Origin of the sequence: Rhodococcus sp. SB1D (assembly GCF_048573875.1) — a bacterium.
Classification (GTDB): Bacteria; Actinomycetota; Actinomycetes; order Mycobacteriales; family Mycobacteriaceae; genus Rhodococcus_F; species Rhodococcus_F qingshengii.
On the sequence record NZ_JBMAIQ010000004.1, the window covers coordinates 1 to 113,822 of the forward strand.

The 113,822-nt window shown below is 60.6% G+C and carries 110 protein-coding genes and 8 pseudogenes (1 of these 118 running past the window's edge); 57 read left to right on the plus strand and 61 right to left on the minus strand.

Translation table 11 applies throughout. From position 1 onward, the window contains the following. Both ACN50D_RS11400 and ACN50D_RS11405 read left to right on the plus strand, forming a co-directional pair. Window positions 1-244, plus strand: a pseudogene (locus ACN50D_RS11400) (MerR family transcriptional regulator); the annotation flags it as partial. 498 nt (window positions 245-742) lie between these two features. After that, the gene (locus ACN50D_RS11405) at window positions 743-1,009 is read left to right on the plus strand and encodes a WGxxGxxG family protein (protein ID WP_211921836.1); all 267 of its coding nucleotides are present in this window, start codon (window positions 743-745) and stop codon (window positions 1,007-1,009) included. Between the two features lie 147 nt (window positions 1,010-1,156). Here the strand turns inward: ACN50D_RS11405 and ACN50D_RS11410 are convergent, their stop codons facing one another. From ACN50D_RS11410 to ACN50D_RS11425, 4 genes and pseudogenes are all read right to left on the minus strand, one after another. Beyond that, entirely contained in the window at window positions 1,157-2,278 is a 1,122-nt protein-coding gene (locus tag ACN50D_RS11410; RefSeq protein ID WP_211921838.1) for a CU044_5270 family protein, read from the minus strand. After that, the gene (locus tag ACN50D_RS11415; RefSeq protein WP_211921840.1) at window positions 2,278-2,877 is read right to left on the minus strand and encodes an RNA polymerase sigma factor; all 600 of its coding nucleotides are present in this window, start codon (window positions 2,875-2,877) and stop codon (window positions 2,278-2,280) included. The genes ACN50D_RS11410 and ACN50D_RS11415 overlap by 1 nt, the downstream gene beginning before the upstream one ends. A gap of 926 nt (window positions 2,878-3,803) precedes the next feature. Next, window positions 3,804-4,112, minus strand: a pseudogene (locus ACN50D_RS11420) (carbonic anhydrase); the annotation flags it as partial. 259 nt (window positions 4,113-4,371) lie between these two features. Further along, window positions 4,372-5,109 (minus strand): SDR family NAD(P)-dependent oxidoreductase, encoded by a 738-nt coding sequence (locus ACN50D_RS11425; protein WP_212633789.1) that lies wholly within the window; start codon window positions 5,107-5,109, stop codon window positions 4,372-4,374. A 1,254-nt stretch (window positions 5,110-6,363) separates the two neighbouring features. Between ACN50D_RS11425 and ACN50D_RS11430 the strand changes: the two genes are divergently transcribed. The 5 genes from ACN50D_RS11430 to ACN50D_RS11450 all read left to right on the plus strand — a co-directional run bounded on the left by ACN50D_RS11430 (window position 6,364) and on the right by ACN50D_RS11450 (window position 12,105). Further along, window positions 6,364-7,431 (plus strand): LacI family DNA-binding transcriptional regulator, encoded by a 1,068-nt coding sequence (locus ACN50D_RS11430; RefSeq protein WP_307850513.1) that lies wholly within the window; start codon window positions 6,364-6,366, stop codon window positions 7,429-7,431. A gap of 143 nt (window positions 7,432-7,574) precedes the next feature. Further along, window positions 7,575-8,909, plus strand: coding sequence for an MFS transporter (locus ACN50D_RS11435; protein ID WP_249343072.1), 1,335 nt, complete (start codon window positions 7,575-7,577; stop codon window positions 8,907-8,909). Next, window positions 8,906-9,919, plus strand: coding sequence for a ketopantoate reductase family protein (locus tag ACN50D_RS11440; RefSeq protein WP_211921842.1), 1,014 nt, complete (start codon window positions 8,906-8,908; stop codon window positions 9,917-9,919). Before ACN50D_RS11435 ends, ACN50D_RS11440 begins: the two co-directional genes overlap by 4 nt. 52 nt (window positions 9,920-9,971) lie before the next feature. After that, the gene (locus tag ACN50D_RS11445; protein ID WP_211921844.1) at window positions 9,972-10,898 is read left to right on the plus strand and encodes a 3-keto-5-aminohexanoate cleavage protein; all 927 of its coding nucleotides are present in this window, start codon (window positions 9,972-9,974) and stop codon (window positions 10,896-10,898) included. Window positions 10,899-10,941: 43 nt separating this feature from the next. Beyond that, a complete protein-coding gene (locus ACN50D_RS11450; protein ID WP_249343073.1) occupies window positions 10,942-12,105 on the plus strand; it encodes a glycerate kinase in 1,164 nt (387 codons plus the stop codon). Between the two features lie 440 nt (window positions 12,106-12,545). Here the strand turns inward: ACN50D_RS11450 and ACN50D_RS11455 are convergent, their stop codons facing one another. From ACN50D_RS11455 to ACN50D_RS11470, 4 genes are all read right to left on the minus strand, one after another. Further along, window positions 12,546-13,064 carry a hypothetical protein gene (locus ACN50D_RS11455; RefSeq protein ID WP_249343110.1) on the minus strand — a complete coding sequence of 173 codons (519 nt, stop codon included), beginning with the start codon at window positions 13,062-13,064 and terminating at the stop codon, window positions 12,546-12,548. Window positions 13,065-13,343: 279 nt separating this feature from the next. Then, window positions 13,344-13,499 carry a DUF6131 family protein gene (locus ACN50D_RS11460; RefSeq protein WP_211921851.1) on the minus strand — a complete coding sequence of 52 codons (156 nt, stop codon included), beginning with the start codon at window positions 13,497-13,499 and terminating at the stop codon, window positions 13,344-13,346. Between the two features lie 192 nt (window positions 13,500-13,691). Beyond that, on the minus strand, window positions 13,692-14,381 hold the full coding sequence (locus ACN50D_RS11465) for a GAF and ANTAR domain-containing protein (protein WP_211921852.1): 690 nt from the start codon (window positions 14,379-14,381) through the stop codon (window positions 13,692-13,694). A 930-nt stretch (window positions 14,382-15,311) separates the two neighbouring features. Next, window positions 15,312-15,599, minus strand: coding sequence for a hypothetical protein (locus tag ACN50D_RS11470; protein WP_211921854.1), 288 nt, complete (start codon window positions 15,597-15,599; stop codon window positions 15,312-15,314). Window positions 15,600-16,054: 455 nt separating this feature from the next. Here ACN50D_RS11470 and ACN50D_RS11475 point away from each other — a divergent pair. Then, window positions 16,055-16,208: pseudogene (locus tag ACN50D_RS11475) on the plus strand (ferritin-like domain-containing protein); the annotation flags it as partial. A gap of 398 nt (window positions 16,209-16,606) precedes the next feature. After that, on the plus strand, window positions 16,607-17,479 hold the full coding sequence (locus ACN50D_RS11480) for a cyclopropane mycolic acid synthase family methyltransferase (RefSeq protein ID WP_211921856.1): 873 nt from the start codon (window positions 16,607-16,609) through the stop codon (window positions 17,477-17,479). Window positions 17,480-17,787: 308 nt separating this feature from the next. Here the strand turns inward: ACN50D_RS11480 and ACN50D_RS11485 are convergent, their stop codons facing one another. Continuing rightward, window positions 17,788-19,776 (minus strand): cutinase family protein, encoded by a 1,989-nt coding sequence (locus ACN50D_RS11485; protein ID WP_211921858.1) that lies wholly within the window; start codon window positions 19,774-19,776, stop codon window positions 17,788-17,790. A 261-nt stretch (window positions 19,777-20,037) separates the two neighbouring features. Here ACN50D_RS11485 and ACN50D_RS11490 point away from each other — a divergent pair, with 261 nt between their 5' ends. Beyond that, a complete protein-coding gene (locus ACN50D_RS11490; RefSeq protein WP_211921860.1) occupies window positions 20,038-21,108 on the plus strand; it encodes a PDDEXK nuclease domain-containing protein in 1,071 nt (356 codons plus the stop codon). A 125-nt stretch (window positions 21,109-21,233) separates the two neighbouring features. Here the strand turns inward: ACN50D_RS11490 and ACN50D_RS11495 are convergent, their stop codons facing one another. From ACN50D_RS11495 to ACN50D_RS11545, 11 genes are all read right to left on the minus strand, one after another. Beyond that, entirely contained in the window at window positions 21,234-22,031 is a 798-nt protein-coding gene (locus ACN50D_RS11495) for a hypothetical protein (protein WP_211921862.1), read from the minus strand. Continuing rightward, entirely contained in the window at window positions 22,031-23,881 is a 1,851-nt protein-coding gene (locus ACN50D_RS11500) for a hypothetical protein (protein ID WP_211921864.1), read from the minus strand. Before ACN50D_RS11500 ends, ACN50D_RS11495 begins: the two co-directional genes overlap by 1 nt. Before the next feature lie 28 nt (window positions 23,882-23,909). After that, on the minus strand, window positions 23,910-24,209 hold the full coding sequence (locus tag ACN50D_RS11505) for a type II toxin-antitoxin system PemK/MazF family toxin (protein ID WP_211921866.1): 300 nt from the start codon (window positions 24,207-24,209) through the stop codon (window positions 23,910-23,912). Then, on the minus strand, window positions 24,209-24,445 hold the full coding sequence (locus ACN50D_RS11510) for a YlcI/YnfO family protein (protein WP_211921868.1): 237 nt from the start codon (window positions 24,443-24,445) through the stop codon (window positions 24,209-24,211). The genes ACN50D_RS11505 and ACN50D_RS11510 overlap by 1 nt, the downstream gene beginning before the upstream one ends. 375 nt (window positions 24,446-24,820) lie before the next feature. Continuing rightward, a complete protein-coding gene (locus ACN50D_RS11515) occupies window positions 24,821-25,537 on the minus strand; it encodes a TetR/AcrR family transcriptional regulator (protein WP_306665684.1) in 717 nt (238 codons plus the stop codon). Window positions 25,538-25,556: 19 nt separating this feature from the next. Next, window positions 25,557-26,531: a DUF2637 domain-containing protein gene (locus ACN50D_RS11520; protein WP_211921872.1), complete on the minus strand. Its 975-nt coding sequence runs from the start codon at window positions 26,529-26,531 to the stop codon at window positions 25,557-25,559. A 620-nt stretch (window positions 26,532-27,151) separates the two neighbouring features. After that, complete coding sequence (locus ACN50D_RS11525) at window positions 27,152-27,304, minus strand: hypothetical protein (protein WP_007733689.1); 153 nt, start codon at window positions 27,302-27,304, stop codon at window positions 27,152-27,154. A 158-nt stretch (window positions 27,305-27,462) separates the two neighbouring features. After that, on the minus strand, window positions 27,463-28,245 hold the full coding sequence (locus ACN50D_RS11530; protein ID WP_029256883.1) for a ParA family protein: 783 nt from the start codon (window positions 28,243-28,245) through the stop codon (window positions 27,463-27,465). 4,272 nt (window positions 28,246-32,517) lie between these two features. Continuing rightward, on the minus strand, window positions 32,518-32,775 hold the full coding sequence (locus tag ACN50D_RS11535) for a hypothetical protein (RefSeq protein WP_029256882.1): 258 nt from the start codon (window positions 32,773-32,775) through the stop codon (window positions 32,518-32,520). Window positions 32,776-33,504: 729 nt separating this feature from the next. Beyond that, window positions 33,505-34,440, minus strand: coding sequence for a phospholipase D family protein (locus tag ACN50D_RS11540; RefSeq protein WP_211921874.1), 936 nt, complete (start codon window positions 34,438-34,440; stop codon window positions 33,505-33,507). A gap of 572 nt (window positions 34,441-35,012) precedes the next feature. Continuing rightward, window positions 35,013-35,336: a hypothetical protein gene (locus tag ACN50D_RS11545; protein ID WP_249343076.1), complete on the minus strand. Its 324-nt coding sequence runs from the start codon at window positions 35,334-35,336 to the stop codon at window positions 35,013-35,015. A gap of 577 nt (window positions 35,337-35,913) precedes the next feature. On the opposite strand from ACN50D_RS11545, the gene ACN50D_RS11550 reads away from it, so the two are divergent. Continuing rightward, window positions 35,914-36,102 carry a hypothetical protein gene (locus ACN50D_RS11550; RefSeq protein WP_211921876.1) on the plus strand — a complete coding sequence of 63 codons (189 nt, stop codon included), beginning with the start codon at window positions 35,914-35,916 and terminating at the stop codon, window positions 36,100-36,102. Between the two features lie 45 nt (window positions 36,103-36,147). Then, complete coding sequence (locus ACN50D_RS11555) at window positions 36,148-36,705, plus strand: type 1 glutamine amidotransferase domain-containing protein (protein ID WP_211921878.1); 558 nt, start codon at window positions 36,148-36,150, stop codon at window positions 36,703-36,705. Window positions 36,706-36,825: 120 nt separating this feature from the next. On the opposite strand, the gene ACN50D_RS11560 is transcribed toward ACN50D_RS11555, so the two are convergent. Continuing rightward, complete coding sequence (locus tag ACN50D_RS11560; RefSeq protein ID WP_211921880.1) at window positions 36,826-37,308, minus strand: polyketide cyclase; 483 nt, start codon at window positions 37,306-37,308, stop codon at window positions 36,826-36,828. A 151-nt stretch (window positions 37,309-37,459) separates the two neighbouring features. Here ACN50D_RS11560 and ACN50D_RS11565 point away from each other — a divergent pair, with 151 nt between their 5' ends. The 22 genes from ACN50D_RS11565 to ACN50D_RS11670 all read left to right on the plus strand — a co-directional run bounded on the left by ACN50D_RS11565 (window position 37,460) and on the right by ACN50D_RS11670 (window position 57,728). Next, window positions 37,460-37,981, plus strand: coding sequence for a (2Fe-2S)-binding protein (locus ACN50D_RS11565; RefSeq protein ID WP_211921882.1), 522 nt, complete (start codon window positions 37,460-37,462; stop codon window positions 37,979-37,981). Then, on the plus strand, window positions 37,978-38,973 hold the full coding sequence (locus ACN50D_RS11570) for an FAD binding domain-containing protein (RefSeq protein ID WP_211921884.1): 996 nt from the start codon (window positions 37,978-37,980) through the stop codon (window positions 38,971-38,973). The genes ACN50D_RS11565 and ACN50D_RS11570 overlap by 4 nt, the downstream gene beginning before the upstream one ends. Further along, the gene (locus ACN50D_RS11575) at window positions 38,970-41,087 is read left to right on the plus strand and encodes a xanthine dehydrogenase family protein molybdopterin-binding subunit (protein ID WP_211921886.1); all 2,118 of its coding nucleotides are present in this window, start codon (window positions 38,970-38,972) and stop codon (window positions 41,085-41,087) included. The genes ACN50D_RS11570 and ACN50D_RS11575 overlap by 4 nt, the downstream gene beginning before the upstream one ends. A gap of 72 nt (window positions 41,088-41,159) precedes the next feature. Next, the gene (locus ACN50D_RS11580) at window positions 41,160-42,176 is read left to right on the plus strand and encodes an FUSC family protein (RefSeq protein WP_249343114.1); all 1,017 of its coding nucleotides are present in this window, start codon (window positions 41,160-41,162) and stop codon (window positions 42,174-42,176) included. A gap of 36 nt (window positions 42,177-42,212) precedes the next feature. Further along, window positions 42,213-43,721, plus strand: coding sequence for a YhjD/YihY/BrkB family envelope integrity protein (locus ACN50D_RS11585; RefSeq protein ID WP_211921888.1), 1,509 nt, complete (start codon window positions 42,213-42,215; stop codon window positions 43,719-43,721). After that, complete coding sequence (locus tag ACN50D_RS11590; protein WP_047272412.1) at window positions 43,718-43,963, plus strand: DUF3618 domain-containing protein; 246 nt, start codon at window positions 43,718-43,720, stop codon at window positions 43,961-43,963. Before ACN50D_RS11585 ends, ACN50D_RS11590 begins: the two co-directional genes overlap by 4 nt. Window positions 43,964-44,155: 192 nt before the next feature. After that, entirely contained in the window at window positions 44,156-45,304 is a 1,149-nt protein-coding gene (locus tag ACN50D_RS11595) for a glycosyltransferase family 1 protein (RefSeq protein WP_249343077.1), read from the plus strand. After that, window positions 45,301-46,392, plus strand: a complete 1,092-nt coding sequence (locus ACN50D_RS11600) for a glycosyltransferase family 4 protein (protein WP_211921890.1) — start codon at window positions 45,301-45,303, stop codon at window positions 46,390-46,392. The genes ACN50D_RS11595 and ACN50D_RS11600 overlap by 4 nt, the downstream gene beginning before the upstream one ends. Then, a complete protein-coding gene (locus tag ACN50D_RS11605; RefSeq protein WP_211921892.1) occupies window positions 46,392-47,399 on the plus strand; it encodes a glycosyltransferase in 1,008 nt (335 codons plus the stop codon). Before ACN50D_RS11600 ends, ACN50D_RS11605 begins: the two co-directional genes overlap by 1 nt. Window position 47,400: 1 nt before the next feature. After that, window positions 47,401-48,246 carry a glycosyltransferase family 2 protein gene (locus ACN50D_RS11610; protein ID WP_211921894.1) on the plus strand — a complete coding sequence of 282 codons (846 nt, stop codon included), beginning with the start codon at window positions 47,401-47,403 and terminating at the stop codon, window positions 48,244-48,246. Window positions 48,247-48,322: 76 nt separating this feature from the next. Beyond that, a complete protein-coding gene (locus ACN50D_RS11615) occupies window positions 48,323-48,511 on the plus strand; it encodes a hypothetical protein (protein ID WP_211921896.1) in 189 nt (62 codons plus the stop codon). Between the two features lie 47 nt (window positions 48,512-48,558). After that, window positions 48,559-49,116: a type 1 glutamine amidotransferase domain-containing protein gene (locus ACN50D_RS11620; RefSeq protein WP_211921898.1), complete on the plus strand. Its 558-nt coding sequence runs from the start codon at window positions 48,559-48,561 to the stop codon at window positions 49,114-49,116. A gap of 175 nt (window positions 49,117-49,291) precedes the next feature. After that, on the plus strand, window positions 49,292-50,005 hold the full coding sequence (locus tag ACN50D_RS11625) for an ANTAR domain-containing protein (RefSeq protein WP_211921899.1): 714 nt from the start codon (window positions 49,292-49,294) through the stop codon (window positions 50,003-50,005). A 30-nt stretch (window positions 50,006-50,035) separates the two neighbouring features. Then, complete coding sequence (locus ACN50D_RS11630; RefSeq protein ID WP_211921901.1) at window positions 50,036-50,803, plus strand: GAF and ANTAR domain-containing protein; 768 nt, start codon at window positions 50,036-50,038, stop codon at window positions 50,801-50,803. Between the two features lie 157 nt (window positions 50,804-50,960). Then, window positions 50,961-51,380 carry a hypothetical protein gene (locus tag ACN50D_RS11635; RefSeq protein ID WP_211921903.1) on the plus strand — a complete coding sequence of 140 codons (420 nt, stop codon included), beginning with the start codon at window positions 50,961-50,963 and terminating at the stop codon, window positions 51,378-51,380. A gap of 107 nt (window positions 51,381-51,487) precedes the next feature. Beyond that, complete coding sequence (locus tag ACN50D_RS11640) at window positions 51,488-52,855, plus strand: APC family permease (RefSeq protein ID WP_211921905.1); 1,368 nt, start codon at window positions 51,488-51,490, stop codon at window positions 52,853-52,855. 52 nt (window positions 52,856-52,907) lie between these two features. After that, window positions 52,908-53,486: a DUF6230 family protein gene (locus ACN50D_RS11645; RefSeq protein WP_211921907.1), complete on the plus strand. Its 579-nt coding sequence runs from the start codon at window positions 52,908-52,910 to the stop codon at window positions 53,484-53,486. After that, window positions 53,480-53,884, plus strand: a complete 405-nt coding sequence (locus ACN50D_RS11650) for a DUF6114 domain-containing protein (protein ID WP_211921909.1) — start codon at window positions 53,480-53,482, stop codon at window positions 53,882-53,884. The genes ACN50D_RS11645 and ACN50D_RS11650 overlap by 7 nt, the downstream gene beginning before the upstream one ends. A 5-nt stretch (window positions 53,885-53,889) precedes the next feature. Continuing rightward, a complete protein-coding gene (locus tag ACN50D_RS11655) occupies window positions 53,890-54,264 on the plus strand; it encodes a hypothetical protein (protein WP_249343078.1) in 375 nt (124 codons plus the stop codon). 1,007 nt (window positions 54,265-55,271) lie between these two features. Further along, on the plus strand, window positions 55,272-55,796 hold the full coding sequence (locus ACN50D_RS11660; RefSeq protein WP_211921911.1) for a hypothetical protein: 525 nt from the start codon (window positions 55,272-55,274) through the stop codon (window positions 55,794-55,796). 14 nt (window positions 55,797-55,810) lie between these two features. Then, complete coding sequence (locus ACN50D_RS11665) at window positions 55,811-56,980, plus strand: zinc-dependent alcohol dehydrogenase (protein ID WP_211921913.1); 1,170 nt, start codon at window positions 55,811-55,813, stop codon at window positions 56,978-56,980. Between the two features lie 31 nt (window positions 56,981-57,011). Next, entirely contained in the window at window positions 57,012-57,728 is a 717-nt protein-coding gene (locus ACN50D_RS11670) for a hemerythrin domain-containing protein (protein ID WP_211921915.1), read from the plus strand. Window positions 57,729-57,831: 103 nt separating this feature from the next. Here ACN50D_RS11670 and ACN50D_RS11675 read toward each other — a convergent pair whose 3' ends face one another. From ACN50D_RS11675 to ACN50D_RS11715, 9 genes are all read right to left on the minus strand, one after another. Beyond that, on the minus strand, window positions 57,832-58,743 hold the full coding sequence (locus ACN50D_RS11675) for a manganese catalase family protein (protein WP_211921917.1): 912 nt from the start codon (window positions 58,741-58,743) through the stop codon (window positions 57,832-57,834). Between the two features lie 227 nt (window positions 58,744-58,970). Beyond that, complete coding sequence (locus tag ACN50D_RS11680) at window positions 58,971-59,678, minus strand: glutamate ligase domain-containing protein (RefSeq protein WP_306665685.1); 708 nt, start codon at window positions 59,676-59,678, stop codon at window positions 58,971-58,973. Then, the gene (locus ACN50D_RS11685) at window positions 59,675-60,457 is read right to left on the minus strand and encodes a Mur ligase family protein (protein WP_306665686.1); all 783 of its coding nucleotides are present in this window, start codon (window positions 60,455-60,457) and stop codon (window positions 59,675-59,677) included. The genes ACN50D_RS11680 and ACN50D_RS11685 overlap by 4 nt, the downstream gene beginning before the upstream one ends. A 49-nt stretch (window positions 60,458-60,506) precedes the next feature. Next, complete coding sequence (locus tag ACN50D_RS11690; protein ID WP_211921919.1) at window positions 60,507-61,031, minus strand: CinA family protein; 525 nt, start codon at window positions 61,029-61,031, stop codon at window positions 60,507-60,509. Beyond that, window positions 61,028-61,426 (minus strand): hypothetical protein, encoded by a 399-nt coding sequence (locus tag ACN50D_RS11695; protein WP_211921921.1) that lies wholly within the window; start codon window positions 61,424-61,426, stop codon window positions 61,028-61,030. Before ACN50D_RS11695 ends, ACN50D_RS11690 begins: the two co-directional genes overlap by 4 nt. Continuing rightward, a complete protein-coding gene (locus ACN50D_RS11700; RefSeq protein ID WP_211921923.1) occupies window positions 61,419-62,147 on the minus strand; it encodes a HemK2/MTQ2 family protein methyltransferase in 729 nt (242 codons plus the stop codon). Before ACN50D_RS11700 ends, ACN50D_RS11695 begins: the two co-directional genes overlap by 8 nt. A 142-nt stretch (window positions 62,148-62,289) precedes the next feature. Then, window positions 62,290-63,771 (minus strand): FAD-dependent oxidoreductase, encoded by a 1,482-nt coding sequence (locus ACN50D_RS11705; RefSeq protein WP_211921925.1) that lies wholly within the window; start codon window positions 63,769-63,771, stop codon window positions 62,290-62,292. 63 nt (window positions 63,772-63,834) lie between these two features. Next, entirely contained in the window at window positions 63,835-64,299 is a 465-nt protein-coding gene (locus ACN50D_RS11710; RefSeq protein WP_054828500.1) for a DUF4383 domain-containing protein, read from the minus strand. A gap of 155 nt (window positions 64,300-64,454) precedes the next feature. Further along, on the minus strand, window positions 64,455-65,507 hold the full coding sequence (locus ACN50D_RS11715; protein ID WP_211921927.1) for an NAD-dependent epimerase/dehydratase family protein: 1,053 nt from the start codon (window positions 65,505-65,507) through the stop codon (window positions 64,455-64,457). Between the two features lie 194 nt (window positions 65,508-65,701). On the opposite strand from ACN50D_RS11715, the gene ACN50D_RS11720 reads away from it, so the two are divergent. Beyond that, entirely contained in the window at window positions 65,702-65,932 is a 231-nt protein-coding gene (locus ACN50D_RS11720) for a DUF6480 family protein (RefSeq protein ID WP_211921928.1), read from the plus strand. Between the two features lie 69 nt (window positions 65,933-66,001). Beyond that, window positions 66,002-66,122: pseudogene (locus tag ACN50D_RS11725) on the plus strand (sigma factor-like helix-turn-helix DNA-binding protein); the annotation flags it as partial. A 1,072-nt stretch (window positions 66,123-67,194) separates the two neighbouring features. Here the strand turns inward: ACN50D_RS11725 and ACN50D_RS11730 are convergent. Beyond that, entirely contained in the window at window positions 67,195-67,608 is a 414-nt protein-coding gene (locus tag ACN50D_RS11730; RefSeq protein WP_211921930.1) for an ATP-binding protein, read from the minus strand. Window positions 67,609-69,493: 1,885 nt separating this feature from the next. Here ACN50D_RS11730 and ACN50D_RS11735 point away from each other — a divergent pair. After that, entirely contained in the window at window positions 69,494-69,835 is a 342-nt protein-coding gene (locus ACN50D_RS11735; protein WP_211921932.1) for a hypothetical protein, read from the plus strand. A gap of 91 nt (window positions 69,836-69,926) precedes the next feature. After that, complete coding sequence (locus tag ACN50D_RS11740) at window positions 69,927-70,355, plus strand: hypothetical protein (RefSeq protein WP_249343079.1); 429 nt, start codon at window positions 69,927-69,929, stop codon at window positions 70,353-70,355. On the opposite strand, the gene ACN50D_RS11745 is transcribed toward ACN50D_RS11740, so the two are convergent. Further along, entirely contained in the window at window positions 70,280-70,681 is a 402-nt protein-coding gene (locus ACN50D_RS11745; protein ID WP_211921934.1) for a MerR family transcriptional regulator, read from the minus strand. The genes ACN50D_RS11740 and ACN50D_RS11745 overlap by 76 nt on opposite strands. Window positions 70,682-70,956: 275 nt before the next feature. Between ACN50D_RS11745 and ACN50D_RS11750 the strand changes: the two genes are divergently transcribed. Together ACN50D_RS11750 and ACN50D_RS11755 are read left to right on the plus strand one after the other, a co-directional pair. Further along, the gene (locus tag ACN50D_RS11750) at window positions 70,957-71,100 is read left to right on the plus strand and encodes a hypothetical protein (RefSeq protein WP_211921936.1); all 144 of its coding nucleotides are present in this window, start codon (window positions 70,957-70,959) and stop codon (window positions 71,098-71,100) included. A 145-nt stretch (window positions 71,101-71,245) separates the two neighbouring features. Then, a pseudogene (locus ACN50D_RS11755) lies at window positions 71,246-72,034 on the plus strand (SigB/SigF/SigG family RNA polymerase sigma factor). A gap of 138 nt (window positions 72,035-72,172) precedes the next feature. Here the strand turns inward: ACN50D_RS11755 and ACN50D_RS11760 are convergent. Both ACN50D_RS11760 and ACN50D_RS11765 read right to left on the minus strand, forming a co-directional pair. Beyond that, window positions 72,173-72,604: an ATP-binding protein gene (locus ACN50D_RS11760; RefSeq protein WP_211921938.1), complete on the minus strand. Its 432-nt coding sequence runs from the start codon at window positions 72,602-72,604 to the stop codon at window positions 72,173-72,175. Window positions 72,605-73,241: 637 nt separating this feature from the next. Continuing rightward, window positions 73,242-74,092, minus strand: a pseudogene (locus ACN50D_RS11765) (ornithine decarboxylase); the annotation flags it as partial. Between the two features lie 453 nt (window positions 74,093-74,545). Between ACN50D_RS11765 and ACN50D_RS11770 the strand changes: the two are divergent. Both ACN50D_RS11770 and ACN50D_RS11775 read left to right on the plus strand, forming a co-directional pair. Further along, window positions 74,546-75,418 (plus strand): hypothetical protein, encoded by an 873-nt coding sequence (locus ACN50D_RS11770; protein ID WP_211921940.1) that lies wholly within the window; start codon window positions 74,546-74,548, stop codon window positions 75,416-75,418. 71 nt (window positions 75,419-75,489) lie between these two features. Next, on the plus strand, window positions 75,490-76,110 hold the full coding sequence (locus tag ACN50D_RS11775) for a hypothetical protein (RefSeq protein WP_249343081.1): 621 nt from the start codon (window positions 75,490-75,492) through the stop codon (window positions 76,108-76,110). A 350-nt stretch (window positions 76,111-76,460) separates the two neighbouring features. Here ACN50D_RS11775 and ACN50D_RS11780 read toward each other — a convergent pair whose 3' ends face one another. The 6 genes from ACN50D_RS11780 to ACN50D_RS11805 form a co-directional block, all read right to left on the minus strand. Next, entirely contained in the window at window positions 76,461-76,802 is a 342-nt protein-coding gene (locus ACN50D_RS11780; RefSeq protein WP_211921942.1) for a hypothetical protein, read from the minus strand. A gap of 179 nt (window positions 76,803-76,981) precedes the next feature. Continuing rightward, window positions 76,982-77,443: an Hsp20/alpha crystallin family protein gene (locus ACN50D_RS11785; RefSeq protein ID WP_211921944.1), complete on the minus strand. Its 462-nt coding sequence runs from the start codon at window positions 77,441-77,443 to the stop codon at window positions 76,982-76,984. A gap of 758 nt (window positions 77,444-78,201) precedes the next feature. Continuing rightward, window positions 78,202-78,483 (minus strand): MerR family transcriptional regulator, encoded by a 282-nt coding sequence (locus ACN50D_RS11790; protein WP_211921946.1) that lies wholly within the window; start codon window positions 78,481-78,483, stop codon window positions 78,202-78,204. A gap of 1,220 nt (window positions 78,484-79,703) precedes the next feature. Continuing rightward, window positions 79,704-80,357, minus strand: coding sequence for a PAS and ANTAR domain-containing protein (locus tag ACN50D_RS11795; protein WP_249343082.1), 654 nt, complete (start codon window positions 80,355-80,357; stop codon window positions 79,704-79,706). 514 nt (window positions 80,358-80,871) lie between these two features. Further along, on the minus strand, window positions 80,872-81,177 hold the full coding sequence (locus ACN50D_RS11800) for a hypothetical protein (protein WP_211921948.1): 306 nt from the start codon (window positions 81,175-81,177) through the stop codon (window positions 80,872-80,874). A 1,437-nt stretch (window positions 81,178-82,614) separates the two neighbouring features. Continuing rightward, window positions 82,615-83,139 carry a GNAT family N-acetyltransferase gene (locus ACN50D_RS11805; RefSeq protein ID WP_212633797.1) on the minus strand — a complete coding sequence of 175 codons (525 nt, stop codon included), beginning with the start codon at window positions 83,137-83,139 and terminating at the stop codon, window positions 82,615-82,617. A 1,145-nt stretch (window positions 83,140-84,284) separates the two neighbouring features. Between ACN50D_RS11805 and ACN50D_RS11810 the strand changes: the two genes are divergently transcribed. Beyond that, window positions 84,285-84,707 (plus strand): hypothetical protein, encoded by a 423-nt coding sequence (locus ACN50D_RS11810; RefSeq protein WP_211921951.1) that lies wholly within the window; start codon window positions 84,285-84,287, stop codon window positions 84,705-84,707. Window positions 84,708-85,463: 756 nt separating this feature from the next. On the opposite strand, the gene ACN50D_RS11815 is transcribed toward ACN50D_RS11810, so the two are convergent. The 3 genes from ACN50D_RS11815 to ACN50D_RS11825 all read right to left on the minus strand — a co-directional run bounded on the left by ACN50D_RS11815 (window position 85,464) and on the right by ACN50D_RS11825 (window position 88,000). After that, window positions 85,464-85,715, minus strand: a complete 252-nt coding sequence (locus ACN50D_RS11815) for a hypothetical protein (RefSeq protein ID WP_211921953.1) — start codon at window positions 85,713-85,715, stop codon at window positions 85,464-85,466. Window positions 85,716-86,059: 344 nt separating this feature from the next. Next, the gene (locus ACN50D_RS11820; protein WP_211921955.1) at window positions 86,060-86,881 is read right to left on the minus strand and encodes an adenylate/guanylate cyclase domain-containing protein; all 822 of its coding nucleotides are present in this window, start codon (window positions 86,879-86,881) and stop codon (window positions 86,060-86,062) included. Between the two features lie 723 nt (window positions 86,882-87,604). Further along, entirely contained in the window at window positions 87,605-88,000 is a 396-nt protein-coding gene (locus ACN50D_RS11825; protein WP_211921957.1) for a transcriptional regulator, read from the minus strand. Window positions 88,001-89,133: 1,133 nt separating this feature from the next. On the opposite strand from ACN50D_RS11825, the gene ACN50D_RS11830 reads away from it, so the two are divergent. Together ACN50D_RS11830 and ACN50D_RS11835 are read left to right on the plus strand one after the other, a co-directional pair. Next, window positions 89,134-89,268 (plus strand): hypothetical protein, encoded by a 135-nt coding sequence (locus ACN50D_RS11830; RefSeq protein ID WP_256521188.1) that lies wholly within the window; start codon window positions 89,134-89,136, stop codon window positions 89,266-89,268. 653 nt (window positions 89,269-89,921) lie between these two features. Next, on the plus strand, window positions 89,922-90,158 hold the full coding sequence (locus ACN50D_RS11835) for a hypothetical protein (RefSeq protein ID WP_419970232.1): 237 nt from the start codon (window positions 89,922-89,924) through the stop codon (window positions 90,156-90,158). A 5-nt stretch (window positions 90,159-90,163) separates the two neighbouring features. On the opposite strand, the pseudogene ACN50D_RS11840 reads toward ACN50D_RS11835, so the two are convergent. Further along, window positions 90,164-90,229 (minus strand): annotated as a pseudogene (locus tag ACN50D_RS11840) (hypothetical protein); the annotation flags it as partial. Between the two features lie 2,243 nt (window positions 90,230-92,472). On the opposite strand from ACN50D_RS11840, the gene ACN50D_RS11845 reads away from it, so the two are divergent. After that, a complete protein-coding gene (locus ACN50D_RS11845) occupies window positions 92,473-93,252 on the plus strand; it encodes a hypothetical protein (RefSeq protein ID WP_064688373.1) in 780 nt (259 codons plus the stop codon). Between the two features lie 604 nt (window positions 93,253-93,856). Here the strand turns inward: ACN50D_RS11845 and ACN50D_RS11850 are convergent. The 4 genes from ACN50D_RS11850 to ACN50D_RS11865 form a co-directional block, all read right to left on the minus strand. Further along, complete coding sequence (locus tag ACN50D_RS11850) at window positions 93,857-94,384, minus strand: Lsr2 dimerization domain-containing protein (RefSeq protein ID WP_211921960.1); 528 nt, start codon at window positions 94,382-94,384, stop codon at window positions 93,857-93,859. 930 nt (window positions 94,385-95,314) lie between these two features. Next, on the minus strand, window positions 95,315-95,938 hold the full coding sequence (locus ACN50D_RS11855; RefSeq protein ID WP_211921962.1) for a TetR/AcrR family transcriptional regulator: 624 nt from the start codon (window positions 95,936-95,938) through the stop codon (window positions 95,315-95,317). A gap of 54 nt (window positions 95,939-95,992) precedes the next feature. Then, window positions 95,993-96,127: a hypothetical protein gene (locus tag ACN50D_RS11860; protein WP_283245746.1), complete on the minus strand. Its 135-nt coding sequence runs from the start codon at window positions 96,125-96,127 to the stop codon at window positions 95,993-95,995. A gap of 359 nt (window positions 96,128-96,486) precedes the next feature. Further along, complete coding sequence (locus ACN50D_RS11865; protein ID WP_211921964.1) at window positions 96,487-97,149, minus strand: HemK2/MTQ2 family protein methyltransferase; 663 nt, start codon at window positions 97,147-97,149, stop codon at window positions 96,487-96,489. A 114-nt stretch (window positions 97,150-97,263) separates the two neighbouring features. Here ACN50D_RS11865 and ACN50D_RS11870 point away from each other — a divergent pair. Both ACN50D_RS11870 and ACN50D_RS11875 read left to right on the plus strand, forming a co-directional pair. Next, a pseudogene (locus tag ACN50D_RS11870) lies at window positions 97,264-97,364 on the plus strand (SOS response-associated peptidase); the annotation flags it as partial. A 769-nt stretch (window positions 97,365-98,133) separates the two neighbouring features. Then, on the plus strand, window positions 98,134-98,535 hold the full coding sequence (locus ACN50D_RS11875) for a low affinity iron permease family protein (RefSeq protein ID WP_211921966.1): 402 nt from the start codon (window positions 98,134-98,136) through the stop codon (window positions 98,533-98,535). Between the two features lie 77 nt (window positions 98,536-98,612). On the opposite strand, the gene ACN50D_RS11880 is transcribed toward ACN50D_RS11875, so the two are convergent. Both ACN50D_RS11880 and ACN50D_RS11885 read right to left on the minus strand, forming a co-directional pair. Next, complete coding sequence (locus ACN50D_RS11880; RefSeq protein ID WP_211921968.1) at window positions 98,613-98,882, minus strand: DUF7218 family protein; 270 nt, start codon at window positions 98,880-98,882, stop codon at window positions 98,613-98,615. Between the two features lie 97 nt (window positions 98,883-98,979). Next, complete coding sequence (locus ACN50D_RS11885) at window positions 98,980-100,440, minus strand: aminotransferase class I/II-fold pyridoxal phosphate-dependent enzyme (protein WP_211921970.1); 1,461 nt, start codon at window positions 100,438-100,440, stop codon at window positions 98,980-98,982. Window positions 100,441-100,669: 229 nt separating this feature from the next. Here ACN50D_RS11885 and ACN50D_RS11890 point away from each other — a divergent pair, with 229 nt between their 5' ends. Together ACN50D_RS11890 and ACN50D_RS11895 are read left to right on the plus strand one after the other, a co-directional pair. Then, a complete protein-coding gene (locus ACN50D_RS11890; protein WP_249343084.1) occupies window positions 100,670-100,996 on the plus strand; it encodes an ANTAR domain-containing protein in 327 nt (108 codons plus the stop codon). Window positions 100,997-101,199: 203 nt separating this feature from the next. Beyond that, window positions 101,200-101,619, plus strand: a complete 420-nt coding sequence (locus ACN50D_RS11895) for a hypothetical protein (protein ID WP_211921972.1) — start codon at window positions 101,200-101,202, stop codon at window positions 101,617-101,619. Here ACN50D_RS11895 and ACN50D_RS11900 read toward each other — a convergent pair. Then, on the minus strand, window positions 101,553-101,852 hold the full coding sequence (locus ACN50D_RS11900; protein ID WP_212633800.1) for a MerR family transcriptional regulator: 300 nt from the start codon (window positions 101,850-101,852) through the stop codon (window positions 101,553-101,555). The genes ACN50D_RS11895 and ACN50D_RS11900 overlap by 67 nt on opposite strands. A gap of 391 nt (window positions 101,853-102,243) precedes the next feature. On the opposite strand from ACN50D_RS11900, the gene ACN50D_RS11905 reads away from it, so the two are divergent. The 3 genes from ACN50D_RS11905 to ACN50D_RS11915 all read left to right on the plus strand — a co-directional run bounded on the left by ACN50D_RS11905 (window position 102,244) and on the right by ACN50D_RS11915 (window position 103,581). Beyond that, window positions 102,244-102,492: a hypothetical protein gene (locus ACN50D_RS11905; protein WP_211921973.1), complete on the plus strand. Its 249-nt coding sequence runs from the start codon at window positions 102,244-102,246 to the stop codon at window positions 102,490-102,492. Window positions 102,493-102,583: 91 nt separating this feature from the next. Beyond that, on the plus strand, window positions 102,584-103,363 hold the full coding sequence (locus tag ACN50D_RS11910) for a SigB/SigF/SigG family RNA polymerase sigma factor (protein ID WP_212633801.1): 780 nt from the start codon (window positions 102,584-102,586) through the stop codon (window positions 103,361-103,363). A gap of 29 nt (window positions 103,364-103,392) precedes the next feature. After that, complete coding sequence (locus tag ACN50D_RS11915) at window positions 103,393-103,581, plus strand: hypothetical protein (RefSeq protein ID WP_211921975.1); 189 nt, start codon at window positions 103,393-103,395, stop codon at window positions 103,579-103,581. Between the two features lie 173 nt (window positions 103,582-103,754). On the opposite strand, the gene ACN50D_RS11920 is transcribed toward ACN50D_RS11915, so the two are convergent. From ACN50D_RS11920 to ACN50D_RS11950, 7 genes are all read right to left on the minus strand, one after another. After that, window positions 103,755-104,003 carry a hypothetical protein gene (locus ACN50D_RS11920; RefSeq protein ID WP_211921977.1) on the minus strand — a complete coding sequence of 83 codons (249 nt, stop codon included), beginning with the start codon at window positions 104,001-104,003 and terminating at the stop codon, window positions 103,755-103,757. 27 nt (window positions 104,004-104,030) lie between these two features. Continuing rightward, on the minus strand, window positions 104,031-104,807 hold the full coding sequence (locus ACN50D_RS11925) for a hypothetical protein (RefSeq protein ID WP_211921979.1): 777 nt from the start codon (window positions 104,805-104,807) through the stop codon (window positions 104,031-104,033). Between the two features lie 959 nt (window positions 104,808-105,766). Further along, on the minus strand, window positions 105,767-106,246 hold the full coding sequence (locus ACN50D_RS11930) for an SRPBCC family protein (RefSeq protein ID WP_211921981.1): 480 nt from the start codon (window positions 106,244-106,246) through the stop codon (window positions 105,767-105,769). Window positions 106,247-106,268: 22 nt separating this feature from the next. Continuing rightward, window positions 106,269-106,574: a hypothetical protein gene (locus tag ACN50D_RS11935; RefSeq protein ID WP_211921983.1), complete on the minus strand. Its 306-nt coding sequence runs from the start codon at window positions 106,572-106,574 to the stop codon at window positions 106,269-106,271. A gap of 754 nt (window positions 106,575-107,328) precedes the next feature. Further along, window positions 107,329-108,036, minus strand: coding sequence for a SigB/SigF/SigG family RNA polymerase sigma factor (locus ACN50D_RS11940; RefSeq protein WP_249343122.1), 708 nt, complete (start codon window positions 108,034-108,036; stop codon window positions 107,329-107,331). 65 nt (window positions 108,037-108,101) lie between these two features. Continuing rightward, window positions 108,102-108,536: an ATP-binding protein gene (locus ACN50D_RS11945; RefSeq protein ID WP_211921987.1), complete on the minus strand. Its 435-nt coding sequence runs from the start codon at window positions 108,534-108,536 to the stop codon at window positions 108,102-108,104. A 132-nt stretch (window positions 108,537-108,668) separates the two neighbouring features. Further along, window positions 108,669-109,295 (minus strand): PAS and ANTAR domain-containing protein, encoded by a 627-nt coding sequence (locus ACN50D_RS11950; protein WP_212633802.1) that lies wholly within the window; start codon window positions 109,293-109,295, stop codon window positions 108,669-108,671. A gap of 368 nt (window positions 109,296-109,663) precedes the next feature. Here ACN50D_RS11950 and ACN50D_RS11955 point away from each other — a divergent pair, with 368 nt between their 5' ends. The 4 genes from ACN50D_RS11955 to ACN50D_RS11970 all read left to right on the plus strand — a co-directional run bounded on the left by ACN50D_RS11955 (window position 109,664) and on the right by ACN50D_RS11970 (window position 111,742). Then, window positions 109,664-110,068, plus strand: coding sequence for a VOC family protein (locus ACN50D_RS11955; protein WP_007728182.1), 405 nt, complete (start codon window positions 109,664-109,666; stop codon window positions 110,066-110,068). 452 nt (window positions 110,069-110,520) lie between these two features. Next, the gene (locus tag ACN50D_RS11960; RefSeq protein ID WP_211921989.1) at window positions 110,521-110,769 is read left to right on the plus strand and encodes a hypothetical protein; all 249 of its coding nucleotides are present in this window, start codon (window positions 110,521-110,523) and stop codon (window positions 110,767-110,769) included. Between the two features lie 407 nt (window positions 110,770-111,176). Next, complete coding sequence (locus tag ACN50D_RS11965) at window positions 111,177-111,389, plus strand: ribbon-helix-helix domain-containing protein (RefSeq protein ID WP_039972906.1); 213 nt, start codon at window positions 111,177-111,179, stop codon at window positions 111,387-111,389. Then, complete coding sequence (locus tag ACN50D_RS11970; protein WP_003943396.1) at window positions 111,386-111,742, plus strand: type II toxin-antitoxin system PemK/MazF family toxin; 357 nt, start codon at window positions 111,386-111,388, stop codon at window positions 111,740-111,742. Before ACN50D_RS11965 ends, ACN50D_RS11970 begins: the two co-directional genes overlap by 4 nt. A gap of 197 nt (window positions 111,743-111,939) precedes the next feature. Here ACN50D_RS11970 and ACN50D_RS11975 read toward each other — a convergent pair whose 3' ends face one another. From ACN50D_RS11975 to ACN50D_RS11985, 3 genes are all read right to left on the minus strand, one after another. After that, the gene (locus tag ACN50D_RS11975) at window positions 111,940-112,329 is read right to left on the minus strand and encodes an XRE family transcriptional regulator (protein ID WP_211921990.1); all 390 of its coding nucleotides are present in this window, start codon (window positions 112,327-112,329) and stop codon (window positions 111,940-111,942) included. Between the two features lie 243 nt (window positions 112,330-112,572). Continuing rightward, window positions 112,573-112,773 (minus strand): hypothetical protein, encoded by a 201-nt coding sequence (locus tag ACN50D_RS11980; RefSeq protein WP_211921992.1) that lies wholly within the window; start codon window positions 112,771-112,773, stop codon window positions 112,573-112,575. A gap of 570 nt (window positions 112,774-113,343) precedes the next feature. Continuing rightward, a protein-coding gene (locus tag ACN50D_RS11985; RefSeq protein ID WP_211921994.1) for an Hsp70 family protein crosses the window boundary here: on the minus strand, window positions 113,344-113,822 show its 3' portion. 1,306 nt of this gene lie beyond the right edge of the window; 479 of the gene's 1,785 nt are visible here — the last part of the coding sequence; its start codon lies beyond the right edge, outside the window — the gene reads right to left on this strand; its stop codon occupies window positions 113,344-113,346.

Consider the following 113,822-nt stretch of genomic DNA (forward strand, 5'->3'; position numbering starts at 1 on the left):
ACTGCGACTCTACGAACAGTACGGCCTGATCACCCCCACCCGCACCCGCGGCGGTACCCGCCGCTACAACGACGAGGACCTTACCCGTCTGGGCCGCATCACAGAACTCATCGCCGACGGCATCAACCTCGTCGGCATCAAACGAGTCCTCGAACTCGAAGACAGCACCGCAGCACTACGCCGCGACAACACCCGACTACGCGCAGACAACGCCCACCTACGCCAGAAAAACAACCACGCCACATAGAAACGTCCGCGATCGCCAACAGAGAAAGGATCACCAAGTGATACCGAACATCCACTCCGAAAGGTTCCGGTAATCGCTAACGTACTCGAACACTAACTCCACCGGAACCAGAACATGCACACTGCGGCGGACACGCCTCTTCACCGCCACCTCCAGCCACTCGGAGAACTCGTCGCTGACATTCCACCTCAGGACAGTTCGACGTCACCCGAACAGGTTGTCGCGCAGCCTATCCTAGACACTTCTGATAAAGCCGTGCGCGCACACGACCCGATCTTCATACGAGACCGACGTGCCGATATCCCGCTGAGGCAAACGATGTGAGTCGCCGCCGGCACGCTAAATGGCGAGATGCCTTCTCCAAATCTGTGCCGGTCGAAACAGATGCGTTTGACGCCGACTGCCAGGGGTACAGGCCTAGCTGACAGACACGGAACCCAAAGCGCCTTACCCAGGTCGCATTTCCGTGACACCGCATCGAACTAGGAGACGATTATGCGTAAGACCCTCATCGGCACCCTCACTGCCACCATCGTGGCATTTTCCGGTGCCGGACTCGCCCACGCCACGCCTGCCACCGCGAGCGCCCCCGCTGCCGCAGTGTTCCAAGCACAGGACGAGACCACCGACAAGGACCACGACAGCGACAAAACCGGGCTGTGGGGACTACTCGGACTAGTCGGCCTCCTCGGGCTCGCCGGCCTGAAACGCCGCGACGCCCCGACCCGGCCCACCACACCACCTCAACCCCCGACCTATTGATCGAAACCGGGCCGCCAGGCCCGTACACTCCCGGATCACTGTTCAGCCAAGGTCCTCGCAGCGTGAGACGAATACTATTCCGCTACAGATGATCTCAAACCCCACAGGGCGCTGGTGCTGCGATGTGGTGAACCGAAACGACCGAACTCATTCCTGGCCCAGCGCCTCGACGGACCGGACAGTGATCGAACTTGTCCCCAACACGGTACCGGGGGCTATCCAAGGATCTTCCGGAGCGGCGCCCGCGACCCGTCGTTCGCCGATGAACTCGCCGGTACCCGGATCGATGATCAAGTCGCGACGCTCGTGAACGCCGTTGAGCCCGAGTGCGATTCCGACCCGACCGTCGAGCGTGGTCTGTTCCACGGTCTCCACACCATCGATTCCGGCGATCGCGCGATACCACTGCGCTTTGACATCTGGCGGCATCGTGCCGGCTCTCAGTATTTCAATCGCGATGTGGAACATCGCTTCCGGCGTCGAACCGCGCGGCGCCGTGTAGTCGCGCAACCATCGAAGCAACCCCTCGGGGTCAGCGGGCAGCGACCGATAGAAGTTGGGGTCGTCCCAGTCGTCCGGAACGCAGTTGATGTTGTCGCGATTGTCGTCGAAGAATCTGCCGCAGCGGGCACGCCATTCCCCGTTTCGGGTTTCGTCGATGTACAGAGCTGATTCACTCTCCGGCGTCGTGCCGCCGAGCCACCGCGACTGGCCAGTTGACCGCCGCTCGAGCCATTCTTGTGTTTCGTCTGCCGGAATCCATAGCTGCGAACGGGTTTCGAGCAGGTAGGTGTAGCCGTTGCGTGGAGCGTCGGGACCTGCTTCGTAGGGAGATCCGTACTCCATCCCCTGTTGGACCCACGCGTGCTCCTCGACGAGTCGAAACGGTCCCTGTCGAGCGGAGGTCATCTCGATCGATTCGAGCGAGCGCGCGGCTTGCTGTAGGACGTGTTCGGCGGAGGCGAGTTCGATGGAAGGCACCGGCAGCGACGCACCACCCGTAGTGCCTGTCTGCTCTGCAGGTGTGAACTGCACCAGCACCGCAGCCAGGCAGACGGCCATGAGCACCGCGGCACCGGCGTAGACCGAAGCGGGCACGCGCCGCAGAGCAAACCTGCGACTGGGTACCGGCGGAGAACTTTCCGCCGCTTCCGCGTCGGCGAGGACCCGATTCCGGATCGCTGCCAACGCGTCGACGTCCGGCTTGTCGAGCGCATCGCGGAGTTCGAGCAACGTGTCGTCCAGGGGATCGGTCCGAGGATTCGGCATCAGTTCTCTCCCGAGGCTTGTTGGAGGTTTTCGGAGTCGAGCAGCAAAGTCCGCAGGCGAGTACGCGTGCGGTGCAGCCTGGACCGGACAGTGCTGGCCGGCACGGACAGGATCTCCGCGATCTCGGCCGGTTCGAGATGGGCCCAGGACGAGAGGAGGAGCACGTCGCGTTCGTCCTCGGTCAGCTCGGCGAGTGCCGACGCGATCACCTCGAGGCGACGGGACGCGTCCACCCGAGCCGTGACAAGGTCTTCCGGCGCAGTCTCGGACACGACGCGTTCGCCATGTACCCGCGCGAATGCGCGTTCGGCGCGATCCTGGGAACGAAAGTGCGCCCGGAGCAGGGTGTGGGTAATGCCGAACAACCAAGCTCGAACGGGAGCCCGACCAGCGTCGTAGGTGAATCGACGATCGATCGCGACGGCAAAAGCCTCAGCGACGAGGTCGTCGGCATGATGTTCGCCGGCTCGGGCGCACACGTACCGGCGAAGATCTGCGGCATGGGCGTCGAAGAGCTGAGCGAAGACCTCCGCCACGCGCGGGCCGTGCAGGTCCAGGCCCGGTGTGCCGCGATCACCGGGCGGGTTCGAAGATGTCACGGTGATACTTGGTCGGTGCGGCCCACAGCGTCCCCCGGAATGCCGGAACGGACGTAACGGCTCGACCCCACGAGTCCTCTCGTCTCCCATTCCACCTATCCTGCATTCGCTCAAACCATGAAACGTGCGGGCACGACCCCAGGTGGCCGATCGACCGCGCCAGCCCATCTTGCAATGACAGGCTCTCGGCCACCTAGCAGGCTGTCCGAAGAACGGGCGCCCATCCCTGAGTGCCCCGCCTAGGGCGCCGGATCCCCTCGCCACCTACCCAAACACTCTTAACGCCGACGTCGACAAGCGCCCCAACGCCGCGCACAACAGAATGACAAGCACTGCAATGTTGATCATCGTGATCGCCCTTACGGCAAGCATCTTCCGTCCGGCAAGCCTTGTGGGGTTAGCCAAAGGCGGCCCGAGTGCCGACAACGTAGCAGTTCCACTCCTCCTGAATGAAGTCAGTCGAGTCGATGTGGTTGTGCGATTGCCCGCCATGGGGTTTGAGAAATTCGAGAGGCGAACAGACCTCGCGGCCCAAAGGCCGTGCCGCCTGCCACCGCAGCCTTCTCGGAAGGATGGACAACTTTGTTGGGGTGGCTGCTCCCCAGCGACACTGTCTCAGCCGGAGCGCAAGACCTGACCCTCGACAGCACACTTGCATTTTGCAAGCGCAGATCGCATGAGCCTGTTCATCACCAGCTCGGACGGTTTCGGTCAACGTCGTTCCGCGCTCTTGCCGTCAGTAACGGGCGTGTGCGTATTGACCGACCAACACCGTGAGAGCAATGGTCGTCAAGCAGCGGGCGCCTGCCCGGTCGATCGCGACTTTCACGAGTCCCCACCGAAGTCTCCGACAGCGTTGTCGGCGCGTTTCGTTCGATGGGCCCCTCAAGCGTGCTCAGTGCCGTTGGAACCGGAGCCGGTTGCGTTTCTCCGGCATCGCCGACCGTGCCCTGCAGGCGCATTCGTCCGTCGGACAACGTGTACGTGACGCCGACGATCGCGCACGCACCCTTGTCCACCTTGTCGGCGATGATCCGGGACCTCTGCATGATCAGCGAGCCGGTCTCCACGACGTGACGGCCTTCGAGTTCGTCCACGGTGGACAAGCCCTCGTTGCGGCCCATCAGGATGGACGGAGCAACACGCTCGACCACACTGCGAATGAAGCCATCGGGCACCGCATTCTTGTCCAGGGCGTCGAGTGTTGTCTTCACTGCACCGCAACTATCGTGCCCTGCCGAGTTGGCGGCCTTCTTCAACTCTTTCGGACTGTCGCTGCGCGCGCTGAGGTATAGGCCTGATGGAAGACCGCGGTCGTGTTCAGGCACAACAGGTTCGACGTTCTTGCTATAGGAAGTCATTCATCGACAATTTCGCCCTCCACATGACTGTCGAAGGTGGGAAGATCACGAAATATCGCATGTATGAATCAGCCACGCGGTCAGCGCCGCATTCGTAGGCGGAGTAGACGCAGTACTGGCTGGCGCGGCGTGGTCAGACGGTGAAACCGCCATCGACATCGAGCATCGCGCCGGTCACATATCGAGCTTTCTCACTCGCCAGAAAGCACACCATTGCTGCAATCTCCTCTGGCTGACCATAGCGACCGAGCGCTGTGAACGCCTTGATGGTGGGTGCCAGCGGCCCGTCGTCTGGGTTCATATCGGTATTGATCGGTCCGGGGTTGACCAGATTGACTGTGATCCCACGTGGCCCCAGGTCGCGGCTCAACCCCTTGGTGAGTCCGATCAGGGCGGTCTTGCTCATCGAATAGAGCGAAAAACCTGGAAATACCGTGCGCCCAATCATGTTGCTGCCAATGGTGATGATCCTGCCGCCGACTCCCATCTGCTCTGCCGCCGACTTCGCTGCGAGGAAGGGCGCACGAACATTCACCGCCATCATTCGATCGAAGTCAGTGGCACCGAACGTCTCGACCGGTCCTACTTCGAAGGTCGCCGCGTTGTTAACGAGGATATCCAGGCGTCCTAACCGTTCAGCGGTCTGCTCCACCGCGAGGGGCATTGCGTCAGGGTCCTCCGCGTCTGCCGCGAGTGCAATCGCTTGGCGTCCAACACTCTCGAGTGCGGCAATCATCCCCGCAGCACCAGCTGCGTGGTGTTGGTACGTCAACGCGATATCTGCACCCTGCAATGCCAATTCCTCGGCGATCGCCGCGCCGATCCCTCGGCTGCCTCCGGTGACAAGAGCGACTTTTCCTTCGAGCTCCATAGGTGTTCCCAACTTCCGTTGCCGTTGAATAGGTTCCGATTCGCGGACATGCCAGACATCACCCACGCTGACCGTGGGGAAATCGGGCCACTCATCAAAGGGGTGGATGCCGTGCATGTTCACACGCCGTAGACGGCCAGCGCCTCAATTATGTGAGATCGCCCAGCCATGCGCCGTCAAAGGTGCACTCCCCGCAAGTAGTCTTGGAATCGCCTGCTGCACACAGTTTGATTGCCGCGCTTGAGTATCAGCTCGACCTCGCCGTTGTCTCAGGATGCATTCCGACATGTCATCGCGGCGCGATCGCACGCCACGCCCCGGAACACCATTGACGGGCCATGCGACAAGAACCACCCCTCGCTTCGCGGGCGTAGCAGTTGCGCTCGCCCGCGGTCAGGGCGAAATGCTCTGTTCGACCATACCCGGCGAGAACGAACACTTCTCATCCACGAAGGGTACAAGCGCTGTTCGAGATCGATTCCGGAATCGTTAGGATCCGCCACCGGCCTACCATTGAAGGTGATGCCGACGAACGATGATCCTCACTGGGATGACGGTGTTCCCGCGACGCCGGGTACACCTATGGCTCAGCCGAAGTTCGTCAGCTCGCTGATCACGCAGCTCGGCTTGTCTCACGCGTCCTCGAAGGAGCGTGAGCGAGGTATCACAGTATGGCTTCGAAGAAACACACCCAGCGAGTCACTACGGGGAAGCTTGATCCGATGTGGATACGGGCATCTACTCGGTCAGTAGCAGAGTTCACCGGTGAGCAGGCTCAGGTCCTCGGTTACGAGTACCCGTTCCGCCTGCGCCACCAGCGCCTCAGAGATGTCGAAGTTGACCAGTCCGCGCATGTGTCGTTGGGTCGTGAACCCAGCGTGTTTTCAGACCGGCGACCCCCTCGACGTTGTAGTTACTGCCTAGGGCTTTGCTCCCTCAGTAGGAAGGTAGTGCTGACGGTGGCACCTCAGGCCTCAAGTTGCTTCCTTGCGTTGAATGAAAGTCACTGCGCGTGCGGTGCCGCGCCGGGTGGATCTGGCGAGCAAACGCTAAGGAGCGCCTGACAACTTCAGCCAGATTAAGTTGTGACGCGCGTCATTGCCTGCAGTCACGGGCTTGTCATCTCGCCGGGACGCACCTTTAGCGCGAATCGCCGGCCCGAAGAGCAGCTACAGATGGACGCCAACTTAATGTTGCTTAATGATCTGAATCACACTTACCGTCGGAACACCGATTCGAGGAGGAGGTGACCCAGTGAAACCTGACCATGCATACCGCACAATGCAGCGGCACCCGCGGGTATCTGCAGCCGACGTCGCACGCGCAGTGGGCGTCTCACCGGCCACCGTCTCCTACGTGATGAACGGACGCTCCGGGGTCTCGGAAAAGACCCGGGCACAGGTTCTCGAAGCTGCGGAGCAGTTGGGGCACACCTCGAGTGCTCGCGCGAACCGTCTGCGTTCGCAACAATCCCGGGTTATCGGCCTTATCCTCACTGATATCGCCAATCCGTTCTATACGGAGATCGCAGCTGGGACGATCGACGCCGCTCGGGCACGCGGATACGAAGTGTTCCTGACTCACACGCAGGAGGACCCCGAGACGTTGCGGGCGATCGTCGATGCGATGATCGCCCGGCATGTCGACGGCGTCGTGATCACCGTTTTGCACCCAGCCGACGGAGATGTCGTACGCTCGCTGCGCAGTGCTCGCATCCCATTGATTCAAGTGTCCCGACGCATCGAACGGATAGACGCAGATTTCGTCGGGATCGACGACCGAGCCGCGGCGGCGGAGATGATGGAACATATTGTCGGACATGGATATCAAGACATCGTGACAATTGTGGGGCCACGCACCTCCAGCGCATCTGCAGCCCGAGAAGAAGGATTCACCCGAACCGCCGAGGCTCACGGTATTCGTAACATCGCCTCACACCGCATCAGTACGTATCTCAGTGAGCAAGGCGGCTATTCGGCGGTCGAAGAACTGCTGGCACGCAAGGCTCTCCCCCGCGCCATCGTCTGTGGTAGCGACGCCATTGCACTCGGTGCGATCAGTGCCCTGCGCGCGCACTCGATCGCTGTCCCCAACGATGTCGCCGTCACCGGCTTCGACGGTCTCTTCCCTGGGGCCTCGTCGCTCGTCGAATTGACCACCGTCAACCAACCACGCCGAGAAATGGCCGAGCAAGCACTCGACCTTCTCGCCCGCCGGATCGACGGAGCCGGAGGCTCCTACCAGTGTGTTCTTCGCGCCCATCAACTCCGCATCGGCACCACCTGCGGATGTCCACGACAAGGATCCGAAGCCATCGTCTAGACCTCGCGCGCTAACCGCGCGCCGGTACAACTTCACTTTCCAGGGAAGTCGTTCCTCAGGACATTCGGGCGTCAGCCCATCCAGTTCTCCGGAGCGGTCCGCTCACGGGGAAGACCTCTCGACACCACGGAGAAGGCATCACCATGTCTGATAGCCATACCCCGGTCGCCTCCGCGCCGCCCGGTGAAGTTTTGAACAGGCTCATCTTTCGCAAGCTCATGCCGTTGCTGATCGCTGCATACATCATCGCGTTCATCGACCGCACGAACATCGGACTCGCCAAACATCACCTCGAAGCAAACCTCGGAATATCAGCTGCCGCATATGGTTTGGGTGCTGGACTGTTCTTCCTCGCCTATTCGCTGTGCGAAGTGCCGAGCAACCTCATCATGTATCGCGTCGGTGCACGACTGTGGATCACCCGCATCATGATCACGTGGGGCCTTCTCTCGGCGGCGATGGCATTCGTCGAAGGGCCCGTCTCCTTCTACATCCTGCGAGTGCTGCTCGGCGCAGCCGAAGCGGGTCTGTTCCCCGGCGTGCTGCTCTACCTCACTTACTGGTTCGGTCGCGAACAACGGGCTCGTGCTAACGGCGCGTTCCTGGTCGCGGTCTGCCTTGCAAATATTTTGGGTGCACCCATCGGTGGCGCGTTGTTGGGGATGGACGGGTTATTCGGTTGGCACGGGTGGCAGTGGATGTTCGTCATCGAGGGAATTCCAGCTGTGATCCTCGCCGTCGTGGTGTTCAAGTTTCTCCCCGATGGCCCCCAAGATGCGAAGTGGCTCGACCCACAGCAAGCCCGTGATCTCACCGCCCGGTTGGCCAAGGAACAGCAGGAGGGTGCCGACGCATCCGGCACTCACTCGTTCGCCGACGTCTTCAAAGACAAGCAGATCCTGCTAGTCATTGCCGTCTACTTCACGCATCAGATCGCCGTCTACAGCCTCACCTACTTCCTGCCGAGCATTATCGGAGAATGGGGTGAGATGTCAGACCTGACCATTGGTTTGCTCACAGCGCTTCCTTGGGTGGCAGCAGCGATCGGCACCCTCGTCCTGCCTCGTTTCGCCACCAACGGTCGACGCTCACGCAAGATCTTGTTCGGCGGAATGTCCTCCATGGTAGTGGGATTCACGATCGGAGCAGTTTCGAGCCCAACACTGGCCCTCCTCGGATTCTGCATCGCGGCTACCACCTTTTTTGCCGTCCAGTCCATTCTTTTCGCGATTCCTGCATCCCGCCTCGCCGGCGCCGCGCTGGCCGGCGGATTGGCACTGGTCAACACCCTCGGCATTCTCGGCGGCTTCGTCGGCCCCTTCGCGATGGGACTCATCGAAACAGCGACTGACAACCCGTCGGCGGGTCTGTGGTTCGTGATCGCCGTCGTCGTGGTCGGGGCCGCAATCAGCCTCACCCTCAAGATTCAAGATCCCCACATGAACAGCACCGAGAAAGAAAGCCAGGTACAGGCATGAACGAGCGCATCCTTGTCGTCGGGGCAGGAGCCATCGGCGGAGTCACCGCCGCTCACCTCGCTCGCGCTGGCCACGACGTCGTCGTACTCGATGCAAACACCGAACACGTCAGGCTGATGAACGCACCCGGTCTACGATTCGATGAACTCGGCGCCACCTCACATATCCCCATCGTCGCAACTGACAACGCCGACAACCTCGAGGGGCACTTCGACTATGCGCTCCTCACGCTCAAAGCCCCCTACCTCGAAGTGGCCCTCGCCCCACTTGTCCGTCGCGACTTGGTCGACACCTACGTCTCCCTCGGAAACGGATTGGTGCAGAACAATATTGAATCCATCATCGGGGTGGACCGCCTGGTAATCGGCATCACCGAGTGGGGCGCAACCAACCTCGGCCCCGGTCACCTCGCTCAAACCACTGTCGCACCATTTGTCATCGGCGAGATCGACGGCCGCCGAACCCGCCGCATCGAGCGACTGGCCAGCATCCTCACCACGGCAGCCGAAGTGCACATCTCCGAAAGCATCGTCGGACAGATCTGGTCAAAACTACTCCTCAACAGCACCTTCTCCGGGCTCGGCGCCGTCACCGGTCTGCTGTACCGTGACGTCGCCTCCGATCCTGTCGGACGAAAAGTCGCCTACCAGCTCTGGACTGAGGCCTACGACGTCGCGACCGCAATCGGCATCCAACTCGACGAAATCGTCGGCGTCCACCCCGATCAACTCGTGGTCCGATCCGCCGATGACCTTGAGCGCGCCGATGCCGCACTGTCCATCTTGATGAACCGACTCGGCGCAACCAAGGCGTCGATGCTTCAAGACCTCGAACGCGGCGCTGTCACCGAAGTCGACGTCATCAACGGTGGGGTTGCGTCGACCGCCGCAACAGCCGGTATCAACAGCCCCTTGAATACCCGCATAGTCCAACTCGTGCACGCCTGTGAACGCGGCATCCGCACGTCGAACCGCGACGCCTTGACGGAGCTGGCCACCGTTACCGCCTGACAACACCACCAACATCCACCCGATAGAATCCCTGTCCAGGAGCCGAAACATTATGAACGACAAAGTCATCATCACCTGCGCTCTAACCGGCGGCATGACCGTCCCGGCACAGAGCAAAGCCATTCCGATCACCGTCGAGCAGATCGTCGACGAAGGTGTGAGAGCGGCCGAGGCCGGCGCATCCGTCCTGCACGTGCACGTGCGGGAAGAATTGACCGGGCGCCCTGTCGCCGACCTCGACCTGTTCGAACGCGTCCTGTCCGAGCTGCGCAAGCACACCGACGCAGTGCTCCAACCCACTACCGGTGGTGGCCGAGGAATGACCGTCGAAGAACGTGCCTCGGTCCTGAAGTTTCAGCCCGAGATGGCCACCTTCAATGCCGGAAGTTTCAACTTCGGACTGTTCCCCGTCGCCGCCAGAGATCTGCCGTTCACCGATTGGGAACGCGAATACCTGGAGGGGACAACCGATTACATCTTCAAGAATACCTTCGCAGACATGGCCTATATGGCGGAGCAGATGCGGCAGTCCGACACTCGACCGGAGATCGAGGTCTACGACGTGGGACAGATCTACAACCTCGAACAGTTGGTCAGGGACGGGGTACTGGCGGCGCCGTTCAATCTGCAGTTCGTGCTCGGGGTCCTCGGCGCCAACGCCGCCGAACCCGACCAGCTCATCCACATGCTGCGCACCGCCGAACGAGTCCTCGGGAAGGATTCCTTCACCTGGTCGGCCGCCGGAGTGGGCTACCGCGGTGAGTTCAACCTCGCCGCACTTTCACTGATGCTCGGAGGCAACGTCCGCGTCGGCCTCGAGGACAACCTCCGCATAACCAAGCGCGAGCAAGCCACCTCCAACGCCCAACTGGTGACAAAGGTGGCAGAAATGGCCGCCATGTTCGACCGCACACCGGCGACACCGGACGAGGCACGAACACATTTGGGCCTCAAGGGTTCATCCTCCGTAGCGTTCTGAGGCTTCGATGACACTGACCCGATCAAGTGCGGAAAGTGAGCTGTTGGACACTCCTCACGAACGAAGAGCCGCCGGCCATGTGGTGGTGGCTCCCGACAAGTTCAAAGGATCCGCCTCGGCAGCGGACGCCGCATCCGCCATCGCGCGTGGCTTGCGGACCGCAGCACCGAACCTCACGGTGGTCGAATTCCCGATAGCCGACGGCGGTGAGGGCACCGTCGAGATGATGATCAGACAGGGTTACACAGCCGTCACCTGCGCGGTCATCGGGCCGATGCAGCAAACAATCCCCGCAACCTATGCGTTGCGGGGCGGCACAGCAGTGATCGAGATGGCCTCAGCCGCCGGACTAGCCCATGTCGGCACACCTGAACCCACATCAACCACCGCGCGGACAGCGTCCACGCGTGGCGTCGGGCAACTGATGAGACACGCACTCGATCGCGGGGCGCAGAGGATTGTCCTCGGCGTCGGCGGTAGTGCCACCACCGACGGCGGCGCCGGCGCCCTGACCGCTCTCGGCGCACGCATCCTCGACTCCTGCGGAGATCCGCTCTACCCGTGCGGCCAGGACCTTGCCGATGCGGCTGTCCTCGATATCGATTCGCTCGATCCACGTCTGGGAGACATCGAGGTCGTCATCGCCTGCGACGTCGACAATCCGCTCACCGGGCCCCGCGGTGCCGCCGCGGTGTACGGGCCGCAGAAGGGCGCCGACTCGAACACAGTGACGCGACTCGAACATGCGTTGGGGCAGTGGGCCGATGTCGTTTCGGCAACAGTCGACCGCGACCTCCGGGACCTTCCAGGTGCCGGGGCGGCGGGCGGTCTGGCATTCGCGATGGCGGCCGTCCTCGGGGCGCAACTGACCTCAGGAATCGATCTACTCCTGAAGTTGACGTGCTTCACCGACATCGTGGACGGGGCGGCGTGCGTCATCGTGGGGGAAGGGTCCCTCGACGCGCAAAGTCTGCGCGGAAAGGGTCCCGTCGGCGTGGCCCGGGCTGCTCGGCAGATCGGGGTACCTACGGTGGCCGTAGTCGGGCGTTGCATGGTCACAGAGACCGACGCTCAGACTGCAGGTTTCGATGCTGTCTTCGCGCTCAACGATCTCGAACCAGATGCCGGCAGCTGCATGACCAATGCGGATTTTCTCTTGGAACAGACCGGCGCCGTCATCGTCGACCACCGGTGCTGGGACGTCTGATCGGCACGCGAGTGGCCGAGTACGCTCGCTATTCTGGATCGACACCACAGGTACTCTCGGCGAGACGGCATTCACTCGCCGCGATCAACGTCACCGTAACCGTCCGCCGCCCTGGCAACCTGTGCTCCGGTTTCGTCGCGACGAGGCTCAGCGTGTCGATCCTGCACGGCGATCGCTAGGCACGACTCTGCGGCCTCCACCAAACCGCCTCCGTGAGATATGAGCGATGTGGGGCGAGCGCTCACCGCAAACGGAACGAAACTCTCCTACGACGACTGGCCGTGGCGCGGACCAGTCGAGAGGAGTATGTCCGGGTGCAGTCGCCGGTGTCCACGGGATCGAGGTGATCTCCTGCCTGATGTGGCCGTCGAGACCGCACTCGTCACTATCGAAGGATCGGGGACCACGGAGGTCTCGCTATCGAGAATCTCTGGCGAGGATTACGGGCCGTGTGTCGTTGTCGACGATCCAGCAGATCCGTTGTCGTCCTCTATCTGGCGCTGTGCGCGTAAAACATCGCGGTGGCTGCGCAACGACAACCGTCCGACCGCCGCAGCTCCGAGGAACAAGATGCCGGCACCGAGGCCCTCGAAGAATGCCAACTGTTGCACGGCCCTCATTAAGGGTTCGGTCGCCGACGGCGTCCCCGGCTCCCCGAGATGCAGCACCGGCGCCAGAGTGGAGCCCACGATGAACCATGCGCCACCGACGACCGCCAACCACGCCCCGAAGCTGGCGACGGCGCGATTCGCACTGAACAACAGCAAAATCCCGCCGATCACAGTGACCGCACCCGGGAGCACTTCGAGCCACCCCCTACCGGAGGTCCACGTCCATGCTTGATCCGGTACGAATGCGAACGAAAAATACGGCCCCACAAAGGGAATGAGCGCTCCCCAGAGTCCGAGCACAATCAGCAAGATACCGCTGACGGCACCGCGACTGCGGGGCACCCACATCCGACCGGGCGGTCTCGCATCATGAACGGTTCCGACCACACGACCTCGGCCTTCGGCATCGTCCAGCCGAGAGTCCTCACGATCTCTTCGAGATGTGTTCCGATTAAACATGTTCCACTCCTCCGCCGTGCCATGTGAGATGCGCAATGGAAGTGGGATGCGCGAGAACGTTAAGTGTGAATCGCGTGTGCGCCGCGGCACCCTGCCTCGTTTCGACCACTAGCCCGCAGTCAGGCAAACCGGGTTACGGGTCAAGCCACAACATCCAGCGCCGCAGCGTCAGTAGTAATGCCGCCGACCACCCACAGCATGTCCGGCGGCACCGAGCGCAAACAGAACGATCCCGACGACCACGAGAATTATGCCGATCGTCCACAGTATCGAGATCCCAGTCAAGAAACCGACGATCAACAAGACAATTCCAAGAATGATCATGGCATCCTCCTTCAGCCGATCATCCATCACTGACGGCGACGTACCCGCTGGTCACGGGTCTCAAACAAAGGTGACTGACCCGGCGGCCGTAATGTTCATCGCGCAACTAATCTGCGAAGCGCGATCTGCGAAGCGCGGCATCCGCACCGGTTACTGATTCGTACTGTCCCTGAATTGCCCCGCCAGAGCGGGTCACTCGATCTCAGCGTCGAAAAGCGCGCCGTGAACGATGTCGCGGGCGATCACCGTGATCCGACGCTGCCGCGAAAACGCCCGCGCACGCAAACGGACTAGCGCCTCCTCAACCGGAACCCCCAGTTGCACAGCGACTATCCCCACGGCAACATTGACATTCCCGCGCCGGAACACCCCATCATCACTACCAGGCAGCAAGGCATACACAGGGTCGAGTTCGGACACAACCGCACGCCCGATGGACTCTGCGTACAGCCTCACCGTCACGTCCTCGCGCGGCGCCAACGCCACCGGCGCCCGCCCGAACAGTTCAAGCACCCCGAACGGTGTCCCCTCCGACACGAGCGGATAAGCGTAGACGCTCGCCACGCCCAACGCCGCCGCCTGCGTCGAGAATACCGGCCACCGCACAAGCACGTCACCGGCGACGATGTCATCATGCAATTCAGGCCGGTGAAAGCGGAACGCATCCATACAAGGGCCTTCACCGACCGTGAACTGTATTTCGTCGAGTTCCTCAGCGACAGAATCGGTGACAAAGATCAGATCCCGCGTCAACTCGGAGGCGAACAACGCCACACCCGCCCCGTCGATACCGGTGCTCCCGACAAGTTCGTAGCACAATCTTCTCGTGCCTTCGAACCGCTCTCCGGGAACCTTGTCGCGGCGCGCAGGCAGATCGGACATCTACGACCAACCCTCCCCGGATCACACGCGCACACCTACCGAAAATCTGTCGCCTTACATTCGATCCTACCTGCGAGAGGTGCACGGGCGGTGCTCATTTCAACTTTACTCATCATATTTTTCTAACGGCGGATTCGTTCAACTGACAGGTCGGTACAGTTCCAGACCGTCAAACGGTCACCTCTTCGCACGGACATTCACAGTATCCTCGGCCGGGGCGAACAGACCTCCGTTGCGGTGTTCATTTCTGACCTTCTTCTCACGTGGAGTTCGCCCGAAACAGTCTCGAACACAAGGACGAGAACACCCCGTTCCGCGATACCCGGACTTGTTCGTGCCATTTCTTACTTGTGCACACAGTCGTTCTCGCATTGCTGTACGGCTGAAGCATGGCCCCACCTCGACTTTCCGTCGACCAGGTTGAGGTCTCAAGGGCTCGTCTAGCGGCGACGGGTTACGTGAACCGCATCTACACCGTCGGTCAGTCCGCGCACCCACTCGACGACTCCCTCGTCCTCCTCCGGGGACGCGGGACCACGAAATGCAGACGCAAGGAGCCTACGGTTCGCTCAGTGCCGAGGAAGTGGCCAAGCACCCATGGACCGATGAAGGGCAAGGAGTCATCCATGATCACATGAACCACGTGGATATGAGGCAGCGAGCGCCCGGGCCGTCGTCGACTTACCTGAACCAAGGGGGCGGGTAAAAATTTTGACGTCCGGAACACTCGTGCTCACAGGGCTATTCGACCAGAAGGCTAGGAACAGAAGCAGCCCCACATGCATGACGCGGAGCACACCGAGGCCATGTTCGCTCCCTGCACTCCTACTGAACACGAACAATCCAGAAACATGAGTGTAGGCCTACGCACGGTCGCGCCGATCATCTGAATTTGGGATCCCGGCAGCAACCGGCCGAACGGCTAGACCGTCAGTCCTTGAGATGACTACCGTCATCTCCTGTTCGGAAGTCGGAGAACTGTTTATCGAGATCTTCGACCTTCTCGTCCGACATCTCCGTGACGTGGTCGGCGAAAGCTGTCCCCGCAACGGTGCCGCCGGTCCCGGGCACCGTCACCGACTCTCGTGCTCCAGGCTCATACCTCTCGTTCATCTCGTCAGCGAGTACTTTCGCCCCGTCAGCGGCGTCGTCACTCGTTTCCGTTCCGGACGTGTTCTCTCGTGCGGCATCGGCGTGCCCAGAGCTCTCCGTGTTCACAGCTACCCCACTTTCCTACATCGGTAGCGAACAGTGACACGTCACCACAAGCAGCCCGCCCGGGTTCGAATGCGCAGCCCCGACGCCTGTTTCGAGGACGAACCAGCTCCGAGGTCTCAACGTCACGGCACGTCAGACATACCTCATTCGGCACGCAGCGAATCCGGAACGTGAGTTCGAAAGGTCCACAACGAACCACACAAGCGGCGATCCAGGAATTGCAAGATTCCTGCACACAAATCGTGCCGCATCATGGAGTCTGCCTCGACGATTCCTCACCCGTCTTCGTCGGTCTGACACGCCGGAATCCAGTTCGTCCAACACCCGTCGCACAGGCCAGCATCGAAGCTGTTCCGCGCGAAACTCACGGAAAATGCCGAGAACGATCGCGAGAGGGCCAGTTCGATCGACGCCACTATTCGCGATCTGAGCGGCGTACCGGAATTGGTCGACCCAAGGCCGTCTCCACCGTGAAGGAACTGACCGGTGCTGCGCAGAAGCGAGAAAAGCGTTGCCTACGAGCAAGCACACAAGAGCCGGCATGGCATCGTCTCCACTGCCCAGACACGACTCGCGGCGATCGCCTCAGTAGTCGTCGGAATCAACTGATCTGACGATTCAATAGATATGTTGCTCCCGAAAGACTGCGAACCATTAGGGACCGAGTCGTCGGTTTTACACATCGCGGCTGAATGGGGTCCGAGTGGACGAAACTGACTCAAGTGCAAAATTCACCTGAAGCCTCGGAACATTTTCGACGACAAGACACTTCACGAGCTGCACTCAGATCGTTTGGTTCTTCGGCGCGAACGAAGAACTGCTACCCGCCTGCGGCAGATCACGGATGCAATTCCATCGTTCTGAGCAAGCCGTGCATCTTTCGGATGAGCACTCACCCCGCGCCCTCCAGCTCACTATGGGACGAGCGGTTGAACATGTGCAAGAAGGGTACTTCTCGTCGCAGCACGCACTGCTCCGAAGCGGCCACCGCGTTCCGAGGACTCCCTATGACCAGGCTGACACCATTCTACGAAAACGTCCGCTCACACTACGATCTTGCCGACGAGTTCTTCGCCCTCTTCCTCGACTCGACGCGAACGTACAGTTGCGCCTATTTCGAACGTGAAGATATGAGCTTGAAGGATGCTCAATTGGCGAAAATCGATCTCGCACTGGGTAAATGCAATCTGGTCCCAGGAATGACACTGCTCGACATCGGCTGCGGGTGGGGATCGACGATGATCCGAGCTGCCGATAAGTACGACGTCAATGTCATTGGGCTCACCCTCAGTCGAAATCAATACCGATACATACGACAGATAGCCACCTCCACGCCCAGCCGACGGCGGATAGAAGTGCGGCTGCAAGGGTGGGAGGATTTCGACGGGCACGTCGATCGAATCGTCAGCATTGGAGCATTCGAACACTTCCGGCTGGAGCGATACGACGACTTCTTCCGCAAATGCGCCGCGATTCTTCCTCCCGACGGCCGCCTGCTCTTGCACACCATCGTCGGATTCGGCCAAAAACTTCGCGAAATGGGCATACCAATCACGCGCGAGGACATCCAGTTCCACCGATTCATACTTCGAGAAATATTTCCGGGTGGCCAGATTCCGTTGCCGGACTGGGTCGTCGACCACGCCGTCGATGCTGGATTCAAAGTGGAAAGAATCCAAGCGCTACAACCGCATTACGCGCGAACACTCGATCTCTGGGTCGAATCGCTGCGCGCACATCGCGCAGAAGCGATCGCGACGACATCGGAACAGGTGTACGACCGATACATCAAATACCTCACAGGCTCCGCCGCACGCTTCCGGAGCGGTCACATCGATGTCATGCAATTCACCCTGCTGAACGCGCCTCATGCACCCTGATGGAATCCTCCGCGTCGCTAACCGATCCTGTAGTTCTCAAGAGAGTGGTTCGTAGATTCGGACGCTCTCCATCGCCACGCCTGAGCTGCGGTTATCAGACCGCTCGCGCTCATCATGCCCGCTGTCAGGGTTTCGAGCCGATGGCCGACAGGCAAAATCCCCATGATGTGGGCATGAGAAGACGATCAGACTCTTTCCCTTGATGATTCTTTTTGACCGCCTGGCACCACCCCTTCGTGAAGTAGCCGCGGTGTTGGCAATGCGCGCGCATGACCCACTGAGAAGCCGGAGTGCGGGGTGGTATCGGGTCATGCTGCGCGTCCGATTTGCAGATTGAGCCAGTCCGAGATCCACTGAATCGCGTTGCGGCCGGCGTTGTCGACGACAAGAGAGTTGTAGTTCTGGTGGGCCCCGGAGGCGAAGAAGGACGCTGCATCGAGCCCCTCCCCCATCAAGGAGGCAAGGTCGTTGGCGCCCTGTGAGTTGGCCACGGTGGTCAACGAATCAGCCAGTGATGGGAGTTCCAGATCCTGCGCCAGAGCGGTATCGGTGGTCGCGGCCGTCGAGGCCTGCTTGCCGAGCAATGGCGGATCAGTCTTCGTAGCTTTGCGGGAGAGCATGTTGACCGCGACAGAGGCGAGTTCGAGCCCGACCGGGACAAGACTGGTCATGGCAGCTCCGGCCCCGAGCGGGTCCGGGAGCTGTCCTGGCGGTGGGAGCAGCTTCTCGACTGCGACCCAAGCGATTTCCTGCGCCTGCCCAACAAGGTTTGCGAGCTTGATGATGTCGACGCCGCCCAGGATCGACGCGACGAGCGCCGCCACGTGCGAGTAGCCGGACGGATCAGGGATTACCGACAGAATCTGCGAGACCCATTTCAGATCGGTACCGGCGGCCATCTTCACCAGTGGAGACAACTGGTTGTTCAGATCCCCTGCGATCTTGTGGGCACCCTGCGCGTCGAGCGCGGCGACCTTCTGCGGAAGGAGGTTCAGGTTCGCCAGAATCGCAGGCATATCCAGGGATGTGACACCGGTGGCCACGTTAAGAACTTGGTTGACAACCACCGTGGGCTTGAGCAAGGAGAGGACTCCGGAGGCGGATCCTAGGACGTCGCTCGGTGTCGTTGTGAGCGGCGCGATCTGGCTGTCGAGGGTGCCAGCGGCGGTCGATAGGGAGGTCACGTCCGGAGATGAGGCCGGCAGCGCCGTGGAGCCCTTGCTGGCGAGCTTGCTCGCGGTGTCGGCGATCGCGGTCACTGTCGAGAGCGCACTGCTGAGATCGGATTGGCTGGCCTTGTCCAGAACCTGGCTGGCATTGTTTTCGGCCGTCCCGGCGGGTGCTGCAGCGAGCTGCCCGTTCGCCGCAGGATTGGCTGCACCGGAGCCGAGTAATTCGGCAAGCGGGCTGATGGTGTTCGCCAGAGCTGTCGCGCTGGAGGTGACCTTCTCGAGGTCAACTGCGCCGTCCGTCTTCGACAGTTCACTGGTCAGATTGCCAGCCACTGTGGCGAGGACGGGAAGGTCGGATTGGGAGAAATCCGACGCCAGCGCGGTGGCAAGGTGTGAATTGCCGTCCACCTGGCCTTCAGGTCCACGACTCGGGGCGTCAGTGAGCACTGAACCCAGCGATCCGAGCAGCGGGCTCGAACCTTTTTGGATCGAGCAGTAGAGGTCTTTCGGCTCGCAGATCGACGCGACCCGGCCCGACAGCTTCCCCATGCCCTGCGGCCGCGGATCGGCGATCCCCTTTCCTGACGGCTTCGGGCCGATGACTGTTTCACCGTTCGTTCCGGAACCGGGATCGGCGAGAAGCCCGACCGCGAGGACTTGCTCTGCCTTGATGGGTCCGGTGCCATTGCCGATTTCAGAGGCAAGATCACCTGCGATGTCCGCGCCCTGGGAATAGCCGGTGATGGTGAATTTGGTGTCGGAGCATTTCGTTGCGATCTCGGCGATCACGCCCTTCGCCCTCGCTAAACCATCAGATTTGCTGTCTGCGTAGGTTTTTCCGTTGTCGAAGGCTCGGGCCATGTACGGCAGAGTGTAGATTTGCGCGCTACCGTTCTTGTCCGCGATGCTGTCGGCGATCGGTTTGAGCATACCGACCGGGATCGAGGGATCGGCATCTTCTGCGGTTTCCCAAGTTCCGGGGATGAACAGGTTGAAAGTCGTCGAGCATCCGTTCGGCTGGGCGGACACAATGCCCGGCGACATCAAAGCGATGGAGGCTGCGACGACTGTTGCCGTCATCAGAATACAGACCGGACGGTGGATGGTCGAACCTAGGAACGGCATGAAAACCTTTCTCTACCAGGGAACACGATGTACCTGCCCGCGCGCGGACTGGTCTGAAGCGCCCGATTTCAGGTGAGGGCCGTCATGGTGCTGGACGGATCGACTCCGATCAACGCGCCCTGTGAAGAACTCAGGTGCGCGAGGGCCGGTGATCCCGTGTCCAGTGCGCATCCACGCCCGAGGCGCCGCTCCTGCGGGCTGAGGTGTCCAGTGGGGCATGTCCGGTAGGCGTTCCCAGCAGCGCTGGGTAAAGATGGATGGGTGAATGCTCCAGCCGAACTGCCCGCCGACTACGCCCAGCTTCTCGATCATCTCAAGTCGCACGTTCGGCAAGCGCGAGTTCGCGCCACCCGAATCGTCAACACCGAACTGCTCAGCCTCTATTGGGACATAGGGAACGCAATCGTGCAGCGTCAAGAGGCCGAGGGCTGGGGTTCAAAGGTGATCGACAGGCTCGCCGTCGATCTTCGATCAGCCTTTCCCGACATGCGCGGGTTATCGCGGACCAATCTGAAGTACATGCGGCAGATGGCGAGCATCTGGGGGCGCGATGCAATTGGCCAACAACCTGTTGGCCAATTGCCGTGGGGTCATGTGACGGTCTTGCTCGACAAACTCGATAACCAGTCCGACCGCGACTGGTATGCATCGGCCGCTGCTGAACACGGGTGGTCGCGCAATGTACTGCAAAATCAGATCAACAGCGGTTTACGGCGCAGGATCGGTGCGGCACCCTCGAACTTTCAGGACCATCTTCCGGCCGAGGATTCCGATCTCGCTCAACAGTTGGTGCGTGACCCGTACGTCTTCGATTTTCTCGATATCACCGAACGTGTCGCGGAGCGAGAGCTGGAGTCCGCGCTGATGCGTCGGCTGGAGCAGTTCCTCCTCGAACTGGGACACGGGTTCGCTTTTGTCGGGCGCCAATACCATTTCGAGGTCGGTGATCAGGATTTCTATATCGACCTGTTGTTCTTCAACTGGGTGCAAGCGAGGTTCGTTGTCGTCGAGTTGAAGGTAGGCAGGTTCGAGCCGGAGTATGTCGGGAAGCTCGGCTTCTATGTTTCGTGGATCGACGACAACCTCCGCAACAAGGACATCCACGCGCCGACTGTGGGAATCTTGCTCTGCGCGGGCCGCAACGACAACGTCGTCCGGTATTCACTTGCCGGAACAACTGCACCCCTCGCCGTAGCCGACTACACCTATGAGACTCTCCCCTCCCAGGTTCGCGCTCTCGTTCCTACCGACGACGAGATCGCCGCGGCTGTGGAAGCCACTGTCTCCGAACTCGACTCCCAACTGCCCGTCAAACCTGACGACTCCGGCTGAGAGGCGATTCGATTCCGAAGCTGGCCGACATATCCTCTGGTGCCGAGATCTCTACCGGTGTTTCGCACAAGGGTCTGCGAACGTGATGCCTGGTCGTGCCCGGTGCGTCGAGAGGCAGGGCAGTTCTATGTCCAGTCGATGTGGACGGATTCGATGGAATCGAAGTGAAATCCGAAAGTGTCGCCGTACTGGTCGAATCCCTTGTTTTCAGGGTAATCCATCGTGGCGTGACGTTCGAGGATCGCAACCACCCGGGCATGATCGTCGTTGGCCAAAGCCATGGCGAGTTCCCGTGTTTCGTCGAGACTGAAGGGGCTGTCGGAGTTCGCGAAGTCGAGGGTACGCACTCGATAGTCGTAACCTTCTTCGGAACCGTTGCGGACGGACACTCCCCCACGGACTCGGATCGTGGCCTTTTTGGGTTGCCCGTCGGGTCGCAGGACGCCGGCGCGGTCCATGATGTCGCGAGCTTTGACATTCTTGAGCTTCTTTTTCGCGTCCGCACGTAGTTCGTTGGTTTCTCCGGAGCGGTAGCGAGAGACCGCTGATCGTGAACGGCCGATTTTCTTTGCGACAGCATCGATTCCGCCGAGGCGTTCGATGGCTGCTCGCCGTTGGGCGCGTTCGGTGACGTCGGGGTGTGGGATTCGTCCTTGCTGCGCCCACCGCCGCAGTGTTCGGTCAGAGGGGGGCTTTCTCCCGGCGTCGATAGCCGCTTGCCGTAGGCCTTCTTTGCCGATTTCGGCACGGATCTGGCGTACGGAGACTTTGCTGGTGAGTCCGGCCAATCCCCCACTTTTGACTGATTTCGATTTTTCGATACCGCTGGTCGCTGCTGTCGAGACAGATACGTTGAGGCCGTCCAAGCCGACAGTCTTCTGTGCAGGTTTGGTTGATCGCGGTTTCGGAAGATGCAGGGCCACTATATGTTTCCTTCATCTTCGTCGGTGAACGCAGCTTTGAGTGCGAGGTTGACCTCGTGGGTGTCGCGTGCGTCGGTCAGCATGACAGTGATGTCCTCGGTGAGCGGGGCATGCTTTTCCAGAGTCATTTTCCCGAGTGCGTCACTATCGTCTGCGATGTCGATGCCCGGGGGCAGGGGGTAGACCCAGGAATCAGTGACCGTGCGCAGTGGCCATCGGCCGGTTTCGCGCGCGATGCGCATCGCGACGCGGCGGCCTCGCCAGCGGCAGTGTGCGATGATCGCTGCTCGCCAGAGCGGTTGGTGGTGGTGTTGCATTTGTTTGGCGGTCCACATGTCGGGGTTGACCATTCGGCCGATGTAGCCCTTGTAGCAGGCGCCGATGAACCGTTTCATTGCTGTGTCGCCGGTGTCGGCGGCAACTTTGCGGGCTTCTCTCAATATTTTCGCCCACTTGTCGAGGGCCCGACCTTGTTCGGGGTAGACCCATGCTTCGGTGATGTCGAGCTCGTCGAGTTCTGCGCCGATTCCGCCATCTGCAATGGACGTTTGCAGTGCGTCGAGGCTGACGGTGGTGATCCAGGTTTGCACAGGTTGGTCGGCGAGCATGTGTGGGTGAGGTAACGGCAGAGTTGGTGGGAGCGCCAGCATGTCACCGGGTGGGAGAGTTACATGCCAGAGTCCGAACGGGGTTTTCGATTGCCGCGCAGCGTCGAGCGCGTTCTCGCCGCGAAGATGCCGAGGTTTTCCGTAGCCGAATTCGAGCATGCCAGCGGAAGCGAGGTATGCAGCTCGTTGGTCTATCGATACCAGTTGTGTTGCGTCGGAAAGTTCTTCGAGGTCCGGGATGCGTGTCCATCCGACTGCGGGTTCGAGATCTCCGCGGGGTTCGCCGTCCAGTGGTGGGACGGGTCCACCGACGGTGACGACGATTCCTTTACCGCTGCGGGTGCGGTCGCGTTTGATCTTGTCGACGATCGCCGCGCCGGTGCGTGCTGGAGTGGGGCCGGGTAGTACGCCGAGGTGTTGTGCACACCAAGCGAGTCGGCGTCCCAGCTCCTGTGCAGCGGGGAGGTCATCGTCAGGGAGGTAGGTCCCGGCGGTGGGTGATCCGAGGATCCCCATGTCTCCCACGCGATTGCCCCATCCGAAGTCTTTGTTCCAGTAGGTCCATACATAGGGTTCGATGAAGATGTCGACCATCGATGTGAAGTTCCCTGTGGTGCGGGAAAGGTGAACGACGTGGCCGGGTTCTCCGCGGAGTTCCCATCCTGCGGTCAGCATCGGGGTCAGCGTGGCATGGAGGATCGCTGTGAGTTCTTCGGCCGCGCGTGTGCGCAGGATTTCCATGTCGTCGACGTCGTCTTCGCTGCCCGGGTCGATGATCCATCCGAGCATTTCGCAGGCTTCGATTCCGACGATCCAGATCTGTGCCGGTGTGCCCAGAGGGGTGAGCGTTGCCCATCTGATGAGTTTGTCGAGTTTTTCGATGGAATCTACTGGGCCGGTGAGCGTGTGGCCGGATGGTGTGTAGGTTCCAGCTGCCGTGACAATGACGGCGTGGCCGTCTGCCGACTCGCCGGCGGGAGGTAGGGCGGCCGGTTCGGTTGCATCGAGTTCGGACGCCTGGGTGGGTGCCGGTTCCACGTCTTTGGAGCGGTCATCCGGAGGGGCGACGATATCGCCGATGGCTGGGATCTCAGCAGCGTCGGAACTCGTTTCGAGACAAGCGGTGTCGTCAACGTCGAACAGTGAAGGCTGGTCTGGCTCGGAAACTTCGCCCGAACGGGTAGGGGATTCCGGTGTTTCGAGCTCGAATAGCGCGAACTGCTCCCCTTTCTTCAGCGCCACGCTGCATCCTTTCCGTTCACTGTCGTCCTCATTCGAGATCGAATGCGGCGCGCACGGCAATGGACAGTGATTCCTCTTGTGCCGGCAGAAGATAACCGATGACGTTGCCGAGTGCACTGACGGGAATGGTGGTGATGTGATCGCAACTGACCACCGCGTCGGCGGATAGTCCGTTCGCGGCACTGACGGACACCTCAGTGGACAGTCCTCGGATCTCGTCGGTGATGGGCGCTACCGTGACGGCCCCGAGGTGTGGACGGACCACCTCTCGGGTGAGTACGAGGACCGGGCGGACTGTGTCGAGGTCGGCTTCGTGAATTGGTCGCATCAGCTCAAGCCTGTTGACTGCGGATTGGCGGCGTGGTGAGCGAGAGAACTCAGGTCATGTTCGGAGGTTGCGGTCGCGAGAATCTCCGCGTCACGTGCGGCGATCTGACGGCGACGCTCGCGTTCGAGAGCGCGCAACACTACCGAGGCCCGCGAGGTGGCACGATGTTCCCTGATTTCGTCGTCGAGAAATGCCACGATCTCGTCTGGTAGTCGTACCGCGATTTGCGTGCTCATATGTCCATGGTACCGAATTGGGATTCGTTTTGGTACCACGATCGTGTGCGAGTTGCGGAACCGATCATTTCAACGGGAGGCAAGGGTCGATGAAGTACTCAGAGGCCCTAATGCTGCACCCCTTCCCACGGTCCCGTCGATGGTCACGTCTTCACGTCGGCACGGCGCGGATCGCTATTGCTGAAATATTCGCCATGAGACAAAGCCCTTCGGGGATTCAACTCTCGATGCCTGGCACGATGTCGCCCCTCTCGACGACGCGACTGCCGCGCTAGCGTCGAGGAATTAGCAGTACACCGCGTACACGGTTGGCGACGCCACCGCGAGGATTGAGTCCGGCCCCCTCCCCTACCCACGATCTCGCCAGCGCGCGGACTACACATCTGAGATCAAATACGCGTTCACTAAGTCGTCAATCCGCGAAGTGAAATCTCCAGGGTCGCCGAGCACCTGTATGACTTGAATCGCACCGATGAATCCCGCGCACAGATTCTCAGCCAGGCGCTGGGCGGCGGAGGCGGGGAGCTGTCCGTCTGCGATCGCGGTATCGACGAGTCGGCTGACGAGTTCCACCCACTTGCGGAATGCGGGTCGGGCGGTATCGAGACCTGCTTCTGTGGTGAGCCTGAGGCCTGCTCGGGCCAGGTCATCGTCAGCGATAAGCGCCGCCGAACCGCTAAAGAATGCAGCCAACTGCTCGATCGCCGGTATTGCTGATTCGTCGGTTGATTGTCGGGTTTGGCCGAGCGCGGTCAACCAGTGGTTGATGAGTTCTCGCGCGATCGCTTCCTTGGAGTCGAAGTGGAAGTACACCGCTCCTTTCGTGGAGGCAGCCTCCGCGATGATGTCGTTCAACGAGGTGGCGGCATACCCATCGATCGAGAACGAGCGTGCAGCTGCCTTGAGGATCTTTGCCTTCGTGTCGTGCGCTCGTTGTTGTCGGGGTCGTTGGCATTGGCCGGACGGAACGAGCAGGTGGAGTCGGTCGTCTGGGTCAGTCAATGCGGGTTCCTTACCTGCAGTCGGTGGGGACTTCGCGGGCGCCATCCCCTCCATGATGGCGCGTTTCCTGCCCCTCGGAGACTGCGGCATTGCTGAGTTGCGGCGCTAGTCACGCTGTAGGGACGAGATGGTCGGCGAACTGGGCGTCGGAGGCTCGCATGTCGATGAGCGGGGGGTTCTCGAAGCCGGCCGCTCGGGCCGCGGTGTCGAATTTTTCGTACCGGCGCCACGACGTCGATGTTGCAACAGGAGGGTTGGATGTCTGAGCGATCATCTCCCAGGTGAGAGTTGGGTCCGCGAGCTTGCGTCGTGCGGTGTCCTTGACAGCGTCGGGTAGATCCGATGTGGCAATGAACCATTCCAGTTCGGCGTGCGCCGCCGCCTCGTCGTTCGACGATTCCGGATCGACTGAGGAGCTCGTCTGTTCGGAGGGGCTCGGATGCGGAGCGCTTTCCGGCGCGTGATGCGTTTCCACGACGCCCAGAGAAGGCTGGAATCCCTCGGCTGTTTCGTTGCGCATGACGCGGCTTTGCGTAGCGACCATACCCACGCCTGCAGCGGCATTGTCGATCTCGATCTTGTAGTCGGAATACGCGATACCCGTTGCTTTGATCAGGATCCCCAGTCCATGAGTGAAGGCGAGTACCAGCACCGGCGGAATTATCGCGATCATGGCAGCAACGGCAGGGTCGAGAGGCATGTAGCCGATACTCTGACCTGCCGCAACGGCCTGTTGCGCAACCGTTGCAGAGTGGAACGCATGGTAGGAGTTCCCAAGGACGCTGATCGCGACCACTGCAACAGCCACGGCAACGTAGAAGTACTTGTCGCGCCGATGCATCTTCAGTTTGCTCAGAATGACGATGGCTACGGTGGATCCGAAGATTGCACTGTCAACGATGACGGGAAAGATCCACGCCAGGTTTTCGGGGATGGTTCCTTGGCGCGCGAGGTCCCGCTGGACCGCGAAGGAGAGGACGAATGCGCCTGCGGTGATCCCGATCGCGATGAAAATCGCGATGAGAAGTGCGGCGATCAGTGCTCCAAGCTGGATCCGCGCGGCGCGCAGACTAAAATCACCCATGATCGGGTTTTCCTTCCTACAAGGGGTGTTCTCGGTCTGGAGTCCCGCTGGTTGCCGCCGGCGGGGCTCCTCTTGTTTTCGAAAGATTTCCTCTGGTGGAACTCCTGTGTTTAGTCCGCTTTGCGTGCGGTGTGGACCCACAGTCATTTGTCGCGGTCACATGCGAGAGGCGACTGATGTTGTTTTGCGTAGTACTCAACGCACTCGGCAATCTCTTACCAACTGCCCGCGGGTTGATTCCAGATGCATGTCGGGTGATCTGCGATTTTGCGCGACTGCAGCGGACGGCTCACGCAAATTGCTCGCCGCTTTGCGCTGCCATGGCTTTCAAGAGCTTCAGAACGGAATGTCAGCAGATGAAGGAACATGGCATTGCACGCCCCAGCAAGGACTCCCAGTCCGGGCGGGCTCGCCGTGTGCCCGTACCCGCCGGCTGACCACTCGAAATACTGAAGTCCGTGGAATGCTTCCCGGGTGCAAACCCATTCAGCGGGCGCGCTAAGCGCCGCTGCGTAGGTCCTCCAGTCGAAGTACAAGATGCCCTTTGCCCGTGACCGAAATTCACAATCAGGACAATCTATGGAGTGCATGCACGCAGTGCATGCCGTGCACGCCGTGCCCTACAGTCCTCGGGCCTTCAAGTATTCATCCAGCGCAGCCTCGGTCATCGACGCCTCGCTGATTTCGCGATCACCTGTCTCGTACCGCAATTTGTCGACACCGCGCCGGAGGCGATCCTTGGTCGAAGGTTTGATGCGCGTGTTGTGGGTCATCGACAGCTTCTCCTCCTCGTCTTTGCGGCCGCTGAGATCCGCTGAAGGCGACGATGGTGCAGGTGCAGGTGTCGCAGGGGTCGTGTCTCCCCTGGGCGGACGTTCCGGGATGAGTTCAGCCGGGTGAGTCTTACGAATGGCAGGTTCCCGCTTCACGCTCATGCCGGCGCTCCGATCACGATGGGCAACTCAGCGAGCAAGTCACTGTATGCAAGTTGCAGTGTCAAAGCCTTTCCGCCCTTGAACTGGTGAATCGGAGTGCGATTCGAATGCGCATCCTGGCGGGCCGCGAGTTCCGGGATCGACGTCTTGGCGACGAGAGCTCCGTACGTCTCCCGTAACTCGCTCTCTCGGAACTCATGTTCGCCGGTGGAGCGTTTACGACTGATTACGATCTTGTCGAACGCCAGCTTGGGGTTTGCGCGTTTACGAACGGTGTCGATCGTCTCTTCGAGCTTCTGAACACCACCGACGCTGTCGATTGTGGGTTCGGTGATGGCGACAACGCCATCTGCTGCGATGAGAACCGCGAACAGCACCTTGCCCATATTGGGAGGGCAGTCGAACAGCACGGCGTCATACGGAGAAAGGTCGAGCCCTTCGAACGCAACGTCTAGGCGAAACACCAGGTCATTCGACCCATCCGATTCGATCTTTCCGAGTTCTTCGTCCGCTGGAATAAGGTCGACGCCATCCCATGGAGTAGCGATGATCGCCTCCGCTGCAATGCCTTCCCTGGTCTGGTTCATGAGGTGGTAGGCCGTCATCATGCCCTCTTCGAGCGTGACGCCGAGGCCGCCGGTCGTATTGCCCTGCTGGTCCATATCGACGACGAGCACTTTTCCGCCGACCGCGGTGATGGCGCTGGCAAGCCCGAGCGTGGAGGCCGTCTTGCCTACGCCACCCTTCTGGTTGCCGAGTGCGATTTTGCGTGGCTGCATTGCGGACCTTTCATCGAGGGCGTTGACGCGTGCGGGGCGTGCATTGCGTGTGGATCACGCACTGCATGCAATATGTGCCTTGCTTGCCGTGTGCGCAGTCCACGCTGTACGTGGATCGCATGCAGACTGTGCGTCACATGCGATCTGAGCACCGCATGCATTGCATGCTGTAGCTGCTCTGCCCGCTAGACACGCACACTGTGCATTACGTGCGCGCGTAGCATAACACGCATGTAACGCATGTCGTTCAAGCCTTGCACTCTGTGCGTGTCGTGCATCTCGTGCATGCTTTGCGTTACGCGCAGACCATGCTGGCAATGCGATTCACGCAAGCATTGCGCGTAACGCTTGCTTTGCTAGACACGCTCGTATTGCAATACACGCTCGCATACCGTGCAACGCATTCCCTGCACTGCTTGCAACCCTCGCATTCTTCGCTCGGCGTGCACTGCGTGGCAAGCGTGCGCCCGTCGCAACGCGCTCATAGCATGCATTTCACGCAGTGAATGCGCATAACGCATTGCATGCATGCAGTGCGTTATGCGTTATGCATGGGGGACTTGCAGAGCATGCAGTTCATGCACTGCATGGTCTGCATGGTTTGCATGGTTTGCGAATATTGCATGCACTGCACGCGCGCGCATACTCGCAGGTCAAGGCACTAACTGGTCTCGAACGAATCAAAAATCCGCCACGAAGATCGGACATTGAGGCAAAAGTTCGACCGGCCGAGAGCAGTTTGCCTGCCGCGATCGCCCGATCACGACATGTCGCAGGCCCCGAATCGAACCAGGAGGCAGATAGTTCGCAGCGAGATTCTCGAAGAGATCAATCTGAAACTCCTGGAATGCCAACTGACTCGAGGCCCGAGATCAGGGGGATTCGACTATTTCGGTATGGACAACACGCATTGTTCAGCAGTCACGAGCGACCATATTCAGCCAGTTCGTACCAAGCCACCATTTCGAGGCCGGCGGGAACGGACTGCCACTTCAGAGATTCTCTGATGCCGCCCCGCGGAGGTAGGTCGACAGATGTACATGCTGCCATTCGAAGCCAGAACATATTTCATCTCATCGGACTCGGAAGGCCGAGGCCCGCACGAAAGCACACGAATGAACTGCGATGAGTTCACTCAAAGTGGAGTCCGGCACGCGGAGGGGAGGGGCGAACGACCACACTGAATCCCCATTTTGGTTGGGCGGAGGGACACCTAAGTCTATTGAGAGTTGCAACTACAGCAAATTTCACTGCCAAATGGCGTGTTCACCTGACCCGCGAAGAACGTGTTCCGAAACATCTCAGATGCCTCCAAGCCCGTGCACAATCGAAATTTCCGCGCGAAATGCACGTCGAGTGTATGAATCCGGAGGTACGAGGCAAACGACATACCGAGATCCGACTGGGGCCGAGTTTCGGTCGAGATGTGGGCGTCAAAGCGAATCCAAGCAGGCATGAAATTATCGTCACTGTGACGAAACAAGGTGAGGGGACACGATGGGGACAATCAGCACTATAAGCGCCGGTTTGACTGCTTCACGAGCAGAATTTTCGCATGCGGGCACTCGCACCCAGCGCCGCGCAGTTCGGTACAACCAAACACGCGGGTTCATTCGACCGGGTGGGGGAGTGGCGGCGATCAAGACCCAAGTCAAGTGTCTGTGAGGATCCCGTGCAAGATGCCTACTCTGCCGTGTCGACGGATACGAACGTCACAAGGTGATCGATAGTTTCCCGCAACAGTAGTGCCTTACATGCAATGCATGCCTTGCAACGCACGCATTGCGTGTATGGCACGCGCGACCAGAATGCCTCGCAACGCGTGCGTCACATGCAGTGATCGCAAGGCGTTTCTTCCGCGCAAAATAGCCTCTACCTGCGAAAATCAGATTTCAGGATCAGACGCACCGCAGCATTGCGGGACGCACGAGAGGTCGACGCGTCCTCAAGCGTGCGAACGTGTCGGCATCCGGGACGGCAGTCGTTCGATCACCTTCCCGGATGCTCAGCCGGCACCAACGCCCAGTTTTCGACGTGACTATGCGCCCCGACGGCCACTATTCACTGGTTTGGGCGGGTTCAGTTCTTCGAAAACGGGAGTCGAGTGCAATGCATAGACCCAAATACCGTCTTCCTGATTCTCAGTGCACGATCAACCACCTCATGTGTATTCAGACCAGGGCAAGCAGGGCTTTATCCAAGCGCCAATCCTTCTCGCCAGCGCTCGTTGCCCACCATGCGGCGCGATTCTGGACGTGCACTGCAGCCTTGGACTGGACGGCCTCAATGCTGAAGTTTGCTCAGGTGCGCACGAATGCTGGCTAGACTCCTCGCGCGGTGGTCCGGGTCCGCTGCCATTTTCGTGCGGTGTACGTGTGAGTTTTCGAGTAGTTGTTGTTCCCTCTTTCTCGCCAGGTCGGCCGACTTACGCTGTTCGCTGGGGGATTCTCTCGTCCAGTCGATGCCTTCGAGCCTTCGTCTGAGGTAGCCCAACGGCGAACCCAGGCTTGATCTCGTCGGCCAGATCCACCCCCGGTCTGCTGTGTCACGAGAGAGCGTCAGTGCGATGTCACGGCCGGTCCACCGAGTCGTATCGATTTTGACATCGCGGAGAAGATCGCAGATCACTCCGATATGTCCGGGTGGTCTGAGGGCCGGAGCATGGTTGACGAGTTCAGCCGCAGTCCTTTGAAGTACGAGAGGCCGCGGTGTCCGAGCGCTGCTTCGTTTTTTCGATGTCGGCTGAGTTCGCGCGTGTACGCGTTGGTGAGTTCTTCCTAACGGAAGAACTTCAGAAGATAAAAAACCAACACTAGATAGGGTGTCAGCTCCTATTGACCCTGGTCGACCGGTGTTGGGCGGGTTGACTCGGTTGAGGCCGTCCCCCAGAGGGCTCCGAACCCGGCGGCGGGGAGCCCTTGCAGAGGCACGAGACGGCCGTGTCTTGGCGACCTTTCGAGGTGGTGTCGTTGCTACGACTGTTCGAGGAGAAGACAGTGACCATGTCGATGCAGCGCGGTGCTGTTGACCCCCGTGGTGGGCCTCAGCAGCGAGAAATTCCAGGGTTTTGAGGTTTCGCCCTCGGACGTGTTCGATGCCCATTCCAAGAGCGATGAGCACTCTCCTGGCGCGGTTGACCGAGGATTCGCTGACTTTGGCCCGGGCAGCGATTGTTGACTTGGCTGCGCAGACCCCGCGGCCTGTGTGGGATTCGGCGAAATGTGCGTGAGCTTGTGCCACGACGTAAGCCTTGTCGGGCCTGATCAGGTTGCGCGCGCACAATGCCTTGCCGGCCGGAGTGGTGGTGTGGTGCCGGAACTGGCGGAGCCATTCCCTGCGTGACGTCCAGACCGGAACGCGTGCTTGTTCCTTTGGTTCGACTGGGAGGGACCAAGAGCGTCCACGCTGGTCAGTGCGCTCGTTGAGTTGTCGTGCGGCGGCTTCGATACGAGCCACACGTGCGAGCGCGTCGTCGACTGCTGCTTGCCATTCGTCGACTTCTGTCGATTGAAGGACAGCGGATCGGGTGCCGATGCGCGACACGCCGACGGTTGGTGATATGGAATGAGTTGGGGTGTATTCAGGGTATGCGCTACCCTGAGACATACCTGCCATAGGTAAGTCCCTTCCAGGGGATGCAGTACGAGCAGAGAAAGCGCCAACTTTCGAAGCTCACCTCTCGAGAATGTTTCGAGAACGGATGTCGGAGAACCTGCCAGTTCTCAGTCGACGTCAAGGACCTGCCAGTCCTATTTCGCCGCGATGCGGTCCGCTCCCAATCACCCCCTTCGGGGGCCTTTGTACTTTTCAAGAGGTCTGCGCTGTTTAGTTAGGTATCGGGGTACTTCGCTCGGTGCCGGCTAGGGGCGCCCTCCCTGTCTGCGGATCCGCTGTACGCGCGTTGCGGCCGCGGTCGTTCGAGAGGTCTGTTCGATCCGGCGGCCGCACATCGGTACCGCTATGGGTAGGGTGCTGGCCTGCTCGGATGGGACATTCGGTACGCAGAAGTGTGATCCTGGCGTCGCGAAAGCTGAAATGTGATCTGGACGTACCAGAAATGACACCGAGAACACGTCCGCGGGTATGGCGGAATTGCGTTTCTGCGATATCATCGAGTAAGCACCGCCTCTTCCTTTCGAGGTAGTGGTGGTCACCGCCTCTTCCTTCTCTGGGTTAGTGGTGGTCAGGAAGCTGGGAAGCTTCCACAACCGCATAAACGGACAGCCCCCGATGCCGCCAAGCCCTGGGGGTTGTTCGCTGTCTAGGGATAGTTCATGCGCCGACCGCAAGCTGCTCGATGCGACGCAACGATCCGGCCGCTTCGACTTCGAGAAGTCTTAGCTGCTCCGGATGCAGCTTGTCGCTGATGTAGTCCGGTATGTCCAGTCCGTGTGTGATGGCCAGTATGAGCACGGAGTAGTCCCCAGCAGGGATTCCGAGTTCGGCGGCCCGATCCTCGTACACCTTGTGCTGCTTGAGGGGAGCACGAGTCGCGATGTGTCCGCGAGGTCCCTTGTTGTGCTGTGCCATGAGGAAAGACTAGAACCAATCTGTAACTGATACGGGTAGGCGCGCTTGTTCGGTGTGTCGCGTGTGGTTGATGTTGCCACGGAGTTCTGTGGAATTTTTCGGCGGCCCGCGTCACAGGCCGCCGCCGGCCCGTCCAGCGACGAGCCCGACGGGGTGTTTCTAAGGCTTCACCGAAGGCGGATCCTGGGTGTGTCGGCGCCGGCTCGTTCGAAGGCGTTCTCGTGTTGGAGTCGGTTCGAAACTTGAGGAGCGGATGGAGATGCTTAGCGCTCATGCTCTGAAATGCCGGGTGCAATCATGTGTGATTGAACGAGGGGGAGGGGTGGGGCAGCCCACGCGTGGGCTGCTGCCTCCGCAGCGCACTGTCGTGTGACGAGGAGAGGAACTTGTGGACAGTGGACGGGGGAGAGGGTCGTCGGAAGGATCCGGAAATGAAAACTCGATGTGGCCTCTTGTCGAATGTGCGTCTCGAACGGGGAGAACTTTACGTTTCGTGTTCGCGGGCGAGTCGTGACGGGACTTCGGTTGGCGCGAGGTTCATCTGCGTACAATGCCGCGGTTAACGCTCTTCATCGCAGTTACGCAAAGGATTTCGTTCGACAGGTGGGGCAGCAAAGTCGCGTGTTGTTCGACTTCCGCCAGTGCAATGTTCGGATCGACATATCGGGAGAGAAGTGCACTTGCGTTCGAACGGGTGCTGTGTGTTTCGTCAACATGTGTTCCTCGGGGTCAATGGCTCCACAGTGCCAAGAGTTCGGCCCGAAGGCTGGGGGAGCGAACATAGTGGTTAGACCTCAGTTGTGCGCTGGGATGCCCAACGTCGGCGAGACGCTTTTCGACGTCCGCAGCAGGAAGTGGCACTAGATCGTTGCGAACGCGGAGAAAGCAGTGAAATTGGCTGGGGGAGAGGGGTATTCTTTCCTGATTGGATATCACGACAGCGGGTGGCAGTAGCAATTCGTCATCCATGGAGATGCGAATGATGACGTCCCCGCGTGCAATGCTGCGTGGCTTTCCGATTGTGAGCGTTTCGAGTCGGTATCTCGCCGAAAGCTCCTTCGTTGAAGGCTTTCTCACAACTGTGGTACGCATGTGAGGATGGCTCTCGCGGTCGTTGTCTTGCCTGATGAATACTCTGTTGGTCGGAGTTGGAAGAAAGTCGTTGTTGAGGACCTGCGTTCGTCCTGCGATGCCGGGGATGGGTACGGCTCGCCCGATTGCCCATTCACGTTCAGCGTTCTCGATGAATATCTCGTCTACTGTGGTGGTTTCGTCGATATTGTTGATGAATGCGCGACTGTCGGCGACCACTTGAGGGTCATCGGAAATGATGACCGCTTCATGGGTGGATATAGAGTTTTCGGAAGCATTCGCCGAGCCGATTACAGCTCGTTGGTTCGTCACGATGACCTTGGCGTGCAGTGCTGACGACGAGAGGATGCGAACACCCTTGCTGAGGTAGTGCGAAAGAACGACAGGTGAAGTGGCGTGGGCGCGGATCGCCGCGGTTGAAGCATTGACGACCAGAAGGTCTCCACTGCGAAGTGGAAGTAGTTCAGGCGCAAGGTGTCCAAGGTAGGGGACAGCGGCATAGCGTGGGCCTCGCGTGCGGATTGCGCGAGTGATGTGTGGCCACGGGTTCGGTCCGTGGAAGCTTGTCCCCATAACCTAGAACGGTAGCGCGAATCGGGCCCGATTTCTGGCGCCTGAGTGAAGTTGCTGTTGTTCTGCGTCACCTCCGAAGCAAAAGCATCGTCCGGATGTCTGTCGTGGAGGTAGTGGAACGGTGTGGCGATCACCCCCGCGGGGCCAGACGACGTGATTTTCCAGTGCTACTGCAGCGCTGTCGATTCGGCGTGCGAATTCGATACTGGACAGTGGCAGTAATAGGGCCGGATGTGCGGGGGAAAGCGTTTGCCGCCCGTTCGAACAGTGGCCTGCACAGTTCACCGGGAAACTCTCCGCCGTAAGCGATCCCGCCGAGGTGAGGGTGGGCGTGGTGGATCGTGGGACCCACGCACGGAGGAGGCGTGTCGGCCTGAGATCGTTGACGCTTGACCGTGTGGATACATGGTGACTGATGAAGATCGCTGGTGGGTCGAGTCGACTCGTGATGGCCCTCGAAAAAGGAACGTGTAGAGAGCTTCTCAAGATTCCAGTGCAGGTCGGGTGGCGTGGGTTTCATGAGTTGGTGAACCCATGCGTTGCGTCGGGATGCCGGTTTGTTGGCTTGTCGTCTACTGCTCTCGGGCCGTCGCTCGTTCCGAGTTCAGGTGAGGTGGCGGCTGGGAGGCGTCAGCGTGGCTTCGACGCCCCATCAGGTAAAAGGCGATAGTGGCCGGCGTGATGGTTGCGAGCGCAACGTAGGACATGGCACTGACTGGAGACGGTGCGGGGAAGAAGATTCCGTTGAGATAGATCCATGAGGTTGCGACGGCACCGGCGATCAGTGCTGCGATTGTCACGGCGGTGCCTGCGCGCTCGCGGAAGAGGAGCATCACGGCGCCTATGCTGATGACGACGTATGGGCTCACCCAGAAATAGACGACCAGAGTTGACACTGCGTTATAGATAGAGGGAAGTGGGCCCGTAGCGCCGATCACCAAAGTGCAAATGCCGAAGAGGCCACCGAGAATGATCAGCAGGATTGCGGAAACAGCGCTGTGGAATCGGAAGTGTATGCGTGTGAACCTTTGTGGTAAAAGCTTTTCGGCTGACAGGGTGGCGACGAAGCGGGATCCGTAGTTGACGAATCCGATCAGTGCGGCGAAGGTCGCTACGGCGACGACGAGGGCCGGCACAAGGGTGCAAACACGGTGCTGAACATTGTTCTGTTACTTGTGATGCTGAGTATCGGCATGGGTGTGGTTTTGTGTCTGGACTTCCGATGGCTTCGCCCCTCGGTGCGTCATGATCGCCGACGGTTTGCGTATCGGCGACATACGGGGATCCCCAGGTCGTAAATCTACTTCTGTACTAGCGACCTCCCTGATCGCCTCGCGCAATTCGTGTGTGAACCGAACAGTCTGAGTAAGACGCGTTGGGCTGGCGCCTGGCCGTGCATGGTGCCGGTAGGGGTTGATTCGTCGTCGTCGCGGTCAATGATTGAAGAATCGTCGGCTGGGGAAGCCGACCCGAATGGCTACTTACAGAGTGATCAATCCTGCAGGCGACGTCACCGCGACGCGGGACATCGAGAGCGCCGGCGATGCACATGCTTGGTTTGTGGACGCCCGTGCCGACAACTCGGAACTGGGATGGCGCATGGAGGTTCGCCACGACGGCGAATGGTCGTTTTTCGACGACACCGAGGGCGCATCCAGTTGAGCAGACGTCAGAGGGCGTGACGAAGGTGAGGAAGGACGTTCAAGTATGAGTCAATTGCTCGCAGGAAAGAAAGTTGCATTCCTCGTGGCGACGGAGGGAGTCGAACAGATCGAGTTGACGGACCCGTGGGATGCATTGGTTGCCGAACACGCTCAGCCATCGATTGTTTCGACAGAATCCGGAACCATCCAGGCATACAACCATCTCGACAAAGCTGACATCTTCGACGTGGACGCGGTGGTCGAGTCGGCGGAGCTGTCCGAATACGACGCTCTCGTCCTGCCTGGCGGTGTGGCCAACCCCGATTTCCTTCGCATGAAACCCGGGGCGGTGGCGTTCGCCCGGAGTTTCTTCGATGCAGGCAAGCCTGTGGCGGTGATATGCCACGGACCCTGGACACTGGTCGAAGCAGGGGCGGTCGCCGGTCGTACTTTGACGTCGTGGCCTAGCTTGCGCACCGATATCACGAACGCGGGCGGCGCGTGGGTGGACGAAGAAGTGGTCGTTTGTACTTCAGGACCGAATACCTTGATATCGAGCCGCAAGCCCGATGATTTACCAGCGTTCTGCGCGAAGCTGATCGACACAGTCGCGACAACCTGACTCACTGGCGAGGAGCCCGCGACGGAAGGGGGGGCACCCCTCTCCCTTCCGAAACGGATGATTCAGGCGTGGTGGTGGCTCGAGAAGTTGTTGTCGGTCGTACCGCGGCTTTCGGACCGGTCAGCTCGGGTAACCTCTGGCTACGGTGCGTGCAAGGATACCGAGCGTGGCTTTGAGAGATCCTTCGGCGATGACGGGAAAGATCCCTGCTTGCCGCCATGTTGGATCGATATCGGACCAGTCGTAGTACGACGTCACGAGGGAACTGCGGACGTCGTTGGCCGGCTCGATCCGATATCCGTAGACGTGCCCGATCGGCGGCCGGACTGTTCCGAGGATGGTCCATGCTATTTCGCGTTGGGGGACAAAGGTTTTGATCGTCACTGTGACGTCGTACTGTCCCATGGGTAGGTCACCCAGGGCTTCGCGGTCCATGTGGACGACGAATTCGTCGCCGGTCGCGGTCACGAGTTCGCCATCTGCGCCCATCAGCATTCCGGATCCGTCGATGGCGACGTGCCCCTGAGGGTCGCAGAGGACCGCGAAGATCGATGCGGGGTCGGCACGGATGGTGCGCTGTACTTCGATCCGTTCGCTAGTCATGCGGCGAATGCTGCCATACCGCGAACCGGTCGGCGGGGTTTCTGTCGTTCGGTGGGTGCATTTATCGGCTTTCGGTCGGCGATGCGCGGACAGGCCGTGCCGTCCACGCGCCGAACGGTTTGGGTAATCCTGAGCGGGGTAGGTGCTCGTCATGGAGTCTTCGCGAATCGATGCCGAGATCACGTTGACCGTGGACGGCAGTACCTGCACCGTGACGGTCGACACTCGAACCACGCTGCTTGACGCGTTGCGGGATCGACTCGGCGTGATGTCCCCGAAGAAGGGTTGTGACCACGGGCAGTGCGGATCGTGCACGGTCCTCCTCGACGGGCGGCGTGCCGTTACGTGTTTGACGTTGGCAGTGGCGCAGGACGGAGCACAGATCACCACGGCAAGCGGTTTGTCGGACCACGGCGGTCTGCATGCCGTGCAGCAAGCGTTTCTGGACCAGGATGCGCTCCAGTGCGGGTACTGCACCCCGGGGCAGGTGTGCTCGGCAGTGGGGATGCTCGACGAGGTGAAGGCCGGGCACCCCAGTCATGTCACCGAAGACCTCGATGCTGACCCGGATCTGGACGACGCCGAGATTCGAGAACGCATGAGCGGGAATCTCTGTCGCTGCGCTGCATACGGCAACATCGTCGCAGCAATTCGCCAGGCGGCGCAGTCATGATGCCATTCGAGTACCGACGCGCCGAGGACGTGGAAGGCGCGTTGACTCTGATGTCTGAAAATGTCGACGCCGCCTTTTTGGCCGGGGGTACGAACCTCGTCGACCGTATGAAACTCGGTGTGGTCCGGCCGCGGATGGTGATCGACGTAAGTCGGTTGCCCCTTGCCGAGGTGGAGGTGCTCTCGGATGGAAGGGTCCGCATCGGAGCTACAGTCCGAAACTCCGACCTCGCGGCCCACCCCGTGATCCGTAGCCGATACGCAGTGCTTGCGCGTGCCCTCTTGTCCGGAGCATCAGGGCAGTTACGCAATGCGGCGACCACTGCCGGCAACCTGATGCAGGCAACCAGGTGTGTCTACTTCCAGGACGTGACAACTCCGTGCAACAAGAGAGAACCCGGATCGGGTTGCTCTGCCATCGGAGGCTACGTGCGCTACCACGCGATCCTGGGGGCCTCCGACCAATGTATTGCCGTACACCCGTCGGACATGGCAGTCGCACTGGCTGCACTGGACGCCGTCATTGTCGTCCGAGACGAGGGCGGCGAGCACCGCATTCCGATCACCGAATTTTACCGTCTCCCTGGCGATTCACCAGAGCGCGACACCGCCCTGGCTCCAAACCAGTTGATCGTTGCAGTCGAGCTTCCCGCGCCCGCCCCCGCGGCGCTGTCGACGTACCTCAAGACACGTGATCGCGCCTCGTTCGCTTTCGCTCTGGTTTCGGCCGCCGCCGAGATCGAACTCGAAAACGATATCGTCGCCGGAGCCCGAATCGCTCTCGGAGGCGTGGCACACCGTCCCTGGCGCGCTTACAAGGCGGAAGAGGTCCTGCTCGGATCTCCGCCGACCGAGGAAGTCTTCATACGGGCGGCAGATGCAGAACTAGCGGACGCGAAACCACACTCGGGCAATGCTTTCAAGATTCCTCTGACACGCGGCGTCATGGTTTCGGTTCTGCGGTCACTCACCGCGGGAAGGTCCACGAAATGAAGATGATCGAACCGAGCTACCTGGGAAATCCGATCGAGCGCGTCGACGGATACGCGAAAGTCACCGGCTCTGCGCTCTACGCATTCGAGCATCCCCTGGAGAATCCCACCTACCTGCATGCCGTCCAGGCGACGGTTGCGCGTGGACGCGTCGTCAGCATGAAAACGGAACTGGCAGAGGCACTTCAGGGTGTGGTCGCCGTGATCACCGTCTTCGATGCCCCACGCTTGGCGGATACCGAAGATCGAGAGCTGTCCGTACTCCAGGACCCAGCCGTCCATTTTCGCGGACAATTCATCGGTGCTGTGATTGCCGAAACACCCGAGACGGCCCGTCATGCAGCCGGGTTGGTCCAAGTCGAGTACGACGAACTCCCTCATGATTCCGAGCTACGAGCCGATCGCGACGACCTCTACGCCCCGGAGGATGTCAATGGATTCGCGACCGACACGACCGACGGCGATGTCGAGTCGGCATTCGTGGCTGCGGATGTGACGGTAGATCAGACCTACACCACTCCACTCGAGCACAACAATCCGATGGAACCGCACGCCTGCATTGCAATCTGGGAGGACGACGCCAAGGACGGGCGTCCGTGCGTCACCCTGTACGACTCTACTCAGGGCGTTCATGTCGTTCGTGAGACTCTGGCGTCCATGTTCGCACTCGAACTCGAGCAGATGCGTGTCGTGGCGCCACATGTCGGCGGAGGGTTCGGTTCGAAGGGATCACCTCACGCGCACAACGTATTAGCGATTCTTGCTGCCCGTAGAACGGCGGGGCGACCGGTCAAGTTCGCGCTCACGCGGCAACAGATGTTCGCGATCGTCGGATACCGCACATCCACCCTTCAGCGCATTCGCCTCGGTGCGAACTCCCACGGTCGTCTGACGGCAATGTCCCACGACGTCATCGAGCAAACGTCGAAGATCAAGGAATACGCGGAACAGACTGCTGTGGCCACCCGGATCATGTACGCCACGCCCAATCGATCGACCTCGCACCGAGTTGCGGCCCTCGATGTTGCAGTCCCGTTTTGGATGCGCGCCCCGGGTGAGACTCCGGGTATGTACGCGGTCGAGGTAGCGATGGACGAGCTTGCCGTAGTCTGTGGCCTCGATCCGATCGAACTTCGCGTTCGCAACGAACCGGAAGTCGATCCGGAGAGCGGAAAGCCATGGTCGGGAAGATATTTGATTGAATGCATGAGAGACGGTGCGGAAAGATTCGGTTGGGAGAATCGGGGCCGGCGCGGTGGACGCAGCCTGGACGGCGACTGGATGGTGGGCTCCGGCATGGCGGCGGCAACCTATCCGGCAATGACCAATCCTGGTTCGAAAGCGCGCATCGTCTTCGGAGCCGATCGAATCTACACCGTTCAGATCGGCGCGGCCGACATCGGTACGGGAACCTGGACAGCTCTGACGCAGATCGCCGCCGATGCCCTCGGGTGCCGTATCGAGGAGGTGCGGCTCGAAATCGGCGATACGAAGCTTCCTTTCGCGACAGTTGCCGGTGGATCCGCCGGCATCTCGTCGTGGGGCTCTACCATCGTTGCAGCTGCCCGCCAGTTCGGCACGAAGCACGGTACAACTCCCACTGTCGGCGCGGAGACCGTAACTGAAATGCCGAAGAATCCGGATGAGGACGATTACTCCATGCATTCGTGCGGTGCTCACTTCGTAGAGGCCCGCGTCCATCGCGACACCGGCGAGATCAGGATCCCCCGGATGCTCGGTGTGTTCTCGATCGGACGTGCAATCAATGCGAAAACGCTTCGCTCGCAACTCATCGGCGGAATGACAATGGGATTGTCGATGGCGTTGCACGAGGAGAGCTTTCGGGACAACAGGTTCGGCCACGTGATGACTCACGACTTGGCGAACTACCACATCAGCACAAACGCGGATGTGCAAGACATCGAAGCCTTTTGGCTCGACGAGGTCGACGCACACGTCAACCCGATGGGATCGCGGGGTGCCGGCGAGATCGGAATCGTCGGGGCTGCAGCGGCAGTGGTCAATGCGATCTACGATGCTACCGGCGTGCGAGTACGCGAGCTGCCGGTTACAGCGGACAAGGTTTTGTTCGGACGAAGTGTCGGACAACCGTAGAAGGCTAAGGAGCACGGAATTCTCGAGCATCCTCTGATCCGGCGATGTGAAAGCATAGGCCTGGTCACAGCTCTGAAAGGCGCAGTAGCCGTCGTCATCGCGTGGGTGATCGCGAATAGCGTCTTTCACAGTCCTGAAGCATTTCTCGCCCCTTATGCTGCACTCTTCATCATCGGGAACACGGTGCGTAACTCGATGCGGGTAGCCGCCCGCCAGGTGAGCGTGGTCGTCCTCGGTGTGGTTGTGGCCGCCGTTGCAGCGGTGGCACTCCCGACCGTTGCCGCGTTGGCCCTTGCAACGGGTGCAGGAATACTCGTCGGCCGCATTCCGCGGTTGTCACCTGACGGGATCTGGGTGGCCGTCACCGCCGTACTGGTTCTTCTGTACGGAACCGCGACGAATCCGTACCTCGTCATGCACCGTATAGGCGACGTGGTGCTCGGGGTGTTCGTGGGCATCGCCGTCAATGCCGTGTTGGTCCCGCCAGACCATCTCTCCGATGCCAGAGACCTTTTGGTCGCGCGTACGCATGAGGTCTCGGACATTCTCCGACAAATGGCCGAGGACGTGAAATCCGGTGCTGGAGCGAGCGATCTCTGGCGTCGACGGGCCCTGTCGGTGAACAAGTCTGTCGCTGCGCACGCCGCAGTGATGGAAGGTGAAGCCAGCCTGGTCGGAAACTTTCGCAAGCGCGGCTGGTTGCGCGTCGGTGGCTCCGATCTGTTTCGTCCCGCCGCCGAAGCTCTCGACCGGGCGACGTTACATCTCATGGCGCTGATCCTTGCCGTCGAGGACAGCGATTTCGCCGAGAACGAGACCTTACAGGGCGCCGTCTCCGACTTGCTCGAAGCGATTGCCGGAGCATTTGCCGATGCGGGAGAAGGTCCGGTACACGATCCCACCGACGATCACGCGGTCACGACTTTGCCTCTCGCCCGGCAGAGATTGGAGGAACTCGAAAAGCTGTTGCAGGAGGGAAAAGCCACAACGGCCGCCGCGCCTTCGATAATCTTGTCCAGCCGTGGGCTGCTCGCGGCGCTCGCTGTCCTCGACCGAGAACAGTACAAAACCGAGACTGCTCACGACTGAGTTTCGACAGTCGGCCAACGGGGTAGCAACCCGGGCATGGTCACACACACGGTTGATGCGGACGACGCGCGTAAGCCTTCTGACCCGACCGATCTGACGGCGCAGTCGTGGAAGTTCGTAGCGCGACGCTCGGCCCGCGAGTTCACGCGCGATCAATGCACGGATTTGGCGGCGGCATTGACGTATTACGCTGTGCTGTCACTGTTCCCAGCACTCCTGGCGCTCGTATCCCTGTTGGGCGTTGTCGGCCAGGGACGTGCCAGCGTCGACACGGTGATGGAGTTGGTCGCCGCTGTCGGGCCGGACTCGGCTGTGGACACGATGCGTGGCACCGTCGAGCAACTCGTGGCGGCCCCCACAGCCGGTGTCGCCTTGATAGTCGGCCTCGCGGGCGCATTGTGGTCGGCCTCCGGTTATGTCGGCGCGTTCGGGCGGGCGATGAACCGTATGTACGAGGTGGACGAAGGCAGACCCGTATGGAAACTTCGTCCTCTGCAACTGGCCGTCACCCTCGCCGGCCTTCTGTTGGTTGCTGCGGTAATCCTGATGCTCGTCGTCAGCGGCCCCGTTGCCAAAGCGCTGGGCGATCAGTTGGGAATCGGCGACGGCGCTGTGACAACCTGGAACATTGCGAAGTGGCCCGTCATTCTGATCTGTGTGACGCTGGCCGTGGCCGTGCTGTACTACGTGACTCCCAACGTGAAGCAACCGAAATTTCGGTGGATCAGTGTCGGAGCAGCACTCGCTATCGCAGTGTGGATCGTGGCTTCAGTCGGATTCGCCTTCTATGTGAGCCATTTCGGTAGTTACAACAAGACGTACGGATCGTTGGCCGGGGCGGTCATCTTCCTCCTCTGGTTGTGGATCACCAACCTCGCGTTGTTGTTCGGAGCGGAGGTCGACGCGGAACTCGAACGCGGCCGGCAACTGCAGGCCGGGATCGAAGCCGAAGAATTCCTCCGGCTGCCTCCGCGGGACACCAGCGTTTCGGACAAGAACGCTCGTCAACACGCACAAGACATCGCCGCCGGTCGCGAGCTTCGCGAAACGCACGGCGGCGAAGACAACGAAGGGACTTCGACCATGACCGAGCGATCCGATACCCGGGCACCCGTTACCAGCACCTCTCCGCCGAAAACTGTCGACGCCGATGCGGTAGACCCGCATTCCCTCTCGACCGTACAACTCGTCGAACGCCTCACCGAGCAGATGTCAGACCTCGTACGCGCCGAGATGTCGCACGCCGTATCCGAAGTGAAGACGAAGAGCACCCGATTGGGTGTGGGACTCGGTATCTCCGGCGCGGGCGCTTTGCTTCTGCTGTACGGCTTCGCAGTCCTGCTTGCGGCAGCAGTACTCGGGTTGGCGACAGCACTCGAACCGTGGCTTGCAGCTCTGATAATCGCGGCAATCGTGATCGCTGTAGGTGCAATCACCGCACTCGTGGGTGCCAAACGAGCGAAGTCCGCGGCGCCGCCTGTTCCGGAAGAGACGGTCGAAAGCGTCAAGGCTGACATCGCCACTGCGAAGAGGGGACTGAAATGAGCACTGCCACAGACGGGCCCGACGAGAATGTTCAAGCGCAACGTGAAGCCCTGGCCGCGACCGTGGGCGCACTCGCCGAAAAGGCCGACGTCCCGGCCCGCGTGAAAAGCGAAGTGTCACGGGATGTCGAACGTGTGAAGCAGCAACCAGCAGCCGTTGCGGCCGCGCTCGGCTTCGCGCTGGTGTTCGTGCTCATCCTCCGTCGCCGCAAGCGACGTTCCCGCTCCGCCAAGGGCAACTGAGCCAGGCACCTCCGATGTTTGTGGAAGCTAGGCCGTGGGCATCTGCCCTCTGCATCCTGAGAAAGGGTGTGGTGGATCGGCGCTGGTGGGCTTCCCGATTCACAGGACCGTCGCCTTGTGCTGCAGGCTGGGCTGCCGCGCGTCACAGGGCGACGGTCCACACGACGCCACCAACCGAATACAAGGAGAGAGATGAACTTGGAAGCCAGTCCCGGGGAACCGCTGACGACCTCGACGGGCATCGACTCCTCCACGAGAGCTTCCGTCATTCGTGTTGCGTCAGTGCCCGCGTCGCACGTGTACGTCCGGCACTTGGCACCACCGTCGGGAAACGACAGCACACCCGAGCCGGGAACCGACAGCATCATTCGCCTCGACGATCCCATCCCCGAGGACGGCCGCAAGGTTCCCGGCGGATGGTGGCCACCGGTGATGCTGGATCCTGCGTGGATTCGGGACCATCACCACCTGTTCGATCTCTTCCACGTTCACTTCGGTTTCGACGCGATCGCACCACGCGTGATGGAGGACATCGTCCACGAATTACGCAGCCACAGAGTTCCTCTCGTTTACACGGTGTATGATCTGCGCAATCCGCATCAGCCGGAACCCGAGCAACATCGCGAATTGTTGGACGTATTGATTCCCGCAGCGGATTCGCTGATCACCCTGACGCCGGGTGCGGCGGCGGTGGTCGCGAACAATTGGGGCCGGGAATGCACAGTGCTGCCTCATCCCCACGTGATCGAGTTGGAGAACTTCGATCGGGAGCGACCCCCGGCAACGGATTTCACGGTGGGAGTCCACGTGAAAAGCCTGCGTCCCAACATGGATCCCTTTCCGGTGTTGGACACGCTCTGCGCGACGATTGCGACGTTGCCGGGAGCGCGATTGGTCGTGAACGTCCACGACGAGATCTTCGATCCGGATAATCATTGGTATGCACCCCAGGCAGCGAACAGGCTGACGGAGTATGCGCGTCGACGGGACGTCGACGTAGTGGTACACCCTTACTTCAGTGACGACGAGCTGTGGACTTACCTTATGTCCCTGTCAGTTTCGGTGTTGCCATACCGCTTCGGGACGCATTCTGGATGGCTGGAGGCGTGTTACGATCTCGGCACAGCTGTCATTGCGCCCAGTTGTGGGTTCTACTCGGAACAGCAGGACTGCAAGGTTTACGGGTTCGACGAGCATCATTTCGATGCCGAGTCGCTCGATCGATGCGTCCGCGAATTGTATTCGGAAGAGCCGGTGCGTCTTTCCGCCGCAATGCGTACCAGGCAGCGCCGATTGTCAGCTTCTGCCCACCGCGAGATCTACGAGAAGGTTCTCGCATGAGGGCTCTACGCATAGCTCTGATCGCTTCGAGTCGCTATCCCGTCAATCAACCATTCGCCGGCGGCCTCGAGGCTCATGTGTGGCATCTGGCTGCGGCACTGCGAAATGTCGGCCACGAAGTCACCTTGTTTGCCGGGCCAGGATCGGATCCGGAACTCGCATGTGAGTTGATCGACGTCCGTCCAGCCCTCATCAGCACGGCTGCCAGATCTGATATCTCCATGCCGGCAGAGCATTTCATGCAAGAACATCATGCCTATCTCGACCTCATGCTCCGCCTGTCGCGAGACTACGCGGAGAGCTTCGACGTCATCCACAACCACAGCCTTCACTATCTGCCGGTGGCGATGACGTCGACGCTGAACACTCCCGTGCTCACCACTTTGCACACGCCACCGACGCCCTGGCTGGAATCAGCGATCGCGGCCGGCGGGTCCCCCGGTCGGTTTGCCGCCGTGAGCCGCTACACCGCCGAAGCATGGAAACACGCTGCCGGAGATGTCGATGTCGTACACAACGGAGTCGACACGGATCAATGGCATCAGGGCCCTGGCGGGCGTCGTCTGATCTGGTTCGGTCGAATCGTGCCGGAAAAGGGTGCCCACCATGCGATTACCGCGGCCCGGGCGGCCGGTATGCCGTTGGTACTCGCCGGCCCGGTCAGTGACCATGCCTATTTCAGGGAACGAATCGAACCCGAACTCGACGGCACCATTCGCTATCTCGGCCATCTGGTCACAGACGATCTGGTCGCTGCGGTAGGAATGTCTGCAGTTGCTCTTGTCACGCCGCAATGGGACGAGCCGTACGGTTTGGTGGTGGCCGAGGCTCTTGCTTGCGGCACACCGGTCGTCGCCTACGGCAGGGGCGGCATACCGGAGATCCTCACGCCCGACTGTGGACGTTTGGTCCCGGCCGACGACGTGATCGCACTGACTGCCGCAATCGGCGATGCGATGCAGTTGGCTCGGCCGAGCGCACGCGCGCGAGCGGTAAGCCACTGCTCGGAACGGCGGATGGTGGACCGCTACCTCGAGTTGTACGACGAAATGGCCTGTGCGTCGACAACTACGCGACGAGCAAGCTGATGATCGGTTACTACATCCATCATCAGGGCCGAGGGCACCTCACTCGCGCCGCGTCGATCGCAGCGCATCTCTCCTCCGACGTCACTGCACTCACCAGCGCCGATTCGGTTGCCCTGCAGGACTTCGACGACCATGTTCAGTTGCAACTCGACAACGACGAAGCCCACAGACTCAACCCCACCGCGAACGGGGCGCTTCATTGGGCGCCCATACACGAACCCGGACTTCGCTCTCGAATGGCTCGCGTGGCGGACTGGATAGCGACCACGCGCCCGGGGGCCGTGGTCGTGGACGTATCGATCGAAATTGCGACCTTTGTTCGCCTGATGGGTGTCCCGGTCATCGTCTTGGCGATGCCAGGAGACAGGACAGACGCCGCGCATCAATTGGCGTATCGCCTTGCTGATCACATTATTGCGGCCTGGCCACAGGAGGTTTACGACCCGCACTGGCTCCACCCGTATGCGGACAAGACCACCTATGTGGGCGGGATCAGCCGATTCGACGGCCGGGCGTGCTCATCTCAGTCGGTCGGTAGTCCCGCAACACCCCGCGTCGTTGTGCTGAGCGGCGCCGGCGGATCAGCGGTGTCCGACGCCGACGTACAGGCTGCTGCAGCACAGCATGATTCCTTTCATTGGAAGGGGCTCGGCTTGCCAGGAGGGACGTGGGTTTCAGATCCCTGGCCGGATATTTGTGCGAGCGATGTCGTGGTCTCCCACGCGGGCCAGAACGCGATTGCCGACATCTCGATCGCCGGCAAGCCGGCTATCGTGATTGCGCAGAAACGTCCGTTCGGAGAACAGACTGCGACCGCCGACGCATTGTCGATGCACAATCTCGCAGTGACGTTGCCGGGCTGGCCGGCGCTCGACGCGTGGCCCGAATTGATCTCAGAGGCAAAAGCTCTCGATTGTGGAGGTTGGACATTGTGGCAGAGTTCGGGTGCCGCTGCGCGAGCAGCGAGAGTGATCGAGTCGGTCGCGAAACGGCATTTGGACCGCTGACATGAGAACAGCCGTGATCACGATCGTGCGCGGTCGCCACTCGCACTTGAGAATGCACGTCCGTGGTCTCGCGTCTGACGCAACTACACCGTACTCACATTTCATCGTCGCCATGGGAGACTCTGCGGTGAAAACCATAGTTGCGCAGGAGGAAAGCGCTGCCCGCACAATCGAGATCGACGCTCCCGCGGGAAGCGCGCTTCCGCTGGCTCGCGCGCGAAATATCGGGGCCGCCGAAGCTCTGCGCCAGGGTGCCGAATTGCTCGTGTTTCTCGACGTCGATTGTATTGCAGCGCCGCTTCTTCTGACGAGGTACCTCGAAGCCGCACGTTCGGAGGGTTCCACCCCCGCATTGTTTTGCGGGCCGGTCACCTACCTGCCCCACCCCGTCGCCGACTCGACCAGTTCGGACTCGTTGGCATTGCTGCACAACCCGCATCCGGCGAGGCCGGCACCCCCAGACGGAAAAATCGTGGACGGGAACGACTTCGATCTCTTCTGGTCGTTGTCCTTCGCGCTCACCGCTACGACGTGGCGTGCACTCGGTGGATTCTGCGAGGACTACCTCGGATACGGAGGGGAGGACACCGATTTCGCGCGGGCCGCCCGAGGAAAGGGTGTGAAACTGACCTGGGTCGGTGGCGCAGATGCGTACCACCAATTCCATCCGGTGTCGGATCCGCCCGTCGAGCACCTTGACGACATCCTGATCAATGCACGTGTGTTTCACCGACGATGGGGGGAGTGGCCGATGCAAGGGTGGATCGACGCATTCGAAAGTGCGGGCCTCATCGCGTATCAACCGGACAGTGGGCACTGGGAGCGGGTACGGCCAAGCGTCGTGTAAGTCACGCTGGCCGAGAATGTTTCACCAACGAAACGAGGCATGGTTAGAGAACGGTCACTGTGGGAAGACGAACCGAATGGCTACTTACAGAGTGATCAATCCCGCAGGCGATGTTACCGACACGCGCGACATCGAGAGCGCCGACGACGCACACGCTTGGTTTGTGGACGCCCGTGCCGACAATTCGGAACTGGGGTGGCGAATGGAAGTTCGTCACGACGACGAATGGTCGTTCTTCGACGACACCGAAGGCGCCTCCAGCTGAGCAATTGCTCAGCGGTCACGATGACGGTCCAGGAAGGACGATCAAGCATGAGCCAGAAACTCGCAGGAAAGAAAGTTGCATTCCTCGTCGCGTCGGAGGGCGCCGAACAGGTCGAACTGACGGATCCGTGGGACGCATTGCTCGCGGAACACGCTCAGCCGTCGCTTGTTTCGACAGATCCAGGAACTGTGCAGGCATTCAACCATCTCGACAAGGCTGACGTCTTCGACGTGGATGCGGTACTCGGATCGGCGTCGTCGTCCGAATACGACGCTCTCGTACTTCCTGGCGGGGTGGCCAACCCCGACTTCCTCCGAATGAGTCCTGAAGCGGTGGCTTTCGCCCGTAGTTTTTTCGACGACGGGAAGCCTGTAGCAGTGATTTGCCACGGGCCCTGGACGTTGGTCGAAGCCGGGGTGGTTACGGGTCGCACTCTGACGTCGTGGCCGAGTCTGCGCACGGATATCACCAACGCAGGCGGCACTTGGGTGGACGAAGAGGTGGTCGTCTGCACTTCCGGACCGAATACTTTGGTATCCAGCCGTAACCCTGGTGATCTTCCGGCATTCTGCGCCAAGCTGATCGACACGGTGGCGACTGTCTGAGAGTGGCTACCCAGGTGGTGTCCGGTCACTTCGGTTTTTGTGAACGAGATGCCCGACGTGGGTCCGCGCTGGTGCAGCTGCGAGACTCAAAGGTCAGGTGTGTAGGACCTGACAATCTGGGCAGTTCCGGGCATAGAGGTGCTAGTGGCACTTCGAGACGGACGAAGGAGGTGAGGTGGTGGAGGAGGACCGGCGACGCGTTCTGTGGCGAGCGGTCGCCGCTGCCGACGGCCACCCGGGTGAGGGCACGTGGGGACAGTCCGTGTGCGTCAACTGCTCGCACCTGCTGCGCGGAATCGACGCGGTGGTGATTACCTTGCGGGCAACTACCTCCGCCCAGGACCTACTCGGCACCAACGCCGAATGGGCAGGCTTGCTCGAAAACCAGCTGTACACCCTCGGCGAGGGCCCCGGGATACAGGCCTTCACGCAAGGCGACCCGATGCTGATCGACGACCTCACTGCGGCAGTACATCAGTGGCCGCTCTTCACCGACGCGGCACTTTCTGCAGGAGCGGCAGCCGTATTCGCCTTTCCATTACAACTGGGCGCCATCGCGCTGGGCACCTTCGACTTGTACCGCCGAACCCCCGGATCACTACCACCAAGCGTGCTCGCCGATGCCGCCACCTTGGCAAACCTGATTTCTCTGGCTCTACTGGCGAAAGCGGACTGGGCCGAGACCACCGAGCACAGGGGTATCAGCAGAGACGGTTCATATCACGATGTTCACGTCGCGACCGGAATGTTGGCCGCCCGTCACGGGATCACCCTCGCTGACGCGTTCATCCGCCTGCACGCCCATGCCTTCGGACGCGGACACACCGTCCTCGACAGTGCACGGGACGTCATAGCCCATCGCAGCGACGTCAACGAACCAGGTGAGTGAGATCGTGGGTATGAAGGAGGAGGTGATCGCATGCCCGAGTACAAGTCGACAACGCCGTCACCATTGATCGACGCGATCTCGGAGATCACCGGCGCGCTCGTCGAAGAGCATGCCGACATGGGTGCGGTACTCACCCGCATCACCGAGATCTGTGCGGAACTGCTCTCGGCTGCAGCGTCGGGGATCATGATCGTCGACCCCCGCGGCGGGTTGGCGGTGGTGGCGGCCTCGGACGAACGGGCACGCCTGGTCGAGTTGCTGCAATCGCAAAACGAGAGCGGCCCCTGCCCCGAGTGCATCCGCAACTCCGAAGTCATCGCGGTGACGAACCTCGACACCGGCGCTGACCGATGGCCTGAATTTCAAACAGTCGCAACCGAGGTCGGTTACCGAGCCATCCTCGCGGTCCCGATGATCCTCGACGGTCGCGCGGTCGGCGGGCTCAACATCTTGTTCACCGAACCCACTCAGTTCGACGACGAGCAGCATCGCCGTGCCGCGGTTCTCGCCGATCTCGCATTGCTGGAGTTGACCCATGAGCGAGGTGAGCATCGCGCAGGTCGACTCTCCGAGCGCACACTTACCTTGCTCAATGAGCGTGTGCACTTGGGCCAGGCCACCGGGCTTGTCGCCGGAACCCTGGACATCTCCCCCTCCGATGCACGGGCGCTGATCGACGATCACGCCTCCCGCTCAGGTTTGACCCTGCGCGGACTCGCCCGAGCGATCACGGACGGATCGGTCCGCCCCGACGAACTCCTCGCAGACAGCCAAGCTCAGCGGCGTCAGGGTTTCTGACGCCGCTCTTTCCGCGTGTTCACAGCGGTAGTGAAACTGACCGATCCCACCGGGTCGGACATCTATGTGCTCGGGCCGACCATTCGGGGTACCTGACAGATTCACGGCCGAAGGAGTCCTCGTGTCCTCGAAAACTCACGTTTAACACTGCGCAGCGTTGATCTGTGCGTACATCACCGACGATGAGGAGGGCTGCGGCGCCCTGCGCGATACCGCAGAACTGACCTACCAGCAGTGGCACGAATCCGCGACCGTCCTGTGTGCAACAGTGCTGGATCTGATCGCCTTCGATATCGACAGCCATCCACTCGCCGTCATCGACCGATACGATCCTCGCCGGCACGAGATCTTCCCCGGCCCTCGGCATCTGCCGGAAGCGACGACGGCCATCGTCTATTACGACCTCCACCAGCAGGCACCCGAACCTGACGCCGTCGGAGCCAATATCGTCCCGTCTTTGTTCGACATCGCGGTCAGCGGAATCGAACAACTGGCGCAACTGTGGGGTCGCCCTCCGGTCGAGGTCGCCCGTTTGCTGACGGTCGCAGCAGCGACGTACGAACGAGACGCGTGGTGAGCGGAACGTGTGTCAAGGTTCATTCCGCGTTTGAGACCAGGGCGCCTGGGTAAGTGACAACACCTGGGTGGCAGCGCGCCACCGTGAAGACAGGATGACCCTTGCAGATGCGACGCGACCAACAGTCGGTGCACGTGGACGGTACCGAACAGGCCGACCAGAGCGGCCGGCGAAATGTTCTCGCCCGGGCCATAACCGGCCCACTCCTCTTCATGTTCATACTCGGCGACGTTCTTGGCGCAGGGATCTACGCGTTGGTGGGCGTCATCGCCGGCGAGGTCGGGGGAGCCGTCTGGGTGCCACTCCTTGTAGCCCTGGCGATGGCGCTGTTGACCGCAACGTCCTACGCCGAACTCGTGACGAAGTATCCGCGCGCAGGTGGTGCTGCGGTGTTCGCTCAACGAGCCTTTCGGAAACCACTCGTCTCGTTCCTCGTCGGCTTCTCGATGCTGGCAGCTGGTGTCACGAGCGCAGCCGGACTTGCACTCGCATTCTCCGGCGACTACCTCAAAGCCTTCATCGATGTACCTACCGTTCCGGCGGCACTCGTCTTCCTTCTCCTCGTGGGACTTCTCAATGCGCGAGGAATAAAGGAATCGATGCGCGCCAACGTCGTCATGACAGCCGTCGAGGTCACCGGCCTGGTTCTGGTCGTCGTCCTCGCGTGTGTCGTGCTCGGGCACGGTGACGGAACTTTGAGTCGCGTCGTCGAATTCGATGAAACCCGGTCACCCGCACTCGCGGTGCTGGCTGCTGCACTTCTTGCGTACTACTCGTTCGTCGGATTCGAGACATCAGCGAACGTCGCCGAAGAGGTGAAGGACGTGAGCAAGGTCTACCCGCGCGCATTGTTCGGAGCTTTGGTAACATCGGGCGCCGCATACGTGCTTGTGGGACTGGCTGTTTCGGTTGTTCTCCCGGCCGATGAACTTGCGGCGTCCTCGGGCCCGCTGCTTGCCGTGGTGTCAGCTGCCGACGTCGGCTTCCCCCCTCGCCTGTTCAGCCTGATCGCACTCGTCGCCGTCGCCAACGGTGCATTGTTGACCATGATCATGGCCAGCCGACTCACTTACGGGATGGCATCCGAAGGCCTGCTCCCGCGCCCGTTCGCGAAGGTACTTCCCGGGCGCCGGACTCCATGGTTGGCGATCGTGGCTACAACTGCTGTCGCCATGGCACTGTGCCTGACCGGTTCGCTGTCGGCCTTGGCCGAGACGGTGGTACTGCTCCTGCTCGTCGTCTTCATCAGCACGAATATCGCCGTGCTCGTCCTGCGTCGTGACTCTGTGAAACACAGTCATTTTCGAGCACCGACTATCTTTCCGATTCTGGCTCTTCTCACCTGCGTCGCATTGCTCACTCAGCAAAGCGCGGCGACATGGCTACGCGCGGCAGCACTTCTCGCGGTCGGGATAGTGCTTTACGCACTCTCTCGCCGAACCACGAAGAAGGACACCACGAGCCTCAGTGCGTGACCTCAGTGTGAACTACCGAAACGCAGAACACAGCAATGAAAGGCGCAGACCAGTGAGTTCGGTTCACAAGGGGCGCTTTGTGGTCATAGTCGGTCTAGGTCTGTTGGCCGTCGTGACTCTGGGTGCCGGCATCGCGCAGGGAAAACTGCCCATGAATATCGTGGTGTCCGGGCAGAGATTCACGGGAAGCGTTTCCGCGGTCGAAGCCCAAGGCATTCAGGTTTATCCCCGAGCGGCGGAGACTGCCGGAGACGCATCTGCGAGCATCGCCGCTCATATCCAACAGGTGCGCCTGACCGACCTGTGCTTGTCGACTGTCGCTCACGGAGTTCCGTTCCTGGGTGACGTCACCATGAGCATTCGTGCCCCCGGCGACGGAACGACCGCTTCCGGCATCACTTTGGACGCAGCGTCTCTCGGCGGGGCCATCACTGCACACGATGCACGATTGGGTGCTGAAGTCTCTGCACTCGGCGAGATATCCGAACTCGATCCGCCTGACGCATCAGCCATAACCGCCGGCGACTCGAGTTTGGCACAGGCTCGCGTCGAGATCATTTCCTTGACCGCAACACAAGTCGTCATCGACAAGCTGGCCATGAGCGTCGAGAAGGGAGCTGTCGGATGTTGACGAAGCGAGCTGCCTTCGCCGCATGGCGACGGCAGCGGCCTTTCGCCGGATCAATTCTGCTGGGAGTTTCGGCCGGCTTTCTGTTGCTACCCGCCGTCGTGACCGTGCGCCTGGGAGACGTTCTGATTTCCATCAGTACCATCGCCGGGGTTTCCACACTGCTGTTGGCCGCACTCATGGCCCTGTGCGCAGCTTCCGCGCTCCTACGCGTCAACACCCGACTACCTGCTGGGGTCTGTGCGATGATTCTCTCGCTGGTGGCCCTCCCGGCAGCGAACTTCGGCGGTCTGATCATGGGGACCTTGACCGGAGTCGTGGGTTCGGCTTTCGTATTAGCCTGGATACCAGTAGATTCGACTGTCGCAACAAGCCCCGACAGCCGATCTGACAAGGTTTGACGGAGATGAGAGAGTTGTCCGACCAACCCGGTGCTACCGAGGAGATACAGCGCCGTGCGCGAAAGATCGACAGGCGGACCAAAACCTACGGCTTGTCCATCGTGCTGGCAGCAGCGGTACTGATTCTTGCGATCGTATGGTTGGGTTCTCGGCGTGGCGAATGTTTCGACACCGACGCCTTGGTGTGCTCGCCGAGGGATCGCCGTCTTCTCGTCTTCGCCCCAAGTCTCATGTTGCTACTCGGATCAGTGGGAGCAATCCTGCGAGCCTCCCCACGCTGGCATCGCCTGCGGCGCCTCTATATTCGTCCTTACATGGCTTGGATCCTCTCGGGACTCGCCCTCGCCTACCTGGCGTCGGCTTCCCTGATCTTCTTCTGAGGTGGCGCTGAGCAGTAACGGCTCAGCGAATGTGGTGTGGTTTGAATCTCCCCGACAGGGCCGATCCTGATTGAAATTGGTCCACTTGGGCATCCCCCGTGTTCTGACGTGAGAATTCTCCGCGACCAGGTTGCCTGTCGGCGTCCTCGTTCCAGACAATCGGGACGGACAACTTCGCGGGTTGGCGTCTGTGATCGTGGAAGGCAGGCGGGTCCACCTCCAAATCGATGGGTAAGCCACACTGAACGTGATACCCATTGTGCCGGTGAGGATCCCGATTGCTCCGTGCTCGGCGTTTCGGGTACGACTTGGTGTGTCAGGACGGTGAGCGGCAAGGCCGGTCCCGATGCCGGTTGTACCTGGGAAATGCCCGGCCCGAATATTCGGAATGTCAGGATCGACCACGCGTGCGCGGTGAACGTGAGAGCAAAACCGTCGACACGAGGGCCCGCAGTCCCGGGGTCGATGCCGGGAAGTTTTGTATGAAGGAACTAGTGGTGCTCCCCCCTTGTGGAGCCATCGACATGAACCGTAGATTCCGGTGCTGCCGTTTCCTACAGCCGTGAAGGACTTGGGATTGTGTCGATGTCGGTGGAGGGATCGAAACGAAGCGCAGCAACGCACCTCTCGTATCGCCAAGACCGCCACTTCGACGGGCGACCCGAACTCGCTGTGCGAGAGCATGTTAACCGGAGTATTTGATACTCGGTGGCCACGAACGCGAGATTATTTCACGTGATGGTTGCCGTCGAGAGTGATCGGGTACGTCGCGCCTATGGAGGTCATAGCAGTACTCATCCTCGTCGGTGTTGTCGTCTTCGTTGTCGCGCGTAAGCGCAATGCGGGACGTCGCGAGCCTTAGGAGCGAGAAGTCGCAGCAATAGCACCCCGGTCGCAGTTCGTTCCGACGAACTTCGACGGTTTTCTGCGCCCTTGATGGGTCTATGCCTGCGAGGAGGTCGGACTGCTGGACAGGGCGAACGTGTAGCCGAGCAATGGGAGGCGTGATGGAACTTTTCGACAGAGCCAAGGAAGTGGCTGTTGGGCTCGTAACCAAGGTCGCCGGGCACGGCGGGTCGGGCGAGCACGCGCAAACAGTGACGATCGGTCGAGCACGGGACGAGGTCGACGCGCTTTGGCGTGATCCCGACCTACTGTCATCGGTCTTCGGAGACGCAGTGACAATCCGAATGGTCGAAGGTGGGGTTTTCGAGTGGAAACTGTCCTCCCGCGCAGACGAGACCGACGTCTGGCGGAGCAAGCTCGTCGAGGCGGGCGACTCGCTGCGGTTCGTCACCGATGACAAAGACGCAACTGACGAAGGCAGCAAGCCTGCGGAGTTGGTGGTGAGCTCCCGAGAAGCTCCGAGTGACCTCGGTACGGAGTTGACCCTGCGGTCGGATTCCGGGCTGCCCGCAGTCTTCACCAAGACATTTCTTTTCCGCGCACTTTATCGCGCTCGCGCTCTCGTGCAGACCGGGGAAGTGCCCACTCTCGCTCACAATCCGAGCGCTCGAGACAGCGCTCACTGAACCCAGGAGGCTCCATGCGTGCATTGTGCTGGAACGGTATCAACGATCTTGCCGTGGAGACGGTCGACGATCCCCGGATAGTCAATCCTCACGACGTCATCGTCCAGGTCGGGTTGACGACGACGTGCGGATCGGATCTGCATTTCATCGACGGTTACCTGCCTGGTATGCGGGAGGGGGACGTGTTCGGTCACGAGTTCATGGGCACAATCGTCGATGCAGGTTCAGAGGTCACCCGGACACATGTCGGTGATCGCGTCGTAGTGCCGTCGTTCATCGGCTGCAACTCTTGTTGGTATTGCGACCACGACCTCTACTCCGTCTGTGATACCACCAATCCCAATGCGGCCTTGCAACAACCAGTGCTCGGCTATCCCACAGGTGGCATCTACGGTTACACCCATCCTTTCGGGGGGTATCAGGGTTCGCACGCCCAGTTCATCCGGGTGCCTTTCGGCGACGTCAATTGTTTCACTGTCCCAGAGGGCATTTCGGACGAACAAGCACTTTTCCTCTCCGACGCCGTCCCGACCGGCCTCATGGGCGCTGACTTCTGTGACATCTCTCCCGGCGACACAGTTGCAGTTTGGGGGAGTGGCGGGGTCGGGTTGATGGCGGCTCAGAGTGCGCGCCTCCTCGGCGCGGAACGCGTGATCGTCATCGACCGGTTCGACGAGCGTCTGCGCCTCGCTCGCGAGAGGGCCGGCGCCGAGACCATCGACTACTCGACGACCGACAGCGTTCAGGACCGGTTGCGCGAAATAACAGGGGGTCGCGGCCCGGATGCCTGCATCGACGCGGTGGGGATGGAAGGCCATGGGACTGGACTGCAACAACTGTACGATCGCGCCAAGCAATTGCTGCGACTGGAGACTGATCGTGCGAGCGCACTCCGTGAGGCGATCTTGGCCTGCCGTAAAGGTGGTGTCGTCTCTGTCCTCGGCGTCTACGGCCTTACCGACAAGTTCCCCATGGGGTTGATCACGAACAAGAGTTTGACACTTCGTTCGGCCCAGCAACACGGCCAGCGGTACATGCCGCGGATGTTCGACTATGTACTCCAGGGCGACCTCGACCCGTCGATATTGGTCACCCACGACATGCCGCTGGAGAACGCCGTACGTGGCTACGAATTGTTCAAAGAAAAGTCAGATGGGTGCGTGCGCGCCGTTTTCCGCCCTTGATCTTCAGATTCGAATGTGGAGAGTAACTCTCATGAACGAGACGCCTGTCTCTCTCGCCGATCAGTCGCTGGCCGAATTGGGCGGGCGACGAAGTGTGTTGGCGCGTCAACGCCGCGATCACATCGAGCTCGACGAACTACTAGGACGGATTCGCAGGACGACCGGAAGCACCCGGCAAGATCTGCTGACCAACCTGTGCCGACTGGTCTTCCCGCATGCCTTCGCCGAGGAAGCCGTACTGTGGCCCATCGTGCGGCAGACGCTCCCAGATGGTGACGAATTGACACTGCGCATCGAGCAGGAACACCAGCAGATCAACGAACTCTTCACCTCTCTCGAGCAGACTTCGCCCGGCGACGGACGCCACGAGCAGCTGTTCGAGCGCATCACGACGTTGTTGAGTGAGGATGTCCGGGACGAAGAAGACGTTCTCCTTCCGCGCCTGCAGCAGGCGCTCGATGCAGATACGCTGCGCACGTTGGGCTGGATGTGGGGGGTGGCTCGGCGCACCGCACCGACCCGCCCACACCCAGTCGTCTCTCGTCGGTTGCCGGGCAACGGCTTTGCCGCGCTACCACTGACAATTCTCGACAGGTCCCGTGACCGACTTGACCAGCTCTCCCGCAGAGTGCCCGCGACGATGGCGGCGAGTTGCCGCGGAGCCAGTCGTGTCCTTGCGACAATCGCGGGCTCAATCGAACGACTACCACTGCTGCGTCGCGGCGAAAAGCCTTCTACACGAGAGTAGAAGACCACCTCACGTTCGCACGAGAGACTATCGATCGATTGGTCGCGCACCGGGAAGGAGCGCGACCAATCGGACGCATGCCATTGTGATGTGGGCGGTTCGTTTACGGCTTGTCGGGGTCCAACGCATCCTTGACCTTGCCGAGGACGCCCTTCTCGGTGCCGATCGACGCCGACACCGGCTCTCCTCGAGATCCGTCGTAGGTTGCGTACAGCTTCGGGTCAGGCGGCGGAGCAGAAGCTTTGTCTCCCAACGGCTGCGGGTCGGCGAGGAAACGGTTTGTGTGAACTCCGTCCGGCGCCGTCCCGAATGCCCAACGGCCCTGATCGGACTGCGTCCCATCGGAAAGGTGCCAGAGAGTTTCCGCGTGCTCCGCATACTCCTCGTCGAAGAGAGCATTCGGGGCTATGGTGCCCTCGAGCCCATCAGCCTTGAGCTCCTCGATGGCTGAGAGCCACATGTTCTGATGATAGGTATCGCGTGCAAGGTTGAACTTGAGCATGGCCTTCACACCGGGGTCGTCGGTCATGTTGTACAAACGAGCGGTTTGAACGCGTCCCTGTGCTTCTGCGGTGACGTTCGCGTAGAAGTCTGCAAGAAGATTCCCGCTGGCGACGATGTAGCGGCCGTTCCACGGAACACCGTTGCTGTCGGCGAGAACTGGACCGCCACCGGAGATGATCGCCTGCTGCGGGTCCATCCCGCCGAGCACTGCTGCGACAACCGGATCTGCTGCCGCCGCACTGGTCGATTCCGTCGCCGGCGCTCCTTCGAGTAGCCGAGCCACCATGGTGGCGATCATCTCCACATGCCCGATCTCTTCGGTGGCGATATCCATGATCAGATCCTTGTACTTGCCGTCCATCCGGCAATTCCAACCTTGGAAGAGGTACTGCATGGTGACGGTCATTTCGCCGTACGCACCGCCGAGCAACTCCTGTAGTTTCCGGGCGTAGACAGGGTCGGGCTTTTCCGGGGCGACGTCGAATTGCAGGTAGTCTGTGTGTCGAAACATTGGTTCTCCCTCAATCGATCGGTTGAATGTGAAAGCGGCAGCGTGTCTGTCAACTTGCGCACACGCCGCGATGTTCGCGTGGCACGCCCGCCCCCGAACCCGTCGGAGAGCCTGGTGCTAAACCCGGCCAGCCGTTGTTGAATTCCAGCCATTCCCAAAAGGTCTGCCCGACAGGGCTCAGCGTCAAACAATCCGGCCCTGTCTATTCCGGCGAATTGCGCTCAGAGCTACGCGCGCTCGATCACCGCACGTTCGAGCGCGTCACGATCGTCGAAGGGTATCTCCACTCCGCCGTAATTCATCGATAGATCATGTCCTCTACCGGCGACGAGGACGATATCGCCTGATCTTGCCCGCGAGACGGCAACTCCGATAGCCTCACTGCGGTCCGGAATGATAACCGTTTCAGCATGTTTCGCGTCACGAGACCCCGAAGCGACATCGTTTCTCAGGCCCGCAGCATCATCGTGAAACGGACCTTCGTCGGTTACGATGACTACATCTGCAAATGTCCCGGCTGTGTGCCCCAACGGCTTACGCTTTCCTGAGTCCCGGCCTCCGGTGGCACCGACGACGACAATCAACCTTCCTGCTGTCAGCGAGCGCAAATAGGGAAACAGTCGGCTTTGAGCCGATGGATTGTGGACGTAGTCGACAAATGCGAGGTAGTTCTGTCCGATGTCCACACGTTCCAGCCGTCCGGGAACGGCGTCGAGTTCCTCGATACCGTCGAGAGCCGTCGCCATGTCCACCCCACCCAGTCGCAGTGAAGCAATTGCCGTCAAGGCATTGTCGACTTGGTGACTGCCGAGCAGACGTAGTCGGATTCGCCTACTCCACTCCTCGTGGTGCACGGTGAAGGCAGTGCCCGTCCGACCTGTGTCAATGGCGGTCGCGAAAACGTCTGCAGCGCCACCGCACGAAGAAACGGTCAAGTGCGGACTGTGACACGTGCAGCCAAGGTTCTTCCATAGGCATCGTCGATACCGATTACGGCCGCGGCGCACCGCTCGTCCGTGAAAAGCGTTGCCTTCGTCTCGAAGTACTCTGCCATCGTGTGATGGAAGTCGAGGTGATCGCGCGAGAGGTTGGTGAAGGCGGCGACCTGGAAGTATGTGCCGTCGATTCGATGTTGGGCCAGGCCGTGACTGGAGACTTCCATTGCAACTCCGTCGACCTGATCGCGAACGAATGCTGCCAGTGTTGTTTGCAATTCGCTTGCTTCAGGTGTGGTGCGCCGTGCACGCTGCGACCCTTTCGGTCCACGAACACACACTCCACTGACGAGGCCCGCCCGCTTGCCCGCCGCACGCAGTCCAGCCTCGACCATGAACGCAGTGCTGGTCTTCCCATTCGTGCCGGTCACTCCGTACATGTCAAGCATCGAGGACGGCTGTCCGTGCATCCAGGCCGCCAACGGACCCAATGCTTTCCGGGGGTTCTCGACCACCAGCGTAGGAAGAATCTCGGTGGGGTGATCGCTGACCACGGCCACGGCGCCCCGAGCGGCTGCTTCGGCTACGAACTCACCGCCATGATGCTCGACGCCCGGCAGCGCCGCGTAGACGTCGCCCGGCCGTACCTGCCGTGAATCCTGGCAGATACCGGTCACCACCGGGGTGTCGGTCCTGAATGGTTCGTAGTCCACACCGAGAAATCCGGATATGGCGGCCAAAGACCAGTTCAGCTGCGCGTCAATACTGTTCGGCGTCATTGACGGCCCCGTCAGGAACGGAGATCTTTCGAAGACGGAGTCCTGCAGATCACGACGTAGCTTGTCGGGGAATGGCGTCTGGTGAGGCGTGCTGCACGAGAAGTCGAATCGCGTGTTCGATGGTGTGGGCAAGAACATCCTCCGGATCGCCCGAGAAAATACGCTTCTCGGTCTCCACCCGTCCATGATCGACAACTCCGAACCACACCGTCCCCGGGGCCACGTCCTCCTGAGTCTGGGGCCCGGCCTCCCCTGTGACGGCGAGTGCCAGCGTAGTGCCCATCAGGGTGGCGATGCTGTGCGCCATGACGCGTGCGGCTTCTTTGCTCACAACGGGACCGTCGGGAACATGAAGCACGGACTGCTTGACCTCCCGGTTGTAGGCAACGATCCCGCCACTGAACCACGTACCGGCCTCAGGGGCCTTACCGAGGCGCGCGGCGATGTTTCCCGCCGTCAGGGACTCTGCCGTTGACACTGTCAAACCGCGTTCGGCTGCAACGGATGCCAGCTGCCTGCACATCTCGTCGACGTTGGTGTCGACCAGCAGTTCAGGCCGGGGGTCGTCGCTCATTTCCAGTCCTTTCCAACGTGTGTCGAACACTCGTATCGTCGTGGTTCGGGAACGATCGGCTGATGGGTTTCGGCTTCGATCCTCACTTCAAGTGAAGTGTTCTCCGGTAAGTGTTTTCGCAAGTAGTCCGCAACTTCGCAACTCACGTACTCGATCTGCAAACTCACCTCGATCCCGGTGTGGCATGGATCTAGCAGGACAAGGACGCGTCCTTCCGGCACCAGGGTGAAAACCTGTCCGATTCCGACATCAGCTCGAGCAGGAACCGTATTCCTAATTCCGAATCCCATAGCGAGCAGCAATTCACGCAGCTTCTCCACGGTGTCGAAATAGAACTCCGATGGGGCACCGAGTTCTACGTTCGTGTGCAGACGGCCTTTAGATTCATCATCCACGGCAGCCAACTTTCCTTGTCCCGGCCGGCTCTACGACATCGTCCCAATGTTTCGCCCGCTTCTCCTCGACGCGAGCGACTTGCGCGCGCAGGACCACCAATTCTTCGGTTTCCTGTCCCTGATCGATCAACCCACGGCGTTCGAGCATCGCGCGGCGCGCCCGCAGAACGGGCCCGAACGGAATCGACCTACGCGCGACAACTTCCACGGCCATGCCCCGTTCCTCGAGCATCACCGCCGTCTTGTTCACATCGCACAACGCGGATTGCAACAGAAGCAGTGATCCCCCTGGGGCAACCATGTCGGGAGCCGACGCGATGATTCGGTCCAGCAAAGCTCGGCCGCTCACTCCCGCATTCCAGGCACGCTCGACACCCGCAGTCGGCAGATCATCGATCTCGGACGGGACATACGGCGGGTTGGAGACCACCAGGTCGAAAACTTCACCGTGCACTACCTCAGTGAGGTCTCCGCGACGTGCCTCGACGCGTGCCTTGTTGAAAATCCTGTTGAGTCTCACGTTCAAAATCGCGCGGCGCGAGATGTCGATAGCGAGGACGCGGCCTGCTCCTGCTTTGGCTGCGGCAATCGAGAGTGCTCCTGTACCGGAGCACAAGTCGAGCACGCGTGTGGACGGCGTGACGGTTTGACTGGACAGTGCTTCGATCAACAACGACGTATCGTCCTGCGGTTTGTAGACACCTGGCAAAGAAACGATCATCGTCGACTCCTGAGTTCGAGGGGTTTGATCCCCGGACAGGTTTACCTACCCGAAAGGCGGTGAAAACATGCAGAAGGGCTTAGCGTGGCGGAAGAACGGCTCAGGCGTGCCCCGAAGTAGAAGCTTCTCTGCAGGACTGCAATCACGTCAGGTCAGAGGTGGCCGGCCCCTCAAGCAGTGCCCCGTCCGCTGCGAAGCGAGAACCATGCAGTGGACAATCCCAACTGCGTTCGGCGTCGTTCCAGCGCAATATCCCCCCGAGGTGGGGGCATACTGCGGAGACGCGGTGCACCACGCCGTCAACCGTGCAGTGCGCGGAAGGTGCAATCCCGTCCCACACGACTCGGCCCTCGCCCTCCGGCGGTTCACCGGAACTTCCGAAGCGAGTGAGTATCGGCCGTATCCATCCGCTTGCCATTTCAACTGCTACTTCGCCGTTGACAACAGCGGCCTTGGGTAATCCGGAAATCTGATTCCAGTCCCATGGGGTGTAGATGACGGACCAGTCCTTTCTGTCGCCTGACACTTCGGCTGTCAGCGCGAGTGCTGCCGCTACCGCATTCGTGAGTCCCCACTTCGCGTATCCCGTTGCGATCAAGATGGAACTGTCGCCTGGAACCAGTTGCCCGACATACGGGAGTTCGTTCACCGGGCGGTAGTCCTGCGCTGACCACGAGTGTGTCAATTCTGCTCCGGGAAAAGTCTTTCCGGTCCAGATGATCAACTCTTCAAGGTTTTGTGCCGGCGAGGGAGCGCGGCCGACTGGATGGCCGTTGCCCCCGACGAGAAGAAGTTCTCTATCGCCGGCAGGGACGTAACGTATCGATCGACTTGGTTTCTCGACGGAGAGATACATGCCGTGTGGAATGTCGCCGGGCACGGTAAAAGCGGCGGCATACGATCGCTGTGGTTCGAGACGAGCAAAGAAGCCGCCGCGGTCGAGTATCGGCGTGCCGGTAGCAATGACAACGGTCTCGGCGCTGATGTCTCCACGATCGGTATGTATGGATCTGCGGTGCCGATTGCCCCGCACAGTGCGAACCCTCGTATGTTCGTGGACCTTTCCCCCGCGATGCACGAACTCCTCGGTGAGCGCGTCCAGTGCGCTCACCGAGTCGAATTGCCCTTGATCTTCCAACCGGATTGCACCTGCCACAGGAAAAGGCAGCTCTACAGTATCGGTCCACTGGACATCGAGTCCGGCCGCGCGGGCGGCATCGAATTCGTCTCGCAAGGTGCTTGTTCCGTCGACGCTGTTTGCGTAGGTGAAAGCAGTTTCGCGTTGAACCGCAACAGAATTGTCGGTACAAAACCCCAGAAGCCATTGTTGACCCGCACGGTTTGCCTCGATGTAGGCCCGCACTGCCGATGGAGAGTGTTTTTTCGCGATGCTCGCGAGCCTCGTGCCTTGAAGCAGGCTGATCTTGCCGGTCGTGTTGCCCGTGGTAACCGCGCCCGTCGTTCTCGCTTCCAGCAACGCCACCGTGCGGCCGGCACGTGCGAACAACAGAGCCGTGACAACTCCGGTCAACCCGGCTCCGACTACGACCACATCGAATTCGCCGGAGGCCACGAACTCGGACGAGAAGTCGGGGCGTGTACCGTCCAACCAGAGAGAAGTCATGAACGGCGGTTGCCCAGAGCTATCCGCGTGGAAACGTCTGAACCTCGGCTCGCTCAGGCCCGATCACCTGTGCGGGTGCGAACCAGTGGTGCCACGTCGCACAATCCGCGGCGTGAGGATTCCGAGCGCGACCATCCCCAGACCGAGCACAAGATGGAGCCAGTTGTCCGCGTCGTTGACCGGGACGAAATTGGCACTACTGTCTTTGTCGATCACCAATCCGTATATCCACAATGCCAAGTACACGATGCCGCCACCGACGAGATACAACTGCGCGGTCCGCGCCATCCTGGCCATTGCAAGACCGGCGACACCGAAGAGCAGATGAACTACGTTGTGCAACACCGACACCTCGAAAATCCCGAAGAGCATTGCACCGGAATGATGTCCGGCTCCGGCCAACATGTCGTAGTCGGTGGTCACACCGGGTATGAAGCCGAGAATGCCGACGAGCAGAAACACCGCTCCGACGGCGGCGGACGCAATCTGCACCGCTGAATAAGTTCGAGTTGCATTGCGCTGCGACATGACGGGACCTCCCGAAGTTGTACGCCCGTAGCTGCCGAGTACGAACGGGGCACGATTTGTTGCCCTGATGGGACGCTTCCCACTGCAGCGGCAGACCAAACAGTCCTGCATCAACCGCGGTCAACCAGAAGTGCACTTCGAACCGCAAGCTTTGGTCAGGGCCGAACACCGAGTCCCGTTGCGATCTCGTGTAATCGCCGTGCCGGCCGATCAGGTGCCAAGGGAACTGTGGGACCGCCGACGCCTGCACGGAGGCCCTCGAAGAACTCTTGAAGTACATCGCTGGGAGTGCGCGCAGGTAGCCACCCCAGTTCGACACGGGCGCGCGAGCAGTCCATCGTGGGCACTCTCATCACGGTATCGAACAGACCTGGGGTCGCCGGGACGGCGTGCGCATGCCAAGCGGCCCACACCCCCGAACGAATCAGCTGCTGAGGCACATTCAACAAGCGTGCGCCGAGCAATTCGGCAATCGTCTCCATGGTGACCGGGGGATCTGCCGCCAGATTGAAAGCACCCTGTTGCTCGCCGAGCGCCGCAGTAACGTAGGCCTTCGCCCCATCCGACGAATGCAGAACCTGAACTGTCAACCCTGGTATTCGCGGCACCACCGGAATCCATCGCTTACCGACAATCGATCCGGGAAGGAATGGGCCGGCGAAGAGTCGCCGTTGCGACGATGCAGATCTCTTCTGAAACATGAATCCCGGGCGCATGCGGACGACGCGGATGTCATGCCGCTCCTCGAACGCATCGAGACACCGTTCCAAATAAGCCTTTTCGCGAGGATAGGCAGCTCCGGGCCAACCGTTCGTGGGCCATTGCTCGGATACAGCCGGTTGATCTATGCCCGGCGAGTATGCACCGACGGACGAGGCATGGATCAACGCCGGTACGCCGGTGTCGGCGACAGCGCGGAATACGCGTAGCGAACCCAACACGTTGTTCTCCCAGGTGACTTCCGGGCGCCGCGTCGGCTGAAACAACCACGCCAGGTGAACAACTACGTCTGCACCCTCGAAGTGCCGATTGAGGTTGTCCTTGCTGACATCTGCGACAACAAAATCAACCTTGGGCACGGTCCAATCCGTCTCTCGCCGAGACAATCCCAGAATCGAGCCGACGGCGCCCTCAACACTCAGTGCCTCGACAACACTGCTTCCGACGTTTCCCGTGGCACCAGTGACCACAATTCGCAAACCGCTCATGCTCGGGCGGTACCCAAAGCCTGCCAGTGTGAATCGCCGATCGAGTTCACGCGTGTCCGAACCTGGTCACGCGGCCGCACTACACCGCAATGAGTAACAAATCTCCGATTGGGTAGCTTCTCCACACGCTCAACGGACAGCGCGGGACGCACCCATACCGAACAGTCGCAAATCCATCGAAAGAGAGCGAAACCGTGACTTCACCACCACCACCCGAACCAAATCCAGACAATACCCCTGACCTCGAACCTGGAGGGAGCGTTGCTCCGGGAAGTACCCCGCCGGAGGCGCCACAGACTTCAGGATTGTCGGAGCCGGAACCCTCGACCGTCAGGCGGTTTCCTTTCACCGGGATTGCAGCGATGATTGCCGTCGGCGTGATCGTCGTCATCTTCGTGGTCGCCGCCATTGCCATTCTGGCGTGAGCCCTCCTCGCGTGACATCGCGTGAGTGGCGATTTCACAACGGAATCGCCGCCCCCGCACGGATTCACGCTCCTCGCGTTGCCCGAGCGAGAACGAGCGATCATTCCTTATCGATTTTTCAGCGGACTGACGCAGTCAGAGATTGCGGAGAAGATAGGGCCCCTCACAGATGCACATGTCACGTCTGCTCACCCCCCGGCGAGGGTGTACGCGACGATATCGCCGACGCTGCGTTGGAAGGGCAGAGCCTGTCCAGGCATCGATCGCGTCAACACCGACGTGTGCGATTCGAACTGGACGGACTGCTCAGGCAGCGTATCCGGACCGTCCCCGAACCAGACTGAATGAGGAGACGAAATGACCAAGCATTTCGGGCACGGCGACAACCAAACCAGACCGGGCGATCACACCGAGTTCCTTGCAGACTTTCGGTTGTTAGCGGATTTCGCCCTGACATGGGTCGAGTCGATGCTTGCTACGTTCGCTGAGAGCCAGGGGCACGCAGACAGAACTTCGACGTCATCTGGCGAGTCATCTGACTTCGGTCGCAGCACCTGGTGCCCGGTTTGCGCCCTTGCTGCCGCTACTAACGGTGAACATCGTGACCTTCTCGTGGTTCTCACCGAACGTCTTGCGACGGTCCTGGCGGTGTTGCGCGAGTTCTCGACAAGATTCTTGCCGGATCCGACGGCGGCCCAGGATGGCGCCGTACCGACACCCGATGATCCCGGCTCGCGGCAGCAGCGGCGCCGGGCCGCATTTGTTCCGATTGATGTGACCGTACGACACTGATCGAATCTTCTTCAGCGGGTTTTCGGCGTCACTGCTGGGCCCAGTTGTCGTATTGCGTAGCAGGATTTGGCTCGCAAACCGATCGGACGCGGATGGAGTATCAGGGCGAACCCTCGCTATGTTCGGCTCGAAAGGCTTCGAGTGACTGGTGATCAGTCGGGACACTCTGCGCGAGCAGGGAACACGTGTTTGTTCAGAGTGAAGTAGTTTTCCTGGAGGGCACTGAACGTGGAGATCCCCTTCTTTGTCACTGCCAGTGCACAGCGGTTATGACCAGGCCGTTGGCATCAAAACGTCTCCTGTCGTACCGACGCTCGATAACTGTTGGCGCTGAACACAATCGGATACACCGTTGGTTACGAAAGTGTCTAATGGGTAAGAATTGAATTGCAGTGGTGGGTGGCGCATCGGCGACCCTTGCCTGACCATCGGCCTCCAAGCCCGCGCCCTGTCGCAATCTATGAGGGTGTTCACGCCGCGGTAGACATCATTTTCTTCACGACGATTATCGCGGTCCAGTGTTCGTTCCCTGTCGTCGGTGGTATGTGGTCGAGTATGACGTCGTCGACGAGGGACTGGAGGAAGACCCACGTCCACGACGTGGTGTGCATAACGATCGGCCTCAAGGTAGTTGTCGATAGGTGCATGCGGAGTGAACCCACAGCGTCCAGGTCGAAGATGCATGTGATGTGGCTTGAAGGCTGTGCGTGAGCGAGCAATATGCCTGCTGCCTCGTCCACTGCAAGGACGAGGTCGGCGACATCATCGGGGGCCGGATCGTGGTGAGCGATCACCGTCCGAGCCGTGGCACGCAGTTGCCGGAGCTGATCCGGCCTTGACGGTACAGAGAATGATGGCAACAGCGTGGTTTCGTTGATGAACATGAGCATTCCTACGGTGACCGCTATGCCGTGAGGGCGAGAGACAAAGCGGGAACATCGAATCTTCCGATGTGTCGCGTACTCAGTCGGAGCGCTAGCAGGAGGACACTTGCCGTGCGGTCCAGTGAGGGCGGTACGTACCGCGTTCTCCTCGCAGCGGCACGGTCAGGGGAAGGATGGGGTGTCGCTTAGGTATTCGGAGCGACGGCTGGTGCGGATGGGTTGCGGCGCAGCCGGACGAGGCAGTCTTCGGTGGACCGCCCTACGGTCTGTGTCGGCTTCTCGTGTGCCCCGCGGGCGAGCAGGCGTGCGATGTTGTTCCGGTAATGCGCGATGGCGCCGTACCCGCAGCTGGGAATACGCCCCCGAGGGAGAAAGCCGCCGGTCAGCGGCTTTTGTGAATGTAATGGTGATGACGTGCACCGTGTGAGTGCCGATGTTGCCGGTCACGTGCTCTCCCTGCTGCCGCAGGGATGCTTGGGCGGGGTGTGGATACCGAAAGAGGCTCGGCCTGTATAGGTTTGGTAGGTAATGAACACCGTTGGAGCTGTCACGTCAGGACCACCCGGGCGGTTTCTCGGCCGGGAAGGCCCTCGATGCTGAAATACCGTTCCCTCGGGAATCTCGTCCGCCGGAGCCTTTCGCTGTAACGAAGCTGCTCACCAGTCAGCTTGTGCGCAAAGTGCGGACCGCCGGTGTCGGGGTGGCGGTGTTCGCGACCGACTCGACCCGGCACCTGGTGTTCGCCGCTGACGGTGTCTCGGAGCACTTGACGAATTGCAGTTCAAGCTCGGGGTCGTGCCTGGATGCTTATCTTTTTCACAGCCCGCAGCGTCATGACAACATGGCCGAAGGTGAGGCCTTTACGAGGTGCCCGCTTTTTGCCGTGGAGTCGCTGTCGGCGGGAGTGGCGAGCCTCGACGCGCGCGCTCTCGATGCAGACGGTCCCGTTCGGGGTGCTTGAGCTCCATGGGCGAACGCCGATCACGTTGACTCCGCGTGACGATGGGACCTGCCGGGCGTACCCGCATACGATCGCGTGCGCGGTGGTGTCCGAACTCGCTCCGGCGTACGCATTGACCTTGGGAAGTACTGTGGGTGTGTCCCGACATGGATACGTCCGCATCGCCTGCGGGATATTTTCTGGGTGCCAAGGGATTTCGGTGAACGCGGCGATGGTTGGTTTGCGTGCGCTGACTTTCTCGCGGCAACGCCGCATCTCCGCGATCGCTCGGGACTCTCGGCGGGGAGTGGTTTTCGCCCGAACTGCATCGACCATGCGCACGGTGTACGTGTTTCTGTGGTCAGTTGCTGGGAGGTTAGAGTCTTTGCATCGGTGAAGCCAGCGCCGCCACCATCGGAGTGTGCGCAGGACGGTGCCTGCGAGACGGGACCGCGTTGAATCGGAACAATCTTTCTGCAGGGCGCGATCCGCGCCTCAGTCCTCCGGCGATGCGGTGGCAGAAATACTGCTCCGACGACATCGCTGCGACACTGGAGCGTTTCGGCGCACTGTTACGTACGCCGATGGGGTTGTCGGTCATGCGGCAGTCGGTCTGCGCTCACATCGTGACGACGATCACCAGCGCGGACATGTCTGTCTGGGGCGACGATCCTCTCGGGCGCCGACAGGGAGCCGAGGACTGTGGCGTGTATCGCCGAGGTCGTGGGCTTGCAGGAAGCGATGAAGACGCGAGCAACGATCGAGCAGGCCAAAGGAATGTTGGTGGTGCACGGCATCGCACAGATCGTGCGTTCGAGGTACTCATCGAACAATCGCAGTTGCGCAATGTGCGGGGTCGTGGGGCGATCGTCGCCGAGGTCGTGGGTGCCTTGGCGGGGCGTAACCCGGGGCGGGACCGCTTGAGAGGAACAGGAGGAGCACGCGGTGGACTGGTTCGTATCAATGTGGGATGAGGACGCGGACGCTCACCTGTATCGCGGCGGCGCAGGATGCGATCGCGGGTCGGTGATCGAGCAGGTAGTGGCTGCGGGTCGTTTGATCGCGCGCCGCGAGGACGGTTCGACCGTCGGCGTTACAGGAAAGGTTGTCATTGACGGCACACCGGTGGACGCGATCGCATTCGGCGACTTCGGAGTGAGCGACGACGAGCTTCGCGTCGAGATCGGCATCCAGTTCGACAGGGTTCGAGCCCGTGTCGGTATACAGCTCGACCGGGATGATCGCCGCGTTGGGCGCTTCCCAGGTATGGGTGCATCCGGAGGTTAGGATAAGTGTCGTTCATTCGTCATGACTGTGGCAACGGACCGTCTTTCACGCCGCCCTTCCGCCGGACGGCTCCGACCAAGGTGGGAGGGCAATGCCTCTGACGAAGAAGTTCTCCGCGATATACGGCGACGCTTTGGTGGCATTGGGCGTGGCGTCCCAACGGCCCAGCACCGTCGTCAACGTGGACGGGCATTATTCCATTCGTGTCGATCTCGAGTTCAACCGCTACGTCCTGGCTGCCAACTCCCCGCGAGGGCTTGGGGACGAACCCGACGCCAGCGGATCGTGGTTGGTGCACATCTTTCAAACCGGTGACAACGGTACGGACACGCTGCTGAGTCAAGCGGAGAGGCCGTGGCTTATTGACGCTTTCGATACCGCGGTCGGCCAGCTCGAAGTGGACGGAAACGCCATTGTTGCCGATGCGGATTTCGGCAACATTCATCACACCGGCGAACGCCTACCGGATTCGAATGTGACCTCAGCTGGCGGGCCCACCCCGGACGGCTCGTTCAGCTGAGCTATCCGCTCGGTCAGGATCGCGTTCTGTGCTTCCAGCGCGAGGATGACGCTGATTCCGGCCAAGTTGATCCCGTCGTCGATTAACGCGCTGATGCGCCGTAACGCGGAGAGGTCCGCTTCGCTGTGGCGGCGCGTTCCCCCACCCGTGCGTGCGGGCGCCAGAAGTCCGCGGCGTTCGTACAGTCTCAAAGTTTGCGGGCCCACTCCGGAGAGCTCCGACATCACGGAAATCCCGTACACCCCTCGGTGGGCGCGCGCTGCATCCTCCGTCGCCACAGCCCTCTCCTTCAGTCCCACCAAACGTTGGTCAACTTTAACATGCATGGCGAGTATCTCTATGTTTGCCAGTGGCAGAAATCTGTTACCCTCGATATAGATTTCATGTATTCGCTGTTCTGCTGAATTGAGCTGAAAACTTGCGTTGCAAGGTGCGTGCGCAGATGGGCAGCGACAGCGACCCAGCAATTGAGCTCTCGCACCTCATTCTCTGCCTTTCGGGTTGTCGCTTATCTGCATCAGTTGATATAGATAGATTTACGACATCGCATCAGACGATTGTATGTCGGGTACTTGGGCCTCGGAGGGAAGTGACTACTGCCATGACCTCAATTCAACGGTGGACGCGCCCGGACACAGCGATGGCCGCTGCTGAGTTCACGGTCGACACAGTCCGACGCCACTTTGACGTCGCCGGGGGAACAGCAATTGCGTTCCGGTTCGTTCTGCAGACGATCAACACCTGAGCATGAGGGAGACGACGATGTCGACAACACAACGCGTACGCCTTGTCGGAGCTGCAGGTGGATCTTCACTTCGACATGAATCTGGATCTACGGTTCCTCGGCGCTCTGCGAGAACGACGACCAAGAGAGGGAAGTTGGCATTCTCATGAGCACCCACAACGGAGACTCCGACTACAAGCACCTTGCGGCCCTCTTCGAACAGATGGCTGCAAGACCGACCGACGACGAGCGCCGCGAACGTCTACGCACGCAGATCATCGAGTCGTGTCTACCACTGACCAGAAACATCGCCTTGCGATACCGCGGCCGCGGACAAGCCCACGAGGACCTCGTACAGGCCGCCAGCGTCGGTCTGGTCAGTGCAGTGAACCGCTTGACCCCACCAAGGGCAAAGACTTCCTCGCCTTCGCGATTCCGACGATGATGGGGGAAGTGCGCAAACACTTCCGGGACCGCGGCTGGGACGTTCGTGTTCCACGCTCGTTGCAGGAAAACTATCTCGCGCTCATCAAGGCCCGCTCTTCCCTCACCCAAGCCCTCGGACGCGAACCCACCGTTCCGGAACTGGCAAAAGAACTCGGAGTGGAACCTGCCGAGATCGCTGAGATCGTCGCAGCCGGCGATTCCTATCACGCGGCGTCCCTCGATGCGGCCACCGTCAACGACGGACGGTCGATCGCAGAATCCTTGGGAGACTTCGGCTCTGCCCTCGACAGCATCGACAACCACGAAACGCTGCGACCAGCACTGCTCGCACTTCCTGAACGAGAACGCACAATCGTGCTTTACCGATTCTTCGGCGACCTGACCCAAGCGGAAATCGCCGAGAAGGTCGGCCTGTCGCAAATGCACGTCTCCCGACTGCTCACAATCGCTCGAAGCACTCCGCCGAACACAGTCCCTCACGGCGCGCGAGACCATCGTCGCAGCATGAGCTGGATGCCAAGAAATGCGGATTCGCGCGCGACCCGGGTCCTAAACAGCTCGCGATCGGAAGCGTTGTCGTCGGTGTCGACGAGCCACACCGACAGGATGACCTGCGTGTACTCGTTAACCTCCACAGTGGGTGGGATCACGAACCTGCCTGCAACACCTTGGTCAGTGTGATCGTCACATCCCAGTCCTCCCCGGGCGCGGCCGGCTGAAGCTCCTCGAGAACCACTTCGTCGACCAGGGTCTCGAGGACGTGCCACCCGAAGGACGAAGTGCTCGTGATGATCTGGTCCGTTGTTGCCGCAGAGAGCCTCACCTGCACAGCGGCGGTATCGTCGCCGCCGAACGTGCACGTCAGCGTGCTGGAGGGGAAGGCGTGGCCGATGAGGATGGTCGCTGCTTCGTCGGCGGCGAGAACGAGATCGGACAACCCGCCCAACGAGAGCGCATAGTGCGCGGCCACGGTCCGCACCAGCGAGCGCAGCACCGGCAGTTGATCCGGTGATGCAGAGACGGTCAGCGAAGGTGAAGCGGCGACCGGGGAAACGATCGCCCGCGCGAAGGACGTCACGTGAGATTTGCTCCTGTACTTGATCGGATGCAGCCAACCCCTGGGTGGGAACTTGTCGGCCGCATTCGAGAAAGATGTTCAGAGCTTCATCTACCCAACGCAAGTGCCGCCAAACATGGAGTTAAACGCCATTGTCAGTGACCCAACAGGACGTGGTCGAAGGGCGTTCGTAGGCATCGGGGATGTGCAAGTCCGCTGTCACCCGCGTGAGCAGCATGATTGCGCCGCGTTCGTAGCCGTGCATCCGAGCGACAGCGGCCGACCACTCCGACTGATCGCTGTCGCGTCGGTAGAGAAATCCTCCCACTCGTTGTAGTGCAACGGATTTCGTCGTCCGCCCCCACCTGTGCCGTCCGGCACGGCATGTCCCCCTTCATTCTTCGTCCAGCCCCGGGCACTATAACGCAGGTGTGTCGGGCGTATCTGAAAGCTTCACAACGGATCCCGCCGGTACTTAGTGATCTCGACGACGCGGAGCGCACCTGCAGCAAGATGCGCCCGCGGTACGATGTTTGCCCGCCGAACTGCTTGGCATCACCCCCCCAAGCGCAGGCGCAGCGCGGATGCTGCGCGGAGCTGGTGGGCTCACCGGCGCGCATGGACCGGCACCCGGTAGCATGTCTGGGCTCTCATGCATATGCGGTGCCGGCCCACCCAAGATCTGGGAGTTGTTCGTGTCGTCACGAAGCGAGGTGACCAGTGTCAGTGTTGTATCCAACAACTCGTGTCCGGTCTCGACCATCTGACGACGCCATCCGTCGAGAGCTGAATAGATTATGCGTTGGGGCCCGTGGTCATCAACAGATCGGCGCACGCCGTCAGCTGAACAGTGTCGACAAGATCTCCCTGGAGCGTGGAAGACCGACTATCGTTCGAATCCCATCCTCATCTTGTGCACGCTGACCATGCAGACGTCCGCTCCTGCGTCCATCGCCCAGGGCGGCAACTCTTCGTGAAACGGCAGATGTGCACCCCACGCTTCGTCGACGATCAAGGGTTTACCTGTCCGGTGGCATTCGCCTGCGATCGCTAGGTCTGCATAGGTGCCGTACCGACTGGGACTGACGATCTGCGCGCTCGCCGCGTCCGGAGTCCTTTCCCGCTCGCATTGCACTTGAGAGGGGGAGGGTGGATGCGAAATATGTTGCGCAGCATCCCATTGTGGGGTTATCCATGGGGGTGGTGCCGGTAAAGATCAGCCTTGCGACGATTAACTTGTGGCTGTCTCGACTGAGCGGCAGTCTTCGGGATCGATGTCAGTGGTTGCCACCCTTGCTGCTTTGGTGAACAGTGAGCTACCGCACGTCGAGAAGATCGCATGGCCCTCGCCCACCACGTCGGCCGCCGATCGTTCGGCATCTGCCAGGTGCCGTTCTGCCTGTCGGTCTGTGCCGCGCCCTTGAGCGTGCCCCGGTGGGGTGAACCGTATCGATCCAACCGGCGGTCCTGTGCAAGGGCCTTGAACAACGGTGCTCGGTTGTGAACCATGCGGCGCGACTACCCCAGGCTCGAAGGAACAATCGAAACAAACGTCCACCAGCCTCGTTCAGCTCAGGTGTCCACACGAGACGGGGTGGCGAGAACCCGAAAGCGCCAGCTCAGCGATGGGAACTGGGCGCGGATGGAAATTCAACACCCTGGCCACTGCCTGCCCCCGGTATTGGTCTTGCGGGGTATGGGACTTGCGGGTCGCTCCGGCAGGCTGCCTTGATGGACTGTCCAATGACCTGACAGCAGCACAGGGTAGAAGGTCCTCGCAGAACGTGGATGAAACGCCACCGAAAGTACGAGCACGTCCCCGAAAGGGATGAACTTTCTCCGGTTTGTGTGACTTCGAGTACTACTGGTCGGTAGCCTTCGCTCCGAGCACATAGATGTGACTCGCGACACACCAAAAACAAGTGAGGTTTCGGTGCGTCGATTCCATGCCTGAGGAGCCCAATGTCCAAGAATGCCTTGAGAACCCGAGTTGCCCCCACGATGGCGATCGCTGCAGCCCTTGCATTGATAGGGGGAGGCGTTGCCACCGCAGAGGAGAATTCCTCGCTCGGTTCGTCCGGTACACCCACCGCTACCCCCTTGACGTTCGACGGGTGGTCATCATGCCCCGTCGAAGACCTCGACGTCGCGACCTGCGCGACCGTCGTGGTGCGCGGCGGCTCGATGAAAATCGGGGGACTGACCGTGCCCGTCCCCGACGGCGGACTCAAGATCGCCGGCGGAGTCAAGTACGCCACCCAACCCGACGGCAGCTTCGTCGAAACCTTCGTCCCCAAGCCGGACGGCCGCAACGGGGTGTACTCGAACCCGATCTCCGTCCCGGGTGGGGCCATCGGAATTGACACTCCACTGAATCTGACCCAGATCACCGCAACAGTCGAAGCTGTTGGGCTGCCGAACATCAAGGTGCTGGACCAAGAGCTGACGATGCCGGTACGACTGAAACTGTCGAACTCGTTGTTGGGTAACAACTGCTATCTCGGCTCCACAGCGAACCCGATCAACCTCCACCTCACCACCACCGGAAACCCGCCCTCAGAGCCCATCGGCGAATATCCCGGAGCAGTGTTCCCTGCCGTTCAGCACACCGACAACCTCTTCGCAGCTCCCGCCGCCAGCGGATGCGGGGTCTTCGGTGCACTCAACTGGGCGGTGAACCTGCGAGCAGGAACGCCCTCCGCCAGTGGAAAGAACTCTCTGACCACTTCCAGCGACGTCTACACCGTCGCCGCGCGCAAGGTGCGACCGCCGGCAGCTTCCGCTGCGCAGGCAGCCGAACCTGCAGCTGTGGCGCAGATGGGAGCCGCCGGGTAGAGATCACACCCGCCTGAATTTCTTTCGACTGACGGTTCACCCCAAAGGTATTCGACAGAAAGGCACATCACATGTCATCACGCACAATGCTCGGCAAGACCTCCGCACTCGTCGGGGCAGCAGCCGCATTGACCATCGCTGCATCCGGGATCGCAGCAGCGTCCACCACGATCAGCCCCGCCACAGCCACTCCGGTGACGGCCACCAGCAGTGGGCTCAGTTTCGTGACAACCGGCGGTCTCGAGTTGTACTGCACCAGCGTCAGCGGATCGGGCACCACCCCTGCAGCGCCCGGTAACGTGAACCCCGGAACAGGCGGCATCAACATCAACATCGCCAGCGTGGGACTGTCCGGATGTGACCTCGAAGGTGTGCCCGCAACAATCACCACGTCGGGTTCCTGGGCTCTGAACGTCAACGCCGACAGCGGATCACCGATGGGAAGTATCAAGATCCCCAACGGCGGAGCCCATGTAGTCGCTGGTAGCTGCGTCATCGACGTCACCGCCAGCACCGCCGGCCCCGTCCCCTACAACAACACAACACACACCGTCACCGCCAACAACACCGGAACGGTGAACTTCACCTCCAACGGCGGAAGCGCCTCCTGCCCGGCAGCAGGGGCCGGAACAGCGAAGATGACCGGAGCGCTCAAGTTCAACTCCACGCCCGGCATCACCGTCACTCCCTGACCCGGAATGTAGTTGCGCCATAGCCACACCCGCACTGAGAACTATATGCGGGTGTGGCTATGGCGTACTGTTCGCCAAACCGTCTACTCAGCACAGTCCGCCTCCCGCTTGCAAAGGTACACAAACCCGTACCGGTCGCGAATAGTTCACCCACGTCGCACTGAGCCGCCGTTCGTCGGTGCTGAAGCGCAGTATGGGGCCGGTTTGACGAAATTTCTTTCGCTAGTCCAGGCTTCGAGACTCACCGAATCCGAGAGTATGCCTGTAGTGCAGATTCGAACGCATTGTGTGGCCACTTCCCGTAGTGCACATCGCTGCTTCCTGTAGTGGAATTGCCGAATTGCGTTTGTCTACAGGTGGGGTAGTGCTGCAGTGAGGAAGACGGCGCCGAAGGCGATTCCGGCGATGCCGGTGAGGATCCCGACCACGCCGGCGGTGTTGTCGCCCAGATCGCGTCCGGGGGTGTCGGGTCGGCGCGCTGCCAGGGCGGTTCCGATGGCGGCGGCACCGAGGAGGATGCCGAGGCCGAACATCCAGAACGTCAGTATCGAGAGTGCACCGAGCATCAACGCCATGTCGCTGTATTCATCACTGGTGATAGGACGGTGGTGATCCCACCAATCGGGTGGAGTGTGCGGGCGGGATTCGGTGTTGTCGGATTGCTCGTGCGGGGGGAAGGTGGATGCAGTCATGACGGCTAAAGGGTTCTCGTGCTGATTCTTTCGTGTGGTGGATGGGCCGATCGGCCGTACGGGTGCAGAGGGGATCGAACGGCGGTGGGGATCGAAAGGGCGGTGGGGTGAGTCCCGAGCACGCATCGCGTGTCTTCGGAACTCACCCCACCGTGGAACGCTTGTCCGGGCCAGCAGGATCAGGCTTCGAACTGGACCTGCGTTGTCGCTTCGATGGTTTCGGTTCGGGAGGGTGGTCCGGAGGAGACCTCGATCCTCCGCGGTTTCGCCTTCTCTGCAATCGGCAACGTCACCGTCAACACGCCGTTGTCGTACGAGGCGACGATCTGTTCGGCGTCGATGTCGTCGCTGATGGACAGCTGCCGTCTGTATGTTCCAGCGAAACGCTCACTCGCCAGCCAGCTCACACCCTCTTCGGAGAGGGCCGTGCGATGCGCGGTCAACGTCAGAGTCGAGCCGTCGATGTGAACGTCCACCGAGCCGGGATCGACGCCGGGAAGATCGGCGTGCAGGACGTACTGGTCCTCGACCTTGTAGAGGTCCATCGGCATGAACCGTGGACTGCGTCCGTTGCCGGTTCCCGCGGCGAGGACGGACTTGGTGATCGCGTCGATGTCAGTGAAAGGATCGAAACGAAGCACAGCAACACACCTCCCATGTCGTGAAAAGAAAGGTCACCGCCACTGTGGCGGCTGACCGAACTTACTGTGCGAGAACATGATAACCACACGAATTAGCACTCTGCAACCGAGAGTGCCAGAAGCTTTGGGGAAGTGTTCCGGTCCCTGAAGATCGCAGCCGCGGGCTAGCCTACAAGCGGTTGGTGCAGGGAGGAAATGAACCGGACCATGTGAATTGCATAGTGGTCCAGCAGGTCAGGGTCGGATGTCTGATCGGCTGAGCTGTGCGGGCCGGTGCCGGGGAAGTGGCGCGCGGCCTGCGAGGTAAGGGAAATTCGGCTGCAAAGCATTGCATTCGATGGTCAGATTACAACGTATTGTCGGGATGACGCTGCGCTGGATAGTTCTATCAAAGAGTCGTGGCCGCGTTCGGCTCCGGTGGTTTCGATTCAGACAACACAGCATCAAATCTCCACCAGTTGCAGTGGCCGTCGGCAGTGCCGCCGGAGCCCCGGCTCTGCGTCAGTCGGGGTGTTCGATCGTCGGCGTCGGGCACACAGCGCCGCCGACCAAATGTCCGTGCGAAGTCTACGCTCGCGTGCGCGCACTCCTTCAACCGTAAACAGTACAAAGGGATGGGCCAGATTTCACCGCGTTCGATACCAAGAAGAGGCACCTGCAAGTACTTTCGCACCACGTCGTAGTCCACTGCAGAGTCGACCGCGGGAGGCGCCCGGACGCCACCGGCTTCGCGGTCTAGGGGCGGTGCGAGCCCGCCGTTATTCGGGTGAAGGGTCTGAGCGGTTGCCGTGCTTGTGCGCTAATTCGGTGTTGATGCGGCGGGCTTCGGCGAGTTGGTCTTCGAGGATGATGATGCGGCACGCGGCGTCGAGTGGGGTGCCGGCGGCGACGAGTTCGTGGGCGCGTGCGGCGATGCGTAGTTGGTAGCGGGAGTAGCGGCGGTGCCCACCGTTAGAGCGTTGGGGGGTGAGGAGTTTCGCAGCGTCGAGGCTGCGGAGGAATCCTTGCCGCACGCCGAGGAGTTCGGCGGCGTGGCCCATACTGTAGGCGGGATAGTCTTCGTCGTCGAGCTTGTCGGACAGGTCGCCGGCGGGTTGGTCTGCCGAGATGGCGGTCTTCTTTCACTGGAATGGACGGGGCCCCCGGCGCGGGGGTGCGCCGGGGGCCGAGACGGGGTCGATTTCACTTACTGCACCAAAAACAACTGCACTCTTTGTGCTTCCGAACTCACACACCATGTCCGGTAGCCCGTTTGAAAGGGGGTGCCGGGACCTGAACTGCACACTCACAACACAACTTTCGGTCCCGGAACGTCCCTGCCCTGCAGTACTGCTTGCGGGTAGTTCATCTCTCCCGCACCTCTTGATTTCGTTCCTGCGAGAAAAAAATACAACACACGAATGGAAAATGTCTACCCTCGCCGCGATAGAAAATATGAGTCGGGTGTCGGCGGTTCGACGGTGGGGCGTTGAGCCTGGTCGGCGGTGGTGTGAACCGTCGATGGGCGGGCCGGACCGGTCGTTCTGGGATGATGATGTGATGCGAAATACCTCGAAGTCGCAATCCCTGCTCCGTGCCCAGGTGGATCGGGAGTGGCGCGACGCCTTTCTCTGCCGCCGGCGGCGCTGCAAACCCCGGCGGAGCTCGGCACCGTTTGAGGTAGGGGAACGCATTCTTGATGCCGCGATGCGATCGGCCTGTGCGGAGCTCTCGAAGCATGCTCGCGCGGTGGAGGAGTTGAACGAGGCTTCGCATCCACGGGGGTTGAACGGGGCGCTGTTGTCGAACGGAGAAGAGTGGATTCCGGGGCATTCAGCTGGGGATTCGCAGTCGTCGGGGAACCGCTCCACACCGGCATCATCGCCAGTACACGCCCCGCTCATGTAGTCGTCGCGGCGAGCCTCGCAATCTGAATGACCGGGGACCGGATCTGGGTGTTCAAACACCGAGCCTGGCTCGCCCTGGCACCTGCACTCCCCGGACTTCATCACCTTGAGACCATTTTCCCTAATTTGCACCACGGCATGCCTCGTAGGCGAGTCCGACGTGGGATATTTCCCGTTCGCAGACGCCAGTAAAACAGTCTCAATGGTTTGTCTAGTGGGCGTGCCTGTCTGTGCACTGGGCAACCAGGAACGATCGATCCGTAGAACTGTTTCCGTCGCTCGTCGATGGGTATGAAAATGTGCACGCCGACGGCGCGATGAAGGGCCCTCGGCCAGGTGCCTGCGGTTAAGCAGTAAGCCGCAGGCACCGCTCGTCACTGCGGATCGGTTTCTGCGGAGCCGAGAAGTACATGGTCGAATTGCGAACGCAGTCCGCTGGGCAGGACGAAGTCGGCGCGGGCGCGGGCGATCAACTGCTCGGCGATGCGGCGGAGTTTGACGTTCTGCTGCTGCGAGCACCAGATGAGAATGTCGAAGGCCCGCTCCGGGGAAATGCCGTACACGATCATCAGCATTCCCTTTGCTTGCACGATTGCTGCGCGGGAGCTGCTGATCTCGTCGACCAGTTCGTCGACCGATTCCTTCACGGTGCGGTCGAGGGTTTCGGTGACGTCGATGTAGAAACCGGTACTGCCGGTCACGTCACCGTGCTCGTCTTCGATGCTGTCGCCGACCACGATCACCGACCTGGTGACACCGCGGGTGTCGATGATGCGGTGCCTACTACTGAACGGCCCGCCCGAGGTGCGGATCGCGTCCAAAGTCTGCGAGACGTAGTGGCGGTCGTCGGGATGTTTGTGTGAGAGCAGTAATTCGGTGGTGGGAACTACCTCCCCTGGGTGATAGCCGTGCATTGTGGCGACGTTGTCGGACCATTCCCATTCGTCTTCGGTGCGTGAGTACCGGAATCCTCCGACTCGGTGTGGGGCACCTGATTCCGATACTCGTTCCATTCGGCCGTTCGTCATGCCCACGCCCTCTCGTCCTTTCACCCGCGATGGGTGCGATAAGGAATGACTACTTTGTATCCGAGAAAACAACGATCGTGGTGCTTTTCGGAAATGGTGCGCTGGAAGCGGCTCGGTTGGGAGAGGGCGGGGTGGGCGTTGCGGTTCGCTCGTGCGCAATCTGGTGTGGTGTGAACACGTGAACGCCTCGGATTTGCTTGCCGTCAACGGTCGATGAATCCGTCGAGTCGGCGTCACGGTTGTGTGATCCGGAGTTGTGCGGGTAGTGCGCCCTCTGGTTGGTTGTCCGGCAACGGTTTCAGGTCCCGGGGTAGAGCGAGCAGCAGAAATCGGCACACCGGGAGGCGCCGATTCTGCTCCCTGGCTGGGCTGTCCATCGCGGACCATCGCGGCAGTCCTCTTCGCGCTGGCAACAGGGCGGTGTTGTTGCGTGCTGAGGAAGTCGAGTTGGGGCCGGCGCTGGTTGCCGTATCTCACCGATTGTTGGAGGCGGGTACGTCTTTGGCGGGTTCTGTTAGCTGTGATGGGTAGGGGGCGGGCGTAGGAGTGCTTTTCTGCGTCGGGCGGCAGTGGTGAGAAGATATTTTTCCGCGGCTGTGTAATCGGCAAGGGTGGTGCCGTCAGGGCCGGTGGTGTGTGTGATCAGCTCGAGGTAGCGGCGCCGGTAGAGGTAGGCGTCAGGCTCTGCAAGGAGGAATTCCGCAGCGGCGACCACGTCCGGATGTGGGGCTGCCCGGGCGGGTCTGGTGGGGACAGGTTGTTGACTGACCGTGGCGGTGTAGTGCTGTTCAGTGTGATTGCCGGAGCGATGGGGGCTCATCGGATCGCAGCAGCGACCGGCAGAACGGTCGGAGCGTGGCCGCGCCTGGCATCGTCGGTGGCCGTCATTAAGACATCACGAACTCGTGGGATGCGGAACATGATCACCGTTCTCCGTGTGGTTAGCGGGGCATACGAGATATGTATACCGCTCCATCACACCGAGTCACAGATATTCGAAGTTACAGACACGAAAAATGTGCGCTGAAGATTTCCGTCCGATATTTTCCTTCGCCCCGAGGTCAACCGCCTTGCCTCCGACCGACGAGCTCGGGTACCGGCCGGAAGTAGTGCGGCCTCGATGGCCACACAGTGCAGGGGACCGGCGAGGCCGTTAGACGTCGGTGATCGCTCCCGGACGGCTACACCTCGACGCTACGGGTCACCGGGGGTGAAGGACGGTGAGGTTCGTCCCGATCGCCGGGAGTGGTTCATCCTGCGTCGCGCCTCCGGGCAAAGTGCTTGGTCCTGATGGATGAACGCGCAGATTCACGGCACATTACTTGACAGGTGAGGAAATTTCGGGCGTAGGACGCCGAATGAGGCACGGCGGAAGCCGCCGATCAGACCGGAGTGGGGTGTTCGATCTGGACTAACCCAGGTTAGTGAATACCCTGTCCCCGTACGACTCCCACGGGGAGATGAGTTGTATCTATCAGGGCTATCGGTCAATGACGCCGACACATCCGTTGCTGCAATCGATAAACCCTTCGCGTCGGCCAGTCGGGGTCGGTTGCGCACCGGCGTAGAACTCGAGCACGGTGATCAACAGCGGACGGCCGCACTGGACGCAGTCGCGTCCATGCTCGGTCACGACGACGGGCACGGTGCTCACAAATATCCACCATATGCGAATTTCTCTAACGCGCACCCCACACTTTGCACCAGCAAGTCCCGAGGTTTGGGCTGGTCTATCTGCTCTTGGCGCGCCGTAGGCGACTTTCGGTCTCGCGTCGGTGCCGCTCCACCTCGATTTCTGCGCTCGATCGCGAGCACAGTCGCGGAGCTCGCAACAATCGATGAGTAACGGGGTGTTAGTCGTTATTGATGATCATCCGGAGTTGTCCTATTCGCGCTCGGTGCTGCTGGACACGCAGTCGGTGGCAGGCGATACGACTACTGACGCAGCGAAGTGAAGACACGGCGTGTGCCCGTAAACTTCAGGGAACACCAAACGAACCTCGTTCGACGGGTTCCTCCTCTGATCGCCGCGCCATTGCCTCGATCCGACGGTGAGTGCGACGGAATCCCTACCCTCTCGCGTCACCACACACGCGCGCTACGTAAAAAAATACTCATATCCGTTGGTGAACAATGGCATTCGCCAACGCTCAGCCCCAGCACCTCTCCCACCACGATTCTGGCCTGGAAGGCAAACATCGTCGGGCACACCCACTTCGGCGCGGCGAGACGCTACCGCATCTCAATCGTTGCGGGGCTATGGCCTGACATCAGAAGGAATGTGGTTCCGACCGACAAGGAGCACACGCCGCTGCAGATCCGCCAATCTCAACACCACACCGAAGGTGAAAGAGGAGCTCGATTGCCCCTTGGTCGTGCCGGGGAGGTCGTCTTGGAAGCCCAGTGACCGGTAATCTTGGAAGCCCAGTGACCGGTAATACTGGATCGCATTATCGTTTCGGTGTTGGATCACGGCTCGAATCGAGTTGAGGTCGGCTTTGTCAGCCAGTCGCATGGTGGCGGTGGCGAGTGCGCGGCCGATGCCGGTGCCTCTAGCCCCTTTCGAGACGTAGGTGGCGATATCTGCTCTGCCGACGGGTAGGTCTCGATGGAAGCGTTCGAGGCTTTGGAAGCCGATCGGTTCTTCCTGGGTGTCCGCGGCGACGACGCAGGTGATGCAATGTGCGCCGGTGAGGAACCACTCGGAGACCTCGCTCCCTGTGAGTGGGGTGTCGATGGCGGTTTTCCTCCCTCTGTGATGATCTCGTTCAGAAGGACCGATAAAGGCTGCGTATCCTCCGTATGTGCTGGGCGGATATGCATCAGGCGAGTGTACGTATTACGAGAATTGTTGAACTGAGGCGAGTGCCGCGAAGTCAGGCCGCGGCGAAGGGTGTGACCGATCTGCACCGGTACGATTCACCGCGGTCGCGGAACTGGGACTGGCCGGTTCGCGTTTCCTCGGTGCCGTGCACGGACACGGAGTTCGTCGACCTGATCGGGATTTTTGATTGATCACTCGATTTCGCCGTTTCACGGTGTTGGTCGTCGTGGGAATGTCAGGTGAGCCGAAGATCTGAACGGTGTCGTGGGAGCCGCAATTCGATCGCTGTCCGGAGAATTTGGTCGGGAGAGTGCAATTTGCTGGAGAACGATCGACATTGAAATTGCACATGGGGCGAAGCGGTCTTCTGCGCCTTGTGTGGTCGGCTCACTAAAGTTGGGTAGGTGTCCAGTTCGGTCGGTACGCTGTGATTCGACAATGGAAAGGCAGGTTCCTCCGGTGGGCGATGTGCTTGTGAGGTTTGACGGATCCGGGGTGGTGCCGGCTGGGATCGCCTGTGCGGCATTGCAACCTGTCCTCGACAGTGTTTATCACAGGTGTTGGGGAGAGTCGCTGCCGATTGTCGAGAAAGCTCTTCGATACGCGGGAAGGGGGGCCTTCTCGCGGGACGGGATCGAGATTTTCGCCGGGTACATTTCGGCTGGTGACAGGCCGGTGTTGACGAGCGGGAATGTCGATGTCGATCGCGCTCGGTTTGGTACGCGATCGAGTCTGTGATGGGGGTAATCCACCTTCGGGTGTGAGGGGGTGGTGGTGCGCGAAAGTTCCTACTGGACAGGTTCGTTGACTCGGCCGTGTCGACGGTCCCTCACCGAATGGGAAAGGGAGCGCTCCCTTCCTGCCCGGTACTTGGCTGATCCGACTGTACCGGCCCGCGGGGGCGGGCAGCCTCGACGGCCACAAACGTCAGGGCCAAGGAGGCCGGCACAGCTTGAGGCTGTACGGGGTGCCGGCGATCGTGGCGTGTTTCCCGTACATGGAGTGCTTTGTCCGATGTCTGGTGTGTCGAAACAACGCAGGGCACAGTTGGGTGGGGTGAGGAAATCGAGCTGGGATGGGTACTGGGCGACTAGGGTTCGGGCATGTCACCTCTGTTTGTGGAACCGCGGCTTGATCATCTGGTCACTGAGGCTGTGTCAGGGCAGTTGAGGCGTAGTACGCAGTACAGCGGGGTGTTGTGGATCGGTGGTGAGCCGCCGGGCGCTGGCCGCGTGTACTTTATGCGAAGTGTCTCGAAGTCGAAACCCCGTGCGGTGTCGATGTTTCTACCCGATTCGTTGCCGTACCTAGGTTCGGAGGCGACGGTTGTCACGCACACCTGGGTATCGAGTGGTCCGGGCGACCCGAATCCGATCATCGTCGCCGCGTCGGCCGTTCTCGTTCCGGATCCGCGAGATGTTGCGTTGCGTTGGTTGCAGCTCTCGGTAAGTGTGGCGGGCAGTGTGCCTGTGGGTATCGGGTATCGAGTGACTGTCGAAACTCACCCGGAATCGGTCAGGCGGTAACGGTTTTCCCTCCGTCGCAACACATCTGGTGATAATACAGACGATGGCACGGCCGATAGCGGCTGTCTCAGCGAACCGCCTCCTGCGAATGTGTCCGGAGTGGCGTTTCCGGCGGTGTAACATGCTCTGATTCTGGCCCGTGTCGAAGTCCTGGTACGGAAGGTGCCTCACCGGGATGCTAGGACGATGCCTTCGCGACATCCGCGGGTGAGTCTTTCGGGGGATGCTCCGGGAAGGAATGGGTCGGCGTGGTGAGTCGGAATCCGTTGATGAGTCCTCTCGAATTGGCTTCGGGACAGTTACCGGGAGAAGGTCGGACGGGGTATCGCGTCGCTTAGCTTGTAGTCCTGCGTAGGAGATTGAGCGGCGTCGGCATCGAACAAGTCGTGAGTCCTCGAGCTTCCTCCGCGTGACACCGGCAACGAACCCCTACGAATCTGACGGCAGAGTCTCTCCGTGACGAGCAGGCGGAAAATCTGACAGTGTGTCTCTGTGACTGGAAGGAGACGGGCTCGTAAAGGTGCAAATTCATCTGACGCTTCGGGTGGGAGATTTCTTCACTGTCGACTGCGGAGCCTGATTAGGTGTGTGCATCACCTCCGTCCGCTGCGGGGTGAGGTACGCGTGGTTGATGGCGCGGGCGCTTTTGGCCGAACGCGGCCCTCGTTATTTCGAGCGAAACAGCGGTGGGGGTCGGGATCAGATGGTCGATCCGCTTTGGTTCAGCTTCTGGGGTTCAGTGGCAGGGGAAGCGGCTCAGGGGGAGGGTGGGAATCCGTATGTACGTCGCATCCAGGCTAACGCGGTGACGTCGTCCTCACTGACATCCGTTGCACTTACCCAGGCGCTAGCGCGCGCGTAGTCACGCCGACGCTGGTCGTTGTCCGCGGTGAAGTGTGCCGGATCGGCGCCGCTATGCCAGGCGTCGGCAGCGGTGGTGCCGGTGTTGTCGAATTGCGACAGGTAGGCGGCGAGAACGGCGGCCTCGCGCCGGAACTTACTCAACATGACGGCGCCTCGACGAGCCCGCTACTAACGGATTCGGTGCAGACAACACGAGGCGCCGACGGCAGATGGTGATGCATGGGTCGGAAAGCTCCATTCGGTCCCGACCTGATGAAGACGGCGTCATCCTTTACGCCGTCAACCGTAGCACCGAACCCAGTGAGCTAACAACAGGCTATTCATACGCCTCCCGGTCTGGCGACTGACCACTGGAGCGGAAATCAGACGGCGGACAACGAATGCATGCTCGAATGTGCACGTCACCCACTGACAGAGGGAGGCTGCCGGTGATGCACCGCGCGGACGGGTTGTCCCTCACCAGGAGGACCCGACGATGACGGCCGCGGTCAATTCGATTGATGGACGGCTCGTGCCGAAGGTTGCGAGACGGGATAGAGTTGGTGGTTGCCTTTGATGCCCTTGAGTTCGACGTTGCGTGGCGCTTCGAGGGTGATGTCTTGCGCCGTACCGATTGTTTCTCGAACGGATTCGCTGACGAGAATCTCGCCTCCGCGCGCCTGACCTGCAACCCGCGCAGCCATGGCTACGTTGAGTCCGAAGAGATCATCACCTCGCCGTACCGATTTGCCCGCGTGTACGCCCATGCGTACCCGGATGTTGTTCCAGCGTTCAGGGCTCTCGCGCAAAGCCTGCTGAATAACAAGGCCGCATCGCACGGCTTCGCCTGGGTCGGAGAACGCAATCATGAAGCCGTCGCCTTGGTTCTTCACAATGTGGCCGCCGTGAACTTCGGTCTGCTTGGTGATCAGCTTGTTGTGCCGTTCGAGCAGTTTCATCCATTCTCGATCCCCCAACTCTTCGTTTCGCGCTGTGGATCCTTCGATATCGGAGAAGACGACCACGATATCGCCGTCGGCGGTCATCCTTGCCAGATCGGGGCGTTCGACTCTGGCCCAGCCAGCCAGATCCTCGATAGAATTTCGCACGGTTGCGCCGAAACCCTTGTTTATCAGCGAATCTGCAGTGTGAAATGCGGTCTTGATGGCACGCGGGGCAATTCCACGTCGTCGACGGCGGGGTGAGTTGCTTCGGAGCCGTTCGAGTGCGATCCGTGTGTTCTTTAGCGTCCTGATGGAGATCACGAGGAGTACGCCGAGCGCAACGATCACGGCTAGCTCGACTCCGGCTGCAATTATCCACAGGGTCATTCGGCCATTTTGGCCCTTGCCTTCGTGACAGCGTGAATCGGTCCGAGCTTCGTGGTCGCCGAACGCCGTCTATGGTCTGAATGATGACGCGTACGACGGTGCGATACCGACAGCAGGGGCAACGGGCCGGTTACCTCGGTGGCAATCGCGGTTCGCACATCGGCGGGCATCGGTCGGCAATGTCGCGTGTGCGGGACAGACAGCCACGGCCGGGGAGGGAATGTCGGCAGGCCCGCGCGCAAGAGCCCTTGCTCTGAAGCTTGGCTCAGTGGGTACGGCGTCGGCACCAGTGTTCGTCTTTGCCGATTTTCTATCGAGGCTGGTCACCAAAGTGCGAAACGCAGGAAAGATGCACGTAAAGTGATGTGGTAAAAGACCTTTCGCGCCGATTCACCTGGCGAACCCACGGCTTCGCCGGAGTGCGGAAATGCTGACCCAGGCACGCCTAAACGGTCGGATACGGGGTGAAGACAGTCGCAGATGTGAAATATCTCGGTTCTTATGCCTGCCCGTTACTCTGCACAGAAAAGGCGCGCATCGCCTTGATGAATTTGTAGGCGCAGCGGCCGCGTTGACGGCGTGAACACGACGGCCACGTGGCCACTCTCGACGCGGTTTGTGCGAGCCCGTTTCTCCGCCAACATTTTACAAGTTTCCGCGACGAACGATGCCGCTTGGAATTGGCTCCCTCCCCGCAGTCTGACGAGTTGATGCTGGTGAATGTTAAACGAGGACACGCAGATGGTCCTCGAACCGGAGGAGAATGTCTAACGATGCGGCCGACAAACCGTGAGCGTTGCAGAGGAGGCGTCGCACTGCGTCGTCGTGGATCGTATGGATCAGTTCGAGATCTCGTCCGAGTCCGGTGTCCGATTCGTCTTCAAACGGTGTCTCGTAGAAGTGAGACAGCGGAACGTCGAAGAATTCTGCGATGGCTCGTACGTATCGATCGGCGGGCCGAGTTCTGACCCCGGTACGTAGCTGGGAAAGGTAGGGGGTGGAGATGGAACAGCCTTGTTCGGTGAGCGCTCGGGCCACTGCGGTGCTGGTTGTACGCCGCGGCGCGCGGGCGAACAGCTCATTGAGTTGCTCGGCGAACGTGTGGCGGGCGCCTGACATCCGGGACCTCCGACTTGGAACGCTCAGCTGAATTAGCTAAATGATAACCCAGCCTCGGTGAGGTGCTGCGTGCACACCCGAAACTTTCTTCTCGGTTCTCGGTATGTATGTACTGGTCCCTTCGCTGTGACAACGACGAAGGCCATCCTCGTTCTTCCTTTCGGAGCTCTGCTCGGGCGTGGAGTGCCCCGGACGGCGTTGGGTCGGCGCAGAGTCACTAGCCCGAGTGCCCGGTGTGGCGACGGTCGCGGCATAGTTGTGTGCACAGTGCAGCGGAGCAAACCGGACGGGCATGTGACAACTCGGCGGTAATCGGACAGTCAGTCGCTCGGACGCGGCCCGTGGTGGCGCAGTTCCTCTTCATGAAGGGGACCGGGCCAGAAGCTGTTTGTCGCAGTGAATCGGCGCGCAGTTGGCTTTTCGTATTCGGTATCGGCAAAGTACAGATTGAAGAGGTTTCCTCAGGTGCCTATGGCGCTGATGCTCGTGGACAGCGCGGATACTCGACCGTGCGGTTACGGGGTGACCGATGTAGTGCCGCTGGCGGATCGAGTCGACTCGTGAGGTGTGCTCGAAGAACGAACATGCAGAGAGCGTCGCGATACTCAGTGCCCGGGAACAGTTCCATTATCCGAAGAACCTGGCCATGGCACTGAGCGGTGAGGTGGGGGAGTGGTGTGTCGAAAGCGTGACAGAGTTCGTCGAGTCTCAGTAACCTCTGAACCTTGAACCCGTGGACAATGGAACGCAACGAAAAAAGAGGTCTCCCTTGCGAGGTACTGATAGGCGTCGTTGTCGAGCTCATTCTGTGGAACTAAAGTACTAATGCATCCCTTGTTGCGGTGCCGAAACTACGACTTAAGTCGGAACAATTGAGATAAATCGTGAAAACTGGCACGAGTTCTAAAACACTGTCTACGGTTACATCCACATCGTGATCGCTCGGCCCTAGATCCCGCCTTTCGGGTGACGGAAATTCTTACCGGCGACATGCGACTGTCCGTTGCGAAGGAGTGGTAAATGTTAGTTCCGTTCTTGCAGGCGATTCTGAATTTCGCCTACGGGTCAATCGATGCCGGTGGGGCCGTCATCGACGGGCTCACCGGCATCTCGAGTGAATAGGAGGATGTGAGATGAATTCATCTGATGTGGGTTCGGTTTCGGCGCTCTTGCCTATGATGCTGACTGCTTTCAAGTCCATCATCACAATGCCTGTTGCGCTCTCCGTGGACTTCGGTCTCGACGTCCCGTTCAATCCGTTCAAATAGTGTAGGAGGGTAGAAATGGGTTCCTTGGAAGATGTTTTCGGTCTCTTCACCGGGTCACTGTCAGCGATCCACGTCAGCTTCTTCGAGATGCTGACTGCATTGTCGAGTGACGGATGGGTGAAGGAATGACCTTCCGATCCGACTACTCGCGACTTAAGGAGGTGAGTATCTAATGCTTTTTTCCTTCTTGAGTAATGCTCTGGGTTCGCTTCGAGATGTCAGCGGCTTAGCGGTGATGGGAAGCATGATGATTCCCTCGTTCAGCGCGGAATAACTTGATATGCGGGTCGACTCGTTGATAGGTGACGAGCCGACCCGCATTTTCTATTGCGATGAAGATCTGAAAAAGCCGACACCCGGCTTTGGTCAGAGGTATCGACCTGCCGTCAGCAGAAGAAGCTGAGCGAACCAATTGCAGGGTTCTGCGTGGCTGGCCGGCATCTCCGACGGTACCGGCGGCCACTGAAAGTTCTTGAATGGAGTGGATAACGTCCATTGTCAGTTCGGAAGTGCAACTGGTTTGGATACTCCTCTTGATGTCAACTATCCTGTGCAAGTTACTCTTTCAGTCATGCGCGGTAGCGTGATGCGGACTCGTAGTTCGGTTTGGTGGCTCGTTCCGCCTGCGAGATCGTCGTCAGAGGGACGTAGAAATGATCGTCGACGCACTGCGTGGACAGGCCCCTGTTGGGCCGGAGCTGCCGACGACCGTCGGTGCTCTGAGCTGTCGGCGGATCGACGAGCAGCATGTAGATCTCACGGGCAGTGTGATGTTTGAGGCATCGCTGGATCTTCGTCGGCGATTTCCCTTCCACTGGTCGACGCGCGACGTAGGTGCGCTATTGCATGTCGCTACCATCGCGATCCGCCAGAGCGCATTGTTGGCATGACGATCTCCGCCGCGGTTGAGTTGGTGGCGAGTGTGCTTTCCTGCGGACGCGTCGATCGGAGAGATCCGCACAGGGCAGCGAACGATGCTTTACTGCGCAGTCTTTCGGGATGGCCGCCTGTGGTGACGAGCAGTGTGGATGGTCGGCGTCGACAGCACCCGGTACGGCGAGCAGTACAAAAGTTGACTGGGCCACGAGATCGGTGAGTTCGCTTCGAAGCCGGTTCATTTCTCCACCCTGAATGATCGCCTGACGGGACAGCAACCGTAGCGTCGATTTGGTTGCCTCCCGAGGATCAGTAGGTGCGCCCTATCCGACTCGCACCGTCGAGCAGTGGTGTAACGCTGCGCTTGTCATTGATTCGAACTGTCCACAAGTCTCGAGGAGCGCTGACAATGACATTGCGTTGTCGGTCAGTTGACCTTCGAGTCAGATGCAGCTCGACGCAATCACCAGGGCTAGTGTTGGCATCTTGACCTGCCCCAAGGTGAAGATCGTGCCTCGCTCAAAGGCTTCGATTCATTCCACGACGGTATCCGTCGGAGTTCCGATTCCGGGCCGCAACTCTTGTCCGAGTTGACAAACCGATCACCACCGCCGCATGCGAACTCGGCCTCAGCGCCCCCGCGTTCCATAGTTGGGTTCGCCAAGGCCAAGTCGACCAGGCGAACGGTCAGGCATCCCCAGAACAGAATCTGCGCAGCTGACAAAAGCGATTAAACGCATCCGACAACTCGAAATCGATGTCGAAATTCTCCGCACTGCCGCAGCGTTTTTCGGGGAGAACTGCTCGGCTCCAGAAGGATTCACTCGATGTGCGATACCCTCGTCGACGCGGTCCCGTGAACGGTTGTCGCCGGCTTTTGGCGTCATCAACCCCGACTACTGCATATACAAGGTCCAGCCGATGTCACCCGACATGGATACGAGGACAGTGGCTCACCGGGCTGACTGGAGAAGTCCATACAGCCTCGCGACAGACCTACGGGTCTTGATGTGTGCATACGGAGCTCACACGCAGTATGGACATCGCGGTCAGCGAAAACCTCGTCGGTGAACTCTGAGGCTCGTCGGCGTCGCCGGCGTGCATGGTCCGGCGAAGACCAACGGTTGAAGGGCGTCGCGACGGCAGATGATCTCGAACACCGGCATCTTCTTCCTATCGTGCCAAAAGGGTTGTGGTTCAATGACATTGTCGAGCACCCCACTCGGAAGAACTGTACTGCGGCCCGGTATTTGACGTGTTCGGCCAGAAGACCGCTGGTCGGTCGATCGGCAATTGCCATGGCTCGACGCTGGTATTGAGTGCCTTGGAATGTCGCGATCAAGAATCGGAAACTGACTCCCGGGGGGGATTGTGCACGCCGATCGTGTTGGTTGGATTCGTTCCGCGGCCTTGGCCCCCTCATTCGGCACCACAGGCGACGGGCAGTCACACGGTCTGCCTTGGGACCGCGTCGTCAGAGCGACTAGTCCACTGACCTGTCGGGGATGAAGTGTTGGTTGGGCGGTGAATGAAGTCGAGCCGCTGTTCTGATGTGGTCGTAGTAGCGCGGGTCGGCACGCGCGAAGGCGACGTACTGCAGGTCCAATGGTCAACCTCCCGGTCAGTCCCCCTGCGGCTGGTAGTCAATTCGTGCCACATTCGAATCCCCGCGTGGCTTGGATTGCTTGTGGCAGAAGAGTATCCGATTTCGGTCATTTTGGGCGAAATTCGCAAACTATCGTCCAAAGTACTAATGGATGCCGGGGCAGTCAGGTTGAGTCGCGCGAGCCTGCGAATGCTCGCGCGGCAACACGAGCGCGGAGTGAATCGGTCTCCCTTGGAGCCGATTCAGTTACGTTGTCTGCCAATTCTGTTCGGCTGCTCGGCCCGTCTTCCGACTTTCAGTGGAGGCGAAAGACCCTCGTGCTGCGTCTAAAGTATGAACTTTTCGTTTTTCCTTGACTTAGTCGGCAAAGTGAGAAAACTGGTACCTGTTCTAGGGTTTCGGGATGCGAGAATTCTCGCCGGTACTGGACGCAGGATGCGATTCTTCTGCATCGCTGCGAAGGCTTACCCCTACATCGATCTTCTACCGCCGACCATGTGGGGACTTACTGGGCTGAAATCTACTCTCGTGCTGTCCTGCAACGGTATTCGAACCTGCCTGCCTCCGGGAAGTAACTCCTGGAATGGCGCTGTTACCGAGTTCGTTCTGTCTACGGATAGGGAGGAGGAATTTTCTTTGCGATGATGCCGCGATTCGAAATCTGTTGCGACATTTCATCTTGTTGAACGTCAATCGTTTCTCAACGAAGGAAAAGGTTCACAATGACTGTATCTCTCGCTCGGCGTGCCGGAACAACTGCTGCGATCTCTGCGGCAGCATTAGGACTGGTGTTTGCGGCCACGATGCCGGCGTCGGCCCACAACGTGACGACGAATTACAACAACGCCTGTATGGGTGACCCCAATTCACTCATTGCCGGGAATGTTCACCAGCCGCTTCAGGCTCACTCCATGTCGGTTGCGCATTCGTCGTCGACACCGGGCACCTACACGATCCAGCCAGGCTCGCAAACTGTTCCGACCAGTGGTGGCGGTGCCACCGTCATCAATCTGAATCGCTTGAACCTCGTATTCAAGATCGATCCGGCAACCTTCACCTCAGCGTCCATCGTCTCCGGGACGGGCAGTGGATTCAGTGGCACTCCGGTGGTCACGCGAGTAAATGCAAGTGGTGCTGCGGACGCTACAGGGTCCTACCTTTCTCTCAATGGCGGAGTCGGAACAACGATTGCGGGTGCGAGTCCGGGCGGTTCGAATACCTCTGATGCGGGTTTGACCGCGCTTGCCGGCGCGACCTTCACGCTGCCTTCGGTTCAAGTTGTCACGACTTCCTCCAATCCTGCGGTCTACGTCAATACCGACGGTGATGCCGGAAAGTACGCAAACCCGAAGAACTACATGACGTTCCTGTCGAAGGCGACACTGTTCGGAACTCAGTACGCCCCGACGATGTGCTTGGCAACGGACGTCAACCCGCGAACCGACGCGAATATCGGTTCGGTTCTTGCCCCTAACGGTGGCGCGGGCAACCTGCACCCATGATTGCGGGCGCGGGTGCCGCACGCCGAGTCGATGTAACTTCCAGCGTGCGCTGAATATGCAGCGTCGCAATGCTCGGTGAGAGTTGCCCCACGCCCGTTCGGGCGTGGGGCAACTTTCGTCTTTCGGCGACTTCACTGCTGAATTGCGGCCTCGAGCTCGTCGCTTCTCCTTGACGGGTGTGTCAGCGGTCCGGTAACCCTTCAGTGGTCGCTAAGTCGAGGCGTTCCCTCCCGATCCGGTCCTGCACTCGGTGCCCCGCCACCCGTCCAGCTCCGGATACTTGATCAACAGATCGAGTACGTTCCGGCGGAACTCGGGCGAATGGCATCGTGGACCGCGGGCGCATCTAAGAAAGTTTACGGACCCGCCGGTGCAACTCAGCGTCAGTCAGGTAGGGGAGAGGTTGATTCGGTCCTGCCGGATGGATGTGGGGGAGGCTGAACGCAAACCAAAATTCAGTGACCGTGATGTGCCGTCCAAGTGTTTACAGATACCGCAGTATCTTGCGTTGTCGTTCGCCCGATTTGCTCACTTCGATGAAGGCAAGCAAGGTTGCCGTGGCACTTGGAGATGCTGTTGACGTGCACGGGAGGTGAGGCCGCGCCTATCTGGGTGCCTGTCCTGCTTCACTTACGATTCTGTCGTCGAACGAAGATCGGCGGTGCGCGGCATTGAACGCCTGAATGATCTGCTTCGTGATCCCTCCGGACGGGGACACTGCATAGTTATGAATCTTTGCCCAGCTGAGTACGGCCTGCAGCTGCTGCTCGGTATGTCCGAAATCGAGGGGCTTTTCGACACCTCGGGATTCTGCATCGATGGTCTTGGTGTCGATCCGTTGTGCACAAGCGATGTATTGCCGGAGAACGGCTTTCAACTTTTCCGCATTGGCTGGCCTAAGATCGATCACGTAATCTGTTCCGCGGAAGGAGAATTCAATTCTCTCGTTGACCTCATGGGCGACAGGCATCCCGTCGAGATCGTCGACGCGCTGTTGAATCAGTCTCTCCACCAAGGCGCAATCCTCCGAGTTGTCTGCTTGATCCTCAGCGTATTCGTCAACTTTAGCGTGGACGTCCGCCGGGCCTAGATTTTCACGGAAAGTGTCTCCTAGTCGTTTTTCAGAAGTCACCCGCGCGGAGCCAGCGGATCGCTGCGATGCGGACTGTGACGGTATAGGTTACCGGTTCCGGTCACTCGTAAGAGCATTTGCGGGCAGCAGGGGATCGACCCCTCGGGCCGACGTGACCGTGTACGTCCGCGGGGACACCTGGCTGCGTGCCCGCTATTCCGGCCGGGGTGCGGTTGATCCGTCTGGTTGTTACTGGCGAGCGACCGGATGGATCGCCCATGTTTGCAAGTTCAATGGGTGGGGCATTAGTGGTTTGGTCCATCGGATGAACCCCACCTGCTCTCACCGGTGGACCGCTAATCTGCGTGTCGAACTTTCATCGGTCCCGACACGCATGGTCCGCCGACGGGATGTCCACAGCTGATGTCGGTGGACCGCCAAGACTGCGCGCCCGTCCCTGACAGTTCGTACGCGCCGACCACGGAGCTGCGGTCACGCTCCGGCGCCGGTGGGCACCTGATCCGCGCGCCACAATCGGCCCGCTCCGGTTCAGCGTGCGGCCCGGAGCAGACCACCGAGAACGGCGTGCCGCCTGAGTGGACTAGGTCGGGCACGCATGGCTCAACCGGGGCAGCCGTGATCCGGTTTGGGCCACCTCTTGTTCCGTCGCCAGGGGCGCCGCGCACAAACTGCCCCGAATCATCGCGTAATGCAAGTGATCGCAGGCATCGGCGTCCGGGCGGCCCTGAAGGACTTACTTGAACATGTCGCTGATGCTCAACAGTCCGCCGACCCCACCGGCCGCGAGGCCCGGATAACGCAAGGCATCAACCCAAAAGACAGCTTTACAACGACCTCAAACCAGCGAACCGATCGAATATCGACCGGCTGATCAAAGCTGATTGCTCGGCATTGGAAGACGCAATGACGCGGAACTGGGCGTGTGAGAACGAACCCGCGAAGGCTGATCGAAGTTGCGCCTGGCCTCCGTCAACGGCGTCGGCTTTCCCACAGTGGGATCAGTACCTCGTCGACTATGCGTTCGAACTCGGCGTGGTCGAGCGGGCGTCCGGTTGTATGAGGAAGGCTCGTCAGGAGTCCGATAACTACGGCCAGGTCCATCGACCCGGCCGACCACTGAGCCGCGGCCTCTGCGCCGCTCTGGTCGGCCTCGCCGGCATCCGCGTCACATCCGAGCTGCTCGTCCCCGGCGGTTCGGACTGCTGCCGCCATGGCTGCGGCGATTGCGTTGACGAAGCGGACCCGTAGCGCTTCGACAAGCTCGGCCTGGTCGCGCCCGTTGTTGAGAAGCGCGCTGATGATGCGTTGGCGGCGGGCATCCATGCAGCCTGAGGCGGTGATGATGCCCTCGACGAGGTCATCGCGGAGGTTGCCTGTTGGTGTGCAGTGGGCGCCGGGGAAGGTGATGGTGTCCACTGGGTCGGCCAGCAGGTCGGGCAGACTTCGCCAGCGTCGGTACACGGTGGACTTTGCAACACCCGCTCGCGCGGCTACGGCTTCCATGCTGATCGCGCCGGTGCCCTGTTCACTGACCAGATCGAGGACCGCTGAGAGGATCCGCCGGTCACGGCCGGTGTCGCGCGCCCGGCCCACGGACCCGGCGGGGCGCTGACGAAGCGGGGCGAAAGATCTTTGCTCATGGAGTGCTCAGCGTACCGAGACGTGGGATGCCAGCGCGGTCGGACGCACGTTCAATGCTTCGAGGCGGTGAACCAGTGCGACCAATCGGTTGACGGCGGCCACGTCGGTCGTGCCTTCGGCGACCGGTGCGAGGTCCGACACGGTCAGGCGGGTAAGGCGAAGTAGAGATCGCCGGGGCGAACGCTCCGTGTATCTTGGCTGATGCCCGACACCGGCAATATCCGTTGAGCATGTGTCAGAGATGACGTTTGAGCCACGCCGAGACACCGCGTGATGTCCCTCAGCAACCGAGAGGCGGGCACAACGCAGTCGCTCATGCAGTCAACACCCTTGCCGGAGAAGCGATACGCGTCTTCGCTCCCAGAATATCGTCAGTGCGCACCCTGCCGACTTCCCGCTGATACCGCACTGCGTCTGCGTCGTGTCCCGCTCTTATACGCGGCAGGAACGGAAAGTCTCCAGAGATGGCGTGGGCGCCGCGGCACACCTATGCCTCGCCGTCATGCCATCGTGCTGGTCGAAGGAGATGATTTGGTGGCGCGGAGAACCACGAGTTCCTCAGTATCCTGGCCGGCCACGATCAAACCCCGTTGCTCGAGAACTGCTCGGCGCGCATGCATGACGGGACCGAAAGGGACGAAACTCCTGGCCGCCACAGTCACCGTCAAACCGCATTCTTCCAAGATTGTCTCTGTCTTCTGCACACCACACAGCGCTGACTGCAGCAACAGCAACGCCCCGCCCGGAGCCAACACTTCAGCGCGAGACAACGCAATCCTGTCGAGTAACGCCCGACCGTCTTTCCCGGCATCCCACGCACGTTCGATACCGCTCGTAGGCAACTCATCTCCCAACGCCGGAACATACGGCGGGTTGGAAACGACGACATCGAACAACTCGCCCTGCACCGCCGCCGTCAGATCACCACGTCGAACCTCGATACGCTTCCCCGCAACGACCGCATTGAGCCGCGCGTTCAGACACGCCCGGCGAGCGATATCCACCGCGATAACGTGCCCGGCCCCCGCCTTGGCTGCAGCAACCGACAACACACCCGTACCGGTACACAGATCCAGCACCCGACTCCGCGGCGTCAAACTTTGTGCCACAAGAACATCACTCAGCAAAGATGTGTCATGTTGAGGTGGATACACGCCAGGCAAAGCACAATCATCATCGGATCCTCAGTTCTGGCGTTACATACTCACTCTCGTAACCGATCGACGCTTCCGCAAACCGAGCGGGAAACTCTCGGATCGCCCCCGCTGTGAAGTTCGGCGATGATCAATTCCGTTCGGGAGCCGCATCTCGAACCGTACGAAGTCTCGACCGCTGTGATCTCACCGGGAAGAACGATCCGAGCTTGCTCGAGCCGGTGGCTCGACAGTTAAGATCTAGGCATTCTCGTCACGGACGCCGTGATTATCGCCGTAGCAGCACTCTTGATCTGGGGGTTCGGATCGATCATCGCCCGCCTTGCAGGCGCGATCGCAGTCTGCGGGGGACTGCGAGGCATCGGATTCACCGGCAGCGCACCCGCCGCCTACGCAATCCTTGCCGCCGGCTTCGCAATTGGGATGACCGGGAACGGTTCTGGGCGTTCAAACACAAGTCTGGCGCACCCGACTCACACTGACCGAGCGGTTTATCAATTACAGTGGCGACTCCCTGGGGTTGTGACGCAAGCTTCAGGGCAAGGGAACTCTTACCCCGGCCGGTTTGCGCGTGGTTCCCGCCGCGCGGGAGGTGCTGTTGATGTTTGCGGTCCTGCGGGACGGGAATCAGAATATTGCGTGTTGGAGCGCATATTGTGTGCGTCGGGGCTGGTGGGCTTTCCGACTCGCACGGGCCGGACGCCTTGCGGCGCACGCGGGCTGTCGAAACCGCAGGGCGCCGGCCGACCCTTCTTTTCGGTCGGTGCACAGAATTGCCGTGAATCTCTCCGAAGTTCGTTCTTACTCGACTTTCGCTCTGCTGCAAGGTGTTAGGCAACAGAGGCATTATTCGGGTTGCCGACTGGGTGTGGTCGGGATATAGACAGGGAAGTCATCGGGGTGCTTGGTGACGGTCATAGTGACGAGGTATCACACGAAAGGCGAGCACATGCGGACGACAGTGATGGGTGGGCAGGATATGGGGCTTGTGCGATGAAACCGCCGGCAGTACTTCCGTCCGAGGTCTCGACGAAGATCTCCGTCTTCGATCGGTTTGCCACCTACGTCAGTGCCCGTACCTCGCAGGCGTGGTTTTTTGTGGTGTGTGTGGTGATCGTGGTGTTGTGGGCGCCTTCGTTCTTTCTGCTGGGGACGATCGACACCTGGCAATTGATCATCAACACCGTTACCACGATTGTCACGTTCTTGCTGGTGGCGTTGCTGCAGAACACGCAGAAACGCTCCGACGATGCGGTGCAGCACAAGTTGAACGCCATCGCCGACGGTTTGGCGGATCTGATGAAGCAGCTGGCGAAGGAGCATCCCGAACTCGACAAGGATCTGAAGGAATTGCGACTCGCTGTCGGCCTCGAAGATCACGAAAGCGCTTCCTGAGCAACATTGTCCACCGGCCAGAGGGATACAGCTTCAGGGGTGTCGTGTGGAACGCTCCCGCCGGAATCGGAACCTTTTCAGTGATTGCGAAGGGCGTCGATCAGTTCGCTCTTGTTGAGTTTCGAGTACCCGTGCAGGTCAAGTTCTTTGGCACGCTTCTTCAATTCTTCGACTGTCCATTCTTCGTACGGCGAAGACTTGCCGCCGGACTTGCCCACGCTCGATCGCCCCCGATTGGCGGCTGCGTTGGAGATTCGTGCTGCTTTCTGCTTCGAATCCCCCTTCTTCCGTAGTTCTTCGTAGAGGTCCTGATCCTTGAGTGGGGGTTGTGAGTCTTGTCGAGGCACTGGCGTGTCCTTCCACTGCGTCTACGGGGACTGAGGTGTCGGTCTCGTACAGGCGCTACCCGTGGGGGAGACGATCAAACCGGAAGACAAGGGCGCCTTATCTCGTTACCCGAAAGCACTCGAGTGAGGCGTCGGTGGCATCGGGCACGGCCATCCCTGCACGCAGTCCGGACTGGAGATAGTCGATGACTTCCGCGTCAAGGCGCTCCCCAGGCACCACGACCGGAATGCCGGGTGGATACGGGGTGAGTTGCTCGGCCGCGATACGTCCGGCAGCGTGCACGCCGGGGACCATTTCTGTTCGGCCGAAGAATGCCTCGCGTGGCGACGACACAGTTTCGAGCTGCAGGCTCGCAGGCGAGGGTAGCTCGATGCGCGGGGTCTCGGGGAAGCTCGGTGCTGCGCCGCAGAGAGCTTCGAGGCCGTCCAGCAGTCTTCGGGTGGTATCGCGATCGTCTGCGGTGGAGACGGTCGCGAGAATGCGCCGGTGATCGCTCATGCCGACATCGATCGAGCGTTCGGCTCGGAGCCAATCCGCGCATTGGTAGCCGGTGGCTCCCGTTTGTGAAACATCGATCAGTACTTGCATCCTGTCGAGGTCGTGGGAAGCCTGGTGTCCCAGCAATTCGGAGTCGAGAACCTCGAGACCTGGGAGTTGCTCGATGTCCTCACGAAGCGAGGTGACCAGTGTCAGCGCTGTATCCAACAACTCGTGGCCGGTCTCGACCATCTGACGGCGCCATCCGTCGAGAGCTGAATAGATCATGACGTTGGGGCTCGTGGTCATCAACAGATCGGCGCACGCCGACAGGTGAGCAGTGTCGACAAGGTCTCCCTGGACGTGGAAGACCGACCCTTGTTCGAAGCCCATCCCCATCTTGTGCACACTGACCACGCAGACGTCCGCTCCTGCATCCATCGCCCAGGTCGGCAACCCTTCGTGAAACGGTAGATGTGCACCCCACGCCTCGTCGACGATCAAGGGTTTACCCCTGCGGTGACATTCGTCTGCGATCGCGGCTAGGTCTGCGCAGGTGCCGTACGGACTCGGGCTGACGATCAGCGCCCCCGCCGCGTCCGGGTTCTTCTCCCACGCATCACGCACTTGAGAGGGGGAAGGGGGATGCGAAATATGGTGCGCAGCATCCCATTGCGGCGTGATCCATCGGGGAGTGATGCCGCCGAAGATCAGCCCGGCGACGATCGACTTGTGACTGTCTCGACTGAGCAGCAGCCCACCAGGATCGTTGCCTGCGACTGCCAGCATTGCTGCCTTGACGGACAGTGAACTACCGCAGGTCGAGAAGAACGCATAGTCCGCGCCCACCGCGTCGGCCATCAATCGTTCTGCATCTGCAAGGTAACCGTTCGATGATCGGCGGTCATCGAGGCCGGACGTAGCGAGAACGTCGTCGTGGAATGGCTCCCGTCCGAGAACGTCGAGTACCCGCCGGTCCGTGCCGCGCCCTTGTCTGTGTCCCGGTGGGGTGAACCCGTACCGATCTAACCGACGGTACTGCGCGAGGGCCTCCAACAACGGTGCTCGGGTGTGATCCATGCAGCCGGGCTACCCACCACGGAATCGAGACAACCGAGATCGCCGTCACACAGTCCGCCTTGGATGTCTTTTCCGACGCCCTTCGAGTTACCGCGGACCGGGGCGAGCGTCCTTGTCCGTCCTGCTTCGTGCCCGTCGTCCCTTCACGTGGTGACGTCCTCGAGCAGTACCGTCGGTTCGGTCGACGCTCGCGATTCAGCTCTACATCGATGGACAAGAGCTCGGAGCGTTGAACCTGTTCTCCGACACCGCCGGCGGTATCGACGACGAGGCCGAGCAACAGACACTCAATCTGGCCACCCATGCGCCGATCGCATTGTCGGGTGCACGCCGTAACGAGCAGTTCCGCAGCGCTCTCGCCTCACGCGATCTGATCGGTCAGGCCAAGGGCAGACTCATGGAACGGTTCGATCTCGATGCGATAGCCGCGTTCAGGATGATCCGGACCCTCTCGCAGGAGATGAACGGTCCGGTGATCGACATTGCGCGCCAGCTGGCGATTCGCGAGCCACGCACACCGGACAACGCAGTGCAGATCGCCCCGGACAACACATGAGTCCGCGTCGCCGCTCTGACGGGGACATCGACGTCGAACATGATCGCTTGTCGCACACCTGGGATGATCACCGGGTGGGACGCTTCCCACTGACGTGCGCCTCGTGGGGTTAGGGTGGATGCCAGTTCTTCGTCATAGGCAGTGGCAACGGACTGTGACCTTGTGCTGTCCGCATGGGGGCCTCGAACGAGTAGGACTGCACAATGCCGTTGACGAAGAAGTTCTCCGAACTGTACGACGACGCACTGACCGCGTTGGCTGCGGCGTCGCAGCGGCCCGCTGCTGTGGTGAATGTGGACGGGCAGTACGCCATTCGTGTGGACCTCGAGTACAACCGCTACGTGTTGGCCACCAATTCTGCGCGAGGGTTGTGGGACGAGCCCGATGTGAGCGGTTCGTGGTGGGTGCGGATCGTGCAGACCGGTGACGACAATTCGGAAACTCTGCTCGTGCAGGCGCAGAAGCCGTGGCTCATCGATGCGTTCGATGCGGCGATCGACCAGTTCGAATCGGAGGGGCATGTGATCGCTGCCGATGCGGATTTCGGCGCCATCGCTCACGCCGACGTGGGGTCCCTGGCTTCCGGGACGCTCTCGGAGGGCGACTCCTCTGCGGGCATCTGACTGAGCTGAGCGATGCGTTCGACCAGGATCGCGTTCCGGTTTTCCAGGTCGAGGATGACACCGATCGCGGTCAGGTTGATGCCCTCGGCGATCAACGCGCTGATACGTGTCAACGTGGCCAGGTCTGCTTCGCTGTAGCGGCGGGTTCCCCCGCCCGTGCGGGCTGGGGTGAGCAGTCCGCGGCGCTCGTACAGTCTCAATGTTTGCGGGCCGACGCCGGACAGTTCGGACATCACGGAAATCCCGTACACCCCGCGGCGGTCGTGGGCAGCATGGACGTGCGCTGCATCTGTTACTGCCACAGCACTGCTCCCTCAGCCAAACCGGATATCGCTCGACTTTAACACGGCTCGTCGCCATCCCTTCGCCGGGCAATGCTGCAAATCTTATGGTCAGCACTGCAGATTTTCGCGCAACCGCACATAGTTACGACCAGAACGTACCCGCCCGGTAAGAACGGAAACACACCTGAATGTGCAGGTGATCCCAAGGATAGGTTGCTCAGGGCGCCGTCGTCCCTGCCTTCTCTGCCGCTCGAATTGTCGCTTATCTGCATCGACTGATATAGATTTACGACATCGGATCAGACAGCTGTGTGTGAGCACGTGGACCCCGGGAGTGTGAATGACAACTGCCATGACCTCCGCATATGACGTCGGGCGGTCCTCTGCGCAGCGGCGATCCCCGATCACGACGCCCGTCGCCTCCCGAGGTTGGTGGAGGCGGGTGACGCTCGATCTCGTCCTGGAGATCGTGATCGCCGGAATCTTGGGCGCAGTCGGATCCGTCCTTGCCGGCCCGCTAACCGGAGTGGCGTTCGCCCTGGTCGCAGCGGCCTCATTCCGCCTAGTCCTGCAGACGATCAACCCTTGAGCACGACTGTGAAGGAGAAGACGATGCCCGCAGCACGATACGCACGAGCAACGACCACCCGGCAGAAGTTGGTGATCTCGTGAGCCGGCACATGAAAGACGCCGAATACGCACAGGTCGCGGGCTTGCTGGAAGAGTTGGCTTGTCTGCCGGGAGACGACGCACGCTGCGAGCGTCTGCGCACGCAGATCATCGAACTATGTCTACCGCTGACTCGCCATATCGCCTTGCGGTATCGCGGCCGCGGACAAGCGCACGAAGATCTCGTCCAAGCGGCCAGCGTCGGTCTGGTCAGTGCGGTGAACCGTTTCGATCTGGCCAAGGGCAAAGACTTCCTGGCCTTCGCGATTCCCACGATGATGGGGGAGGTGCGTAAGCATTTCCGGGATCGCGGATGGGATGTGCGGGTTCCGCGCTCGTTGCAGGAAAACTATCTTGCGCTCAACAAAGCACGCACCGCGCTCACGCAGGATCTCGGGCGTGAGCCTACGGTGCCGGAGCTGGCGAAAGAGCTCGGAGTCGAGCCCGCCGAGGTCGCGGAGATCGTCGCCGCCGGCGATTCCTATCACGCAGCGTCCCTCGATGCAGCCGCCGTCGGTGACGGACGATCGATCGCAGATACGTTGGGAGAGTTCGATGCTGCCCTCGACGGCATCGACAATCAGGAAACGCTCCGGCCGGCGCTCCTCGCTCTGCCCGAACGTGAGCGCACCATCGTGATCTACCGCTTCTTCGGGGAACTGACTCAGGCGGAAATCGCGGAGAAGATCGGAGTGTCGCAGATGCACGTTTCCCGGCTCCTCGCCCAAAGCCTCGCGAAACTGCGAAGCTCGTCCTCCTTTGCGCCCCGGCCGGTCGCGGTCGCAGCCTGACCTGCCTAGGAAGAAAGGACGAGGACCGAATGCATTTCACTTTTCTCTACGACGGTGCTGCGCAGCGCACAGCGGAGTACCCGACCTTGGAGGAAGCCGTTCGGAGTATCGAGTTGGGGCAGGTGGATCGCACTCTCTGGAGCATTCAATACACCGATCGCGAGGGCGGAATTCGGGTTTACCGATTCCCCACGGACCGCGAAGTCAGTGATGAATGACGAACGCGCAGTAGTGAATACAGCAGTGCTGACTGCAACAGGCCAGCTCTCAACACGCTGAGCTGTACCCGATAACCATTCCGGAGGATTGCGCCAGTCATGGGTTTGGTCCGCCCCGTGGGCGCGCCCGGATGCCGGGGCACGGAGGAAGTCACCGACGGCGCCGCTATCTGTCAGGTGTGATCGTTCTTGCCGCGGTTGGCGCTGTGTTCTCGCCGCGCACGAGCAGCCTTCGATGCGCGGATGTTGTCGGCCTGTCGGCGTTGCAGACGCATCAGAGCCGCAGCGGCGCCGCCTGCCACGATCGCCCAGGCGACGGAGGGAACCCACATCTCTTGGGTCAGGCTCACGGCGATGCCGACGACGGCGATGAGCAGGATGGCCCACACGAACATGGCGCTGAAACTGGCGATAGGCCTCACTAGTGACTCCTCACATGTGTTGGCAGGTCAGGTTTCCGTAGGGCGAGGTCGTCCGCTGCGGATCGCATCCCCGTGCGCGCCTTCCATTGCGGCGTTCGGCACTGTCTCGACTTCGGCATGACGTCGGGTGCTTTCTTCGCGCCGCGGCGATGTTTCGCTACTCGCAGGGATACGCCAAAGCTTCGGCGAGTCACCGTCTTCGGTGTTCGCGAGGGTGCGTAGTCCGTCGGCGTCTTGTTGGAGGGTGGTGACGAAGAGGGCTCTCGCGTTTTCGTCGAGGCCGTCGGGCAGGTTCGCCCCCTCGCTGACCATTTTCGCGGTGTTGTCGAGGAACCGGCCGATCCGCAGCAGCAGTGGTCGGGGCATGGGGACGGTACCGGCGCGGGTGCTTGTGCGGGCGTCGGCGGCGATCATGCCCAGAGTCGACAGGTGGGACAAGCCGTCGGTCAGAGAGTGCTCTTCGAGGTTCCCGTGGGCGACTTTCAGTGCTTCTGCCAGGGCGGCAATAGTCAGCCCGAGTGCGTTGGTGGGCATGGGGATGGTGCGTTCGAATTCGATCAGGCGTGCGCCGGGTGCTTCGTCGGAAATGGCTGTTGCGAGGGAGTGGGCGAAGATGGAGAGCTGTTCGTCGGTGAAATGTCGTTGAGCGGCGCGCCGGGTGACGTGCATCAGGCGGGCGTATTCGTCGAGTTTGTCGTTGAGCAGTACCCGGGCCTGGGCATCGGTGATCGTCAGCCCCAGCCCGAGAAGGGTCTGCCGTAGTTGGGCTGTTCGGCTTTCGAGCCAGGTGCTTCTCGGACTCATACCGGGCTCCACTCTCTCGCGAGATCTTATACCGAGCATAGGCGTCGTCCGGCTTCGGACTTCGCCTCAGGAGCGGCATCCGAATCCGCCGCGGGCTGATCATGTTCCTCGCCTGCAGCGGCCTACGGTCAGGTTCCTGACCCCTGTCGTCTGTGTTTGAGCGCAACGACCCGCACCCGCATCAACACACCACGAGAAGTGTTGTGCAGCCTGCGAACTGACCGCATCGACGTCGACGGTGGATCGAGTGGATTGGACCGCGGGTCAGTTCGTAGGCTGCTTTTTCGACTGTAGTCCTTTCATGTCTTCGGATCTGTTTCCGGAGGCCTCGAGGAGGATCGTTTGTCGGCTGCACACAGCGAGCTCGGCTTCTCCCAACGGAAATTCCGTGTGTCCGACGTTTCCAACGTCTGTGACCTGGGTAACAACCCCAGGGTTGATGAGGAGACACTGATGGATGTAATCGTATGGGCCGAATCCGAGGAACGTGAACGGTGGTGGCGACAGGTAGTAGGCCTCGCATCCGCAAGCGAGCGAGACCCGGGTACTGAGGCGACAGAGCCAATCACAAGCGGACCGTCGACGACGTCGAGGATGCGCGTATCGGCAGTCCGACCAATTCATGGCGTGACCGCTGCCTGAGTCCAGGTACCCGAACGCACGCGTCCGGAAGTGAGTGGATAATTCGATGTCAGAGGGAGCTGTGGCGATGGTGAACGTGGTTCTTTTACTCGTGATGTTAGGTGTCGGTCTGACCGTGGTGATGTGCCTGGACTTCCAGTGGCTTCGTTCGTCCTCACGTGGCGAACGACACCGGCACGCTCGGCACGCACGTGTAGGCCTCGGGAAGCCGTAGTAACCCCCTCCGGGGGAACCGTGCCGCCGATGGGCGATCGCGCTTCCGGTGGCCCGCGCCTACTCCTGCCGCAGCAGTCCCCCGGCATGCTGGATGCGGGAGTTCAGACTTCGTCGGGGCGTATCTGGTCCGGGCGTTCGATGTTTCCCCGCCAGGCGCCTGTTTCCTGGTCGCGGGATTCGATGAACTCCTTGAAGCTCTCCATGTCCTTTTTGACTCTGTGGGTGAGGACTCCGAATTTGTCGGCAATGTTTTCGACGAAGCCATCAGGGTCGATGTCCATCTGCGCTGTCACCCTGGTGTGCGAGTCGTCCAATCGGTGGAAGGTGATCACACCCGCATGATCGGGGCCTGCGTCCGATTTCCACGCAATGCGTTCGTCCGGGTGCTGTTCGGTGATGGTGGCGTCGAATTCCCGTGTTTGTCCGGCTATTTCGAGGATCCAATGTGTGTGCACATCGTCGGTTTGTCGAATTTCCCGTACTCCGGACATGAAGTGGGGGAACGACTCGAATTGAGTCCACTGGTCGTAGGCGGTACGGATGGGGACGTTGACATCAACGGATTCGGTCACGGTACTCATGACCTTCGAACTACCCACTCTGTCAACTGATACACATCGCAGCAGTCGACGTGGAACCACGGTCAGGTGTGTCTTCGGGTTCGCCCAGGTCGCGGCGTCGCCCACGCTGCGAGAAGGTTCGAAGACAATCGGTCATAGCACCGCCAACAACCCGCAGGGTGCGGTAGAGGCGCTCGGGTAGTTCAGTCCGGGGCATCGTCCCCGGTCCGCCATTGCCGTCGGCTTTCATGGAGAGCATGTGCAGAGCCGCCGAGAGCACACCCGGTGGGAAACAACCCACGACGTACAACGATGCGATCAGGGCAGCCACAGAGGCGAACTCGGGCACGAGTTGTGGGATCGCCGTCGAACGGTACGCAGACGGCGGTCGACTCTTCGCAACGCATCTCCCGCAAGGAGGACACCGAGGAACCGCCCGCAGACACTGCCCTCGCCCCGGGTAGGCCAAAAAATCGTCCAGTCCGGGATATAGAGAATTGCTGTTGCGTCCTCGGCCTGCCGGTCCCTTCCCCAGCCGCGGCGAACATCAAGTGCCGCAAGGCATCAAGCGCAACCTGGCGCGCAATACGTCTCCCTCGTGCACTGCAGGGGTCCGCGGATCGCCAGCCTGAAGGTCGTCGGTGTACATAGCCGTCGACGAATACTGCGCATCCGCCGGCCGTCACTGGTCCGGAGCATCACCGCATTCGTGAACGGTTCGTTTCGGCTCACGTTTCGGTGCGGCGTTTACATGACGGGCAGCGTGGGTAGTGAGTTGAGGATCCACTGGATAGCCGATCCCCCAATTTCGCGTCCGGTGGATCACTTGTGCCGTGCCTGACCTCTGCCGGGCCAGGGCACGGCACGGCTCGTCGGGTTTCACTGATCTGGGATCCGGCGAGCCGTCACGGTTTCGACCGCTGGCTACATCAGGAGATCCGGGCAGGCGTGCCCTTGGGCACCGGGATCCTTCGAGGATCTACCGATCGCCGGAGCTGCTGTGGAAGGTACCCGCCAGTTACGCCACCAACCCGCGTGATGCCGTCACTGCCCCACGCATCCCTGTTGCGGCACCCCAGGTCTCTGTCTTTGGCGCAACGCTGCTACGAGGCGAGGCTGTCGAGTTCTTTTCGTAGGGTTTTGAGGGATTGGCTGAGCAAGCGTGAGACGTGCATCTGGGAAATGCCGACTTTGTCGGCGATCTCCGCTTGGGTCAGTTCGCCGAAGAACCGGTACACGAGGATTACTCGTTCCCGTTCAGGCAACGCCATCAGTGCCGGCCGCAGTGTTTCGTGGTTGTCGATCCCGTCGAGCGCTGCGTCGTAGTCGCCGAGCGTGTCTCCGATGGAGGCGCCGTCGGGTGAGGCCGGGACGTCCAGGGACGCGGAATGGTAGGAATCTCCGGCCGCGGCGATGTTCGCAATCTCGGCGGGTTCGACGCCCATCTCTGCGGCGAGTTCGGGAACGGTGGGTTCGCGTCCGAGAGTCTGGGTGAGCGAGGCACGAGCTTTTTTCAGCGCCAGGTAGTTCTCCTGGAGTGAGCGGGGAACCCGAACGTCCCATCCTCGGTCACGGAAGTGCTTGCGCACCTCACCCATCATCGTCGGGACAGCGAAGGACAGGAAATCCTTGCCTTTCGCCAGGTCGAAGCGATTGACCGCATTGACCAGGCCCACGCTGGCGACTTGGACGAGATCTTCGTGTGATTGACCGCGTCCTCGATATCTGCGGGCGATGTGATGAGCGAGAGGAAGGCACGTTTCGATGATCTCGGTACGAAGCTGCTCGTAATCGGGGACGCCGGCGGGCATTTCGGCGAGACGAAGGAACAGATCGGTGACCTGTGAGTATTCGTTGACTTCCCGGGCAGTCGGGGTCACGTAGGGGCCTGCAAACCCTTGGTCAGTGTGATCGTCGCGGCCCAGTTCTGTTCCGGTGAGGCCGGTGGGACTTGGTCGAGGACTACTCCGTCGACCAGGATCTCGAGGACATGCCATCCGAAGGACGAGGTGCTCGTGGTGATCTGCCCGGTTGTCGGCGTGGAGAGCATTACGCGCACAGCGGCCGGTTCGGTATCTTCGTCGAACGCGCACGTCAAGGTGCTGGAAGAGAGGGCGTGGCCGATGAGAATGGTTGCCGCTTCGTCGACGGCGAGAACGAGGTCGGACAACCCGTCCAACGAGAGCGCATAGTGCGCGGCCACGGTCCGCACCAGTGAGCGCAGTACCGGCAGTTGATCAGGTGTTGCCGAAACGGAAAGCGATGGTGAGGCGGCGGCCGGGGAAACGATCGCCCGTTCGGAGGACGTCACGTGAGATTTGCTCCTGTACCTGGTCGGATGCGACCAACTGCCGTGGTGGGAGCGTGGTGGTTGCACTCGAGAAGAATGATCAGCGCATCAACAACCCAGTCGATGTGCCGTCACACGAGCTTAGCGCTGTTGTCAGTTACGCAACAGGACATGATCGAAGTGGGTGCGGACAGCTGCGGGGACCTCGAAGTCAGCCGCCACTCGGGCGAGAAGGCGCTCTGCGACATCGCGGACCTTGATATTCGTTTCCTGTGAATGCCAGGTGAGGACATCGAACGCTCGGTCCGCCGGTATCGCGTAGACAAGCATCAACATGCCCTTGGCTTGCTCGATCGCCGCGCGAGAGGAGGCGATTTCGGCGACCAACTCGTCCACCGATTCCTTGACCGTTTCGCCGAGAGTTTCGGTGACGTCGACGTAGAAGCCGGAACTGCCGATGATCTCGCCGGACTCGTCGACGAGCCGGTCCCCGACCACGACCATCGAGCGTGTCCTTCCTTTCGTGTCGACGATGCGGTGCCGGCTGCTGAACGAGCCCCCGGAAGTGCGGATCGCCTCCAACGTCTGGGCGACATGAGGCCGGTCCTCGGGATGTTTATGGGAGAGAATCAATTCCGTCGTCGGGACGATCGCGCCAGGCTCGTAGCCGTGCATCCGAGCGACGGCGTCCGACCACTCCCACCGATCGCCCTCACGGCGATAAAGAAATCCTCCCACCCGGTGCGGGGCACCGGATTTCGTCGTCGGCCCCACACTCATGTCGTCCGGCACGGCATGTCCCCTTTCGTTCTTCACTCAGCCCTGCGCCGAATATGGCAGTTATATCGGACATATTCGACATCATCATCCCGAATCTCGCCCGGGGCTCAGTGATCTCGACGACGCGGAGGGAACGTGCAGGTGGGTGTGACTGCTGTCTGCCGCCCTGTCGCTGAGCCCCCTGCGGACATGACGAAGCCACCGGCACCGACACGGGCGTGCAGCGGCTTCACAGGGTCGATGCCCGTCTCGCGCCTGTCGGCAAGTGGCCGCTCGAAGCGGGGCATCGTGTGCGAGAACGCTGGTAGGGCCGTCGCGATAGGGTGACTTACTGGTGTTGTTTATGGTGATGAATGAGGTGCACAACCATGGGATTCTCGGTCGAGCGGTTTGACCACATCGTGATCAACTGTCGTGACGTCGATGCCACAGCCCGGTGGTACGCGACAGTACTCGGAATGACGATCGAGCGATTCGGCCCCACGGCACGCACTGCAGTGAAGTTCGGAAATCAGAAGATCAATTTGAGGCCTCTCGGAACGGTGGAGCAAGACCCGGGCTGGACCACCGGTGCCGTCGAGGCGGCAGGTTCCGAGGATTTGTGCTTCGTCACGTCGGCCTCGCCGGATGCTGTCAGTGCCCATCTGGAGAGCTGTGGGGTGGAGGTGCTCGACGGGCCCGTGACCAAGCTAGGTGCCCTCGGAGAGATGGTGTCGCACTATTGTCGGGATCTGGATGGCAATCTCATTGAGATTGCCGTCTATCCGAATTGAGCACGCCGGGAATGGCTTACCGTCGTGGCAACACGATCCGATGCAGTCTCAGTCGCGGTCGCGTATTTCGCAGCAAGCAAGTGATGCACACAGCCCGCGACGAATCGTCGGTCTCCCGACGGAGTTGACGAAGCCGCCGGCACCGAAAAGGCGTCCAGCGGCTTCACAGGGTCGGTGCCCGCCTTGCGCCTCTCGGCAAGTGGCCGCTCGAAGCGGCATTTCTGGGGTGGTACCCGGGGCAAAGAATCGAACACCGACAGCCTCTGCAACGAAGACTGCCGTAGAGTTATTCCGCGCCGCTGACCAGCGCAGTAGCTTATTTCCTGGTGATGATTGTCCGCAGCACGAAGCGGAACACCACTGCGGTACCGGCTCCGACCGCGATACCGGCTACCCGCGTCGCTGAGCCCCGAACGCGGTTGCCGCGAAGTTGCTCTGCCAGTATTAGGAAGATGACCGACAAAAACGGCAAAAGCAAAGATGTGACTGCAGTAGGTTCCCGTGTGCGAATCACGGTGTCAGACTCCGATGCCGGTGGCACTGTGGCATGCACGGGTGTGGTGATCGAGGACTACGAGGACATGGTCATCGACCGCTGTTCGGTGGGGCGGGACTGGGCTCCGGTGCAGCGGTGGGCGATCGCACTCGATGACGGGCGCCTGATCTTCGCGAACGACGACGACCTGACGCCGGCAGAATAGGGCGCATCGGAATCCCGGAACGCTTTGCGAGTCCATTCGGCAAGAGCAGCGTCAGACCCTGCTGCCCGAGGCTGTTTGGCGGTCGCCTAGCAAACACCCCGGAAGCGCAGGTCGAAGTGTCCTGTGGTCGGTGCGGCGGAAATCGTATGCAGGTTCCCGGTACGCCCCGCGGGCGAGCAATCGGGCGATGTTGGCCTGGTATGTCTCGGCGTCGGCATGGAGAACGGGATCACTCTCGAGTCACCGGTTTGCAGGATGAATCGGTTCGTCGTACATACGACGGAAGAGTTCGGTATGGACGCCTTTGAGCCAATTTGCTGCTTCCTTCGAACCGGGTTTGTCTTACTGGCTGAGCTGTGTTGCTGATACCGGGTTACCGCCAGATCATACTTTGGTACGCTTAAAGTATGACCACGAAATTTACCATAAGTATCCCTGACGAGGATGCGCACCTGCTCGACGAGTATGTGCGTGATCACGGACTTCGTGGCCGGTCGGCAGGAATTCGAGCCGCGCTTCGCCTACTCTCGACGTCCGGACTCGAACGTGACTACGCTGCAGCCTTTGCTGAAGGTGACGTAGATGAAGTGTGGGACGCTGTCACGGCAGACACGGAATGATTCGACGCGCACACATTCACTGGGTGGATCTCGATCCGGCGCAGGGCAGTGAAGCGGCGAAACGACGACCGGCGGTGGTGGTGAGCAACGACCGGGCCAACGCTACTGCAGAAAATCTCGGCAGGGGCGTGATCACCGTGGTGCCGTTGACTACCAATACTGCGCACGTGTTTCCGTTTCAGGTGATTGTCGAGTCCGACGAGTCAGGTTTGGCGCGAGCGTCGAAAGCGCAAGCGGAGCAAGTGCGGTCGGTATCGGTTCGGCGTCTGGATCCTGAACCTGTCGGCAAGGTCGGGATGGAGACTTTCGCCGCACTCGAGGACGCGCTGCGGCTGCACCTCGATCTGCAGTAACTTGGTTCTGTTGGGACCGGGTGATCGCCTCGATCGTCGGGGTGCGGTTGCCGAAGACCCTACGTGGTCTGCTCTGCCCACTCACTGCTTGCTTCCCTTGCCGGCGCGGCAGTGAGAGTGCGTCCGACGAGCGGCAGGACGACTCGGCCTGCTAGCAACTGGTCTCGATACAGCGAACGAACCGAGGGGCGGAATGCCTAAGGTGTGCTGGTCCATCCGTCCGGGGTGTGAAGTACTCCGTTCACTCGCACTGGAATAGGGGGTCCTCCGGTGTCTCCTACTGTGCGGCGGCGTATCTCGTCGAGGATTTGCTTGTTCGACATTTGTTGCAGCGACATCCTGGTCGGGGAGAGAGGGCGGTTCTCTTCTTCGGTCATGTAGCCGGCGGCGATCAGCACGTCTTGTATGGGCGCATCGAACAACACTGCGACCTGCCGAAGAACTTGCGGGGACGGCGATCGCACGATCGTTGCCCAATGACGCAACAACGACGGATACACCGCTAGCGCCCGGGCAGCCTCCTCGGTGCTCTCGTAGCCCCGAGCATCGATCTGATCACGAATCCACGCTCCGAATCCTGTCCGCATGGCCTGAATTTTTTCATGGATTCGTGGACTCGATATCGGTGTGGCGCTGCTTACTGAATTCTCCCGGGGTGCGTGAGTTTTGACGACAGTACTTCTGTCGTGATGGTGCGAAAAGCTCGGTGGCTAGTCGAGTCGTTCCGACACCGACTCAGGATGCTGCTCCTACGCCGATGCCGCGATGGACACTCAGCGGTCATCGCATCCACGGGTACGGCGCTGACCTCTGACTCGGTATCGGCTGAATCACCAGGGGTTTTCGTTGGTGGGGTCGCCACCTTGAGCGACGGTCATTTCGGATTCGGGTTTCATCGTCTCTTGGTTCGGCACGTACGCCGCGTGTCCGATATCGGGGTGCACCACCGCCATACTGCCCGCCTGTCCTGTAATCGCTCCTCGCGGACCTCTGAGTGCCGTCATCGACGGATTCGCGGATGCACCCCTCATTCAGTGTGCACTCCTGACCTCCACGTCTGTCGTCGGAACAGTGAACGAAGATCCCAAACACTGAGCACTGCAGGAAAACTGGCATTTCGGGTTCGAATTTGGCTAACATCTTGTCGCTGCGGTGATTCTGAGTGGTCAGTTCGTCCGCGCAGGGCCTGCCCTCCGGTTGCTCACTCGCCGGGCGGCGGGCTTCCACCTCGCCCCGATTGTCACACGATCCGAATACGTCGGGTGCGTGGCGACGGTACAGACCCGGCCCTCCTCGGAGAGTGAGGAACTTGGTATGACCGCCAACGGATCATCTGCCCATGCACTTCGTGATGCGCGGCGGGCACAGTCGAGACGAAAGCTGGCGGCCTTCTCACGTCTCGTCTCTTTGCTTCGAGCGCCGGTTGGTTCTTCGTCCGTGGCGATGGCTTCGTCTGTTCACGATGTGGTGGAGTGCCGGCCGGGCGAGCGTGATCGTGCGAGGTGAGGCGCGGGTGGGAAGAGTCCTTCGGGATGTGGGAATCGCGGTCGTGGTGGTCAAACATTCGTCCTGTGTGGCTCGGCTTTTGGTGGACCGGACAATCAGAGGAGCCCTGTCTTTTTGAAGAAGCTAGTGACAGCAGCGCTGTCGGTCATGCTGTAGACGTCGATTGTGAGGCCGGTTTCCATGTTGACGTAACTTCCCGATACTTGTCCGGTGGCGCCGTCACTGATGTTGACTCCTGCTGTGCGGGCGTCGTTTTCGACCAGGGTGTAGTTCCCGTAGTCGTATTCGCGGTATCCGAGAAGTGTCTTTTTCGCTTGTTTCAGGTCGAGGCTGGCTGTGAAGCGATTGCCGTACTCGGAGAAGCTTTCAGCGAGTTGGTTGGATTTCTTGATATCGCAGCTGATCACGAGAGCACCGTCGGTGGTAAAGGTTGATTGCCGGCAGTTTTCGGAGGCACTGCTCAAAGCTGTGGGGAGGGCCGCTTTGACGGTGTCGGCGTCGGTGACCGGTCCGGCAGTTGTGGTCGTTGAGGATGTGCTGCCAGCGGCGGCTGGATTGTCCACGTTCGAGTTGC

What these genes read in the sequence shown, in the direction of transcription:
- ACN50D_RS11405 (WP_211921836.1), top strand. Translation starts at nt 743, where the DNA reads ATGCGTAAGACCCTCATCGGCACCCTCACTGCCACCATCGTGGCATTT.
- ACN50D_RS11410 (WP_211921838.1), bottom strand. Translation starts at nt 2,278, where the DNA reads ATGCCGAATCCTCGGACCGATCCCCTGGACGACACGTTGCTCGAACTC.
- ACN50D_RS11425 (WP_212633789.1), bottom strand. Translation starts at nt 5,109, where the DNA reads ATGGAGCTCGAAGGAAAAGTCGCTCTTGTCACCGGAGGCAGCCGAGGG.
- ACN50D_RS11435 (WP_249343072.1), top strand. Translation starts at nt 7,575, where the DNA reads ATGTCTGATAGCCATACCCCGGTCGCCTCCGCGCCGCCCGGTGAAGTT.
- ACN50D_RS11440 (WP_211921842.1), top strand. Translation starts at nt 8,906, where the DNA reads ATGAACGAGCGCATCCTTGTCGTCGGGGCAGGAGCCATCGGCGGAGTC.
- ACN50D_RS11445 (WP_211921844.1), top strand. Translation starts at nt 9,972, where the DNA reads ATGAACGACAAAGTCATCATCACCTGCGCTCTAACCGGCGGCATGACC.
- ACN50D_RS11455 (WP_249343110.1), bottom strand. Translation starts at nt 13,064, where the DNA reads ATGTGGGTGCCCCGCAGTCGCGGTGCCGTCAGCGGTATCTTGCTGATT.
- ACN50D_RS11460 (WP_211921851.1), bottom strand. Translation starts at nt 13,499, where the DNA reads ATGATCATTCTTGGAATTGTCTTGTTGATCGTCGGTTTCTTGACTGGG.
- ACN50D_RS11465 (WP_211921852.1), bottom strand. Translation starts at nt 14,381, where the DNA reads ATGTCCGATCTGCCTGCGCGCCGCGACAAGGTTCCCGGAGAGCGGTTC.
- ACN50D_RS11480 (WP_211921856.1), top strand. Translation starts at nt 16,607, where the DNA reads ATGACCAGGCTGACACCATTCTACGAAAACGTCCGCTCACACTACGAT.
- ACN50D_RS11485 (WP_211921858.1), bottom strand. Translation starts at nt 19,776, where the DNA reads ATGCCGTTCCTAGGTTCGACCATCCACCGTCCGGTCTGTATTCTGATG.
- ACN50D_RS11505 (WP_211921866.1), bottom strand. Translation starts at nt 24,209, where the DNA reads ATGCGACCAATTCACGAAGCCGACCTCGACACAGTCCGCCCGGTCCTC.
- ACN50D_RS11510 (WP_211921868.1), bottom strand. Translation starts at nt 24,445, where the DNA reads ATGAGCACGCAAATCGCGGTACGACTACCAGACGAGATCGTGGCATTT.
- ACN50D_RS11515 (WP_306665684.1), bottom strand. Translation starts at nt 25,537, where the DNA reads ATGCCGCAGTCTCCGAGGGGCAGGAAACGCGCCATCATGGAGGGGATG.
- ACN50D_RS11520 (WP_211921872.1), bottom strand. Translation starts at nt 26,531, where the DNA reads ATGGGTGATTTTAGTCTGCGCGCCGCGCGGATCCAGCTTGGAGCACTG.
- ACN50D_RS11525 (WP_007733689.1), bottom strand. Translation starts at nt 27,304, where the DNA reads ATGACCCACAACACGCGCATCAAACCTTCGACCAAGGATCGCCTCCGG.
- ACN50D_RS11530 (WP_029256883.1), bottom strand. Translation starts at nt 28,245, where the DNA reads ATGCAGCCACGCAAAATCGCACTCGGCAACCAGAAGGGTGGCGTAGGC.
- ACN50D_RS11535 (WP_029256882.1), bottom strand. Translation starts at nt 32,775, where the DNA reads ATGGCACAGCACAACAAGGGACCTCGCGGACACATCGCGACTCGTGCT.
- ACN50D_RS11540 (WP_211921874.1), bottom strand. Translation starts at nt 34,440, where the DNA reads ATGGGGACAAGCTTCCACGGACCGAACCCGTGGCCACACATCACTCGC.
- ACN50D_RS11550 (WP_211921876.1), top strand. Translation starts at nt 35,914, where the DNA reads ATGGCTACTTACAGAGTGATCAATCCTGCAGGCGACGTCACCGCGACG.
- ACN50D_RS11555 (WP_211921878.1), top strand. Translation starts at nt 36,148, where the DNA reads ATGAGTCAATTGCTCGCAGGAAAGAAAGTTGCATTCCTCGTGGCGACG.
- ACN50D_RS11560 (WP_211921880.1), bottom strand. Translation starts at nt 37,308, where the DNA reads ATGACTAGCGAACGGATCGAAGTACAGCGCACCATCCGTGCCGACCCC.
- ACN50D_RS11565 (WP_211921882.1), top strand. Translation starts at nt 37,460, where the DNA reads ATGGAGTCTTCGCGAATCGATGCCGAGATCACGTTGACCGTGGACGGC.
- ACN50D_RS11570 (WP_211921884.1), top strand. Translation starts at nt 37,978, where the DNA reads ATGATGCCATTCGAGTACCGACGCGCCGAGGACGTGGAAGGCGCGTTG.
- ACN50D_RS11575 (WP_211921886.1), top strand. Translation starts at nt 38,970, where the DNA reads ATGAAGATGATCGAACCGAGCTACCTGGGAAATCCGATCGAGCGCGTC.
- ACN50D_RS11585 (WP_211921888.1), top strand. Translation starts at nt 42,213, where the DNA reads ATGGTCACACACACGGTTGATGCGGACGACGCGCGTAAGCCTTCTGAC.
- ACN50D_RS11590 (WP_047272412.1), top strand. Translation starts at nt 43,718, where the DNA reads ATGAGCACTGCCACAGACGGGCCCGACGAGAATGTTCAAGCGCAACGT.
- ACN50D_RS11595 (WP_249343077.1), top strand. Translation starts at nt 44,156, where the DNA reads ATGAACTTGGAAGCCAGTCCCGGGGAACCGCTGACGACCTCGACGGGC.
- ACN50D_RS11600 (WP_211921890.1), top strand. Translation starts at nt 45,301, where the DNA reads ATGAGGGCTCTACGCATAGCTCTGATCGCTTCGAGTCGCTATCCCGTC.
- ACN50D_RS11605 (WP_211921892.1), top strand. Translation starts at nt 46,392, where the DNA reads ATGATCGGTTACTACATCCATCATCAGGGCCGAGGGCACCTCACTCGC.
- ACN50D_RS11610 (WP_211921894.1), top strand. Translation starts at nt 47,401, where the DNA reads ATGAGAACAGCCGTGATCACGATCGTGCGCGGTCGCCACTCGCACTTG.
- ACN50D_RS11615 (WP_211921896.1), top strand. Translation starts at nt 48,323, where the DNA reads ATGGCTACTTACAGAGTGATCAATCCCGCAGGCGATGTTACCGACACG.
- ACN50D_RS11620 (WP_211921898.1), top strand. Translation starts at nt 48,559, where the DNA reads ATGAGCCAGAAACTCGCAGGAAAGAAAGTTGCATTCCTCGTCGCGTCG.
- ACN50D_RS11630 (WP_211921901.1), top strand. Translation starts at nt 50,036, where the DNA reads ATGCCCGAGTACAAGTCGACAACGCCGTCACCATTGATCGACGCGATC.
- ACN50D_RS11640 (WP_211921905.1), top strand. Translation starts at nt 51,488, where the DNA reads ATGCGACGCGACCAACAGTCGGTGCACGTGGACGGTACCGAACAGGCC.
- ACN50D_RS11650 (WP_211921909.1), top strand. Translation starts at nt 53,480, where the DNA reads ATGTTGACGAAGCGAGCTGCCTTCGCCGCATGGCGACGGCAGCGGCCT.
- ACN50D_RS11655 (WP_249343078.1), top strand. Translation starts at nt 53,890, where the DNA reads ATGAGAGAGTTGTCCGACCAACCCGGTGCTACCGAGGAGATACAGCGC.
- ACN50D_RS11660 (WP_211921911.1), top strand. Translation starts at nt 55,272, where the DNA reads ATGGAACTTTTCGACAGAGCCAAGGAAGTGGCTGTTGGGCTCGTAACC.
- ACN50D_RS11665 (WP_211921913.1), top strand. Translation starts at nt 55,811, where the DNA reads ATGCGTGCATTGTGCTGGAACGGTATCAACGATCTTGCCGTGGAGACG.
- ACN50D_RS11670 (WP_211921915.1), top strand. Translation starts at nt 57,012, where the DNA reads ATGAACGAGACGCCTGTCTCTCTCGCCGATCAGTCGCTGGCCGAATTG.
- ACN50D_RS11675 (WP_211921917.1), bottom strand. Translation starts at nt 58,743, where the DNA reads ATGTTTCGACACACAGACTACCTGCAATTCGACGTCGCCCCGGAAAAG.
- ACN50D_RS11685 (WP_306665686.1), bottom strand. Translation starts at nt 60,457, where the DNA reads ATGACGCCGAACAGTATTGACGCGCAGCTGAACTGGTCTTTGGCCGCC.
- ACN50D_RS11690 (WP_211921919.1), bottom strand. Translation starts at nt 61,031, where the DNA reads ATGAGCGACGACCCCCGGCCTGAACTGCTGGTCGACACCAACGTCGAC.
- ACN50D_RS11700 (WP_211921923.1), bottom strand. Translation starts at nt 62,147, where the DNA reads ATGATCGTTTCTTTGCCAGGTGTCTACAAACCGCAGGACGATACGTCG.
- ACN50D_RS11705 (WP_211921925.1), bottom strand. Translation starts at nt 63,771, where the DNA reads ATGACTTCTCTCTGGTTGGACGGTACACGCCCCGACTTCTCGTCCGAG.
- ACN50D_RS11710 (WP_054828500.1), bottom strand. Translation starts at nt 64,299, where the DNA reads ATGTCGCAGCGCAATGCAACTCGAACTTATTCAGCGGTGCAGATTGCG.
- ACN50D_RS11715 (WP_211921927.1), bottom strand. Translation starts at nt 65,507, where the DNA reads ATGAGCGGTTTGCGAATTGTGGTCACTGGTGCCACGGGAAACGTCGGA.
- ACN50D_RS11730 (WP_211921930.1), bottom strand. Translation starts at nt 67,608, where the DNA reads ATGTTCATCAACGAAACCACGCTGTTGCCATCATTCTCTGTACCGTCA.
- ACN50D_RS11740 (WP_249343079.1), top strand. Translation starts at nt 69,927, where the DNA reads ATGCCTCTGACGAAGAAGTTCTCCGCGATATACGGCGACGCTTTGGTG.
- ACN50D_RS11745 (WP_211921934.1), bottom strand. Translation starts at nt 70,681, where the DNA reads ATGCATGTTAAAGTTGACCAACGTTTGGTGGGACTGAAGGAGAGGGCT.
- ACN50D_RS11750 (WP_211921936.1), top strand. Translation starts at nt 70,957, where the DNA reads ATGACCTCAATTCAACGGTGGACGCGCCCGGACACAGCGATGGCCGCT.
- ACN50D_RS11770 (WP_211921940.1), top strand. Translation starts at nt 74,546, where the DNA reads ATGTCCAAGAATGCCTTGAGAACCCGAGTTGCCCCCACGATGGCGATC.
- ACN50D_RS11775 (WP_249343081.1), top strand. Translation starts at nt 75,490, where the DNA reads ATGTCATCACGCACAATGCTCGGCAAGACCTCCGCACTCGTCGGGGCA.
- ACN50D_RS11780 (WP_211921942.1), bottom strand. Translation starts at nt 76,802, where the DNA reads ATGACTGCATCCACCTTCCCCCCGCACGAGCAATCCGACAACACCGAA.
- ACN50D_RS11790 (WP_211921946.1), bottom strand. Translation starts at nt 78,483, where the DNA reads ATGGGCCACGCCGCCGAACTCCTCGGCGTGCGGCAAGGATTCCTCCGC.
- ACN50D_RS11795 (WP_249343082.1), bottom strand. Translation starts at nt 80,357, where the DNA reads ATGACGAACGGCCGAATGGAACGAGTATCGGAATCAGGTGCCCCACAC.
- ACN50D_RS11800 (WP_211921948.1), bottom strand. Translation starts at nt 81,177, where the DNA reads ATGAGCCCCCATCGCTCCGGCAATCACACTGAACAGCACTACACCGCC.
- ACN50D_RS11810 (WP_211921951.1), top strand. Translation starts at nt 84,285, where the DNA reads ATGTCACCTCTGTTTGTGGAACCGCGGCTTGATCATCTGGTCACTGAG.
- ACN50D_RS11815 (WP_211921953.1), bottom strand. Translation starts at nt 85,715, where the DNA reads ATGTTGAGTAAGTTCCGGCGCGAGGCCGCCGTTCTCGCCGCCTACCTG.
- ACN50D_RS11820 (WP_211921955.1), bottom strand. Translation starts at nt 86,881, where the DNA reads ATGACCCTGTGGATAATTGCAGCCGGAGTCGAGCTAGCCGTGATCGTT.
- ACN50D_RS11825 (WP_211921957.1), bottom strand. Translation starts at nt 88,000, where the DNA reads ATGTCAGGCGCCCGCCACACGTTCGCCGAGCAACTCAATGAGCTGTTC.
- ACN50D_RS11830 (WP_256521188.1), top strand. Translation starts at nt 89,134, where the DNA reads ATGAATTCATCTGATGTGGGTTCGGTTTCGGCGCTCTTGCCTATGATG.
- ACN50D_RS11835 (WP_419970232.1), top strand. Translation starts at nt 89,922, where the DNA reads ATGATCGTCGACGCACTGCGTGGACAGGCCCCTGTTGGGCCGGAGCTG.
- ACN50D_RS11845 (WP_064688373.1), top strand. Translation starts at nt 92,473, where the DNA reads ATGACTGTATCTCTCGCTCGGCGTGCCGGAACAACTGCTGCGATCTCT.
- ACN50D_RS11875 (WP_211921966.1), top strand. Translation starts at nt 98,134, where the DNA reads ATGAAACCGCCGGCAGTACTTCCGTCCGAGGTCTCGACGAAGATCTCC.
- ACN50D_RS11885 (WP_211921970.1), bottom strand. Translation starts at nt 100,440, where the DNA reads ATGGATCACACCCGAGCACCGTTGTTGGAGGCCCTCGCGCAGTACCGT.
- ACN50D_RS11895 (WP_211921972.1), top strand. Translation starts at nt 101,200, where the DNA reads ATGCCGTTGACGAAGAAGTTCTCCGAACTGTACGACGACGCACTGACC.
- ACN50D_RS11900 (WP_212633800.1), bottom strand. Translation starts at nt 101,852, where the DNA reads ATGTCCGAACTGTCCGGCGTCGGCCCGCAAACATTGAGACTGTACGAG.
- ACN50D_RS11905 (WP_211921973.1), top strand. Translation starts at nt 102,244, where the DNA reads ATGACAACTGCCATGACCTCCGCATATGACGTCGGGCGGTCCTCTGCG.
- ACN50D_RS11910 (WP_212633801.1), top strand. Translation starts at nt 102,584, where the DNA reads ATGAAAGACGCCGAATACGCACAGGTCGCGGGCTTGCTGGAAGAGTTG.
- ACN50D_RS11915 (WP_211921975.1), top strand. Translation starts at nt 103,393, where the DNA reads ATGCATTTCACTTTTCTCTACGACGGTGCTGCGCAGCGCACAGCGGAG.
- ACN50D_RS11925 (WP_211921979.1), bottom strand. Translation starts at nt 104,807, where the DNA reads ATGAGTCCGAGAAGCACCTGGCTCGAAAGCCGAACAGCCCAACTACGG.
- ACN50D_RS11930 (WP_211921981.1), bottom strand. Translation starts at nt 106,246, where the DNA reads ATGAGTACCGTGACCGAATCCGTTGATGTCAACGTCCCCATCCGTACC.
- ACN50D_RS11940 (WP_249343122.1), bottom strand. Translation starts at nt 108,036, where the DNA reads ATGCCCGCCGGCGTCCCCGATTACGAGCAGCTTCGTACCGAGATCATC.
- ACN50D_RS11950 (WP_212633802.1), bottom strand. Translation starts at nt 109,295, where the DNA reads ATGAGTGTGGGGCCGACGACGAAATCCGGTGCCCCGCACCGGGTGGGA.
- ACN50D_RS11955 (WP_007728182.1), top strand. Translation starts at nt 109,664, where the DNA reads ATGGGATTCTCGGTCGAGCGGTTTGACCACATCGTGATCAACTGTCGT.
- ACN50D_RS11960 (WP_211921989.1), top strand. Translation starts at nt 110,521, where the DNA reads ATGACCGACAAAAACGGCAAAAGCAAAGATGTGACTGCAGTAGGTTCC.
- ACN50D_RS11965 (WP_039972906.1), top strand. Translation starts at nt 111,177, where the DNA reads ATGACCACGAAATTTACCATAAGTATCCCTGACGAGGATGCGCACCTG.
- ACN50D_RS11970 (WP_003943396.1), top strand. Translation starts at nt 111,386, where the DNA reads ATGATTCGACGCGCACACATTCACTGGGTGGATCTCGATCCGGCGCAG.
- ACN50D_RS11975 (WP_211921990.1), bottom strand. Translation starts at nt 112,329, where the DNA reads ATGCGGACAGGATTCGGAGCGTGGATTCGTGATCAGATCGATGCTCGG.
- ACN50D_RS11980 (WP_211921992.1), bottom strand. Translation starts at nt 112,773, where the DNA reads ATGAGGGGTGCATCCGCGAATCCGTCGATGACGGCACTCAGAGGTCCG.